We start from the raw sequence: 115,343 nt of genomic DNA, 5'->3' as shown, positions 1-115,343 counted from the left end.
CGCGTGAGGCCAGTTCTGGCACGACGCCGCCATATTCCTGATGCATGGCGATTTGTGAGTGAAGGGCATGTGCAAGCAGGCCACGCTCTGTGTCGTACAGGGCAAGACCGGTTTCGTCACAGGAGGATTCAACGCCGAGAACTATCATGTTTGTTTCTACATAGAGGGTGTAAGTCATTGCACCTGCGAGCAAGAACGCAATACGTGGTTTCTTTACATGCCAGGACCGAAGATTGGAGCGATTCTTGCTAAGACTCGTATAACGTAATTATATCTGGCATGGGCCATCAATGCGCAGCAAAGCAAATAATAACAATGCGATAACATTAACTTCTCCCAGTCTGCGGATTGTGGTTGTGAATACCGTTATCCAGAGCGAGGATGAATTGCTTGAGGACGCTCAGGCGCAATTGGCGCGTTCGCGCGCCTTGCGTATAGGCTTGTTGCAAGCGGGTTATAACATCATCGCCGTCATTCCCGGTGACATGTATATGAGTGAGCGCATCGCCCAGTTGCAGCCCGACATGATCATCATTGACGCCGAATCTGATTCGCGGGATGTACTCGAACACATGGTCATGCTGACCCGCGATGCCCCACGTCCCATCGTCTTGTTTACTGAAGACGGTAGCCAAACCAATATGGCGGCCGCCATGGAAGCCGGGGTTTCTGCCTATGTGGTTGCTGGCTTGCAGTCGGAACGTATCAAGCCTGTGCTGGATGTTGCGATGGCACGCTTCAATGCCGATCAAAAGCTGCGCAGCGAATTATCTGATACCAAGGCCAAGCTGCAAGAGCGCAAGACGATAGAGCGCGCCAAGGGTTTGTTGATGGAGCGTCATCATTTGTCGGAGAACGAGGCATATCAAAAAATGCGCAAGCAAGCCATGGAAAAAAACCTCAAGCTGGTTGATCTGGCGCAGCGCATGCTTGATGTGGCTGATTTGCTGGGCGGCTGAGCCAGACTTGTGCGTGTTAATGGTGCATTGCGTCATTTGGGTGCGAGATTTCGAGGAACTTTGTTCCTCGGGGCTGGCCAAGGGATACAAATCTAGTTGATTTAGTTGGCACGGCAATTGCTAAACCAAAAGCAGTGCCAAAGTTGGTGCTAACGAACAAAGTGAGTCTGACTAACGGCGGTCACCTCATCAGACAAAGGTGTCTTTCCATACGGTTTTACCGTTGTGGGACGATACCTTTTTTCATTATGGATACCACTTACGCTGGAGTGCAGACATGTCGAATCAGGAAACTTCTATCAATCTCAGCAAGACGCAGGAAGAAAATGAACCGAATTTCAAACGTCGCAGTTTCTTGCAAACTGCTGCACTGGCAAGTGGAGCAGGCATCATGGGCTTGAGTACAGGTGGAGTATGGGCAGCAGGTTCAGATAAACCAGAAAAAGAAGAAGTACATATCGGCTTTATTCCGCTTACTGATTGCGCATCCGTGGTGATGGCATCGGTACTCGGCTTTGATAAAAAATACGGTATCAAGATTATCCCCAGCAAAGAATCTTCATGGGCCAGTGTGCGTGACAAGCTGGTCAATGGTGAACTGGATGCCGCCCATGTCTTGTATGGCCTGATATACGGCGTGCAACTGGGTGTAGGCGGGAATAAAAAAGACATGGCTGTGTTAATGACGCTGAATAATAACGGCCAGGCCATTACCCTGTCTAAAAAACTGGCCGACAAAGGTGCGGTTGATGGCGCAGGCTTGGCCAAGCTCATGCAAACCGATAAACGTGAATATACTTTTGCGCAGACCTTCCCCACAGGCACTCATGCCATGTGGCTTTATTATTGGCTGGCTGCACATGGCATTAATCCCATGAAAGACGCCAAGGTTATTACTGTGCCGCCACCACAAATGGTGGCGAATATGCGGGTCGGGAATATGGATGGCTATTGCGTGGGTGAACCCTGGAATCACAGGGCGATCGCTGATGGCATAGGCATTACTGCAGCGACGACACAAGATATCTGGAAAGACCATCCTGAAAAAGTATTGGGTACCACTTCGGAATTCGTACAGAAGTATCCGAATACTGCACGCGCAGTTGTGGCAGCGATACTCGATGCCAGCCGCTGGATAGATGCGTCCTTGTCCAACAAGAGCAAGATGGCAGAAACCATTGCGGATAAATCCTATGTGAATACCTCTGTCGATGTCATCAATCAGCGTATTTTGGGACGCTATCAAAATGGCCTGGGCAAGACCTGGGACGATCCGAACTACATGAAGTTCTTTAACGATGGTGCTGTGAATTTCCCTTATCTGTCGGACGGCATGTGGTTCCTGACCCAGCACAGACGCTGGGGTCTGCTGAAGGCCGATCCGGATTATCTGGCGGTGGCAAAGGCAGTCAACCGTATCGACGTTTACAAGGATGCAGCGACCATGGCCAAAGTATCGGTACCAAAAGATCCCATGCGCAGCAGCAAGTTCATGGACGGTACGGTCTGGGATGGCAAGAATCCGGCTGCCTATGCAGCTTCTTTCAAAATCAAGGCATAAGGAGTCGTGATGAATACCTTGGTACATGGAGCAATATCTGCAAAAGACGATACCGCCAGCGCAACAGCAACAGGGACGGAAGTAAAAGTGATAAAGGCAATCAAACCCAAAGCCGAAAAAAAACCACGCTCTTTCCGGCCTTTTTTTCTGAGTGTGTTGCCGCCTTTTTTTGGCATAGGCATGCTGATACTGATATGGGAAATCATTGCGCTAAAGAATGCGACTTTCCCTTCACCATGGGTGACTTTACAGGAAGCCATCAAGGTATTTTCTGATCCCTTTTACCAAAAGGGACCAAATGACCAGGGCATAGGCTGGAATATTTATGCCTCTCTGAAGCGCGTGGCAGTCGGCTTTGGCCTGGCTGCGGCAGTGGGTATACCGCTGGGCTTTTTGATAGGCCGTTTCAAGTTTTTATCCGGCATGTTTAATCCCATCATCAGTCTCCTAAAACCAGTTTCACCGCTGGCATGGCTGCCTATCGGTTTGCTGGTATTCAAGTCGGCCCACCCGGCGGCGATCTGGTCTATTTTTATATGCTCGATCTGGCCCATGATCATCAATACAGCGATCGGTGTACAGCGTGTGCCGCAAGATTATATGAATGTCGCCCGTGTGTTGAATTTGTCTGAATGGAAAATCATTACCCGCATCTTACTACCTTCAGTGTTGCCATATATGTTGACCGGTGTCCGGTTGGCGATAGGTACGGCATGGTTGGTCATTGTCGCTGCTGAAATGCTGACGGGTGGTGTGGGTATAGGTTTTTGGGTGTGGGATGAATGGAATAATCTGAACGTTCCGCACATCATTATTGCCATTGTCGTCATTGGCCTGGTGGGGCTGATACTGGAACAAATACTGGTGGCAATAGCACGCGCCTTTACTTACGAAGATGTGGGGACATGATCATGAATGAAAGCGACAACAAGTACCTGCAGATCAATCAGGTTGAAATGATCTTCAATACCAAGAAGGGTAGTTTTCATGCGCTGCGCGATATCAATTTGAATGTCAAAAAGGGCGAGTTCATTACCTTGATAGGTCATTCTGGTTGCGGTAAATCGACGCTGTTGAATTTGCTTGCTGGCTTGACGACGGCCAGTTCTGGAACCTTGTTGTGTGCCAACAGGGAAATTTCTGGTCCATCACCAGAACGTGGCGTGGTGTTCCAGAACCATTCTTTATTGCCCTGGCTGACTTGCTACGAAAATGTTTTTCTGGCAGTAGAGCGTGTGTTTGGCGCGACGGAGAATGGCACGAAACTGCAAAAGCGTACCATGCAAGCATTGTCACTAGTAGGTTTGACGCATGCAGAAAGAAAACGTCCGAATGAAATTTCTGGAGGCATGAAGCAACGTGTGGGCATCGCCCGCGCACTGGCGATAGAGCCAAAAGTTTTATTGATGGATGAACCATTCGGCGCTCTCGATGCGCTGACGCGTGCGCACTTGCAAGATGAATTGCTGAAGATTGTCGCAAAGACTCAATCAACCGTGGTCATGGTCACGCATGATGTGGATGAGGCAGTCTTGCTTTCTGACCGAATCGTCATGTTGACCAATGGTCCTGCGGCAACCATAGGTGAAATTTTGGACGTGGATCTGGAAAGGCCGCGCGACCGGGTGGCACTGGCGCAAAATCCAAAATATGCAGCCTACCGTACTGAAGTATTGGAATTTTTATATCACCGTCAATCCCATCCTGCGCATGATGCGGCTTGAGTCTTAGGCAAGAACAAAAGCTTACTCTTTCTCAAGAGTAAGCTTTTGTTTTCTCATTTACACGGCATTGGTAAGCAATGTTTCTGCAGGTAAATGCGCACAGGTTTGTCATACCCAAAATTTCAGCAATATGAAATATAAATATCTAATCAATTTGCCAAAAGAAAATTAGTTTTCATTTTTTATGCGGCTAATTGTGACAATATGTGCAGAATTAAACTAAATCTATGAGAGAATGCATAATCCTTTTGGAAACATTTTTTTGCAGGTTCACGGTAATCTGTTGATGTAAAATTGGCAAGAAATACCTGATAGTGAATTCATTGCTTCTGCTTAATATAGTTGCATAATTGTTCATGTATTCGACCGTTTTTTGGCAACAGCTTCTGGTTTCTTTTTTTGATTACATGACATGTTTCGCTGGCTTTTTTTTAATGAAAGTGCATTAACGCCTGCTGAGCACGCTGCATGGAAATTAAGTGCACTACGTATCATTTTGATGTCTGGCTTTGTGCTGGAGGCGGCAGTAGCGATTCACAGTTCTCTGGACGCAATCGCAGTTGGTGCTTATCAGGTGCTGTGGGTGGTCGGCTTTTTCTATGTTGTGCTGGCATTGGGTTTGTACTATTCATCCCGTCATTTACGTGCTGGCGCCGCCATACTCATCGGTACGGTGTACGCGTCTGCATTTGCCATCGTTTGCCTGATCAATCACTACGAGATTGCCAAGTTTGGCTATATCTTTATCTATACCACGCCAATTATTGCCCGCTTGTTCTTTGGCACCCGGTTGGCCCTGGGGCTGATGGCTTTCAATGTCCTGCCTTTTCTCTTGCTTTTGCTGAACCGGCCGTTGCTGAACATACCCGGATTTGATATCACTCTGCCAGCCAGCAATACTTATATACAATCCCTGCTATTCCTGTTCTTCAATGCCTGTGTGCCCCTGGCTGTTTTTCGGGTCTTGCATGAGCTGGACGTTTCAGCACTACGTTACCGCCAGGCCAGTGCAGCACTGGAAGTCAGCCATGCGCAGTACGAAGAGGTTTTCCAGAACGCGGGAACAGCCTTGTTGTTGACCGACGCCAGCGGGCAGATTTTGCAAGCGAATCAGTTAGCCAATAGCTTGCTGGGGCGCGAGGCGGATGACGACGACGACCGTGCCTTGTTTGGCTGGTTGTCGCTGGATAATAGTGTGCGCATGAAAAGTCCGAACGCTGAGGAATCGGAAAACATGCGCATGTCGGCTTATCGAACGCGTGATGGCAAACTGGTTGCACTGGAAAATATTTCACAGACCTCTACTGATCACTACATTGTCGCCTTGCGCGATGTTTCTGGCCTGCATTCCATACATCATGCCTTGCAACTGAGCTTGCAGCGTGAAGATTATCTGAGCCGCCATGATGCACTGACCAATTTACCCAACCGCGACATGTTGCGCAGTCATTTGCAAGCGGTACTTGCCAATAGTGACGAGACTAAAGTCACTGCTTTGGTGTCTTTCCGACTCAATAGCATACGTCATGCGAATCAACAATTTGGTGCGCATACCGGCGATATTTTGTTGCGCCGTTTTGCCGAAGAATTGTCGCACGCTTTGCCCAAGAATTGTTTCTGTGCCCGCTTGCGCAGCATCGTCTTTTCTTTTGTTGTCGAGAATTCCCGCACGCCAGGTGAAATTATCAAGCTGGTGGAAAAAGTCAGGAACAATTTACCCAAGGAATTGGAAATCAATGGTGAAAATCTGTTGATACAGTTCTCTGCCGGCATTGCGCTGGTCAGGCCAGAAGATCAGGAAGCAGATGATCTGATACGCCGTAGCGAAGTGGCGCTGGATACAGCACGCCGCTCCAGCGATCAAAGCGTGACCTTGTTTGATGAAGAAGATGCCTTGCAAATACGCCGCAGCGTAGAAATTGAAGTTGGCATCGTCAATGGTCTCAAGCAAAATGAGTTCCGTCTGGTGTACCAGCCCAAGGTTGACAGGGAGGGCAAGATTGCTGGCCTGGAAGCCTTGTTGCGCTGGGAGTCACCGAGCCTGGGCAGTGTTGCGCCGGCAGAATTTATTCCGATTGCAGAACGTGCTGGTTTGATACGCCTGATCAGTAACTACGTCATGACGCAGGTGTGCTTTCAGGTACGTGACTGGTTGAACCGTTTTGCCGATTGTCCTGTCATTGCCTTGAATTTGTCAGCTACTGATATCGCCCGTAATGACTTGTTGCAACTCATAGAAAATTGCTGCAATCGTTATGATGTTGCGGCATCGTATATAGAATTTGAAATTACAGAGACTGGCTTGATCGCCAATGAGGCCCTGACCATACATCATCTGGATGAACTCAAGGCGCGTGGCTTCAATATTGCGATTGACGATTTTGGTACTGGATATTCATCCCTGTCCAAGCTCAGCCACTTTCCGGCGCAGAGCGTCAAAATCGATCGCTCTTTTGTGGCACAGATAGGTTACAACAAAAAGAGCGAAATGATCATCAAGGCCATTATCTCACTGGCTAACATCTTGTCTTGTCACACTGTTGCCGAAGGTGTTGAAAACGAGGCGCAAGAAAGCTTCCTCAAAGAGATTGGCTGCGATTATTTTCAGGGATATTATTATTACAGGCCGCTGGAAGTTTCAGCACTGGAATTATTACTCACTGAAATGCCTGCCAAAGAAGCTCAAGCTTCCTACCAGTTCAAGCTTGCCTGAGTATTTTCCCCCACATTTCCTGCCCATGCATAGATGCTATGTGCAGGAAAAATTGTGCACTTGCGGGAATTCGCATCACAGTAATTAACAATCCCTGTCAACGTCTTCCACGCGATCGCGTTGGATAGTGTAGATTGTTTATTTATGTGGCGTTGGGCCTGGCTTGATTCTTCTCACTTAATTTGTTTTCCTGATTTTGCTTTTGCTTATTTCCAACATTTTGCACAGAGTAACAATTTCGTCTGCACGTTTTGATAATTTCAACTACACTAAAGTTGTAGTGTGCTGGCTGGCAATTAATTTGAGTTGATTTGAATTGGTTTTTAATTGTCGTCAGACCGGTTCGGTATTTGCATGTTTTCTGCTTATCCATGGAGGTCGGGATGAATATCTTTGACAACTACACCGCACGGTATGAACGGACTCGCGAAGAAGAGTATTCCATGCAGGAATACCTTGATCTTTGTAAAAGAGACCGTCTCGTCTATGCCAGTGCATCTGAACGCATGCTGGCAGCCATCGGTGAGCCAGAGCTGGTTGATACCCGGCATGACTCGCGGCTATCACGTATTTTTTCAAATAAGGTCATCAAGATCTATCCCGCTTTCCGTGAGTTTTATGGCATGGAAGAAGTGATAGAACAGGTCGTTTCCTACTTCCGCCATGCAGCTCAAGGTCTGGAGGAACGCAAACAAATCCTGTATTTGCTAGGCCCTGTCGGTGGTGGTAAATCTTCCATCGCCGAAAGGTTGAAATTTTTGATGGAAAAAATCCCTTTTTATTGCATCAAGGGTTCACCCATCAATGAATCGCCTCTGGGTTTGTTCAACGAAGATGAGGACGGCGTTTTACTGGAAGAAGATTTCGGTATCCCGCGTCGTTATCTTAAAAACATACCTAGCCCCTGGGCCGTCAAGCGCCTGCATGAATTTAATGGTGACATCAACCAGTTCCGCGTCGTGCGGCGCTATCCCTCAGTCTTAAAACAGGTTGCGGTTTCCAAAACTGAACCTGGTGACGAGAATAATCAGGATATTTCTTCACTGGTGGGTAAGGTTGATATCCGCAAGCTCGAAGAATATGCGCAGGACGATCCTGACGCCTACAGCTACTCAGGTGGCTTGTGCCTGGCAAATCAGGGGCTGATGGAATTCGTCGAAATGTTCAAGGCCCCCATCAAGGTCTTGCACCCCTTATTGACAGCCACACAGGAAGGTAATTTCAAGGGTACTGAAGGCTTTGGTGCGATACCTTTTGAAGGCATCATCCTGGCTCACTCCAATGAGTCTGAATGGAAAACCTTTAAAAACAATAAAAACAACGAAGCCTTCCTTGACCGTATTTATATCGTCAAAGTACCGTATTGCCTGCGCGTCAATGATGAAATAAAAATTTACGAAAAACTGGTGCGTACTTCTTCACTGGCAGCTGCACCATGTGCCCCTGGCACCTTGAAAATGATGGCGCAATTTGCTGTGCTGTCACGCCTGAAAGAACCAGAAAATTCCAGCATCTTCAGCAAGATGCAGGTGTATGACGGCGAAAACCTCAAGGATACCGATCCCAAGGCAAAATCTCGCCAGGAATATGCTGACTATGCTGGTGTCGACGAAGGCATGAATGGCCTGTCTACCCGCTTTGCCTTCAAGATTTTGTCCAAGGTATTTAACTTCGATAATACTGAAGTGGCTGCCAATCCCGTGCATTTGTTGTACGTGCTGGAGCAGCAGATCGAGCGTGAGCAATTTGCTCCAGAAATTGAGCAAAAATATGTTTCCTTCATTAAGGAATACATGGCGCAACGCTATGCCGAATTCATAGGCAAGGAAATTCAGACGGCCTATTTGGAGAGTTATTCAGAATATGGTCAGAATATTTTCGATCGCTATGTGACTTTTGCCGATTTTTGGATACAGGATCAGGAATTCCGTGACCCGGACACAGGTGAAAGTTTTGATCGCGATGCCCTGAATAATGAGCTGGAGAAAATAGAAAAACCAGCAGGTATTTCCAACCCTAAAGACTTCCGTAACGAGATCGTCAATTTCGTACTGAGGGCAAGGGCGCAGAATGCAGGCAAGAATCCAGCCTGGACAAGTTATGAAAAACTGCGTACGGTCATCGAGAAAAAAATGTTCTCGAATACGGAAGAGTTATTGCCTGTCATTTCCTTCAATGCCAAGGCCAGTGCAGACGACTCTAACAAGCATCAGGAATTTGTTGAACGCATGGTTGCCAAAGGATACACGGCCAAACAGGTACGCCTGCTATGTGAATGGTATCTGCGTGTCAGGAAATCTTCATAACTGATGCGTGGGTAGCAGAGTGATGCAGGTATTTTCAGGACAAACGGGAGAGCATTTTGGTTCATCTGATTGACCGGCGTGTCCAAGGTAAAAATAAATCTGCCCCGAATCGCGAACGCTTTTTGCGTCGCTATAAGGGGCAGATCAAAGAAGCTGTTGCCAGAGCGGTAAAGGGGCGTTCGATTACCGATATAGAAAGCGGCGAGCGCATATCCATACCTGTCAAGGATGTCAGCGAACCGACTTTTGGTCATGCCCATGGCGGAGTCTGGGAAGGTGTGCAGCCAGGTAATGAACAATACCAGCGCGGTGATCAGGTTGCGCGACCCAAGGGCGGTGGTGGTGGCTCGGGTAAAGGGCAGGGCGGGAATAGCGAAGACCCCAGTGAAGACGATTTCGTATTCCAGTTGTCGCGTGAAGAATTCATGAATTACTTCTTCGAAGACCTGGAATTGCCGAATATGGTCAAGACGCAATTGACCTCGACGACAGATTTCAAGAGCCAGCGTGCCGGGTACAAAACCTCGGGTACTGCATCGAGCCTGCATGTACTGCGTTCTCTGCGTGGGGCCATGGGCAGGCGGATAGCGGTCGGCGGTAAGTCTGCGCGTAGATTGAAAGATGCAGAAGCAGAAATGACAGTCTTGCTGGAAGTCGGCGTGGATCCCAAAGACCCGCACTTCGTCGCACTGAAGCAGGAAATACATCATCTGCGTACCCGTTTGCTGGCGATTCCCTTTCTTGACCCTTTTGATCTGCGTTATAGCAATCGTGTCAAAGTCCCCAAGCCTGCCAGTCAGTGCGTGATGTTCTGTCTGCTCGATGTGTCCGGTTCTATGGATGAACAAAAGAAAGATACTGCGAAACGTTTCTTTATCTTGTTATACCTGTTTTTGACGCGGGCCTATGAAAAGATAGAAGTCGTCTTCATCCGCCATCATACGACGGCGCTGGAAGTTGATGAAGAGGCTTTTTTCCATTCGCGTGAATCGGGCGGCACCATCGTTTCCTCTGCCCTGAATCTGCTTGCACAGATTGTTCGTGAGCGCTACGCAGCATCCGACTGGAATGTGTATGTGGCGCAGGCGTCGGACGGCGATAACTGGGACAATGATTCTACCACTTGCAAGCAATTGCTCATCAACAGCATCATGCCGCTGGTGCAATATTATGCCTATGTAGAAATAACTGATGGTCAGCCGCAAAACCTGTGGCTTGAATATGAAAAAGTCGCCGAGCACCAAGCCCACTTTGCGATGCAAAAAATAGAAACACCGGCAGATATTTATCCGGTTTTTCGGGAACTGTTCAAGAAGCAGCCAAAATGAGGTCCTCCATGGAAAACGACCATGTCAGCACCAGAAAAAAACATGCACGCGCCTTGCCCGAACAATCAGAATGGACTTTTGAACTCATCGAGCAAGCGCATGAAGAAATACGACGGGTGGCCGAACAATTCGGTCTCGACACTTATCCAAATCAGTTGGAGATCATTACTGCTGAACAAATGATGGATGCCTATGCTTCGGTCGGCATGCCAGTGTCTTATAACCACTGGTCTTTCGGCAAGCATTTCCTGTCCACAGAAAAAAGTTACAAGCGTGGGCAAATGGGGCTGGCCTATGAGATAGTCATTAATTCCAACCCCTGTATTTCTTATCTCATGGAAGAAAACAGCCTGACCATGCAGGCACTGGTGATCGCGCATGCAGCCTACGGACATAATTCCTTTTTCAAGGGCAATTATCTGTTCCGTACCTGGACTGATGCCGACGCCATCATTGATTACATGTTGTTTGCCAAAAATTATGTTGCCGATTGCGAACAGCGTTATGGCATGGAGGCAGTAGAGCTGATCATCGATTCTTGCCATGCCCTGCAAAATTATGGCGTGGACAGATATAAACGTCCCGCCCGCATTTCCCTGGCAGAAGAAAGGGAGCGGCAGGAAGACAGGGAAAAATATATACAGTCGCAAGTCAATGACTTGTGGCGCACCATACCGCGTCGTAATGAAGCACCTGAGAGTCTGGCCAAGCAACGCTTTCCTTCCGAACCACAAGAAAACCTCCTGTACTTCATAGAAAAATATTCACCGTTGCTGGAACCTTGGCAACGTGAGATCGTGCGCATCATACGCAAGGTATCTCAGTATTTTTATCCGCAACGCCAGACCCAGGTCATGAATGAAGGCTGGGCCACTTTCTGGCATTACACCATACTGCAACAGCTATATGAAGAAGGTGTGGTTGGCGATGGTTTTATGATGGAATTTTTGCAAAGCCATACCAATGTGGTGTATCAGCCACCTGTGGGTAGCCGTTATTTTAATGGTATCAATCCCTATGCCCTGGGCTTTGCCATGATGCGGGATATCCGCCGCATCTGCGAAGACCCGACGCCGGAAGACCGCGAATGGTTCCCTGACTTTGCTGGTGCTGACTGGCAAAAAACCTTGCAATTTGCCATGCGCAATTTCAAGGATGAGAGCTTTATTGCACAGTATTTATCACCGAAACTGATGCGTGACTTTCATTTCTTTTCCATACTGGATGATGACAGCAAAGACAAGTTGCTAATTTCGGCCATCCATGATGAGCATGGCTATCGTTACTTGCGTGAACAATTGGCAGGGCAATACAATCTCGGCAACCGGGAACCGAATATACAGGTGTGGTCGGTAGATATGCAGGGGGACAGGGCGTTGACTTTGCGCCATACCCAGTATTTGCGCCGCCCTCTGAATCCACAAACAGGTGAAATGCTCAAGCATGTAGCCAGATTATGGGGCTTTGATGTTTATCTGGAAACGGTCGATCCTGAGTCCAAGGTGCTGGCAAGGCAAGAATGTAAATGGGAAAAACGCAACAGACCCTGAGTTTTTCAGGCTCGCAGGGCAATGCCCCCAAATCCCGATAGCGACAGCGTGGTCTATCGGTTAGAATGAAAAACACCCATCAGAAGACGGAGATGCACCATGTATCTGGACCACCCAAAAATTTCTGCCACCAATAGCGAGACCGAGCCAGACCGCATAGAGCGTCTGAGCCGTGTTTATGGATATGCAATGGGGTTGGCCGATATTGATGGTAATACTGCATGCATTACCAAGTTGGCCAAGATTCACGACCACAAAGGCACATTGATGGTGATTTGGTATGAAGCTCCGACCCAGACAGAAAAGGCTTATTTCGTGCGTGCCTGGAATAGCCGCATCGGTGACGAGACTGAAATCGTCGAGCATGCGCTGATGCTGAATGAACCCATCTCCAATGCAGAGTAAATGAGCTGCCGGGAATGATTTTCATCATTCCCGCATTTTGCCCAAAATCGTCTTTAGGCTATTTTTTTGCTATTCAGCAAGCGCAAGCCATTCAATACCACGAGTACACTGGTGCCGGCATCAGCAAATACAGCCATCCACAGGCTGGCATGCCCTGTCAGTGCCAATCCAAAAAACACAAACTTGATTAGCAAGGCAAAGCTGATATTTTGCGTCAGAATGCTTGCGGTTCGTTGTGAGATACGGATCATTTCTGGCAGTTTGCGCAAATCGTCCTGCATGAAGGCGACATCTGCCGTTTCCAGCGCCGTATCGCTTCCTGCCGCCATGGCAAAGCCTATGTCGGCACGCGCCAGGGCAGGGGCATCATTGATGCCATCGCCACACATGGCAGTCAAACCATTTTCGCCATATTTGTGTATGGCGGCCAGTTTTTCAGTGGGCAGCATCTGGCTCTGGAACTCGCTGATGCCCGCCTGGGTGGCAATGGCGGCTGCAGTTTTTGCATTGTCCCCTGTCAACATCACAGTTTTTATGCCCATGGCTTGCAACTCTGCCAGCGCGGCACGGCTATGTTCGCGTATTTGATCTGCCAGCGCCAGCAAGCCCAGCAATTGACTACCCTGGCAAAGAAACAGCACAGTGTTTGCTGCCGCTTCCAGTCTGCTTAGTTCTTGCTCCAAGGCAGCGGGTGGTTTGCTGATCGCCTCTTTCGATTGCAGGGCTTGCCACATGGCCTGGTTGCCCAGATGGTAGACGTTTCCATTGATCTGTCCGCTGACACCACGACCACGCCCCTCTTCGAACAGTTTGATATCCGAAGCTGCCAGTATTGGGCTCTTGCAGGCTTTTAACAAGGCAGTTGCCAGCGGATGGCTGGAATGGGCGTCCAGGCTGGCGGCCAGGGTCAGTATGTCTTCAGCAGTTTGCGCGCTCAAGCTGATCGTTTCGGTAAGTTGCGGCTTGCCAGAAGTCAGGGTGCCGGTTTTATCAAAAGCGATGGTTTTTAAATGCCTTGCCTGCTCCAGGTACACACCACCTTTGATGACAATGCCACGTCTGGCAGCCAATGCCAGGCCACTGACCACGGTGACCGGGGTCGAAATCACCAGAGCGCAAGGACAGGCAATGACTAGTAAAACCAGGGCGCGGTACAAGCTGTCATGCCAGCCATGTTGCAGCAGCAATGGCGGCACTACCGCTACCAGCAAGGCAATGACAAATACCACCGGCGTATAAATTGCTGCAAAGCGGTCGACAAAGCGCTGGGTGGGGGCGCGTTGGCCCTGCGCCTCTTGCACCGATTGTGCAATCCTGGCCAGCATGGTGGATGCCTGGACGGCTGTGACCTTGATTTGCAGCAAGCCGCTCTGATTCAGGCTGCCTGCATATACCAGATCACCCAGTTTTTTTTCAACTGGCATGCTTTCGCCTGTGATGGCAGCTTCATCGATACTGGACTGTCCAGTTTCTATGGTGCCATCGAGAGGCACTCTGTCACCAGGGCGGATTTGTATGCTTTGCCCCAGCGCGACGGTATCAGTTGCCACACTGAGCCAGCTACCATCTTGCTGTTGCAGCAAACTGGTTTCTGGCGCTTGCGAATGCAAGCCCTGGATAATATTGCGGGCGCGGCTCAGGCTGGCGGCTTCTATCAGTTCGGCGATGGCGAATAACCAGATCACCATGGCAGCTTCTGGCCATTGTCCTATGGCGGTTGCACCCAGGACCGCTGCCGTCATTAATAAATGGATATTCAGGCTAAAGTGACGCAAGGCTATCCAGCCTTTTTTCAGGGTGGGGATGCCGCAACTGAAGATGGTGCACAAGGCCAGCAAGGCAATGATGAGGGAGTTTTCGTCGCCGCTATACCAGCCCAGCATTTCTGCTGCGATGGCCGCTACACCGCCCAGGGCAACTGGCCAGTAATCCAGCCAGGTATGTGCGGGTGAGCCTGCACCTTGTATTATTGCGGGTTGTTCGCCATTGAGAACGATGCCTTGCATGCCTGTACCTGCCAGGCGCTGCTGGATGGCGACAAGCTCAGCTGCTTCATGGTGTACAGTCAATACCCGGTTGATCAAGTCAAATTCCAGCTCCAGCACACCAGGCAGAGAAGTCAGGGCCTTGCGTATCAGGGCTTCTTCTGTGGGGCAATCCATTTGCTCGATTTTCAGCCTTAGTTTGCTGGTGTTTGCCGGCAACACTGGTGCCATAGCACTTGCTTTGACGGGAGTTTTTTCATGATCTTGATGGCTGCAACAGGTATTTTTTTCAGACATTTGCATCTCTCAGCGATAGTTTACAATGAGTGTAAACTGTGGAGTCACTACAGGGTCAAGAATAATTTCAGCTGCAATTCAGCAGCAGCTAATTTGCAAATAAGTAGCAAGTAAGTTGTAGCAAGTAAGCTGGATGAAACCAGTATCATCGCCCATTTTAAACGGAGTAAGCATGCGCATCAGTGAACTGGCTAACGCAACTGGCGTTGAGATAGAAACGATACGGTTTTATGAAAAACAGGGCTTGCTGCCGGAGCCGGCACGTCAGGAGAACGGCTATCGCTGCTATACTCCGGCCCATTTGGAGCGACTGTCTTTCATACGTCATTGCCGCGCTTTGGATATTCCTTTGGCTGATATCAAACGGCTGGTCACTTTTATTTCCAGCCCATTGGAAGACTGCGGTGATATTAACCACTTGATTGACCAGCAAATCAGCCGTGTCAAGGCCAGGCTGAAAAGCATGCGCGCTTTGGAGAAACAATTAACACAACTGCGTGCCCGTTGTGATGAGCAGCATCAAGGGCAGGAATGCGGCATTTTGCATGAACTGGTGGCCGCAGCACATGGCGAAGCTTGTGCCTGCCATGCGCCGGGTAAATGAGTGGTTTTAGCGGAGTTTCAAATCTCCCAGCAAATCGGAAACACCGGCCCAGCCAATTTCTATACCTATGCATAACAAAATAAAGGCGGACAGGCGCAGCAGCACGATGGCGCCGACATCGCCCAGCATTCTTTCCATATTGCGGGCAAAGCGATAGCAGAGATAAATCACCAGGCTGGTCAACAAGACGCCTAACAAAGAAGCAACTCCGGTAATGATCCAGTCTACGGGTTTGTGTGGCATCTGCGTGCCCAGGGTGACCGAGGCAGCAATGGTGCCTGGCCCCACAGTCAGCGGGAAACTGAATGGATAAAAGCTGCGCTTGCGCAGTTCTTCCCTGCTCCAGGTGCCACCGTGCGAGGCTGCAACAGAATTGCGCAAATTGTCCTGCCCTTGGTCATTCAATAATTTCCAGCCCGCCATGGCAACCACGACACCGCCAGCAACCCTGACAATGGGCAGGGAAATGCCAAAAAAATCCAGCACGTACGAACCGACGAAAATGGCACCGATAAGCAGGAAAAAGCAATTCAAGGCTATACGTTTTGCCAGGCGGTTGGCCAGAGGTGGCTCTAGCGGCCCGGTCATGGATAAAAAGATAGGGGCGATGGCAATGGGGTTCAGAATGGGTAGCAAGGTGATCGGGACTACGATCAGGGCCTTGAAAAAAATGATCATTGTGATGCTCATGCTTGCTCCTTGAATATGGGCTAATGATTATGCATCAGAAATTCAGCAGCGGCGACTACCTGACATGAGTTCTACATACAAATTGATACTTTCCGTGGATATTCAATTTTATATAGACGGTGTACACTTGATTAGCTTTTTAGGAAACATATTAATTAAAATAAAGGAGAAAGTATGAAGTCTTTGTTCAGAGTCGCTGCACTTTCCACCATCGGTGTGACTTTACTTGGTGCTTGCCAAATGGCGCCTCTATCTTACCTGAATGGCAATCCTGATCGGCCTTTACCAAACCATGAATATCCAGTGCATATAGTCTCAGTGGATCAGACATCGTATCTGACAGGACCAGTTCAAGTTGCGCCAGGAAAACATGTCATCACTGTTCAGCTTAGCTCTTCCCAGTCCCGTGCACCATCACAGAAAACCCTTGTCCTGGATGTGATGCCATGTACTCGCTACTACATTACAGCAAAAAAAGACTCCATCATGGAAAGTAAATGGGAGCCTAAAGTATTCGACTCTGAAAATGTCGGTGGCTGCAATGTGGAAGATGAAATTAAGAAAGCACGTAGTTCCAGTGTGATAGTTGCCACCAGATCATAAAACCTGCACTTCTATCCTGGGTCGTACACGTTTTTGGGCCAGCTTGCCGAGAAACGGCGGTGTGGCTCAGGTTTCTCTTTTTGCTTTCCCGCGCATAAAAAGCCGTGCCATGCATTTGTCCCAGTATTTGCTTAGAATGTGACAACAGCCATCACATGTTTTTAATGCGCAATGAGTTTACGTTTTTCTCCCTTACTTCCCCAGCATCAGGATTTGCTCTGGAATTTTTTGCATATCGCCTTGTGGGATCCACCACCCGCAGGTATGCGCCCGCTGGAAACTTTGCAACTGCCACCGATCCGCATCTATGCTGAAAACTGGGGCCGTGCCAGTGATCTTGGTGTCATTGCACACATTGAGCGAGAAGAAAATCCCATAGGCGCTTGCTGGATGCGTCTGTTGCCGGATGGCATGGGCCTGGCTTATATTGATGAGCAGACACCGCAATTGGGTATCGCGCTCTTGCCTGCTTATCAGCACATGGGTTTTGGTAAAGTCATGATGCTGGCGGCGCTGGATGCGGCGCGTCAACGGGGCGTTAAGCAAGTTTCATTAACCGTGCATCCACAAAATCCGGCAGCAGGAATGTATTCCTCTTGCGGTTTTGTGCAAACCGGAATCAGAAATTCTTATCTGCTCATGCAGGTCAAGTTATAAACATAGTTGAAAAAGAAAGAAAAAACATGCCTCATCTGACCGTCGAATATTCGAGCAATCTCCCCCTGCAAGCCAAGGAATTACTCTTGCAAATCAATACGTCCCTAGTAGAAACGCGTCATTTTCAGGAGGTCGATATCAAGAGCAGGGCGATCCGCTTTGATGATGTAGTCGTCGGTACTGCGCCTGCTGAGCGCGCTTTTTTGCATGCAAAACTGGCGATATTGAAAGGACGCAGTACTGAGGTGAAACGCGAATTGTCAGAGCGCGTACTGGCCGTCATTCAAGCTGCACATGTCTGGCCGCAGGGGCTGGATGTGCAGCTTTGTGTCGAGATACTTGAGATCGATAAGGAAACTTATGCGAAGGCGCATTTAGGCAATTAGACGCCGATTGCCGAAACGCACCTTCAATTTCTTGCGAGTTTAAAAATCAAACTTTAATTCACCGACTACGGTGCGTTGCGTGTAGGGGTGGAAGGCCCAGTATTTTTTGTTGTTCAGATTGTCTATTCCTATAGAGGCTGCCCATTGCCTGGCCAGTTGATAGCGCACACGCACGTCGGCCACCACAAAGCTGGAAAAACCCTGGTAAGTAAAGGCATTGCTGTCACTATTGTCGAGTGAGCCGTATTGCTTGCCGCTATAACGCAGACCCAGGGTGGTGCTCAGCTTTTCATCTGCTCGGTAGCTAATGACAAAATTGGCGCGCCAGGCGGGTACGCGTGGTTGCCATTTACCTACACTGATCGGGTACTTGTCATTTCGGGTAATTTCGGAGTTGGCATAGGTCAGGCTAGCCGCCAGATCCAGGCCTCGGGAGTAGACATCGCTGGCCTGATAGGCAAGTTCCAGCCCTGTTGTATGGATTTCATCCACATTCTGGATGTTGGTCACATTCGGCGTGACCAGGGTATTTACTTGTGAATACAGGGCGTCTCTGGTCCTCTCGTGGAACAGGGTAGTACGTAAAAAGCCCTTGCCTTCATTCAATACCCTTTCAGCCGTCCATTCCACGGTCCAGGATTTTTCTGGCTTCAGGTTGGGATCATTGTTGACGATGGCCGTAGTGGAAATGCTGCCTTGATACAGTTCTGACACTGTAGGCATACGCACCGCACGCCCAGCCGATGCTTTCAACGTCCAGTCTTCACTGGCTTTGTAGGCAATTGCTGCTTTTGGTGAGAAATAGTTTTCCTCGCGTGTGGCGAAGGGCAGGGTGGAGCTGGCATTTGAAATAGCGCCCTGATCTGCCTGCCATTGTTCGAAACGACCGCCGATGATGACTTTCCATGCCGGACTGATACGCCAGGCATCCTGCGCATACAGGCTTTGCAATTGGGTATTACCCTGGAAAGCTGAGAAGCGCTTGAGTGCTCCGCCATTCATCCAGTCATTGGTATCGGATACCTGGGTGCGCATTTGATAGGCTTCGCGCTGATAACCAAATTCTGCCGTGTGCTCAGTATTTGGACGCCAGATGCCTTTCAAAGCCAGAGTGTTCCAGCCCGTGCCTGCACCGTCAGTAATGCGGCCAGCGCCACCGGTATCTGCCTGCGGAATCGCAACCGTAGGGGAGCGGGCGATATCCTTGCTGTAGTCATACAGACTGGCCGCCACTTCCCAGTCAAATACGCCCTTGGTATTGCTTTTCAGGTTAAGGCCGTGGGTGACATGTTCGAGCTGGTTTTTGCTGTTAGCCATATCGGTCGGGGCCAGGGTATATTTTTTACCTACGATATTGATATCGCCGCTATAGACCGCATTGCCCGCTGCATCGCGCAGATAGCTTTCGACTCCACTATTCATGTTGTTGCGCCAATAACCCAAGGTGTAACTGGCGCGCAAGGTCGGGCTGATGTCATAGGCCAGCTTGATTTTCGCGTGATCTTGCGTGGTACGGTATTGGCCAGTGGCACCCAGTATCCACCAGTCCAGACCTTGTGGATTTTTGTCGGCAATCGCACCCGTCACAGCTTTGCCCGCATTGCTACTGACACCTGCTGAGGCCAGTTTGTTGGCAAAGGCAATAGGGTGGCCATCGCTATCGAGCTGGTTCACATTCAACCACCATGAGAACGCACCTTGTTTGTTGCCCAGGCTAGCGCTGAGTTGCTTGCCGCTATAGCTTTTGTCTGTGCCATATTGCTGGAAGTTTTCGCCAAAGCCTACCAGCTTGGCATGTGCTTCAAACTGCCTGGGCATGCGTGTCACATAATCGACCACAGCACCGACGGAATTGCCCGCATAGGCAGCTGAAAAAGGGCCATACAATACATCCACCCTGTCGATTTCTTCTGGTGTCACCAGGCCCCAACGCGGCGTGAAGCTAGCTCCATTACCCAACAGGTTAGACAGCAAGATGCCATCGGCATACACCATGGAGCGTGCGCTGTTGCCTGTGCCAGATGCGCGCGTCGCCAGCACTGCATGGTTGTAGTCGCCGACATAGCGCTTGCGAACCAGCAGGCTAGGCAGGTATTTCAGGGCATCTTCTGCATCAATGGCATTGATGGTCTGCTCCATGGTCCTGGCGTTGATGCCCTCGATAGTGGTCGGTATTTCCTTGGGCAGGGAGGACGGTCGGTTGCCATTGATGATGACATGCTCGGCAGTGCTGGTGTTTTCTATGGTTTCGCTGGCCTGCACGTAAGCAGGTAGAAATGGGAAGGCGGCTGCCATGGCAGCCACCAGTGCGCGCAAACGCACTGAGCGTAAAGAATTCGACATAAAGATAATCTAAAAAATTGGAGCGCATGCAAATGCGCGATGCATGCCTGATAGCACTGAACACAGATATGTCACAGGCATGGCAAGCTTAAATAAAATCGGTTTCTTAGATAGAAGGAGGCCCGCGTGCGGGGAGTGGGGCAGCTACAATAGACGCCAGGCGTGCCGCTGGGATGGAACGCGTAGCGTAGGACAGGGCGTGTGGTGCTGCAAAAACAGTCGTTTGCGGGAAGTCGGCAGGTAAACTGGTAGCCAGGCACATGGAGCAATCCAGCAAATGCATCATGCTCTTGCCAGTCTCTTTGACACCATCTCCGTCAGCTTTGATGAACTTATAGCCGGTGCTGGTACAAATCAAATTCATGCCCTGTTCACCGGATTTCACCACGGAAGATGCCATGGCGACACCCAGCGTCAGTACATACATGAGCAGTACTGCGCGCACCAGGTGGCGAAAACACGACAGGGAAATGCGGTGGGCGGACATGGGGCGGCATTGTATCACCCTTCTGTTCTGCTACAAATTCGCTGTTGGAAGTCAGGAAAAATAAGCGAACTGACATCTAATTCGGCATATTTGGGGCTATCATGGCGATTTTCGGGGCGAGCCTGAACTGGGCCACAGAATGGCAGACAGCAAAATCCAGACTTCAGAGTCAGGATGATTTCTGGCATCAGCCCCCTTAGTTAACAGCTATTAACAGCTAGTAGGTCAACACGCCCTAGACGGCCATAAGCAGAAGGATAGATCTTGAGACAAGTTAGCCTGGGTCAACAAATGACCCGTACCAAGCCCATAGACCATAGCGAACAGGTGACAGATGATCAGGGCCATAGCCTGCATCGATCGCTGGGATTGTTTTCCCTGACCATGATAGGCGTCGGTTCTACCATCGGTACCGGTATTTTCTTCACCATGGTAGAAGCCGTGCCCAAGGCTGGCCCTTCGGTTATTTTGTCTTTCATCATAGCTGCAATTACAGCTGGTTTGACTGCCTTGTGTTATTCCGAGTTGTCTTCCCGTATCCCGGCATCCGGTTCTTCTTATTCCTATGCCTATGCAACAGTCGGTGAGTTTGGCGCCTTCATCGTTGCCGCTTGTCTGTTGCTTGAATATGGTCTTGCAGCAAGTGCTACGGCGATAGGCTGGTCGGCATATCTGAATAATTTCCTGACCAATGCCTTGGGCTGGCAAATACCGGAGATGCTACGTTCGCCCATGATAGTCGCAGGTGTCAATGGGGTCGAATTTCATGCTGGACAATTCAATTTGCCACCCATGATCCTGGTTGCCATATGCTGCATACTGCTGTTGCGTGGCGCCAAGGAGTCGGCCGCAGTGAATGCAGTCATGGTGATCATCAAGCTGCTTATCTTGACTTTCTTTGCCATCGTCGCGTTTTCCGGTTTTAATGCCGAGCATTTCACTCCCTTCTTTAATACTGACAACAGCAAGGGACTGGCTGGTATGGCGGGTGTAACTGCGGCTGCCGGTACGGTATTCTTTTCCTTTATCGGTCTTGATACCGTGGCAACGGCGGGTGCAGAAGTCAAAGACCCCAAGCGTAATGTGCCGCTGGGTATCATGGCGGCACTGATCGTTGTGACCGTGTTTTATTTGCTGGTAGCGGTTGCGGCTGTTGGTGCTCAGCCAGCCAAGATGTTTCAAGGTCAGGAGGCTGGCCTGGCAGTGATCTTGCAAAATGTCACAGGCAAAGCCTGGCCCGCATTGATCTTGTCTGCCGGTGCAGTGATCTCGGTATTCAGCGTGACCCTGGTAACCATCTACGGCCAAAGCCGGATTTTGTTTGCCATCAGCAAAGATGGTTTGATCCCCAGTTCTTTCCAGCGTGTGCATGCCCGCACCCGTACACCTGTCAGCAATACCATCATGGTGTGCGTGCTGGTGGGCATAGTCGCTGGTCTGGTTGACTCGACCTTCCTGTGGGATATGGTCAGCATGGGCACCCTGGTCGCGTTCATGGTGGTATCGGTTGCCGTGCCTGTCATCCGCAGGCAAAAACTGGGCGAGGGTGCAGGTGGTTTCCGTGTACCTTTTGGTCCTTACCTGATACCGGGCTTGAGCATATTGGCTTGCTTGTATATCCTGAAGGACTTGTCGGCCACTACTTACCATGTATTCTTTATCTGGATGGCAGTTGCAATTGCAATATATTTCCTGTATAGCAAAGCCCATTCACACTTGAATAAACAACAATAAGCCTGATCTTCCTGAGGCGCCCGGCTTGGGCGCCTCCAGTAAAAGAGCGAAATTATGAAACTGTTATCACTGAAATTTGCCGCCGTCGCTGTCTTCAGCGCATTTTCTGCATGCAGTCTAACGGCACAAGCAGAAAATATAGGTAGTGTAGATACTGCATTTAAACTCATAGGCCCCGACCATAAGGTCGTGATAGAAGCCTATGATGATCCCAAAGTGAATGGTGTAACCTGTTACATATCACGGGCAAAAACGGGCGGCATCTCAGGTGGCCTGGGTCTGGCAGAAGACAAGTCTGACGCCTCAATCGCCTGCCGCCAGGTTGGCCCTATTAGTTTCACCGGGCCTCTGAAACAGCAGGACGAAGTATTCAACCAGAGTCTGTCCATCCTGTTCAAAAAACTGCGCATCGTCCGTATGGTGGATCAAAAACGCAACGCTTTAGTGTATTTAACATATTCTGACAAATTGATAGAAGGGTCACCTAAGAATAGCGTGACCGCTGTTCCAGTTGATCGCAGTACCCCTATACCCATCAAATAACTGGCGATGCTGGGACGGGAATTATGCGCAGGTTTTTCTATACAGCAATCAATTACGCTTACAATGTGATTTATAAGCGTAATTTCCCCTAGCGTACCATTATGACAAGCACCGCCGCAGCTCCCAAGCTGACCACTGAGCAATCCGTAGATGCACTTATCAAGACGATACGCATCCCGCCACGCCCCAGCTTGTTGGCTGACGTACAGGCGGAGTTGGCGGCAGATGACCCAGATCCCCGCAGGCTGACCAATATCATTGCTAATGATGTGGCCATGTCAGCTTCCTTATTGAAACTTGCCAATTCATCTTTCTTTGGCCTGCGGCTGAAGGCCAAATCGGTTGAGCACGCAGTGAATTTATTGGGGATTACCCAGTGCGGTAATCTGATGACAGGAATAATTGCCAGGCAAAGCATACAGATTGAGAAAATCTCCCTGGTCAAATTCTGGGACTTTTCTACCAAGCGCGCCCAGGCTATGACGCAACTGGCGAGACGCTTGCGCGTCTGTCCGCCTGATCAAGCCCATACTTTTGGCCTGTTTTGCGATATAGGAATACCTTTGTTGCTGGAACGTTTTCCCGATTATGCAGAGACGCTGGAGTTGGCCAACCAGGAAGCGCAGGATACTTTTACAGCAGTAGAAGACCATCGTCACGCCACTTCGCATACCGCCATAGGTTCACTGATGGCGCGCACCTGGGGGTTACCTGAGAGTGTGTCGCTGGCCATACTCTTGCATCACGACTACAGTGTGCTCAATGACCCAAATACCGACGAATCAGTCAAAAGCCTGATTGCCCTGGCATTAATAGCTGAATATGGAATACAAAAATACCATGGGCAAGAGTTTTCTTGCGAATGGGAAAAGGGTGGCGAAGCCGCCTGTGAGTTTTTGGGTTTGTCTGCCGATGAAGTGGACGACAGATTTGAAGAGTTGCATGAGTTATTCAATCACGCGCATTGACCAGATTGTGCGTTTGGCCGCTAACTTCTAAAGAGCCGTCCAGATTCATGGACGGCTTTTTAACAAATTGGCAGGCAACATCAAGATGGCCCGCAAAAATTCAAACACACCACTCACCGCTATTCCCAGTAGGCGGAAGGGCAGGAGCAATAGCCATACCAGTGGATACAGCACCAGGGCCAGTATGGCTAAAGGCCAGCAGAGCACAAACAAAATAATCCAGATCAGAAAGCCTAGCATGGGGTGTCCTTAAGCGATGATGACGCGCACCAGGCTGCTCAGGATGACCAGTGCGATGGTAGCGAGGACAACACCGTCCATGTTTGCTGTGATGTTCATGATATTTCCTTTCAATTCGGGTGGGAGTGATTGCACTGTAGACCGCAGCCATGCAGGCCGCCAGCCGCAAGCGACGAAGTGCAATTTCCTAGTATCGGAATGCGTTTGCAGCGGATGAAATGAGGGCGATATTTATTGCAGCAGACTATGCTTCGCAGGCGCTGCATTGCTTCATTTTTAAAAAACAAGCATTTGCCAAGATTTCAAGAAACGCTTGACTTAGCTCTGGGACGCACGCACACTTCAATTATTAGTCAACTGAATAATAACTGTTAGATATAGAAAAAATGGCACGTCCTTCCCAGCAACTCGATGAAGTTTTATTGCAAAGCGGCCGTGCCTTGTTTGCACAACATGGCTGCGGTGGTTTGTCACTGCGCATGCTGGCCGAGCATGCTGGTGTGAATGTGGGCATGTTCCATTACCACTTCAAAAACAAAGACAATTTCCTGACCCAGTTGCTGCAGACCATGTATGAGGAAGTGTTTGCACAACTGCAGGCGGAAGTTAATCACGAAGGCTCGCCTGTGCAGCGTCTGCGCGAAGCTCTCTGTTTGTTGGGGCGTTTATTGCGTGAGCATGGTAGCTGGATAGGGCGGGTCTGGGCAGATGCTGCCCAGGGTGAAAAAGTTGCCAGGCAGTTTCTCGAAAAGAATGGCGCACGCCACGTAATACTGATCACCGGCTTGCTGATGCAAGCCATGCAGGCCGGTGAGATAGCCGTGGCACAGCCTACCCACGCTTTGGCGTTTTTGATGGGGAGTATCGCCGCCCCCATGGTCATCGTTCCGCGAGCACTGGACATGGGCTTTGTCCCGGCCATATTGCAAGAACCCTTGAGCCAGGTGTTAAGCGATGCCGCCATTGCCGACCGCGTCAGCCGTGCCCTGTATGCCCTGGCTGCAACGAATGAGGAGTTACACCGTGCATAGAAAATTCACATTGGCTACCACAATGAGTTTGGCTCTCGCTACGTTTGCCATACTGGCTGGCTGCAACGAAAAACCATCCGCCAACTGGTCAGGCTACGCCGAAGGGGAATACATCTATATTTCTGCTCCGCTGGGCGGCAAGCTGGACAGCATCAAAGTGCAGGCAGGGCAACAAGTAGCCAAGGACAGCTTGCTGTTTGCACTTGATGCGGAAGCTGAAAATGCTGCCCATGACGAAGCCAGCGCCCGTCTCGCGGGGGCCAAGGCGCAAGCCAGTAATACCGAAAAAGGCAGGCGCAATGAAGAAATCGCCATCACCCAGGCGCAACTGAGTAGCGCACAGGCGCAAGCGGCGCTGGCAAGGCAGGAACTGGCACGCCAACAGCAATTGGTGGGGCAGGGCTTCGTCTCCAAATCCCGTGTGGACGATGCACAAACCAATGTCAAACTCAGTGAAGCACGCGTGGCAGAATTGAATGCCACGCTGAGTGTCGCTAAACTGCCAGCCCGCGCAGATGAACGTGCCGCCGCCCAGTCCAGTGCAGATGCGGCAAAAGAAGCATTGCGCCAGACCGCCTGGCGCTCAGGACAGAAATCACAAAATTCACCCGCGAATGCCCTGGTAGCCGAAGTATTTTTTCGTCAGGGTGAATATGTGCAACCGGGCCAGCCAGTGCTGTCTTTGCTGCCGCCAGAAAACCGCAAAGCCAGGTTCTTTGTACCTGAAGGTGAACTGGGCAAGATCGTTGTTGGCCAGGCAGTCAGTCTGCATTGCGATGGCTGCGGGGCAGCTATCCCTGCCCACATTTCCCGCATCGCCAGCCAGGCTGAATACACGCCGCCAGTGATTTATTCAAATGCACAGAGAGCCAAACTGGTATTCATGGTCGAGGCCAAACCTGACCAGCCTGACAAACTCTTGCTGCACCCCGGGCAGCCTTTGGACGTATCACTGCTGGCTGCTGCAACAAGCTCAGGAAAAGCACGGTGAATACCAGCGTCGATAGGGGTAATCTTGCCATAGACGTGCATGGTCTGAGCAAATCCTATGGTGGCCGCGCCGTGGTCGACAAAGTCGAGCTGCAAGTCGCCAAAGGCCGTATTTGTGGTTTTTTGGGACCGAATGGCAGCGGCAAAACCACCACCATACGCATGCTGTGTGGTTTGCTTACACCCGATGCTGGCACTGGTTCATGTTTGGGTCTGGATATCATCAAACAGGCAGAACAGATCAAGCGCCAGGTAGGTTATATGACGCAAAAATTCGGGCTGTACGACGATTTGTCGATACGCCAGAACCTGGATTTCGTGGCACGCCTGTTTGAACTGCCATCGAGAAAAAATGCGGTCGATCAATCGCTGGAAAGACTGGGCCTGGCCGCACGCCAGCATCAACTGGCTGGCTCTCTGTCGGGCGGCTGGAAGCAGAGGCTGGCACTGGCTGCCTGCCTCATCCATGAACCACGCCTGCTCTTGCTGGATGAACCCACTGCCGGGGTAGATCCCAAAGCCCGTCGTGATTTTTGGGACCAGATTCATTTGCTGGCTGGCCAGGGCATTACCGTGCTGGTGTCCACCCACTATATGGATGAAGCAGAGCGCTGCCATGAACTCTGCTATATCGCCTACGGAAAAATACTGGCGCGTGGTACCGAGGCCGAAATCATACGTGACTCCAAACTCAAGGTCTGGACGCTGCAAGGTGAGCAACTGGGGGCATTACTGGAACCATTGAAATCAGCACCAGGCGTATTAAGTGTCGCTGCTTTCGGCAATGCTGTTCATGTGGCCGGGCTGGATGAAGCACTGATCTTGCAGGCGCTGGACACTATCAGGCATCAGGCGAATATACAAATCACGCCGAGTGCCGCCAACCTGGAAGATGTCTTCATCAGCCTGATCGCCAGTGCCCCGGATAATTTTCCCAAGGATGATGCACAGAAAATACAGAAAATACGGCAAAAGGTGACAGCATGAAGCGTTTTTCTGTGGCACGCATGTTTGCCATCTTCATCAAGGAATTTCAGCAAATGATGCGAGACCGCCTGACCTTTGCCATGGCGGTGGGCATCCCTATCTTGCAGCTTATCCTGTTTGGCTATGCCATCAATACCGACCCCAAGGGTTTGCCAACTGCCGTGGTCAGCATCGACAATAGCCCCATGGCGCGCAGCTTTGTCGTCGCCATGCAAAACACCGGTTACTTCCGTATCGACTCTGTAGGCCAGAGTGAGCAAGAGGCAGAACACTTGCTGGAAAACGGCAAAATACAATTCATGCTGGTGATACCACCACAATTCACCCAGCAACTAGTGCGTGGTGAAAAACCGGCCCTGCTGATATCTGTAGATGCGACCGATCCATCGGCATCGGGCAATGCGATTGCTGCATTGAATGCCATCGCCACCCAGGCCCTGCATCATGACTTGAAAGGCCCTTTGCAATATCTGCAAACCGCTGCGCCCGCTTATGAAGTGCGTGTACACCGTCGCTATAACCCTGAAGGTCTGTCACGCTATAACATCGTCCCCGGCCTGATAGGCACCATACTCACCATGACCATGGTCATGCTGACTTCACTGGCCATGACACGCGAACGCGAGCGCGGCACCATGGAAAACCTGCTGGCAACGCCAGTGCGCCCGGCAGAAGTCATGGTCGGTAAAATCCTGCCCTATGTGTTGATGGGTTATATACAACTGGGCGTCATCATCAGTGCTGCCTTCCTGCTATTTGACGTGCCAATGGAGGGTAGCTTCGGCCTGCTGATGAGCATGATAGGCGTCTTCATCCTGGCCAACCTGGCGGTGGGCTTCACTTTTTCCACGATAGCGAAAAACCAGTTGCAAGCCATGCAGATGACTTTCTTTTTCTTCCTGCCATCCATGCTCTTGTCCGGCTTCATGTTCCCCTTCCGCGCCATGCCGGAATGGGCGCAAGTCATAGGAGAAGCCTTGCCCCTGACGCACTTCCTGCGCATCGTGCGGGGTATTTTATTGAAGGGAAACACGGCAGACCAACTCGTGCCAGAGCTGTGGCCCATGCTGGTGTTTTTGTTGTTGGCGGGGTTTGTGGCTTTGAAGCGGTATAGGCAGACTTTGGATTAATTTGTAAAAAACTAGGTGTTGGGATGTGAATCTATTTCCGCCAGCAGTCTCTGCCATAACCGCAGGGACTGTACTCCAACATAACCTGACTCTTGCGCATCGTTGCATTCTATGATGATCCAGCGACCATCTGCAGTTTTTGCAAAGTCTATGACCAAGAATGGAACTGACAGTTTTGCAGCAGCACTAGCTGCAATGGCAAGCCCAATATCTGTATCGGGGCAATCATATGGCTGCACCTGATACCAATAGCGCCCCCAGCCAACGCAGACTCCATGCCACCAGAATGAACGGTACTCAATGGATACCTGCACTTTACCAGGAACTATGCCATCTACTTTTGCGAGGGGAATGAACTCGCGTATGACTGGTTTTTGCCAGTGCAATATTGCATCGTTTTGATAAAGCTGAACTGCTCTTTCATAGTGAGCACGGTTTTGTATGACGGCGAGATAGGGATTGTGTTTGCTGGTTTGCCTGGAGCCCTTCAGAAAAACCGGCCAGTCAAAGTTGGACTCAATTTCAAGCACCGTCGGTAAAGCTTCATAAACGACGGTGCGTGGTGTTAATTCCGTGATCAGTGGATACCAGGCTTCCAGCTCGCTTGCCAATACATGCTGGTCTGGTGAATTGATGAGTTGTAAGCCCATCTCCATTTTCTCTTCATACTCTTGGGCATAATTGGCGATGGCACCTACCCGCATGATACAGGGGCGTTGCCCTTCAATCAGATAGGGATGAGTGCATTCGAAATGCAAATCAAAATCGAAATCATAGACAGCAAGGCCTAGCCGTTCGCTGACAACGAATAATTTATCTTCAATAAGAGTAAGGTTCATGATCGGCCAATTATTTTATTATGGCCGAAAACACCAATGCCAAGGCTCATACTGAAACCCGCTGCTATTTCCTGGCGGGTAAGACATGTGAAAACCAAAGCGCCCGGCATTGTTTTGCAGCCAGGCAAAGGCCGTCGTGGTGTCAAAAGATATTTCCAGTTCCGGGTCTTCTGGCGTGGCTATGTCGATCGCGCGGCCGGTGTGGTGTTCGCTGTAACCGGGCGGGGCGCAGACCAGCAAGATATCTTCCAGCGTTTTACCTTCTGCCAGTTTGTTACAGATAATCTCGGATTGTCTGGCGATGCTGCGGTAGGCGGAGATCATCAGTAGTGCGATGCCATCCTGGTTGGCAGCTTGCTTCATTGCCTGCCAGGCTAGATTGGCCTCTGGTGTCAGCAGATATTGCCAGCCATCTTCGCCTGTTTCTGCCAATACCAGTTCGCTGGCTTCTTGCTGGATCAGCAAATTGCGCTGTTCCAGCAATTGCGGCGGGATGATGAGGTTTGGCGGCGTAGCCGCTGCCATGCTCATTTCGCTTTCAGATTAGCAACCAGTGTGTCGAGCATGGCGGCGGTTTCTGCATCTGGCATGCCGTCAAATTTTGCTGGCCTGTACTTGGTCTGGAAGGCCACCAGCACACTTCTGGTTGCCTCATCAAGCAAGCCGGTTTGCGGAATGCCATACCCAAATTGAGCGAGTTTTTGCTGGAACCATTTGATCTCTGGCAATTGCAATTCATAGGCTGTCATGCGTTGCGCGACTTCTTCTGCCCTGGGCCAGGGGATAAGGCCAGCATCGGCCAGTTGCTTCCATGGGAACAGCGGACCGGGGTCTGATTTGCGCGTGGGGGCAATGTCAGAATGACCGAGTATGTATTCCGGGCGTATCTGATAGCGCAGAGAGATATCCTTGACCAGGGCAATCACGCGGTCTATCTGGGCTTGCGGGTAGGGGAAGTAAATCCTGCCTTCCGGCGTATCCTTGAAACCGAGATTGACGATTTCTATGCCGATGGAACTGGCATTCATGCGGCTATAGCCTTTCCATTCGCTGAGCCCGGCGTGATAAGCCATGCGGTTTTCTGGCACCAACTGCCAGACCTTGATGGGGTCTTCATCGCCCACCAGATAATTTGCGCTGACTGCCTGCTGGCTGAGCACCCGTAATGAAGTGGCTTGATCAAGTGCCGTGTAGTGCAGGATGATGAATTGCACGCGTTCTTCCTGGCTCTTGGCAGAGATAGTGGTATCGAGCTTGCCCATCGGGCCGACCGTGGCACAGCCACTGATGAAGATGCTGATTGCGGCTAATAAGCTATATAGGCTGACTTTATTCATGATTGTTTTTTGAGTTGTCGGGCAGCGAGTCGTGCTGCGGAAAAATGGGCTTCGCAAGTGCTCTGGCGCAGGCTGATTTCTGGCGGCAGATGCAGACGCAGGGATTCTACGATGGCAGGGTGCAGTTCTTGTACCCTGCCGGCGAGTGCGATGGGTTTATTGCCAAAGCGGGTGCACATGGCCGTGCCCAGGCGCGCCAGTTCCTTGCCAGCGTTCTTGAGTATGGCCATGGCTAACGGGTCACTATTGGCGGATGCTGCCACGGCCAGCGCCAGCTTACCTATGTCGCCGCGGCTGCGGTGATAGATAAAATCGCGAGATATATTCCAGTCATTGCCGCCGATGAGTTTGAACAGGCGCTTGGCCATTTCGGATTCTTTCCAGTGATCGGGATGTTCATCTTCTGCACGCCAGAGCTGGCGCATGGCTTCGCGGGCTATCCAGAAACCGCCACCAGCATCGTCCAGCAAATAACCACGGCCACCAGCACGGTGAAATTCGCTATTGCCATCGATATAGGCAGCAATCGAGCCGGTGCCTGCATAGATCAGGTAACCGGTTCCCGGTTTGAAAATGTCCAGATAGGCAATTTCTATGTCATTGCTGACAGAGACATGAGCTTGATGCAGGCCAAAGCAATCCGCCAGCATATCTGGCAAGGTGCGCGCATCACCGCCAAAACCGGTAATACCTGCACGTATGCTGCCAACCTGGCCATGGCTGCTGGTCGCGGCGGCCAGCCCGGCAAACACTTGCTCCAGGGCTTGTATGCCTTCGTGCGTGTCGGTTTGCAGCGCAGTCAGCCCCGCGGCAGTTCCACTGGCGAGTATTTGCTCGTCCTTGCTTGCCAGCGCCCAGCGGGTTTGCGTGCCACCCGCATCTATCCCTAGCGCAATGGCTGTGCTTTGCTGAGCGGATATGTGCTGGTCAGATGGCATGAACGGGTTTGTTGTGCAGGCTTTGTGCAGGTTTCTGGAAAAATTGATACGGCATCGTGGCGCTGAATTGCAATAACTGGCAGTTGTTCGTTTATCATAGGGCGCTTCTGTTACTGGCAGCGAATGAAAAGATGCGTCCGGCTTATAACTTTTTGCTATGAAGCAGCGGCAAAATTTCAATCGCAATCCCGGTATTTTACTGGGAAGATGCTCTACTACTTAAGAAAAAGATCAAGATGACAAGCGAGACAGCTGCTGCAGTCAAAAAATCTGAAGTGTCACCCAGCGCTCCTATTGGTGTATGGCGCTGGATACCTTCATTGTATTTCAGTCAGGGGATTCCTTACGTCGTGGTAATGACACTTTCCGTCATTATGTACAAAAACCTGGATATTTCCAATTCGGACATTGCCTTATATACAAGCTGGTTATACCTGCCCTTTGTGATCAAGCCCTTCTGGTCACCTTTTGTGGACATGTTCAAGACCAAGCGTTTCTGGATCATTACGCTGGAACTGGTGATCGGTGCGCTGTTTGGCCTGGTGGCCCTGACCATACCCATGCCTGGTTTTTTCCAGGCGACGCTGCTGGTTTTCTGGCTATTGGCATTCAGTGCCGCTACCCATGACATCAGTTCTGACGGTTTTTACATGCTGGGACTGGAACAGCATCAGCAGGCCGCTTTTGTTGGTGTGCGCAGTATGTTTTTTCGCATGGCAATGCTGTACGGGCAGGGGGCTCTGGTCTATCTGGCAGGTTCGCTGCGTGATTTGACGGGGGATGTCAAGTTTGCCTGGATCGTGGTTTTTGGCGTGCTGGCTATGAAGTTTATCAGTCTGGCTGTTTATCATAAATGGGCCCTGCCACGGCCCGCCAGCGATACGGCGCATGGTGACCCAAATCAGGTAGTGGCGACTTTCTTCACGATTTTTGGCAAGTTCATCAAAAAGAAAAACATTCTGCTGACCATTGCCTTCCTCTTGCTGTATCGCTTTGGCGAAGCGCAACTGGTCAAAATGGCTCCTCCATTCTTGCTTGATAGTGTGGATAAAGGCGGCCTGGGCCTGTCCACGCAGGCAGTCGGTATTGTATATGGCACTATGGGCATGATTGCCCTGACCATAGGTGGTCTGGCTGGTGGCGCACTTATCTCGCGTTTTGGTTTGAAACGCATGCTTTGGCCCATGGCGCTGGCTATCAATGTGCCGCATCTGGTGTATGTCTATCTGGCTTTTGTGCAGCCACAAAATATTTATCTGATCGGTGCCGCCGTCGCCATAGAGCAAATGGGGTATGGCTTTGGCTTTACCGCCTATGTGCTGTACATGATCATGATCGCCGATGGCGAGCACAAGACTGCGCATTATGCAATTTGCACCGGCTTCATGGCGCTAAGCATGATGTTGCCCGGCATGATCAGTGGCCGTTTGCAAGAGTACCTGGGTTACGCTCATTTCTTTGTGTGGATATGCATCGCCGCCGTGCCTACTTTCGTCGTCACCGCCTTGATTAAAGTAGACCCGGCCTTTGGTAAAAAAGCTGAATAAAGCATGAATAAAAATATCTATCCCTATCAATTTCAAAGTTGCAGCTATAGTTCGCCACAGCCTGGTACCAGTGTCATTGTTACGGGTGCTGTGCATGGCAATGAAACTTGCGGAACCGTGGCCATACGCCGCGTCATTGCTGAACTGGAGGCGGGCAGTTTGCAATTGCTGGCCGGACGGCTGACACTGGTACCGGTATGTAATCCGCTGGCCTACCAGCTTGGACAAAGGGAGGGCGAACGTAACCTGAATCGCCGCCTGATACCAACGAAAGATGTGCAAGAGTTTGAAGACCATGTGGCAAACTGGCTTTGCCCCTTGCTGGCGCAGCATGATGTCTTGCTAGACCTGCATTCTTTCCGCGGTGAGGGGGAACCCTTTGTCTTGATCGGGCCCGAGAATAACCGTGGCCCCATAGAATCATTTAGTCATGAAGTACATGAGCTGGCAATGGCTATGCGCCTGGGCGTGCACCGGCTGGTTGATGGCTGGCTCAGTACTTATGCGCGTGGCGTACAGCGCCGCCAGCAGCGCTTGGCCCATGATGCTGATGCCAAGACGATTGCCAATGCCAATACCCAGTTTGGCGTCGGCACGACAGAATACATGCGCTCAGTTGGTGGCTATGCCATGACACTGGAATGCGGCCAGCACCAAGACCCGCAAGCGCCGCAAGTAGCTTATGCCGCCATCATCAACAGCCTGCGTCACCTGGGTTTGATTGCTGGAGCAGCACCAGAGCCAGTTACGGAAATGGAAGCCTTGCGTATTTATGACGTCATCGATAAATTGCATGATGACGATAGTTTTGTGCGCGAGTGGCGCAGCTTTGATGAATTGACACAGGGTGAACTGATTGGCATACGTGCTGACGGCATTGAAGTCAGGGCCGACCAGGCTGGTCGCATCATTTTCCCAGATTTGGGTGCCAAAGCTGGCGAGGAATGGTTTTACCTGACCAAGGCTAATCCGCGTCTGGCTGAAATGGCTGGAGTGAAAGCATGAGTTTGCGAGTGTTGTTTGCAGTATCGCTGGGTTTGTGTAGTTTGATACAGCTTTTGCCTGCGAAGGCGGCAGCCAGTACAGAAAAAGTCTTGCGGGTATTGGTGAGTACACCCGAAAGTAGTCTGGACCCGGCTGTGGCATCGGACGTGCCATCGGTCAGTATCAATGAAAATATTTTCGAGCCCATGCTGCGCTACGACTATCTGGCGCGTCCGGTCAAACTCAAACCGAACACTCTGAAAGTCATGCCAGAAATTTTGGATCAGGGCAAGACCTATGTCTTGCGCCTGCAACCGGGCATCATGTTCACACCTGACCCGGCATTCAAAGGCAAGCCCAGGGAATTGACGGCAGAAGATTATATCTACAGCATCAAGCGTATTTATGATCCGACAGTCAAATCACCCTGGCTATTCATGTTTGAAGGCAAGTTGCTTGGCGATGAAAAACTCCGGCCCAGTACCGCGAAAGATGGCAAAAAGCAGGAGTTTGATCTGCAAACCAATATTCCTGGTTTGCAAGCCGTTGATAAATACACGCTGCGCATACGTTTGAATGCACCAGATAGCAATTTCCTGTTCATTCTGGCGACCACTGCAACGGGGGCGATGGCAAAAGAGGTGGTCGATGCCTATGGGAATCAGGTAGGTAATCATCCCATAGGCACTGGTCCCTTTATTTTGGGGACTTGGCAACGCAGTTTTCGTATAGAGCTGCTCGCTAACCCACAGTACCGCAAGACGCTGTTCAATGACCAGGGCACGGATGACGCTACAAAGAAAATCGCCGCCAGCCTGGCCGGGCAAACTTTACCGCGTGTCAGTAAGGTCGAGATCAAAATCATGGAAGAACAGCAGTCACGTGTGCTGGGCTTCCTTAATAATGAATTCGATTATCTGGAACAGGTGCCGCCGCCACTGTCGAATATGGTTCTCGATGATGGTAAATTAAAACCTGCCTTGCAGCAGCGGGGCATACGTCTGTCCCTGTTTACCCCCCTGCAAACCTATTACATGTGGATGAATATGGAGGACCCGGTGATAGGTGGTTATACCCCTGAGAAAATCGCGCTGCGTCGTGCCATTGCTCTCAGCTATGACAGCAAGGAAGACATCGCCCTGATGGAAAAAGGTCTGGCGATACAGGCGCAATCACCTTTGCCACCGAATGTACTGGGCTACGATCCCAACTACAAAACACCAGTGCAATATGACTTGAAACTGGCAAATGCCCTGCTGGATAAATTTGGCTACAAGCGTGGGGCGGATCACTATCGTAACTTGCCGGATGGTCAGCCGCTGCATTTGCAAATGCATAGCCTGGCCAGTACCACAGGTCGTTTGCGTGATGAAGTCTGGCGCAAGAATCTTGATGCCCTGGGCATACATGTCAGCTTCAAGACCGACAAGCACTCTGAAGTCTTGCGTGCAGCCCGTCTGGGCAAGGTACAGATGACAGAAGCCAACTGGATAGCCGACTTCCCTGATGCCGAGAATTTTTACCAGCTCTTGTATGGACCAAACGCTGGTCGTGCCAATTACTCCCGCTTTAACCTGCCTGCCTTTAATACATTGTATGAACAGGCGATGCGCCTCGGTGACAGCCCAGAAAGAACGGCGATATACCGGCAAATGGCCCAACTCATGCACGGTTACACACCTTGGGTGCCGCGTATACACCCTGTGACGGCAGATTTATTACAGCCTTGGCTGCAAAATTATTACCGCCACCCTGTAGACTTTACCAGTTGGCGTTATCTGGATGTTGATGTAGCGGCGCGCAATAAAGTACTAAAATAAACTTTATCCTATAGCGTGAAACTGTGACGGTTTTGAGCATTCCTTGCGGTTATATGTGATCGGCAAGTATTCATTGGCAGGCACTGGTGACTGCCCCTATGCTGCCTGTATGAAAAACTCTGTTGCGTGGAGACTTTGTGCGTTGTGAATTGATTGCAGATCATCCTGATTTTTGCCGGCTGGATACCGTCAGCGGCATTGTTATCGATTTACGTTATGTCGGTGCTGACAATTTTGTCGGCCGTGAATTATATGGTGAGCTGGACTGTAGCTGGTTGCACAGAGAAGCTGTTGACGCGCTGCAAGCTGCCGTCAACTGGTTGCATGAGCATCACCCCGGTTTACGCATTCTGGTACTGGATGCGCTGCGCCCGCACAGGGTTCAGGAAATGCTGTGGCAGCATCTGGATGGCACACCCTTGCGCATGTATGTCGCTGATCCAGCACGCGGTTCCATCCACTCCTTTGGCATGGCGGTGGATGTCACATTGATTGACGCTGATGGTAAAGAACTGGATATGGGCAGTGGCTTTGATGCCCTGGAAGAAAAATCCCATCCTGCGCTGGAACAAAGAATGCTGTCCGAAGGCCAATTGACCCAGCACCAGCTTGATCAGCGTGGAATTTTGCGGGCAGCAATGGCACATGGCGGTTTTCGTGGCATCAATAGCGAATGGTGGCATTTCAATTGTGGCGACCCGGTCGTCGTGCGGGAAACCTATTTGCGCATTGACTAGGGATGAAGTACTTTCCTGCCAGTTACCTGCTTATGCTTATGTCCTTAATGGCAAACCCGACTATGGCGCAAGGCAAGGCAGCAAATGAACGGCAGGTGACTCAGCAACTGGCTGCTATTGCTGCACGACCCGATAAAACACTCGCCAGCCTGTCTGTGCTGGCAATCAAGTCTGGCAAAGTCGTTTACCAACAACAGTTTGGTCAGCGCTATTTCGACCAGAAAAACCCGGCCAATAACCTGCCTGCTGATACGCATACCCTCTATCGGGTTGCCTCAGTTTCCAAGATGGTGGCTGCCATTGCTGTCATGTGTCTGGTAGAGCAAGGTAAGCTTGATCTGGATGCCGATATCAGCAGCTACCTGGGCTTCAAGCTGAGGAACCCGCATTATCCAGATGCAGTCATCACTACCCGCATGCTGCTCAGTCATACTTCATCCCTGCGGGATGATGGTGGTTATAATTTCCCGGCAGATGTCAGCATGCAGAGTTTTTTGCGGCCCGGCGGGAAAAATTATTCGCAAGGTTTGCAATGGGCTGATCCGGCAAAGGCCAAACCAGGAGGAAACTTTGCTCCTGGTGCTTTTTTCCATTATGTGAATCTCAATTGGGGAGTGCTTGGCACTGTCATGGAAGCCGTCAGCGGCCAGCGTTTTGATTTACTGATGCACGAACTGGTGTTGCAACCCTTGCAGATAGAAGGAGCATATCACCCGGAACTCTTGTCGACAGATGCCTTGTCGCGGCTATCTGTTTTGTACCGCAAACAGGCCAATGAAGTCTGGAATTCGCAAGGCCCATGGGTGGCACAAACAGATGATTTTCGCAGAAAGCCTTTGATCAGGCGGGAACTGCAAAACTATCGGCCTGGTACGAACGCAACTTTGTTCAGCCCGCAAGGTGGCTTGCGCATCAGCATGCAAGGCTTGAGCCGCATCATGCTGATGCTGATGAACGAAGGTGAGCTTGATGGCGTTCGCCTGCTAAAGCCAGCCAGTGTCAGGGCTTTGACTGCAGAGCAATGGCGCTACGACGCGAGTACTCACAATGGCGACGATTACCGAGGCCTATTTTTATCCTGGGGACTGGGTTTCCAGCGTTTCACGGACACGAGTGCCGCGCATTATGGCGACAGGTTGGTACAGGCTCAGCCTGCCTTCAAGCCTGTCGGTCATCTGGGTTTTGCCTATGGTCTGCAATCGGCCTTCCTGTTTGACCCGACCACGCGCAATGGCATTATCTATGTCATAGGCGGTGTGGCCGCTGACCCCGATAAAAATCCAGGCGCTTATTCCAGCATGAGTATCTGGGAAGAGCAGATACTCACTGCGATTTACAAATTGTTTTAGCTGGTACGGGCAATAAACTCTGCACCTGCCTCCTTGATGCATTCTACAAAAGCGCGCGCAGAGCGTGACAGGGGCGTTGATTTCACCGTCAGTAAATACAAATCAACAGGCACATTCGGCGATAAGGGGCGGCATTGCACTTTGTCATGGTCGGAGGTGGCGGCAGTGAAGGGGTCGATGACTGCCGCGCCTGCGCCCAGTTCCACAAGCGTCCTCGCCAGCAAGTAGGTTTGCACCACAGTGTAAGAGGTAAAACTCAAGCCCTGTTCTTCGCAGGCATCCATGACGCGGCTGACGAGATGGTCATCCAGGTCCAGCGCGATCAAATTCTTGGGAAGGTCGGCAACCGGCAGGGCAGTATTGTCCAGCGCTTTAGACCAGCTGCCTAGTGGGGCGATGGCAGTCATGCTACCGCGTATCAGGGGCTCGGAGGCTATATTCGGGTGGCAGGGATCATACAGGGACAGGGCAAAATCCACGTCACCCAATAGCAGGGCATTGACAATCTCGCTAGTGTGGTGCGTCGCCAGCGTGCAATGTACATGAGGGAATTTCTTGCGCCAGGCGGCCAGCGCGGTAGGAACTACCGTAATCGATAAGGTCGGCGTCGATGCCAGTCGGACTGCTTCATCTGGATGGTTCTTCAAGTTGCTGGCCAGCCTGCGGACTGATTGCAAGTCACGGTTGAGCTTGTCAACTTCGGCAAATAATTTGTGCGCTTCTGGCGTGGGATGCAGCTTGCCCTTGATGCGTTCAAACAGTTTCAGGCCCAGCTGTATTTCACAATGCTGCAAGACCTTGGTGGCAGCTGGTTGAGAAATATTCAGCAATTGCGCTGCCCCACTGATCGTGCCCGCCTGCATGATGGCATGAAAAACTTCTATATGACGCAAACGCATGGTGTAAATACCTTCAGCAAATAACGAGCTTGATTGTAACGCCTGTAAGGCTTCGTCGCTTTGAAAGCTAGGAGTTGGTCTTCAAGGCCAGCCTCAAGTCATCTCCACAAGCTAGCAGTTTCTCGCTTGCCGTACTGACACTGACGTTATTCAGGATGGCGAGTATCGCGATCTTGACATGGAAATTGCATTCTTCCAGTATGCGGCGGCAGTGCACTTCATCGCGACCAGTTGCATGCATGGTCAGGCTGACGGTGCGCCTGAGCAATTTGACGTTGGTTGGTTTGACATCCACCATGAGGTTGCCATAAACCTTATGCAAGCGCACCATGAGGGCGCTGGAAAAACTGTTCAGTGCAACTTTTTGTGAAGTACCTGCCTTCAGGCGGGTGCTTCCTGAGATGACTTCACTACCGGTATCAAGAGTGATGCCAATCTCAGCCTGCAAAGTCACAGGCGCGCAGGGGTTGTTGGCAAAGCCTATGGTCAAGGCTCCCGCTGCGCGTGCCGCCTGCAAGGCCCCAAGTACATAGGGTGTTGCACCGGATGCTGCAATCAGCAACACCACGTCATTGGATGTCAGGGCAAGTTGCATGATTTCTTTGGCACCTTGTTCCGCATCATCTTCAGCACCTTCGACGGCAACAAACATGGCTTGTTTGCCACCTGCCAGCAAGGACAGGGCGCGTTCATTTGGCCATGAAAATGTTGGTAGCAATTCCACTCCATCCAGCACACCCAGGCGGCCAGAAGTACCCGCGCCCACATACACCAGACGACCCCCGGCCAATATGCGGGGTGTTGCCGCATCCACAGCAGCGGCGATTTGTGCGGCAGCCAGGCTGACTGCGCGTATGGCATTCAACTGGTCATCAATGAGTACACCGACCAGTTGCGTGGTTGGGTATAAATCGAGCTCGGTGTGGCTGATGCTTGGTGCTTCGGTATTCAACATGGCGCTATCCTTTTATTGCATAACTTAAGCTCTGTGCAGGCAGAGCACAAATGAAAGCTGATACCCGGCCCATAACTTCAGGTAATGCATGCGACTGCAGGAATTATTTGCAGATACCTGTTGATCAGCTTATGCTGGCTTATCGTTAAAGCACAGATAAACAATGCAAATTCTTCGCCCTCATTTGAAAATGAAGCTGCTTCTGATACTGGCCGCCTGCCTGCTGGTGTCCGCTTGCCAGTGGGGTTGGCTGCAAGGGAGCGACAGCCGTCATCGACTGCTCATCTCTGTGCCAGACCAAAAAATGCTGCTATTGGAAGATGGCAAACCTGTTGCGACCTATGCGATTTCCACGGCCAAACGTGGCATAGGGGATATGCCAGACAGTTATATGACACCCGGCGGCCGCATGCAGATTGCCGAGAAAATCGGTGCGGGTGCACCACTGGGGGCGGTCTTCAAAGACAGGCTGGCAACCGGTGAAATCGTGGCGGCGGATGCGCCGGGGCGTGACCCGGTGGTGACACGCATACTCTGGCTTCGCGGGACAGAACTTCGCAATCGCAATGCCTATCCGCGTTTTATCTATATCCATGGTACGCCGCAAGAAAGCTTGCTGGGCACGCCTGCCAGCTATGGTTGCATACGCATGCGTTCCGTTGATATTGCCGAGTTGTTTGGACGGGTAGGGGTTGGCGCTGTAGTCGATGTGGTCGACCAGGCAGTGGAGACGCTGAAGCCTGCCACCTGATATCTTTTAGGATTTACAATTTAATGACAATTTGAGTACATTTTTGAGCTGATTCGGCAGTTTGTCTGGCGTATGATCGCCATGCCTCCTATTTTGAAAGCTCAAAAATGCGTCCTACGATACTATGCTCATGTTTGCTGCTCGCCCTGGTTTCTGCCTGCGGTGGGGCGGGCAATACAGCCACTACCACGACATCAGATACTGGCAAAGCCCAGGCTATCGGCACTGCCAAATCTTCGCTGGCGCGCAATCCATCACCTCAGGCCAGTGATGCCGACCTGGCGGCGGTAGTGGCAGGGAATACCGAATTTGCCTTGAAAGTCTTGCCATTGCTGGATGCACAAGGCGACAATAATCTGGTGTACTCACCATTCAGCCTGACGCTGGCGCTGGAGATGACAGCCGCTGGTGCCAAGGGAGATACGCTGAGTGGCATGGAAAAAGCCCTGTCTTTCCAGTTGCCGCAAAGCCGTTTGCAGGCGGCGCTGAATCGTCTGGATCTGGTATTGGCGGGTAAGACTTCGACTACGGCCAAGCCAAATGCCCAGTTACCCAATTTGAATATCTCCAATGCGCTGTGGGCACAACAGGGTTACAACTTGCAGGGTACTTATCTGGATGCGCTAAGTGTCAATTTTGGCGCGGCGGTGAATTTACTGGATTTTGTCAAGGCAACGGAGCCTTCACGTCTGAGCATCAATAACTGGGTCGAAGAGCAGACCCAAAAAAAGATCAAGGATCTGCTGCCTCCAGACTCGGTTTCTTCATCGACCCGGGTGGTGTTGACGAATGCCATCTGGTTCAAGTCAGATTGGGCGCAACAATTTACCAAGGAAAGCACGCGAAACCAGGATTTCACCAACCGCAAGGGTAGTGTGAGCAGCCTTCCATTCATGAATCAGACAGCGACTTTCCCCTATCTGCAAGGCAAGGGCTATCAGGCGGTGGAGTTGCCATATATGGATAACAAACTGGCGATGCTGGTGGTGATGCCAGATGCTGGCAAATTTGACAGTTTTGTGCAAGGTTTGAATAGCGCGGCCGTCAGTGATATTGCTGCAGGCTTGAAAGATCAATACCTGGCATTGAGCATGCCCAAGTTTAACTTCAGTGCCAACCCTGCGATGAATTCCAGCCTCAGCAGTCTGGGTATGAGTGCCGCTTTTGATGCTGGCAAGGCAGATTTCTCTGGCATGACCGGCAACCGTGATCTGTCGATTTCTGGTGTCGTGCACAAGGCATATATCAATGTCGATGAAAAAGGGACAGAGGCAGCAGCAGCGACAGGCGTGGTGGTTGGCGTCACCAGTATCAATGTCAATCAACCGCTGAAACTGGCGCTGGATCGCCCCTTTTTGTTCATGATCAGGGACAGGCAGACTGGCTTGATTATCTTCATGGGCAAGTTGATGAATCCGGCAGCAAGTTAATAGCGTTGTTCAGTAAGCTTTAGCCTTAAAAAAATCCCCCGGTTTCTAAACCGGGGGATTTTTTACTTGCTTTACACCTTACTCATTTACTTGAATTTGTAATTCGCCAGCAAAGTGAACGAACGTCCACGCGGATCAGCTACCCTAGGTTCCCAGGAGCTGCCTGCACCGGTATTGCTGTCATAAGTGACGGCAAACGGCGGGTCAGTGTTGAAGACATTTTTGACGCCAGCAGTCAGTGTCAGGTTTTTGATGCCGCTATATGTCGCGCTGAGATTGTAAACTGTATAGGCCTTGACATTGGGGTTGTAGTTGGATGGCATGACCAGGCCGGTTTGCACGCCGGGCAAGACCTGATCTTTATAGCCAGCACGATAAATCTGGGTGAAAGTCCCTGTCCAGTCACCCTGGGTGTAGTTGACATAGGCAACATGCTTCCACTTTAAACCCAGGTCGCCGGTGTAGCTGAATTTACCGACTTCACTGTCACTATAAGGTGCATTCGCCATGGGGCGTGATTTTTTCTCCAGCAGATAAGAGCCATCCAGGCCAGCTGCCCACTTCCCATTCAAGATTTCGCCATTCGCTTTGGCACCAAGCTCCACACCACGAGTGATGCTGGAACCGGCATTGACCCAGCGCTGGTCAATGAAAACCAGATTGCCAGCGCTGTCACGCAAGAATTGCTCCCTGAATAATCCGTAATTTTGCAACATGGTGGCCAGGGATACCGAGGTGATAGAGTTTTCCTTGCGGATTTCCCAAATGTCGGCATTGGCACTGAAGTGCGTGCTTGGTGCCCATACGACACCAACGGTCCCCTGTTTTGCAGTTTCTGGCCCCAGCGTGGTTTTGCCACCAGTGAAAATGTTTGGTGTGATGGACGCGCAACCCGCTTTGCTGCTATCGACTTTCAAGGTCGGGCAACTGGCTGGATCGACCAGATCTTTGCCGAGATAGGGTGATTCGGTGATGCCATTGAATAGCTGGTTAAACGATGGTGCACGGAAGCCCGTGTTATAGGAACCACGGAACAACAGGGCATCGGTCGGCGTGTAACGGAAACTCACTTTTGGATTAAAGGTGTTGCCAAAGCCTGAGTAATGATCCTGGCGGCCAGCGACTGTGACTTCCAGTGATTTGAAGACGGGCACCAATACTTCTGCATACACAGCGCGTATATCCCTGCTGACTTTAGGCAGCGCATTGCTATCATCAAAAGGTGCATTCAGGATGACGGGGCGCGCACTGGCGGCCCTGGCGTCGCCATTGAAAGCATATTCTTCCTTGCGTACATCCATGCCTACCGCAGCCATGACAGCGCCGGCAGGCAATTTCCAGACTTCGCCAGACAGGGCCGCATCGACTTGTGTCAAGGTGGTTTTACCACCATACAGCGTTACGCCAGAGGCCGAGGTGCTGTTGATCAGATCCAGTGCTGCCTGCGTTTGCTTTTCACCTGGTTTCAGGAAAGGGTTGATGATACCCGTGCCCAGCGCATTCGCCAGTGCGACGGTATAGTTATAGCCACTACCCAGCCTGGATTCGGATTCACTATAGGCGCGAGACAGACCTACACGGTAATCCCAATTGCCGATCTGGCCATCAGCACCCAGTTGCAAGCGTCCTGCTTCAGACTTGGTAGTGATTTCGCGATTGCCGCAATCCATGCAGCGCCAGCGGTAAGCGATAGGCGCACCACGGTTTGCCTCTATGCTGGGGAATACCGCAACAATCGCATTGAACACATCGTTATATGCTGAGCCTGTACTTGGATAAAAAGAGGAGGCCGGAAAGGCTGTGCCAGGAGATACCTGATTTGGCGAAAAACGCTTGGATACTTCAACCTGAGAGCCTACTAATTCGGCAAACAATTGATGCGTGCCAATTTTAAAAGTGGCCCGTGAAACAAAGTTATCGTTCTTCACAGGCTGTTGCAATACCGCCGCACGGCCAGTATCCCATGCGCAAGCATATTTGGAAGAAGCCACATCCCACAGTTTGGCATCATAAGCAGACATGCCATCGACAGCATTGCAGCCTGCGCCGCCCGGCAGGTTCAATACATTGATGGCATTCATGACCTGGCTGGTGCCAGGAAAGACCGGGCCATTATTGCTCTTGTTGCTGAGTATAGTATTGGCCAGCGAAGTGGCAAATACCGTGGCATGCGGGGTGCCGCGCGTGTCGACTGATAAACCGCGATTGGGCTGGAAAGTATTCACGAAATCACGCTGATCACCGCGCAATGCATCGTTTTCGCTATGCGTGGCAGTGATGAGGACATTGTAATTGTCCTGTTCCAGATCACCAAAACCACCCACCACGGAAACCCGCTTGATATTGCCGCCACCCTGCTGGGTAATGTCGGTAAACGCCTGGGCTTCGACACCATTGTAATTCTTGCGCAAGATGAAGTTGATGACGCCACCAATCGCATCGGTACCATAGATGGCAGATGCGCCATCTTTCAAGACTTCTATCCTTTCCACAGCTGCCATGGGGATAGAGTTCAAGTCAACTGCCGAGCCCTTCATGCCATGGGTGGCGACGCGGCGGCCATTCAGCAGCACCAGGGTATTGTCGGCACCCTGACCGCGCAGGTTGGCTGAGGATGCGCCATTATTGCCACGCTGCGCACCAGAAGTGACATCGGCATTACTGGCCAGATTGTCAGAGCCATTACCATTGATATTCAGGTTGGCAATGAATTGCTCAGCCGTGACGATGCCAGAGGCTTCCAATTGCTTGCGGGTAATGACCTCGATGGGCAAGGCACCCTCGCTGGCGATGCGCTTGATGCTGCTGCCGGTAATTTCAACCCTTTGCGGTGCCGGAGCAGGTTTTTCCTGCGCCAGTACCCATCCGCTACTGCCGGCAGAAATGCCTATCAGGGCGATACACCTGGCTATGGTCTTTAACTTCACTGGTCTCTCCTTGTGTCGTACAACATTGATGTAGGCGGTTTTTCGTGTTCAATCGCATTCAATCCCGTCGTTGATCAGAATTGATATAAATTTTATGTGTGTTCCAGACTAGGGTTACACGCCGAAGAGTGACAAATGAAAATATCATGGCGGGCGATAACCAAAAGATATGGGGTTTGCCAGGACTGTCCTGATAGCCAGTGAGGACGTGGAATGCAGAGGAAAAGCTGTGTATGGCGTATGGAAAATACATAGGGGCGGGTTGCTCCATACGTATCTAAAAACCACACTTGTTATCCATTACTTACCTCTGCTTGTCCAGTGCCCTGACTGGTATTATCAGGGGATGCTGTAATTTGCCCGTGCGCTTTCCTGGCCAGTGCGGCTGATGGCGGATACTGTCACCTGGCGGATAGCCCCGTATTGACCGTCATCAGCCAAGTCTATGCTCATGTTCTGTGCAGGTACGACAGAAAACAGCCATTGCTGGTCGGTACGCTTCCAGATCGCCAGCAGGCGGGTATTGACCGTGCCTGCCAGTTGGACACGCACAGATTTCTTGTCTGCCGTAGCTTCCAGTACGGGGCTGGCTGGCAGGCTGATGTCCAGCCAGGGGCTGGCCGGGATCAGGGCTTGTGAGGTGTATTTTTCAGTCGCCAGGCGCTGACGTATGCCTTTGCGGTTCTGGCTCAGCGCTGCCATGCTGAAATGCAGATGACCGTTCCCGCCTCTGTCACGCATGGCATCTACCTGATTCAGGATTTCATCGGCAGGCCAGGACTTATCACTATTGTCTATGCGGCTGGTATACAGGCCGGGCCAGATATGCTTTCCTGTTGTGTTTTGCGCCAGCCAGTAATCATGCAAGACCTTGAAGGCTTGTGGCCCCTGATTGATGGGCCAGTATAGTTGCGGTGCCAGGTAATCCATCCAGCCCTTGCTCAGCCACAGTTCCACATCCGCATATAGCTTGTCATATTGACTGAAACCGGCAATGCCGGGTGGCAATCTGTCTGGCCTGCCTATTCCAAAGGGGCTGATGCCAAATTTCATCCATGGCTTTTCCAGATGCACGCGCTGGTTGATGGCTTCCACCAAGCGGTTCACATTGTCCCGGCGCCAGTCGAAGCGGGCCAGTTTGCCGCCGGACTGCAAATAGGCTATCCAGGCTGGATCATCAGGAAAATCCACTTCGCTGCCATTGCCAGCCTTGATGGGGTAGGGATAAAAATAATCATCCATGTGTATGCCATCGACATCATAGCGGCGCACCACATCGCTGATGACATTCAGGGTTTGCTGCATGGCGATGGGTTCACCCGGGTCCATCCATTGCAGGTCACCATAGGTTTTTACAACTTGTGGTGCCAGCTTGCTGACATGGTTGGCTGCCACGGTAGTCTTGGATTGCGCAGTGCGGGCACGGAAAGGGTTGAACCAGGCATGCAACTCCAGGCCACGCGCATGCGCCTGGTCTATCCAGAATTGCAGTGGATCATAATACGGTGAAGGCGGCCGACCTTGCTCTCCTGTCAGGAATTCTGACCAGGGTTCGATCGCAGAAGGGTAAATCGCATCGGCAGCCGGGCGTACCTGCAAGACGATGGCATTCAGTTTCAACTGCACTGCATTGTCGAGGATGGCAATGATTTCATTCTTTTGTTTTTCCGTACTCAAATCACGCCGCGAGGGCCAGTCTATATTGGCTACGGTGGAAACCCAGGCGGCCCGGAATTCACGCGGCAGGGGCGGCGCTTCGCGTACCTGCGGTGGATAATTGGCGGGTGCATTTTGTGGGGCGATAGTCAGATTGGTTTTGGCTGGTTTGCTGGTAGCGCTGGACTTCTCTGGCGGCGTAGTACAGGCTAGCAGCATGGCACAAGCGGCTGCGGCCAGCGCAGGCAACTTATACTGGTGCAGATTAGTTTTCCAAGTAAAAACGAGTCGTGACGATGATAGAAACGATGACATGCGTAAGCTAAAACTGTTAAAAAGCGAAAGACCTGAGATGCTACTGCATTACACTTTGACTAACCAGCGTTTCTTCCACTTTTGCCAGGTAATCAGTAACAACGAGGCGTCAGACTCTGTGTTGGGGGGGGGGCTACCTAAATGTTGGGGCAGCATGAAATTAATGGCATGAGTAAAAAAAGGGCGCTTGCGCGCCCTTGAAAATCTCTATCGTCTTGGGGGAGTCCTGAGAGTAATCCATCAAATATTGAAGGATTACTTATATGATAGGCAGTAATACCAGTTTACTGCGATTGACTTTTTATTCATCAGATATAAGTCTGGGTTATTCTCTCTGATCTAAAGATTTGTCTTCTTTCTGCAAATCAATATTTCCAAAAAAAATTGCTAGGTAGGTCTTATCTCTGAAGATAGAAAATCCAAATGAGGGACTAAGTTGCATATAATCCACGGCGCCTTCATACAAGATTTGCATTCAGCTATTTGCAACTGTATTTGCAACTGTATTTGCGCCAAAGTTTCCTAAGAGTATTTTTAAAAAGCGGATTGATGAATACCACTGATACAAACAAGCAGCGTGACCAGAAGCGCCAGGCAGCTTTGATGCTTCTGGAAAAGACAGGCATTACGCGCAGCAACTATGCTCCACCCTACTTGCGCTTGATATGGCGTATGGGTTTTGATGTGGCGCCACCACATTTTGCCCAGTTTTGGCAAAACGCCTTGTTCTCTGGCAGCTTTTACACGGTAGGCTGGGGCTTGCTGATGTATTTCTTTGTCTGGTCAAAAGTGAGCATCGCCCCAATTCTTATGCTGAATTCATCCATCATTGCCGGCTTCTTGTTTGGGCTGACGCTGGCTTGCTACTATGCCTATGGAAAACGCAAGCACGGGCTGCCGTCGTGGCAAGACTTTAAGCCGGATACCTTAAGTTAAATAGGCAACTGGCATGAAATTTTTATTGAGTTTGTTGCTGTATGGTTTGATTTTGACGACCTGCAAGACTGCTGATGCAGCATCTTCACGCTCCGCTACACCAGCGCAACAGGCTGCGATAAAGGCTGAACTGGCCAGGTTGATCACGCAGTTTGGTGATGGCATTGCTGAGACTTTTAGCGGCAATCCCTCCGTCATCAAGTACGGGCAATTATTTGAAGACAATGAAAATGATGCCGTAGTGTTGTTCAATCTGGAAGGTTTTGGTGGTAGCAATCACCATGCCGAATTTATTGCTTTCTTTGAGGAGCAGAAGCCAGTTGAAATTGCCGGGAAACACAGCCGGCGTTATCGCCTGGTAGCAGCAAGCAAACTCGGTGAACGTGGCTGGCGCACTTTTGACTTCGCCAGTGCGAGCATCAAACAGCATGCAGTTACGCTAAAAGGTGTGGAAATGGGGTCGGGAGATGCCTTGTGTTGCCCTTCAATAGAGATTATCCGTACATTTCGGATTGATGAGTTTGATCACATCCTTGAAACAAAGGGCGGAGTTAATAAACGTCGTACTGGCAAGCGATGAATGTTGTGTGCTGTTGTTAAAATGAAAATACTGGCTGTCATGTTTGAATTAACAACATAGTGCTTGTGGTCGGAATTGGATTGCAGGATACTTCTACTACGCACCTCAGTCGCAATTTTTTTTGCGCATATCTTCAGAAAAGAATTCGATACAAAAAAGGAAGTCGATAGGCATTATCGATACGATCAGCGGAGGCTGGCAAGGCTCTGCACATAGAAGAACTTGGTATAGCACGCCTCAGGAACTGGGAAATCTTAGTATGAGACCGTTGAAGAACAAGCAAGCCCAATCTCGTTTTAGCCTTAGCTTGGCCTTTGCCCTGGCAATTGGGTTCACCCAGCCATTGGCGGCTCAGGATACTGAAAGTGTCATCGGGCGCTTTGACATCAGTCGTTATGAGGTCAAGGGAAATGATTTACTGACAGCTGCAGCCCTTGAAAGCCTGTTGTCTCCCTATACAGGAAAGAGCCGCAGTTTTGCCGATGTGCAAAAAGCACTTGAATCCCTGGAAAAAGCCTATCACCAGAAAGGCTATAGTCTGGTGCAGGTCGTCTTGCCTGAGCAGGAATTGAATCAGGGGATCGTTAAATTCGTCGTCGTGCAAGCCCGTATCGCCAGTGTCAGCGTCAAGGGTAACCGCCATTTTGACAGTGACAATGTCAGGCGCAGCCTGCCACAATTGCGCGAGGGCGATACACCGAATATCAAAAAGCTGTCCGAGAGCCTGAAGACAGCCAACGAAAACCCCGCCAAGAAAACCAATTTGCAGTTTGAGACCACGACCAAAGAGGGTGAAGTCAATGCCATACTAAATGTCAATGACAACAAGCCCTGGACCGTTGGCGCCAATCTCGACAACGCTGGAGACAGCAATACCGGAAAATCTCATCTGGGTTTGTTGTTCCAGCATGCCAATATCAGTGGACGTGATGATGTCCTTAGCCTGCAATATACGACCACGTTGCAGAAGCCTAGTAAGTACGCGGTGTTTGGTGTTGGCTATCATTTGCCCTTGTATCAGTTTGGCGATAGCGTGGATTTGTATGCCAGCTATTCAAATGTCGATTCTGGTTCAATTGCAGCAGGCATCTTTGACCTGAATGTCAGTGGCCGCGGCTCTGTCATTGGTGGCCGCTACAATTACAATCTGGGACGCACAGAGGATTTTGATTCACGCCTGATCCTGGGCTGGGATTACAAGGCTTTCAAGAATAATGTCGCCCTGCAAGGCATACAACTGGGCAATGATGTCACGGTGCATCCGTTGAGCCTCAGTTATGCCGCTACCATGAGTTCCGCCTCAGGTGAAGCAAATGCCTATCTGACGGCTGTGCATAATTTGCCCGGTGGTGAAAAGGGCAAGACCGAGGACTTTCTGAAAGTGCGCAGTGGTGCTACTGCGGGATATAGCATACTGCGCTATGGCCTTGGTTATAGCCGTGTTTTACCTGCGGCATGGCAATTGAAACTCATGCTCAGCGGTCAGTACACCAGAGATAGCCTGGTTCCCGGTGAGCAATTTGGTGCAGGCGGTGCCAGTAGCGTGCGCGGCTTTACCGAAAGGGCGCTGGCAAATGATTACGGTGCACTGGTTAGCGCAGAGATCTATACCCCCAACTTATGCACAGGCTTCACCGCCAGTTTTACCCAATGTCAGTTACTGGGTTTTTATGACGCTGCCCATGTGTCACGCAACAAGGCATTGCCGGGCGAGCAAAGCTCTGGCTCGATTGCCAGTGTTGGTATCGGTATCAGGCTGGCTATTTCACGCATGATGTCCTTGCAGATGGATTATGGCAAGACACTACGTGCCCCGGATGAATTGAGCAAGGATGACAAGCGCTTGCATGTCAGACTGGGCGTCAACTATTAATGATGGATGAGGAAGAGCATGAGAAAAGAAATTGTTATGTTCACTCAATCTGAATCTGCATTGAGCTCGAACCTGAAGCTGGGCTTGTCAGGTAAGTTGCTACCCAAGCTTGTGCCAGTGTTGCTGGCAGCCTGCTTTGGGTCAGGACTTGTTTCCAGTGTGGCTCACGCCAATCCTGTCGGGCCGCAGATCGTCAATGGCAAGGTCATCTTCAATCAGGATGGCAAGATCTTCACAATCACCAATACGCCGGGTGCAATCATTAACTGGCAGGATTTTTTCATCAATGCCGGTGAAACCACCCGCTTTATACAAGAGAGTGCCAGCAGCACGGTATTGAACCGCGTCATAGGTCAAAACCCTAGCCAGATTCTGGGAACTTTGCAGTCAAATGGACGGGTGTTTTTGATCAACCCGAACGGCGTACTGTTTGGCAAGGGCGCACAAGTCGATGTCAATGGCTTGACAGTCTCCAGCCTGGGCATGACGGACGCTGATTTCAAGGCTGGCAAATTCAATTTTAATGCTGGCACGCAGGCTGGCAAGGTCAGCAATCAAGGGGCGATCACAACACCAACAGGCGGCCATGTCTATTTGATTGCGCCTGATGTAGAAAACAGCGGCATCATTACATCACCTCAGGGTGAAATTTTGCTGGCGGCAGGGCGCTCAGTCAAGCTGGTGGATTCAGCCAATCCTGACGTGCACGTCGTCGTCAGCGCGGACAATAATCAGGCACTGAATCTTGGACAAGTTGTTGCCCAGGGCGGCAAGGTTGGTATCTATGGTGGTTTGATCACTCAACGTGGCCTGGTCAGTGCCAATAGTGCAGTGGTAGGTGAAAACGGCAAAATCTATTTCAAGGCCCGCCAGGATACGATACTTGATACTGGCAGCACAACCACGGCCACTGGCAAAGGCAAGGGCGGTGATATACAAATACTGGGACAGCGTGTGGCGCTGGCTGGCAATGCCCAGGTTGATGCTAGTGGTGACGCAGGTGGTGGCCAGGTATTGCTTGGCGGTGATTACCACGGCGATAATCCGGCCATCATGAATGCCAAACGTGCCTTTATTGCCAGCGATGCCAGGATCAATGCTGATGCTGTCAAGACTGGTGACGGCGGCAAAGTCATCGTCTGGTCAGATGAAGTCACCAGAGTGAATGGCAGTATTTCTGCCCGCGGCGGCGCGCAAGGCGGAAATGGCGGCTTTGTCGAAACGTCGGGTAAACAAAACCTGGACTTTCATGCCAAAGTCGATGTCAGTTCGCCAAAAGGCAAGAATGGTACCTTGTTGCTTGATCCAGCTTCCATCACCATTGCAGGTGGGAATGGTGACGGCGGTTCTGACGGTACTGCTACATTTCAAGGTTCTGCGATAGGCACGATCAATTTCGCCGATGGTAGCCCAACAACGGTCTATCAGTCGGAACTGCAAGGGCTGACACCAGGCACAAATATCGTGCTGGAGGCGACAAATTATATTAATACCAGCGGTACTTTCTTCGGTAGCCTGATATCTTTGCCGAGCAATTCCAGCCTGACCTTGCGAACCCGCAACGCATCTACTGATATCAGTGGCACACGGGGCATTAATCTGACAGGGGCAGATCCCAATCTTGAAATCAAGACTTTTGGTACTGGCAGCATCACATTGCAAACCGGTACTGGTACATCGCCGCAAACTGCCAATATCGTCGTCGCAAAATTGACGACCGATGGCGGGCAAATTAACCTGAGCGGCAGCGGTAGCACAACTTTTAAGACCTTGCGGACTACGCCTGGCACAGTAGGTACAGGTGGCAATGTCATCATCAATAGCAGCGGCCTGGTGAATATAGGTTCTGGCGGCATAGATGCACTCGGTAATTCTTCTACAGATGGAAATGTCACCATCACTTCCGCTGCCAATATCGCCCAGCAAAATGGTACGGTAATCTATGCCAATGATTTAAAACTATCGGCTGCCAGCGGCCTGCATGGGACGACTTCCTCTGACAGTATGAGTGTGCAAGCCAGCAAACTGAATGCCATCAATACCGCAAGTGGCGATATACGCATCGCCAGTTCAGGTACAAACCTGGTCATTGGCGATATCGGCGCAACTGGTTACGGGGTCAAGCAACAAGCCTCAGGTGCGGCGATTCATCTAAGCTCGCCGACCACGCATAGCATATCAATGAACGCGCCACTCATTGCCACTAATGGCCTGATATCGGTTAGCGGCCTGGGTGGCATCAGCTTGCTCTCAGGTAGCAATATCAATAGCGGTGGCGGCAACATCAGTTTGCTGGCCAGTGACTTGAATATCATGACCAGTACCGCGTCTGGCACACAGATCAATAGCAGCGGTGGCACGATCTCGCTCAAATCCGACAAAATGAACTTGCTCGGCAACATCAATGCCGGTAGCAATTCGGTGAGCCTGGACAGGAATGCTGTCGCCACCATACACCTTGCTACTGGCACCACCGATGTCATTGGAAACACACTGGAATTGTCAACCGATGAATTGAACCGGATAACAGCTGCACGTTTAAAAATAGGTAATACCTCTGGTGCCAGCATAGATATCAAAGGCCCCATGAATTCAGGTGCTGGCGGTGCACTGCAAAATGTCAATACATCCCTGACTTTACATTCCGGCAACACGATTTCCCAGCAAACTGGTGCCATTATTGACGGTGCCAGTTCCTTGCAGGTGCGTGGTTATGGAGTCAGTCTGCCAGAAGCAAATACCATAGGCGTGATATCCGGTTCAGGAGACCTGGGTGGTTTTACTTATCGCTCCATCAATCACCTCAATATCACCACAGTCGATGGCTATAGCGGTATAAATGTGAATGCAGCAGCCAAACTGACGACGGATTCCACTTCTGGCATCAGTCAGGCAGCAGGTAATGCAATTACCGCCACCTCCCTTGGCTTGCAAAGCAAGGGACCAGTGAATCTGATGAATACCTCAAATAATTTTGCAACACTGGGGGCAGACCTGAATGTCAGTGGCTTGGGCGTTGGTGGCATCGACTTGTTTAACTCTGGCAATCTGAGCATAGGCACTGCATCCAGCATTGTGGGCATCACCACCAATAACAAGCCCATACAGTTAAGCACAGGGAGTGGTTCGTCGATCACAGTTTCCGATAATGTCAATGCCGGTACGGGCAAGGTGGGTTTAGTAGCTGATTTGCTGACACTGGGTGGCCCTGGTGGTGTGACTGCGGGTGATTTTGGCATTCGCCCTTACACAGCGGGGCGCGCCATTACGGTTGGCTCTGGCACATGCACCGTGGCCCCATGCCTGAGTGTGACCAATCTGTTCAAGGTCTCGGCTGCCAGTATCGCGATAGGCAGTGGCGATGCTGGCAATGCCTCCGGCCCTATTTCTGTGGTTGGCATTACCGATACCAATACCAGCGCCATTACGGATATCAAAAATCTGACGACGACACGCGTAGGCTTGTTGAGCGGTGGTGATATTTCACAGACCAACTCGATTACCGTGCAGGATCTGGGTCTGGTTGCTGGCAATAGCATTGCACTGAATAGTTTAAATACGATCACCAACCTGGCGGCAAAAAGCAATGCCAGCCTGAGCCTGGTGAATACCCAGGGCATCAATGTCACAACCTTAAGTGGGGGGAGTGGTTCCAGTGCATACAGCCTTGGTGGCATCAATACGTTTGGCAATTTATATCTGACCGCCAACTCCGGCAATATCGCACTGGGTGCAAACGTCAATACCGGCACGGCTACTGCCACACTGGCCGCAGCCAACGGTGCAATTACCCAGGCTGCTGGCTATCTACTCAGTGGCGGAGCGCTTGATGCAACTGCCAATGGCGGTATAGGACACAGCACAGGGTTGAAAACCAGCGTACCTATCCTGCTGGCAAATAATACGGGTGCAAATACCGATATCAACATCAAAAATACCGGTGCCCTGAATATCCGCAATGTACAGCAAAGCACGGCTGGCAGTACTGGCAGTGTCTTCATCGACAATATAGGCGCGATCACCCTGGATAGTGCAGATGCAGTGCGCACCAAGGCGGGTAATATCAGCCTGGTAGCACACAGTCCCTTGACAGTGAATGGCACGGTCGCCAGTTCAAATGGTGGCAACATTACTCTGGAAGCCGGGGCCAGTGGCAGCACTGCTGACAAGTTGACCGTAGGTAGTAGCGGCTCCGTCACTACCAGTGGCAATATCTTGCTCAAGGCGGGTGATGCCATCTTGATTTCAGGGACGGTCACGGGTGGTACGGTTACCAAGCAAGCCTTCCAGAATACGCCTTTGCCTACGCTGGAACAATGTATTGTCAGCCCGACCACACCCGGTTGCAGCTCGGTCTTGCCTACTCTCAGCGCCTGTATCAGCAACCCCAGTCTGGCCGGTTGCAGCGCAGTCTTGCCCAGTGTAGCCGCCTGTCAGGCCAACCCCACACTGGCTGGTTGCAGTGTCGTGCTGCCTAGCCTGAGCTCCTGCATCGCCAACCCTTCGTTGTTTGGTTGCTCGAATGTTTTACCTAGTCTCAGTAGTTGCCTGGCTAATCCGAACATTGCCGGTTGCAGCGCGGTCCTGCCCAGCTTGTCTGCTTGCCTGGCGAATCCTTCCATCAGTGGTTGCAGTTCGATTTTACCTAGCCTGAATTCTTGCATCAGTAACCCGAGCCAGACTGGCTGTAGTGCTGTTCTGCCATCTTTGGCAACCTGCACTTCCAGCCCAAACACGCCGGGTTGTAGCGTAGTCTTGCCAGCTTTGGCGGCTTGCCTGGTGTCGCCAAATATTGCTGGTTGCTCAGCCGTCCTACCATCAGTCGCAGCCTGTACGGCCAGCCCCAGCTTGCCAGGATGTAGCTCTGTGCTGCCAACTTTGAGCGCCTGTATCAGTAATAGCAGTCTGGCAGGTTGCAGCGCCGTCCTGCCTACTTTGGCGGCTTGCCTGGTCAGCCCCAGTGTGCCGGGTTGTAGTGCTGTGTTACCTAGCTTGAGTGCTTGCGTCAGCAATAGCAGCTTGCCAGGTTGCAGTGCAGTCTTGCCCACGCTGGCTACCTGTACAGCCAGCCCCAGTGCGCCAGGTTGCAGTGCCGTCTTGCCTAGTTTGACTGCGTGCATCGCAACACCGACGCTGTCTGGCTGTAATAATGTCTTGCCGACCTTGACAGCTTGCCTGGCTAATCCCTCGCAAGCTGGTTGCAGTGTAGTCTTGCCTACTCTCGCTGCCTGTACTGCCAATCCGGCATTGTCTGGCTGTTCGTCCGTCTTGCCTACGCTGGCTGCCTGCACTATCAGTCCAAGCCTGGCAGGTTGCTCAGCAGTGTTGCCAGCATTGAGCGCCTGTGTCGCCAATCCTGCCTTGTCTGGTTGCTCGGCTGTTCTGCCTACACTGGCAGCTTGCAGTGCCAACCCTGCTTTGCCTGGTTGTAGCGCCGTTCTGCCTACGCTGACAGCTTGTATAGCAGCGCCTACGCTGGCGGGTTGTTCCAGTGTCTTGCCTGGTCTGGCTAGCTGTACAGCTAATCCGGCATTGCCAGGATGCAGTGCGGTGTTGCCTAGTTTGGCAAGTTGCGTCGCCAACCCTGGTCTGGCAGGTTGTAATGTCGTATTACCTGGCCTGGCTACTTGTACTGCTGCGCCAACTACAGCAGGCTGCTCTGCGGTTTTGCCTAGCCTGGCTGCCTGTACCGCCAATCCCGCCCTGGCTGGTTGCAGCGCGGTTTTACCTAGCCTCGCGACTTGCACGGCCAATCCGTCCATTACTGGTTGCAGCGCAGTGTTGCCTAGTTTGGCCAGTTGCGTCGCCAATCCTGGTCTGCCAGGTTGTAACCTGATCTTGCCTACCCTGGCAACGTGCATCGCCACGCCGTTTGCATCTGGCTGCAGCGTGGTCTTGCCTAGTCTGGCGACTTGCGTTGCCAATCCATCCACTGCTGGTTGCAGTGCAGTCTTGCCAGCCCTGGCGAGTTGTGCGGCCAATCCGGCTTTGAATGGTTGCTCTGTTGTCTTGCCTAATCAGGCACAGTGTGCGGCCAATCCTGGCTTGCTGGGTTGCACGCTGGTCTTGCCTATAGGCGATCTCAGAACAGGCAATATCCTCAATAACACGATTAATTTTGCCTTGAACAGTTTCATCAGTTCCACTTTGGCGATGTCGAATGCGATTTCCAATTCTTCCAATTTCTTTGACAGTGGTAGTAGTGATTCTGGCCGTGAAACCAGATTCGAGCAAAGAAGCAGTTTTGCCGGTACCAGGGACAACGGAGTATTAAAAAATGCTACAGATAAAAAACTCTACTGCAATTAAGTTTTTCTTTCTTGCAGCACTGTGCCTGAGCTGCGCGCTGAGTTTTGCTGCGCAGGTCGCTGGTACGGTGACGCATTTGAGCGGGCCCCTGATCGCCAAGAAAGCTGACGGTGCAGTCAAGGTCTTGTCCCTGCAATCTGCCATTGAGCAGGGCGATACGCTAATTGCCGAAAAAGATACTTATGCGCGCATCAAGTTTGCCGACAATAGTGAAATCGTCTTGCGCCCGAATACCCAGATCAAGATAGATCAGTTTTCCTTTGAAGAAGACAAACCCAATAATGATGGTTTTACCATGACTCTGGTCAAAGGTGGCTTGCGTGCAGTTACAGGTTTATTGGGCAAACGTAATAAGGAAAGATTTGGCCTGAACACACCTACCGCATCGATAGGTATACGCGGCACTACTTTCATTGTTGAATACGTTCCACCTGATAGCGGCATCGCTGCCTACAACATGGCGACAACCGCAGCATTGCAGACAACAGGATCAGATGGCAGGACTAGCCGCAGTGATGCTGATGCACCTGTGACCGCCATCTTGCCCTTACAACTTGCTGCCAATGAAGTTCCCGGTTCAGATTCAGGGCGTGTACCTGGGCTGTATGTGCAAGTTCTGGATGGCACTATCTTCTTGCGTAACAGTACTGGTAGTCTGGATGTCACGACAGGGCAATTTGGTTTTGCAGTCAGCTTCAATAAGCCACCTGTTATTTTGCCAAACAACCCTGGCATGCAATTCACGCCACCAGGTAGTTTCCCGTTCAATCTGACCCAGGACAATGCCAGTAATGAAAGCAAATCAGGCAGCCTGATTTGTGAAGTAAGGTGAGGTGATGTAACTGAAATGGCAACACTGGATTTGCCAGGCTGGCAAATCCAGTGTTGATCTTGCTTCAGAATATTGGCAAATTGGCGCCTGCATGCTGACGCAAGTTTTGGCGCGCAATTTCAAAATCAGGGAAAACCGATTGCACCGTCGCCCAAAAACGCGGGCTGTGGTTCATTTCACGTAAATGCGCAAGTTCATGCGCAATTACATAATCAATAATCATGGGCGAGAAGTGGATCAGTCGCCAGTTCAGGCGTATCTTTCCTTGTGAGGTGCAGGAACCCCAGCGCGTTGCCGCTGCCGACAAAGCCATGCTTTGATAGCGGACATTGAGTTTCTCAGCAAATACCGGCAGGCGCTCATTGAAAACCCGTTTCGCTTCTTGCTGCAGCCAAGCTTGTACCCGGTCTTTCAATTGCTGCTCACCAGCATCCGCTGGCAGGTTGATAATCAGCTCAGCCTGCTCGCTCTGGAAGTGCGTGCCAATGACAGACGCAGGAGCAATCCGCAAGGTAATTTCGCCACCCAGATAAGGTAATTTCGCCCCATCCTGCCAGGTCATGCTGGGTTCCAGTTTGCGCTGGGTGCGTTCACGCCGCTCAGTCAGTTTGCGCAATATCCAGGCTTGTTTCTCTTGTATCGCTGTTTCAATATCGGCAATCGTCACCCAGCGTGGCGCGGTAATACGCAAGCCATCTTCATTGATCAAAAAGCCTATGCTGCGTCGTTTTGAGCGTTGCAAATCATATTCAAGCAAATAATCCTGTATCAGGATGCGGCGTTTGTTGCTGCTGTTGACAAAGGTAGTCGGTGGCGGTGCTACCGGGCGCAGCTCATGTCCTTGACCTGCATCTTTAAGCGGGTTTGGCGCTGGTGCTTTTACAGGCGCAGGACGCAATTTGTCCGGCACTAGAAAATCACTGAATAAATCCAGTTGCAAAGCCATTTGTATGGCCTTGCCAATCGAAGGAATGCGGGGCTTCATTTAAGCTTAATGGATCCTGATTCAATAGCAAAAGGGATTTGTGCTCAGCTGATAGAACGCATTCCGAGCATGGATGGGGGCGTTTTAATAGCTGTAATTGCGGTAGTTTGACCTATTTTTTGCAGTTCGTGTTTTCGCCTCCAAAATTTGTTTTTTTCGATATCACCATTTCCTTTATTCATCCTAGCTCACTTGAATTTTCTGCAACTAGCTCAATTTGACTGAGCAACTGATAACTTATATCGCCACCTTATCTCGCCACCTACCTCACAGGCTCTGATGAACAAGATAGCTTCGCTGCATAATCACTGGAGCAGGATAATTTGCAAGGTCCGTTTTTTCTTGAATATCCCTGATGTCGCGCCTAAACAAGCACTTGATTTTCCTTTTTCTCGTAGCGATATCGCCATGTTTTATCGCGTTACCAGAGATGAGGTTGTAAAGCACATTGATGAGCATACAGCCAGCGATATGCTGCTTGATGTCTATGCAGATCAAGTGACAGCAGGAAGCAGTATTTTCGCCCAGCAGATCATGCATAAACGGCTGCGCCAGGGTGCTCAGGATGAGCAAGGCAAGCAGCGCTTGCAGAGATTGATGGCTGATACTGCATTGCTTGATACATTGCGGCAGTGCTGCTTACCGTTGCGGGAAGTTGAAACAGAAGTCAGTGAACAGCTTTTCACAAACGCAATCCCGGGTCCTGCAGCCTGGTATAAATTCATGTGGCTGCTGCCTGTCAGCATTAGTCTGTTATTCATCGTTGCCATGACCACATTGGCCTCTGCCTGGATAGCAGTCCTGGCGATATGGCTGATCTTGCTGGGGGTACAGACACGTTTTCATGATGCGGTTACGCAATGGGCAAAGAAAGTGCAAGCACTGCAAGCCTTGCTCAGTAGCTTCGTGCTGCTCGCGGAGCATCATCCAATGGATGCTAATTCATCTCCTGAAGATCTCCTCATTGCGAAGAAAATGCTTGCCGAATTGAGCAGACATAATTTGGTGGTCCTGCCTGGTATGCGGGAATATGCTGACTGGTTCTTGCTGGATAATGTCAGGCATTTTTTCAAGACCTGCATTCTTGTCCGTAAAAATCAGGATTTTTTGTGCAGGGCATACTCGCACGTGGCAAATCTGGAGGCTGATCTGGCACTGGTCAGGCACTGTCAATCGCTTCTTCAATATTGCTGGGCCACTGTGGCAGACAAGAAGCAACTGTGTTTGCAACAAGTCGTGCACCCCTTGTTGCCGCAGGCTACTGGCCTGGATATAACACTGGAAGGCAAGGGAGCTTTTATTTCAGGGCAAAATGGTATAGGCAAGAGTACTTTGTTGCGCACCCTTGGTTTGAATCTTATCGTCGCCCGCGCCTTTGGTTTTTGTTATGCAGCTACTGCCAGCGTCCCCGTGGGCGCGGTGTTTTCGAGCATGCAGAGTGAAGACTCTTTAATTGCAAATGAAAGCCTGTATCAGGCAGAACTCAGGCGAGCCAAAGAATTATTGGATATCGCAGAAAGCGATACGCAGGCTGTATTCGTCATTGATGAGATTTTTCGCGGCACGAATCATCAGGAATCCATCTCGGCTGCTGCCGCAGTTTTGCAAAGCCTTGCCGCTTCAAACATGGTGGTCGTCTCATCACATAACCTGGTACTGGCCCCCATCTTGGCAGCATATCTGGCACCGTTATGCGTTACTGCAGAACTAGGTGATAAATCCAGATTGCAATTGACTGCGGGTGTTTTGGCTGACCCTAACGGCATACGCTTGCTGGGTTCATACGGTTTTGGTGATGACATAAAAAACAAAGCCAGTCGGGTTTTCGACTGGCTTAGTGACTATCTTAAGCATCCAGACAAGTGCGAACAAATACTGGAAAATCGCTCCATGTCTTAATTCCAGCTTACTTGGATTCAGACTGATAAACCTGCGGCGAAATCACACGCATTTCTGCTTCTATCCATTTTTCCACTTCCTGCATCAGTTCAACCGCATTCATGCCGTTGGGCGGTATCGGTTTGCCAACCGACACGGTGACTGTGCCTGGCAATTTAGTGAAAGAATTTTTGGGCCAGCATTCACCAGAATTGACGGCGATAGGTACTACAGGTGTGTTGGTTTCTACCGCCAGGCGGGCTCCGCCGCCTTTGTACTGGCCTTTTTTGCCAACAGCGATACGGGTGCCTTCAGGGAACATGATGATCCATTGTCCATCAGCCAGACGTTTGCGGCCTTGGGTCACGACGTGGGCGAACGCATCCTTGCCCTTGCTGCGGTCGATAGGGATCATGCGCAGCATGGAGATGGCCCAGCCAAAGAACGGGATATAGGTGATTTCTTTTTTGAAGACGAAAACCAGTGGGCGCGGTGTTGCCATCAGCAGGAAGATGGTTTCCCATGCGGACTGATGTTTGCACAGAAGTATGGCCGGGCCATCGGGAAAGTTTTCAAATCCCTTGGTCTGGTAACGTATGCCGCAAATGACTTTTGCTGCCCAGATGATCGTGACATTCCAGCGGGCAGTAATGTAATAGCGCTGGTTATACGGCAAGAAGGCAAACAGCATGCTGATGGGGGCCCAGACGATGGTGACTACCGCCATCACCAGCAAGAAAATCAGCGAACGAATAAAACGGGTAAAGCTAAGCATGTAGTCTCCATTGTAGCGATGCTGAATTCGTTCAGATCGCGATATTAAATTCGGATGGCGAGTTTTCCACCAGTTTGTCGACCATGGCGGCCAGGTCAGCAAAGACCTGCGTGCCTGGCGGCAAGCCGCCTTTTTCCTGGGTTTTGCTACCTTTGCCCGTCAGCACCAGATGTGGTTTGCAACCCAGCACAAAGCCAGCTTGCAAGTCGCGCAGGGAATCCCCCACGCAATGCACACCCTTGAGACTGGTGTCATAGCGACTGGCGATCTCTTGCAGCATGCCTGGCTTGGGTTTGCGGCAATCGCAATTATCATCCGCCATATGCGGACAAAAGAAAATCGCATCAATAGTGGCACCGACCTGCTGGGCGCTGGTATGCATTTTTTGATGGATGGCATTCAGCGTCGCCATATCAAATAGCCTGCGACCTATACCAGACTGATTGGTGGCAACCACTACCGTGTAGCCCGCCTGGTTAAGGCGGGCTATGGCTTGCAGTGAACCCGGTATCGGCTTCCATTCTTCGGGTGACTTAATAAAGTCGTCCGAGTCCTGATTGATGACGCCATCGCGGTCAAGGATGATGAGTTTCATCTGCAATCCTGGTTAGTGTTGCTCACATGTTCCATTGTGTTTCTGGTGTTTCAATGCCACCTCAGGCCGCCAGCTTGGAAATGTCGGCAACCTGGTTCATCATGCCATGCAGGCTTGCCAGCAAAGCCAGGCGGTTGTTACGCAGCGCCAGGTCTTCTGCATTCACCATGACATCATTGAAGAAGCTGTCCACCGCTGCACGCAGGGCTGCCAGGGTTTTCAAGGCGCTGGCGAAATCACCTTTGGCGAATGCGGCATCGACTTCCGGCTTGACATCGGCCATGGCCTTGGCCAATGCCTGCTCGGCAGCTTCCTGCAGCAAGGCTGGCTGGACTGCACCAGGAGTACTTTCGGCTTTTTTGAGGATATTGGTAATACGCTTGTTGGCAGCAGCCAGTGCTTCTGATTCTGGCAGGGCAGCAAAGGCTTGTACAGCTTGCAGACGTTCAACGATGTTATCCAGCGTGTCAGGTTGTTGAGCAACCACAGCTTCGACTTCATTTTGAGAAAAGCCCTTGTCGCGCAACTGGCCACGCAGACGGTCGAACAAGAAGTTCAGCACATCGGCTGTTGGGTCTTTGAAATTGGGATTGCCAGCGAACAGTGCTACCGCATGTGCTAGCAGGGTATTCAGCGACAGCGGCAAGCGTTTTTCTACCAGCATGCGCAAGATACCCAGAGCATGGCGGCGCAGCGCAAACGGATCACGGTCACCGGTAGGCTGCAAGCCTATGCCCCAGATACCAACCAAGGTTTCCAGTTTGTCTGCCAGTGCCACGGCAGTGCCAGTCAGTGTCGCTGGCAGTGCATCGCCAGCGAAACGTGGCTGATAATGTTCAGATGCAGCAGCGGCAACATCAGGGTGCTCACCATCATGCCGTGCATAGTAAGTCCCCATGATGCCTTGCAGCTCAGGGAATTCACCCACCATGTCGGTCAGCAAGTCAGTCTTGGCCAGCAGGGCGGCGCGTTGGGTCAGGGCGACATCACCATTCAGGCTGGCACCAATCTGGCCAGCCAAAGTTTTAACGCGTTGCGTACGTTCTGCCTGGCTGCCCAGTTTATTGTGATAGACCACGTTCGCCAACAAAGGCAGGCGGGATTCCAGGGTTTTTTTCTTGTCTTGCTCAAAGAAGAACTTGGCGTCTGACAAGCGAGGGCGTACGACGCGCTCATTACCCAGGATGATGTATTGCGGGTCGCTGGTTTCCAGGTTGGAGACGATTAAAAAGCGTGAACGCAATTTGCCTGTGGCATCTGTCAGGGCAAAATATTTCTGATTGGTCTGCATGGTCAGGATCAGACATTCTTGCGGCACGGCCAAAAACTCTTGCTCGAAATTGCATTCGTAGACCACTGGCCATTCCACCAGGGCAGTAACTTCATCGAGCAGGGATTCAGGCATCAACACCTGGTCTGCACCTGCTTTGCCTAACAAGGCGGCACGTATCTGTTCTTTGCGCTCATTGAAGCTGGCAATGACCTTGCCTTCGGTCTTCAGGCTGGTGGCATAGTCTTCTGCCTTGGCAATGCTGACTTCACCAGCGGACAGGAAGCGGTGGCCAATAGTGGTGCGGTTGCTATCCAGACCCAGCAAGTGAAGAGGTACGATATCTTCACCGTGCAGGGCGATGATTTTGTGTACTGGGCGCACAAAATGTACAGTCTCGCCGTCAGGACGCTGGTAACTCATGACTTTAGGGATAGGCAGTTTACCTATGGTTTCTTCCAGCGCAGTTTGAACTGCCGGTGCCAACGCAGTACCTGCGGCTGTATAGCTATAAAAGAAGCTCTCGGCCTTCCCATCCACCGCACGTTCCAGGTCACTGACCTGCAGGTTAGGGAAGCCCAGCGCAGCCAGTTTCTTGCCTAGGGGTGCGGTGGCATTGCCAGCAGCATCCAGCGCCACGGATACTGGCAAGACTTTTTCGCGCATCAGCTTGTCCGGGGACGTGGCGCGTACACCTGTGATACTGACAGCCAGGCGGCGTGGTGATGCATAGCTGGTTGCTACGGATTCAGCTTCCAGAAAATCGCGTGACTTCAAACCAGCGATGATGCCGGCGCTAAATGCTTCACCCAGTTTGGCCAGTGCCTTGGGTGGCAGCTCTTCGGTAAATAATTCTACTAACAGTGTTTGGCTCATGTTTCTTATCCTACGTTCTGGCGCGTTGCCAGAATCTATTTAATGATGTTCTTGTGGGCTAGGCGTAAAGCTTATGCAGCAGTAACAGCAGCAGGGGCAGGCTTATGCTTGTCGTCCGCAGCGCACATAGGGAAACCCAGTGCCTCACGCGATGCATAGTAAGCCGCAGCCACTGCACGCGACAGATTGCGTATGCGGCCTATGTAGGCAGCACGTTCAGTCACCGAGATGGCACCACGTGCATCCAGTAAGTTGAAAGTGTGCGCAGCCTTCAAGATCATTTCATATGCAGGCAAGGCCAGAGACTTTTCTGTCACTTCCAGCAAGCGCTTGGCTTCTGCTTCGTAGTTGGTGAACAGGGAGAACAGGAAATCGGTATTCGAATACTCAAAGCTGAAAGTCGATTGCTCAACTTCATTTTGATGGAATACGTCGCCATAAGACAGGCGCACGGTCTTGCCGTTTTCTTCACGCTCGGTCCAGACCAGGTCATAGATATTATCTACGCCTTGAAGATACATGGCCAGACGCTCCAGGCCATAGGTAATTTCACCCAGGATAGGCTTGCAATCAATACCACCTACTTGCTGGAAATAAGTGAATTGCGTGACTTCCATACCATTCAGCCAGACTTCCCAGCCCAGGCCCCAGGCACCCAGGGTAGGGTTTTCCCAGTCATCTTCAACAAAGCGTATGTCGTTTTGCTGCAAATCCAGGCCCAGGGCTTTCAGGGAACCCAGGTATAGGTCGAGGATATTTTCCGGTGCTGGCTTCAATACGACCTGATATTGATAATAGTGTTGCAGGCGGTTAGGGTTTTCGCCATAGCGGCCATCTTTGGGGCGGCGTGAAGGTTGTACATACGCCGCACGCCAAGGTTCAGGCCCGATGGCACGCAAGAAAGTGCCGGTATGCGAAGTACCCGCGCCCACTTCCATATCGTAGGGTTGCAACAGGGCGCAGCCTTGCTTGTCCCAGTAATCTTGTAATGTCAGGATAATTTGTTGAAATGTGAGCATCGTGCTATCTGCCTTTGTCACTTCTTGAAGAAGCGATGAATAAAGTTTGCCAAACCTTAGATTTTAACGGCTTTTGCGCTGGATAGGCGAATTTGCTTGATGTTGTTTTGTTAATTTTTAGGGCATAAATGAGGAAAATCTTAAGACCTTTAACCACAGAGACAATGACATACAGAGAAATTACAGAGAAAATCAGAAGGGAAGCAATAGATTATTTATTGTTTTGCAAATATTTGTTTTGTATTGTGTAACGCAATTGCAGCATAAATAGGCAGCTTGCCTCCGGTGGTTTTTGTTGCAATTCGCTTGGCTACGCGGTATAAAAATCCACTTGCCAATAAAAACAGCGTGCTGAATGGGAGACCTCAACGACATGGCTATAGCTGACCAGCCCCTTACTTTGGATGCCGAGTCACATCGGCTGGAAGAGTGGTATCTCTTGTTGGGGGAGCTTTCCCATTGTTTGTGGTACACGACAGAATTGCCAGAGATGTTGCGTGGCTTCTGTCGCATATTGGTGCAGCGTGCTGCTTATATTTGTGCTGAGGTGGAGCTGGACTTAGGGGATAAGTCGGAAGTTTATCGTTTTCGTGCCGATAGAGAGGCTGGGAAAGAGACAAAATACCTGGTTTTGCCCCTGCACCATTATGGTGATGTACTGGCGCAATTGCGGGTTGCTGCTGACTTTGATCTTAGTGCAAGGAGTGATGCATACAACATACTGAGCCGCTTCGCCAATGAACTGGCGCAAGCCATCCATTCCCTCAGCAGCACCCACGAACACCATGACCTGCAAGACAATATGGAAATGCTGGCGCTCTCAGTACAGCAAAGCCCGTTTGCGGTTGTCATTACCAATGCAGATGGTGAACTCGAATATGGCAATGACAGTTATTGTCGTATTTCTGGCTATGCGTTGAGCGAAGTGCTGGGCACGCACGTGTTCTGGAATTCTGGTGACCCTGCCGATGAAAAAGTCATGCGCAACATCAAGGCGCTCAAGGTCGGTGAGCATTGGCAAGGCGATGTACTCAGTCACCGCAAGGATGGTACTACTTATTGGGAGCGGCAGATTATCAGCCCCTTATGCAATATGAAAGGGCATATTACCCATCTGGTCGCGGTCAAACAAGATATTACCGATAGCAAATTCCAGTTGAAGGAAGTCGAGCAAGCCTTGCTCTTGCGTGAGCAAGCCCTGGTATCGAGCAGCAATGGCATCATGATTACCCGCAGTGATGACAGCGACCACTCCATCGTCTATGTGAATCCTGCTTTTGAGCGTATCACTGGCTATACAGCGCAGGAAGTCATAGGCAGGGAAGGGCGCTTCCTGGTCAGGGAGGACCTGGCGCAACCAGATTTGCAAGAGATACGCTCAGCTCTACGCGAGAAAAGATCAGGCTGCGCCTTGCTTCGCAATTACCGCAAGGACGGAACCCAGTTCTGGAATGAATTGCATATCTCTCCCGTCAAGGATGCGACGGGCGCCGCTACTACGCATTTTGTCAGTGTCATCAATGATGTTAGTGAGCGTGTCAATTACCAGAAAGAGCTGGAATACCAGGCCACCCATGATAGCCTGACTGGCCTGGCGAACCGTAATTTACTCAACGATCGTATCACTCAGGCCATCGCCTGGGCCAAGCGCCAGGATTTGTCGGTGGGTTTGATGCTGCTCGACCTTGATCATTTCAAACTCATCAATGATGCCTCCGGCCACGGTGCCGGAGATGAAATGCTAAAACAGGTCGCTAACCGGCTCAGCCATTGCGTGCGCGAGACTGATACGGTCGCTCGTCTGGGCGGTGATGAATTCGTCATCATCCTCACCGATTTGCCAGAGACTGGTGATGTTGATATCGTCGCTGAAAAAATCCTGGCGGCCCTGGCGCGCCCTTTCGAAATCAACGGGCATGATGTGTTTGTCACCGCCAGCATAGGTATTTCGCTTTACCCCAGAGATGGTGATCATGGCGAGATATTATTGCGTTATGCCGACATTGCCATGTACCGCGTCAAGGAACATGGTCGTAATAGCGTGCGCCAGTTTATTCCCGAGATGGGTGTCACCGCCATCAGTCGCCTGAATATGGAGGGCGCATTGCGTCGTGCCCTGGAACGGCATGAACTCACTCTGCACTACCAGCCCAAGATAGAACTTGCTACAGGCACTATAGTCGGCGCAGAAGCACTGGTACGCTGGCATCACCCACAGATAGGTTTGATACACCCCATAGAATTCATCCCGCTGGCAGAAGAAACTGGGCTCATCCTGCCTCTGGGCGAATGGGTGCTGGCAGAGGCATGCCGCCAGCAAGTCAGCTGGAAAAAATCCGGCATGGCTGATTTGAAGATTGCCATCAATATGTCACCGCGCCAGTTCCGGCAAGAGGATTTATCCGATCGAGTTGCTGCCATTTTTGCCGAAACCGGTGCCGACCCATCCCATGTCACGCTGGAGCTGACCGAGAGCATGGTCATGCAGGATGTCAACAGTACTTTGGTGGCGCTGCGCGCATTGAAAAAATTGGGGGTGTCGATATCCCTGGATGATTTTGGCACCGGTTATTCCAGTCTCTCGTATTTACGGCGTTTCCCCATCGATGAACTAAAAATAGATAAGTCCTTCATCAATGACATCCATGAAAATCCTGACGACGCGGCGATTGCCAGCGCCATCATTGCCATGGCCTTAAGCCTGAGTTTGAGTGTCGTGGCCGAAGGTGTAGAAAAGAAAGAGCAGGCCGAACTCTTGCGCAAAATGGGTTGCAGCCAGGTGCAGGGTTATTATTTTGGACGCCCCATGGATGCGGCAGGCTTTGCCACCCGCTATCGCGAGCACATCAATGAATAAGCTGATCTGGCGCACCGGCAAGGTAAGTGAAATCCCTGAATTGCTGATGGCAGCAACATTGGAAAAATCAGCCGCTGTCGGCGCGGCGACTGTGTATCATTTCAAACATGATGGGCAGGAAAAACTGGCGATTTCCCTGCCCGATGGTCAAGCCCTGATCATAGAACCATTGCCCAGTAGCAGGCCACGCAGACGGCGTGTTGATCCTCTCAAAACAGGGCAGGTGGACAAGCCTGCGAATGCGGATGACGAGAGCTGAGTCATGCTTCTTATGGTGCCATGCGTATTTGCTATGTAACAAAGCCATTGAGAGATCATGGTAGCGTGCCTATCACTACCCCGCCGGGAGTTGCAACTGCTGCAACGACCATGTTTTTTGTATTTATCTCGCCACTGGCAGTCATTACCCAAACTCAGGATATTTGCAAAGTACTTGTTTATGTTGCAGATGCAAATGCGCGTAAAGAAATTCCCGACTTGAAATGATGTTAAAAATATATTTTTATAGAGATGAGATGTCGTTTGTGGCTTATTTTCACTGTTTTTGTCCCTACATGAGCCCTGGTTGCAGGCGAGTACCTGACATATCCACCCTATTTCCCTTATCATGCTGTCATGACAGAAGATCAGGAAGTTCTCCTCCCCCCTTATCCTGGTGTCCAGGAAAAAGACATACTACTGGTACAAACGCCAGCAGACGCAGAGCAAGCCTATGCAGAGATGCAGGCAGCCGATATTTTGGGTTTTGATACTGAATCCAAGCCGGTATTCTTCAAGGGCCAGCAATCCGATGGTCCGCATCTGATACAACTCGCTACCGACACTAAGGCTTACCTCTTTCCCACAGTCAAGGTGCAAAATACCGATGCCGTGAAAGCCTTGCTGGAATCCAAAGAGATACTCAAGGTTGGCTTTGGACTCAGCGATGACATGAAACGCCTGAAAATCAAACTCGCTATCTCGCCGCAGCATGTGCTTGACCTCGCACGTGCCATGCGTGAGAGCAAGCAGCGTGACATGGGGGCGAAAGCAGCGGTGGCCAAGTATTTTGGCATGCAATTGCAAAAATCCAAGAAAACCTCGACCTCCAACTGGGCTACCCCAGCTCTGAATGACAGACAAATCATGTATGCCGCCAATGATGCGCAAGTGGCATTGCTGGTCTATAGAAAGTGGTTGGCACTTAAGCAGTGATGCAGCAGGGATGAACTTAAAGCTGCCTCCGGGGTCAGATGGCTCACGATAGCTGCGCTGATAGGAAATGTATGCTGACCAGAAAGAAAGTGCTGTTGCTGCTTGCTGGCGCTTGTTTTAGTTTGTTTAACCAGGCAGCACAGGCAGATGGCCTGGCAGATTTAAAGGCTGCACTGGCGCGTTTGCCAGGTCAAACTCCTTTAAAGGCCATAGTCGAAGCAAAAACCTGGAGCCGTCAGGGAGAAGGTAAAGAGCTTGAAGAGCAAAACGGCCAAGTTAGCATCATGCTTGATGATAGCTCGCGTGGCTTGCAGCTGCTTTACAACAAAGACTTATTGACGCGTCTGGAAACAGAAGAGCTTGCCAGGGAGAAAGATCCCAAAGCCAAAACACCCACCATTGCCGCCATTAAGGAAGTAAATTCATCAGAACTGCGTCCCATGATTTCTGCAGTTGGTAATCTGTCGCGGGCACTGGAGAAAGCCATATTTAAAACCGAAAAAACCGATGCCAGCTATAACGGCAAAGCGGCTCGCTTGCTGAGCTTTGAGATACCTGTTGAAAAGCTCTCGGAAAAAGAACGCAAATACGTCAAAAAATTCGATGGCAATCTGGAAATCTGGATCGCCGCTGATGGTACGCCTATGGGCAGCCGCTTGCATCAGGCTATTTCCGGGCGTGCTTTCGTGGTCATCAGCTTTGACACCAAATACGAAGAAGAGCTGGTATATGGCGTGAGCGGCGACCGACTGATCATTATAAAAAAAGAAAGCAAGAACAGTGGCTCAGGCGCGGGTGAGAAAGGTGAGATGCGCGTCATCAAATCTTTGCAAGTGCAATCCTGATATGTTTGAGCATTGCTGCAATGCAATAACGATAATGCATAATTGTTTTGTCGATTTATTTTGGTTTGACATTACAATGTAGTGATGTAAAGCTAGTCTCCAAGAAAGGTATTTCCAGTGTTTAGCACGCATTCTTCCTCCCCTTCTTCAGTTTCTGCCCCTAGTAAACACAAACTGCGCAACTTAACCGCTACTGCTTTGCTGGTATGTCTGGCTTATGGGGCCTATGTTCCTGCTACCCATGCCGCCCCGGTGCTGGCAGAAGGCTCTGCAGCAGTTGCAGTGAATACAAAGAAAGTCATCAGCCATGATGTCTATGCAAACTGGCGCAGCATACAGGGCAATGTCCTGAGCCGTGACGGTAACTGGGCCGCCTATGCTCTGGTAGGGCAAGAGTCTGATGGCGAAGTCGTCGTCAGGAATTTGAAGGATGGTCGCGAATTACGTGCGCCGCGTGGCACTACACCGGCATTCAGTGCGGATGGACGTTATCTGGCTTTCGCGATTGCACCAACCAGGGTAGAGCTGGACAAGGCCAAGAAAGAAAAAAAGAAGGGGGATGACTTGCCCAAATCTGGCCTGGGCATCATGAATCTGGCTACTGGTAAAGTCGAGAGCCTGGAACGGGTAAAACGTTTTGCATGGCCAGAAGAAGGGGGCAATTTCCTTGCAGTCTTGCTCGATGCACCCAAGGAAGCAAAAAAAGAAGCGAAGAAAGACGCTGAAACTGCCGCGAAGGATGAAGACGATCAACAAGCAGCTACAGCCAATGCTTCAGCAAAGAAAAAAGATACCGGCACAGAGTTTTTATTGATCGATGTGGCAAATGCCAAGCGCGATAGCTTCAAAGACGTCGCTGATTTTACCTGGTCTAAAAATGGTGAGCTACTGGCTTTTAATGTCATCACCAAAGACACGCAAAAAGAGGGCGCGCGGGAAGGTGTCTACCTGATCAGTCCGCAAGAACTGACGCCACGTGCAGTCATGGCTGGGGCTGGCAGTTACAAGCATATGAATTTTGATGAGGCAGGACGCCAACTGGCTTTCGTCAGCAATCGTGATGATCTGACAAAGAAGCATGCTGAAGCAGAAAAATCTGGCAAGAAAAGCGCTGATGCTGACAAGACTGACAAAGCCGAAAAAGAAATTACTGCTTTCAACCTGTATTACTGGCGCGCTGGTGATAGTGAAGCCAAAGCCATCGTCGCTGCCGACACTGCAGGTCTGCCTACGGGTTGGCTGCCAAGTGAACATGCCAGTCTGAGTTTCAGCAAGGATGGTCAGCGCCTGTTCTTTGGTACGGCAGAACTGGCCAAGGCTGATCCCAAAGATGCACCAGAACCCTTCAAGGTTGATCTTTGGCACTGGAAGGATCTTGAGCTGCAATCCATGCAAAAGGTCAGGGCCGAGAAAGAGAAACAGCGCAGTTACAAGGCCGTATTTCATATTGCTGAGCAACGCTTCGTCCAGCTTGCCAACAAGAATATCCCGAATGTGTTGATCAATGATAATCCACGTTTTGCCATGGGGGCCAGTGATGTGCCTTACAAGATGTTGCAGTCATGGGATGCGCTGTATCACGATGCATATGCAGTAGATTTGCAAACTGGCCAGGCTCGTTTGCTGGCGCAAAAACTGCGCTATGTGCCCAGCCTGTCGCCAGGTGGAAAATACGTCATGGCCTTTGATGCCAACAGCAGTATCTGGTATTGCTGGTCAACCGTCGATGGCAGCAAAATCAACCTGACTGGCAAAATTAAGGCACGTTTTGAAGATACCAAGCGCGATACGCCAGAGGTCAAGGACGCCTATGGCTTCGCAGGCTGGACCGAAGATGATGCAAGCGTAGTCTTGTATGATCAGTTTGATTTGTGGGAAGTAAATCTGCAGAATCAAAGCAGCCGTAACCTGACTGCAGGCTATGGCCGCAAGCACAATCTGGAATTGCGTTATGTTCCTTTGGATATGGAGAAAAAACCGCCTGCTGACGAACCTTCCGCAGTGGCCGAAGCCAAGGCTTTGCCGAAGGAATCCTGGATATTGGCAGCTACCAATGAAGGTAATCGCTCCACTGGTTATTACCAGCAAAATCCAAAATCTGGTGAACCCGTAAAATTGATACATGGCGATAAAATGTTTGCTGGGCTGATCAAGGCCAAGAAGGCAGATACGGTCTTGTTCACTCAACAAAGCTTCACGGAATTTCCGGACTTGTGGAGCAGTAACCTGGCTTTGCAAAGCCCGCAAAAAATCAGTAACGCCAATCCCCAGCAAGCCCAATTCAACTGGGGCAAGCAGGAAATGATTGAATACACCAGCCTGGATGGCAAGAAGCTCAAAGCCTTGCTTGCCAAGCCTGAGAATTTTGATCCGGCAAAAAAATATCCGATGATGGTGTACATCTATGAAAACATGTCAGACAATCTGCACCGCTATGTCGCACCTGCACCTGCCCAGAACATCAATGTCACCCGTTACCTGAGTAATGGCTATATCGTATTGCGCCCGGACATCGTCTATAAAACCGGGCATCCGGGTAAGAGCGCGTACAACGCTGTTGTGCCAGCAGTACAAAAAGTACTGGCGCAAGGCTATGTTGATCCCAAGCGCGTGGGCATACAAGGCCATAGCTGGGGCGCTTACCAGATCAATTACCTGATCACGCAAACCAATATGTTCCGTGCTGTCGAAGCCGGTGCGTCGATGGCAAACATGATCAGCGGTTATGGCGGTATACGCTGGGGCACCGGCATGAGTCGCGCCTTCCAGTATGAAAAGCAGCAAAGCCGTATAGGTGGCGCACCCTGGAACAAGACGGCAGAATACATAGAAAATTCACCGATATTCCATGTCGATAAAGTTCAGACGCCTTACCTGACTATCCATAATGATGATGACGATGCCGTGCCATGGTATCAGGCCATAGAATTTTTCACCGCCTTGCGCCAGTTGGGCAAGGAGGCTTACTGGTTCAATTTCAACGGTGAAAAACATGGCTTGAAAGAGCGTGACAATATGAAGTATTTCACGGTACACATGGCTGAGTTCTTTGATCATTACCTGCTGGGCAGCCCACGTCCGGAGTGGATGGACAAGCCCGTGCCCTATCTGGAACGGGGCAAGCGCGATGTGATGGGGCAGTTCAAGCCTGTGGGGGCGAAGGCTGATTAAGGCAACAGAGTCCATTCGTGGCTCTTTGCTGGTTGACAGATTGGCCCGTGCTGGAATGTTTTAGCTTCATCTCCAAGCCATTTGCAAGCACCGCAGCGGGAGATGTAAGGGTGAGGATGGGGTTCATTCGATAAACCGTATTCAAATTATCGTCGCTCTAGCGAGGGCTGGAGGCTACCGGGCTGGCGCTCCAGTGGCGTTCGTCGTGCACTTGAGTCGTTATTAAAGCGATTGCCCTTCGTGGATACAAGCCGGGTCTCGGCCCGGCAGCCGAAATTCTTTCTTTGCGTCGCCAAAGAAAGAATTCAAAGAAAGGAGACCCGGGCGTCGCCGCCCCCTGAAGGGGGTTCCCGTTTGTGCAGTACAAAAAATGGGAAGGCCCGAAACTCGCTTCGCTCAGACAACGGTCCTTCTTAATCCATTTTCTGTAATGCACAAACGGCGTCGACACATGGGAACTGCGGAAAGTCAAAAGCAACGGCAACGGCAACGGCAACAGCAACAGCAACAGCAACAGCAACAGCAACAGCAACAGCAACAGCAACAGCAACAGCAACAGCAACAGCAACAGCAACAGTACCCATTCGGCAGCAATCCAGATGATCTGAGCAAATTAGTAACAATGGCCAAACAAACCAAACACTGGCCCTCATAAAACTTCAAAAATGTCGTAAACGTCCAATACATACACCATGTAAGCAGGTAGCATCCACTACATGCACAGGACTGACATTACCCCCAAAGCGCAAACGCATATCTGCCCAGCCAGTGGTCAGGCGGCTGAGCATGTGTTGATGTATCTCGTGCGCGATACCCGTGGATGTCATCTGGATGGGCTGGACCAACTGAATCGTTACCCTGCTACGCCATTCTGTTGCATCACCTGGATGCTGGAAGGTGAGGTGAGTCTGCTGCAACAGGGAAAAACCAAGCGTGAGCAGCGCTTGCCGCAGATCTTTGTGGCTGGTTGCCAGAGCCAGTATGGGGTGTCCATGAACCTCGGTGACCGACATAGTTTCATGGCGGTGTTTTACTCGGATGCCTTTCATGCCTTGTTTGAGCTGGACCTGACGACAGTGCAGGACAGATTTGTCGATGCAATGGGTGTACTGAATTCCTCAGGACTTGGATTGTTGCAAGCTGTTGCCCAGGCTGACTCGCATGCAGACAGATGCTTGATGATTGAAAGCTATGTTGCACAAAACAGCAGCGACCTGCTTAACAGTCCCTGGTCACGTTTGCGCAAGATGGGCCAGAACCTGAGCCTGCGGCTGAGTTGCAGTTTGCTTGGTGTAGGTGCCCGTCAGGTACAAAGGCGGGTCAGGAAGGAAGCTGGCCTGCCTTTGCTGGGCTTATCAAGATTATGGCGCGCCAAGCGCAGTCATAGCCAGGTGCTGCTTGATCTGGAGCAGGGACACATACCGAATTGGACTGAGCACGCCAGCGCAATGGGTTATGCAGATCAATCTCATCTGATCCGCGACTGCAAGGAAGTATCCGGGCGCAGTCCTCAGCAATTGCTCAACGATGCGAAAAAAAATGAAAGCGACTGGATTTACCGTCTGTAAGCAAGATGCCAGCAAGATCTGTCCCACGCTAACTTTGAGCATGCACGATGAATACTGATCAACGCCTTCATTCTCTTGATAATCTCAGGGCCATCATGATGTGGCTGGGTATAGTTGTGCATGTTTCGGTCAACTACATGGTCAATCCTGCACCTACCCCCTGGCGCGATAGCCAGACCAGTATGCTGGCGGATTTACTGATTGTCTTCATCCATGCTTTTCGCATGCCTGTGTTTTTCATCCTGGCTGGATTTTTTGTTGCCCTGCTGGCCAACAGACGGGGAGTAAATGCCATGCTGCGTCAGCGCTTGCGCAAACTGGTCTGGCCTTTCATGGTGTTCTGGCCTTTGCTGCTGGTTTGCATGAGTTTGCTGGTGGCAGTGTATGCACATCTGAATGCTTTTGGGACGATAGGCCTGGAATTTGAGCTGATTCCAAAAGTACCGGGCAGGCCACAGATATCGTTGCTGCATCTGTGGTTCATCTATTACCTGTTTATGTATTGCCTCGTGTATGCGCTGTTGTTACGCTGGTCCGCATTTATTCCATCGATACTACAGGATGGTTTTGCCAGCACTTGGAGAATACTGTGCAATAGCTGGTGGGGGATATTCTTGTTGACCCTTCCTTTGGCTGTGGCCGGGAGTTTTTACCGCAGTGGCATGGTGACACCCCTTGGTTCTTTTATGCCGCATCTGGCAGAATTCATCCATAGCGGCATGTTTTTTACCTGCGGAATTTTTCTATATCGCTTTCAGACAGATTTGTTGTCCCGTTTTGAATGCAAGTGCTGGTTATACCTTTGCGCTGGCTTGCCCGTCTTCATCGTGTTCCTGGCGCTGGTCAAAAGTGGGGGTAGTGCAGAGCCAGCCAGCTATGGCATGCAGGCAGTCATGGCGTATTTGTACAATAGTGTGAGCTGGCTATGGAGTTTTGCCCTCATAGGCTTGTTCCTGCGTTACCTGCCGGGCCAAAACTTTTTGCTGTCTTATCTTGCAGACAGCTCTTACTGGGTTTATCTGGTGCACATGCTTGGGACGATGGGATTTGGTATCTTGCTATATCACAGCCCTTTTGGCGCTGCAGGAAGAATGATGTGCAATATCCTGTTGACTAGCATGTTTTGCGTGCTGAGCTACCATTTGCTGGTGCGCCGCGGACTAATAGAGCGTTTCCTGAATGGTGGTGTGAGAAAAAAGCCAGCTGACTAAGGCTCGGTCAGGCAACAGATTTCTTACTAAATCGTGGGTGCACTTTGCCTTATGCGCAGAGCTCATTGCTGGAATGAATTTCTGTATTTGCAAATAGCTCGGTCTTTGGTGCATGATGGCAGGCATTAATCATCATGTCAGAAGCACAGGGAATCTGGATATGCAAACTTCAAATAACAAAGTGGCTGTATCAGCATTGCCCAGCGGGCATGGCGCACGCTGGTGGAAGTCTTTCGGGCCGCAGATAGTCATAGGTCTATTGGCCGGGGTAGTGGTGGGGCTGATAGCTCGCAACATGGGCACGCAAGGTAGCGAGGCCAACTGGTTGCAGGTTGCACTTGGTGCAATCGGCAATGCCTATGTGGGCTTGTTGAAACTCATGATACCGCCCCTGATATTGACAGCGGTGGTCAGCAGCATTGCCAACCTGCGTCGTTTGCAAAATGCAGCACAACTGGCGACGCAGACCTTGATCTGGTTTGCGATTACGGCCTTTGTCGCCGTTGCCATAGGCTTGACGATAGGTCTGCTGGCCAATCCAAGTGCAGGTGCGGTCGTCGATGCAGCCAAGGCGAGTGCACCATCTAGGACAGGTTCCTGGTGGGCTTTCCTGAATCAACTGTTACCGGGCAATATCCTGGGCATGACAGCCAGCAGTTCAGTCAAGCTGGTGGGGGAGAAAGCTGTCGCCTCTACTCAGTTGGGTTTCAATGTTCTGCAATTGTTGGTTATTTCGATCGCTGTAGGTATTGCAGCACTCAAGGTTGGTGAGCGCGCGGAACCACTGCTGCGCTTTACCGATGCGGTCGGTGCGGTGGTACAAAAAATATTGTGGTGGATCATACGCCTGGCACCAATAGGTACACTGGCCCTGCTGGGTGATGCTGTTGCCAGTTATGGCTGGGATGCATTGGGTTCGCTCGCCAGTTTCAGTGCCTCAGTTTATGTGGGTTTGCTGCTGGTCTTGTTCGTGGTCTATCCCTTGCTGATCAAGTTGCACGGCCTGTCAGTGCGCCAGTATTTCACTGGTGTCTGGCCTGCTGTGCAACTGGGTTTCGTTTCGCGTTCGTCGATGGGTACGATGCCTTTGACGGAGCGTGTTACCGAGCGTTATCTGGGCGTGCCACGTGAATATGCTGCCTTTGCTGTGCCGCTGGGTGCGACTACCAAGATGGATGGCTGTGCTTCCATTTATCCGGCAATCGCCGCAATTTTTATTGCGCAGTTTTATGGATTGCATCTGGATGTAACCCAACTTGGTTTGATAGCCCTGGTTTCTGTGCTTGGCTCTACTGCAACCGCGGGTACTACCGGTGCTACGGTCATGCTGACGCTGACCTTGTCTACTGTGGGGTTGCCGCTGGAAGGCGTGGGTCTGTTGCTCGCTGTTGAACCCATCATCGACATGGGGCGTACTGCAGTCAATGTCGCAGGACAGGCACTGGTGCCCACCATCGTTGCCAAGCGGCTGGGCTTGCTGAATATGGAGCTGTACAACGCAAAACGTACAGCTAAGGCGCTGGAGGCAGAAGTGGTCGCAGATTGATGTTGTCGCATCAGGTGACACGGGACTGATGTTATTGGAGTCGAGATTAAAGCGAAATAACGTGCAGTTGCTGCTTATGATGGATTTGATATGTCAGAGCCATAAGATTGTTGACAGAAAATAACAAGCTGCATCTGCGCCGCAACAGTCCCCTAATTCTCGCTTGTAAGTCGTTGATTATTGTTGAATACTAAGATGGTGCTGCTTGTGTATTTCCAGTGACTTGCATTTGCTTTCACTGTTTATTTTCTGAATGAAGTGTCAATCCTGACGAGAAAGCTGTGTTTGTGCGCGCATGTCTTTTACTGCTTTTATTTTTCAGTTGCGCCAATGTGAATGCTCGTGATCAGGTCTTGCAACGGGAAGTGTTGCGTTTTACGTCCTCCCTCAGTGAGTCAAGTGAAGCTTTTGCCGACAGCAAGAATTTGCTCGACAAACTATGTCAAAGAAATGGCTTGATATGCAAGCTGACAGCTTACCCACCCGGACGTTCATTGAGGATGTTGCAGGACAATGAAAGTGCGGGTGAAATGCCGCGTTTTGAAGAATTTCAGCAAATGGCTCCGGCGGCGATACGTGTGCCCACGCCCCTGGGGCAGCTGAGTTTTAGTGTGCTGATCAGTGAAAATAAGCTCATCGTCAAATCCCTGAATGACTTGATCAAGCATAAAGTATTTTATGTACGCGGTAATGCCGCTATCGCTGCACACAAGGAAATGGAGCATCTGATACCGGTGGCTTCGGAACATGATTGTGCTTATATGGTCTTGAGAAAACATGGTGATGCCTGCATCATGACCAAATCCCTGGCGCTGAAGATCATGGAAAATAGCCAGCAAGCAGCGGATAGCTATCTTTTGCAAGACTTGTTTTTTAAGCCCGTCTACCTCTATCTGTCACCGAGGCACAAGTTTTTGCTCGAACTTTTCGATCAAAGCCTCAAGCAACTGCGGCCAGAAGAGAAAATCGCGCAGTAGAGCAAATTTCATAATAAAAGTGTTTATCTAAGCATACGCTTGCGCTATATTTGTTTGCGTGTTTGCCAATTCGTGGAGTGCGGTATTGGCATGTATTTTCAGTTGTTGGTAGCCGTCTGCAAATGGAGCTGGCATTCAAACCATCTTTGCTGTCGTTTTCTTATTCCGGCAGATTAAAAAATCAAGGAGACCTGTGATGTCTGAAGTGACAATAGAAACAAGCAAACTCGATCTGGAGCTTGAACGTATCGTCGATATCCCACCCTCGCTGGTGTGGGCTGCATGGACGACGCCAGCGCATTTGCTGGAATGGTTCACGCCCGCCCCCTGGAAAACCGTTGATTGTGAAATTGACTTGCGTCCTGGAGGTATCTTTCGGACGGTTATGCGTTCACCAGAAGGTGTTGATCACGATAACGCAGGCTGTTATCTCGAAGTTATACCAGGCAAGAAACTGGTGTTTACCGATGCACTGGGGCCAGGTTTCCGTCCTACAGACAACTCCTTCATGACTGCCACCATTACATTTGAAGCACATGAAGCGGGCACCAGATACAAGGCAGTGGTCATGCATAAAAATGCAGAAGACATGCAAAAACATATGGATATGGGATTCCACCAGGGGTGGGGTGCCGCTCTGGATCAGTTGGTAGCACATATGAAGAAACTCAATTGAATAGAAGGCTTTATGCAGCACGAACTCGCTTTTTTGCATACATCAGCAGTCCATATAGCCACTTTTGAGACCTTGATGCAAGAACTGGCTCCTGGCGTCAAGGTACATCACCATGTTGACGCATCCCTGCTCAGTGCGGCACAACAACTGGGCGTAGCGGATGCGACAGTGATCAATAGCGTACACGCTGCCATGCAAGATGCTGCGGCAAGTGGTGCGCGCCTGGTGGTCTGCACCTGCTCCAGTATAGGGGGTGTGGCTGAACGCATGAGTGGAAAGGCAAGCTTGCAAACTGCCAGAATTGATCGTGCGATGGCTGATCGTGCTGTGGCCCTGGGGCCGCGTATCTTGCTGGCGGCTGCGCTGGAAAGCACGCTGATCCCGACGACAGAACTATTGCAGGAATCTGCCACTGCATTGAGTACACCAGTTTCAATCAGCAATTTACTGATCGATGGTGCTTGGGAATTTTTCCTGCAAGGAGACAGTGGTGCCTACCGGCTTGCGATAGCCAATGCGATCAGGCAAGCTTTGCAAAATGATGCTGCCATTGACGTCGTCGTGCTGGCGCAGGCATCCATGGCAACAGCAGTGCTGGAACTGAGGGATCTGGACAAGGAAGTGTTGTCCAGCCCCAGACCAGGCGTAGTGTATGCGCTTGATCATTTGCAGAAAATAGCGGCAACGCCTGCGGCCTGAGTCTGAGCGTGAGGCTGTGCTTAATGTTGTGCTTGATGCCTTCAGGCTTGTTGGAAAATGGCAAACACTGCGCCTTGTGGATCAGCCATGACGGCGAAGCGGCCAGTATTGGGAATGTCGGTCGGTGGCACATAAGTGGCTGCTCCGAGGGACTGTGCTTTGGCCGCGCTTGCATTGCAATCTACAACACTGAAATATGCCAGCCAGTGTGAGGGAGCCATGGCACCATCAGGCAAGGCCATCATGCCACCGATGGCAGTGCCGTTTAGCTGCCATTCAGTATATGTCATGCCACCATCGCTACCTGTGTTGGCTTTCCAGTCAAACAAGGCAGTGTAATAGGCTTCAGCCTTGATCGTATCGCTGCTATTGAGTTGGCCCCAGCAAAAGGAACCAGGCTCATTTTGTACGCCTATACCGGTATTTTTCCCCGGTTGCCAGATGTTATGGAAAGCACCGGTAGGATCTTTTAATACCGCCATGCGCCCGAGGTCATAGACATCAAATGCCGGGAGGACAATTTCACCCCCCAGTTCTGCACAGCGTTTTGCTGTTGCTTCAGCATCATTGCTGCACACATAAATCGCCCAATGTGGTGGTATGCCCGCCTGCCGTTCTGCATCCAGGGTGTATGCCGCTGCAGCATCATTTCCATGGAGCTGGAATATGGTGTAGAAACTCCCAGGCCCCATTTCATTGTCATTGGCAGTCCAGTCAAACAGCTCAGCATAAAATGCTTTGGCTGCCTGTTGATCATTGGTGGCAAGTTCTACCCAGCAAAATGCGCCAGGTTCGTGCGAGCTAACGATACTCATGCTGATATCTCCTTCAATTTTATCCAGGTTTGAAAGTGGTGTGACAAATGCAGGTACGAGTGCAGAAACAAGGCCTTAGCAACAGAATTATAAGTCGCAGGGGATGAAATGAAATGAACACCTGTAATGTTAAATGCACTCCATGCGCCTGATAAAACTTAATGATATGCTACGGGCGATTGTTTTATTGCTTGTCGGTAATTTTTACTGACATCAAAAGAAAATCTTTCTGACACAGCTCATGCCATATAAAAAAGCACTGTTTTACCTTCTTGCCCTGATGATGCTCACAGCTTGTCAGCAAGACGATCAATCTATAGCCAGTGCGCGTGAGCAGGAAAAGGCAATTCCTGTATGGAATAAGGCAAATCTGAGTGACTTTGACAATTACAGCATGCTTAGCATGCAGGATGACTGGAAGATTGTCACTTGGTCCAGCAGAGCGTCAAGCCAGTCTGGAAATGCAAACAAAGCTGGAACTTCAAGCATAGTCAGCATACTGAAAAAAGAAAAACAGAATTGGCGAGTGGTTTCTCAAGAACAGTTTGCGCATGGCTATAATCCACGCTTGCAACTGCATACAGAATTTACGTTGGCAGGAAAACCTGTCGTTATCCTGAAAATCCAGCAGCGCGTTGCTTATGAAGAGCTACAGGTATATGGCATGGTGCAAAGTGAATACAAACTTCTACAAACACTGGTTGCTCGAGCATTTGAATGGACATACGACAAGGCAGGGAATAAGAAATCTCTGTTAGCCATACCGGCAAGCCATGGGGAACAAGCCGAATTTTATCAGTGGAATGGTCAGCGGTTCATGCTCATTCAAGCGGCTGATGCTGCTGAACCAGCTAAAGAATCTGCTGACTATGTGATTGATTAAACTTACTCAGAAAATGAAATTGAATTGAAACTCTTCCTTAATTTAACTGGCGTGACTCGCTCTTTCATCTTGATGGCATGCATGGCGCTTGCTGCAAATGCAGGTGCACAAACAGTCGCCATCACCATAGACGATGGCCCTAATCTGGAGCAGACGCCAAGGCTGAGCCCAGAGCAGCGCAATCAAACTATGTTAAATGCCCTGGCTAAACATGGTGTATCTGCCGCCTTGTTTGTCACCGCAGACTATGCGGCAAAACAACCCGCTGGTTATGTACTCGCCAAGGCTTGGGGTGATGCTGGTCATGCTGTCGGCAACCATACCATGAGCCACCCAAATTTGCACAGTGACAAAGTCAGCCTGGCGCAATACCAGCAAGAAATCCTGGATTGCGACCAGATCATCAGCACTTTGCCGGGTTATCAGAAATGGTATCGCTATACTTATCTGCGTGAAGGTAATACGCCAGAAAAACGCGATGGCATGCGCAATTTTTTGAAACAGCAAAACTATCGCAACGCCTATGTCAGCCTGGATACCAGCGACTGGCGTTTGAATGAAAAATTGATAGAGGTACTCAAGAAAAATCCAGAGGCAGATGTGACGCCCATCAAGCTGGCTTACCTGGCCCATGTACGCCAGCGTGCAGAAGCTTATCGAGCCTTGTCCTTGCAATTGCAGGGACGCGATATTCCGCAAGTCTTGCTCATGCATCACAATTTGATCAATGCCTTGTGGCTCGATGATGTGCTGGCCCAGTTCAAGGAGATGGGCTGGAAGTTCACGACGCCAGCGGCAGCTTTCAGCGATCCTGTTTATCAGTTGGTGCCTGAACGTACAGCGCCAGGTCAAAGTTTATTGCTGTCCATGGCCAGATCACTGGGGCTGGACAAATTTGCAGGATGGGAGCGTTTGGTTGATGATGGTGACTTTGAGATTGAGGCGCTGAAGAAGCAGGAACTTTGAAATTACTGATAAAAGAACATCATTATGGCGATCACCATCCATTATCAGGACGATACCGGCGACCATGAACGCGAATATGAGCAATGGAGAGGACTATTGCTCACTGTTAGCAATGCACCAAAGCCCGCTATGCGTTTGCGTACAGCTGCTGGCAAACGTATGCGTCTGGATGCTGGTGATTTACCTCTGCTGTGGGCAGAAATCGAAGAAGGCTATAACGGTGTGACCATCTACCGCAATTTGCCGCAGCGACGGCATTGCCTGCCCGCCATTAGCTCAACTGAGGTTCAGCATATTGCTGCGGCCTCCAGCGAGCAGCAAAAAAGATTATGGCTGAAACACTTCGCTCAGGCATTGTGCGATGTCGACATCAGTTGTTTGTCTGACGGATTATGGGCGCTGGAGTATTGCGATGGCAGCCAGATCTATCACCCACACTGGCGTAGTAAGCGCGGCTTGCGTGCATGGCATCTCGGTGGTGGAGAGGAAGATTTTCAGCTATTGCAGGCACCTGTTGTCTATCTTGATTGGTGTATGTCTGGTAACGGGCAAGTCTTGAATCTGTTTGCTCCGCAGCACAAGGATAGCGGGCGCGTCAAATGGTGGCGCAAGCTGGCTCGTGCTGGCCAATTGCCGCCATTACTGGTCTGGTATATACATAGCCTGAATGCGTATCTGATACTGGATGGACATGACAGATTGCAAGCCAGCTTACTGGAAGGCGTGCGACCAGGCTTTGCCGTACTTACCTCTTTTTATGAAGTGGCAGTGCAGGGCGATACCAGGCGTGAACAAGCGATACTGCATCAAGTGAATCTGGTTGCAGAGCGCATTGACCAGGGCATACATATCAATCCGGACAGCTTTGCTGGCATGCAGAAACTATTGGCTCAGGCTTTTGATCATAGGCCAATGCGTCGCTTCATCACACGCAGCACGGCCAGTTTGCAGCCACAATTTTGGCAAGATGAAGTGTCGGCATTCATGCATAATAAAGGACAGCCTGAAGCCTTTTATCTGGAAGGTTTGTGATCAGTAATACATGCCGGCTTGTTGTAAAAAGCGCCAACATGAAAAAAATCTCGCTCATCTTCAGGCGTAGGCGCTTTAGTATATGATGATCTATCGCGAGAAATGAGTCCAGGCATGTGCAAGCAATTTCCCGGCAGGGATATCGAGCAGAGATGAGTTCGGATACTTTGCCTAAAAGTAATGATGAAGTTCAACATCTATTGAGCTTGTACAAGCTATGCATGAGTGCTATTGCTGAAAATTCGGCGCTCGATGAAAGCCTGCGGCAAATAGTTCGTAGTATGGATGCGCACTATCCCGCTTTATTGACGGTTATCGCGGTGAACAATACAGTCGCAAGCGAGGACATTTTGTTGATCGCTTCTAGCTTGCCTGCGGGTTTGCTTGAGTCTTGCATGAAAAGCATGCATGAATGTTTGCGACTCGGTGGAAGTGATACTGATTTGCATGCAGCCTGGCAGAAAGTCGTGCAAGGACATGGTTTGACCATCATAGAAAGTGCACCAGTCTTCAATGCCAGTCAGGTTCCTCTCGGTCGCATCTGCTGCTTAAACAAAGCTGAACTTCCATTTGATAAGCCCAGTGCGCACATGCTGCAAGAGCTTGCCAGCCTGGTTGCCAATCTGCTGCAGCATAAGCAAGAACAGTTGCAAATCCAGCAAGCACAAGCCCTTGCTCTGCAAAGTCAGGCCAGCATGCTGCGCATGGCACTGGCGATAGAGGGGAGTGCCACTGGCATTTGGGACAGAGATATACAGTCTGGCCAGATACACTACTCGCCCGGATGGAAAGCCATACTCGGTTATGCCGATGAAGAAATCTCGAATAGTATAGAAGACAGTTTTACCAGGCTTCATCCTGAAGACTTGCCTTATGTGCAAGCCACGATCAAAGCGCACTTCGAAGGCCAGACCGAACAATATGTCGTTGAGCACAGGGTGCGCTGCAAGGATGGCAGCTATAAATGGATATCCAGCCGCGGCAAGGTAGTCAGCCGCGCGGAAGATGGCAGCCCCTTGCGCATGATAGGTACTACCACCGACATTACAGCCATGCGCACCTTGTCGCAACGCCTGCAAGAAAGTGCCGACCTGGTGACCTGCCTGACCAATGAAGTACCAGGGCTGGCTTATCAATACTGCTTGCATGCCAATGGTGAAGAAGGCTTTACCTACCTTAGTGAAGGAATACGCGATATCTATGAGTTAAGCCCGGCGCAAATCCAGGAAGCCGTGGATTTGGTGCATGCACGTATACATCACGATGATTTCCCCGCCTACCGCAATGCTGTGTTGAAGTCAGCCAGCAGGCTGGAGCACTTGCATCTTGAGTACCGAGTCAACCTTCCACAGCAGGGCATACGCTGGCGTCAAAAGGATGCCAGGCCGCGTCGTTTGCCGGATGGATCTACTCTGTGGCATGGCTTTATTACCGATGTCACGGAACATAAGCGTATAGAGCAAGAGTTGCAGGAACTGGCGACCATAGATTTTTTAACGCAAATCCCCAACCGGCGCAGCTTCATGGGTCGCATTGAAGAAGAGCTGGCACGCATACAGCGTGGTGCCAGCAAAGCTGCTGCGGTACTCATGTGTGACCTGGATAATTTCAAGCTCATCAATGACACCTACGGGCATGCGGTAGGCGATCTGGTGCTCAGACATTTTGCTCATATCTTGCACGATGAATTGCGCAAGAGTGATTATGCCGGCCGGGTGGGTGGCGAAGAATTTGCCGTGGTATTGGCAGGCACCAGCATTACTGATGCCACCATTTTTGCGCAGCGGGTACAAAAGCAATTGCTGGATACACCAGTCAATGCGCACACCCATATCATCCCGGTGACGGTCAGCATAGGGATAGCCGTGATGCAGGCCAGTGATCTGAATGCCGATGTCTCACTATCATCCAGCGACATGGCCTTGTATCGTGCCAAGGAGGGTGGCCGCAACCGCATCGTCGTGGCGACCGAGTAAACGCTACGCTTGATTGGCTAGCCAGTCTGCCCGGTCCATGCTATAGACAGCGGTATCCATGTCATACCAGCTTTCTATGCCGCGATATCGCATGCCCAGTTTTTTCATGACATGGGCTGACCCATGGTTATCCTGGTGACAGACGGCGCACAGGGATTCAGCCTTGAGATTTTCAAAGGCAAATGCAGCCATGGCTTGCGCGGCTTCTGAGGCATAACCCTTGTTCCAGCTCTCCTTGCGCAGACGCCAGCCTGTCTCGAGTGGATTGGCCGGGTCGCGGCCCAGGTGCTGTATACAGCCGGCACCGATGACTTCGTTACTCTCGGTTTCTATGAAACTCCACCAGGAAAAACCATATTCTATCCAGCGCGACTTGACACGTTCTATCATCGCCTGCGTGTCTTCTGGAGTGTCTGGCTTGCCGGTGATGTATTGCATGACTTCGACCTGGCTGTTCATGTGGAACAGGCCATCAAAATGGCTGTCGTTCATTGGTTCCAGGCGCAGGCGTGCAGTAGTGAGTGTGGTCATGATCAGTCGGGTCGTTAATGAATGAACATGTGAGTGTAAGCCTGAAATCGAGTTGATTCAAGGCGCTGCGTAACTCATGCTCTCAACACATCCCTGACGGTGTAGTGGCAGTATTGCGGTCTTGAAAGTCATGCGACTGAGCCAGCAAATGGGCACGAAAAATATCGTTGATGACATACACATGATTCAGGGTGTACAGCATATTGCCAAAACGTGTCAGGCGGGGCGCAATAGCTCTTCTTCTGGCAATGCACTCAGCATGGAATACATCTTGTCGTCCGCCCGATTTTTAGTGGGTCAGCATGGGAAAATTAGAAATCATTGTCATTCATATTCTCCGGTTGGATAAGAAGACCAGCCTTCAAATAGAATATGCTTGCCGAGATTGGGCCAGTAAATGCAGATGTTTGTGATGGCGGCAGATGCAAAAGTACGAAATAAAAAAAGCCACCAGAGTATCAATCTGGTGGCTTTTGAACTTGCATCAGCAAGGAATTTTACTTCTTGAACTTGGCTTCAGCAATGCGGTCAGCGATGACACTGGTCGGCAAGCTTTCTGCATCAGCGCGTGCAAATACTTCTGCCAGTGTTTCACCGATACGACGCACATGGGCAACCATGCCGTCTTCTGGGGTGTTCAGGTATTCGTAGCAAACCTTGATGATGCCACCGGCATTGATGACAAAGTCAGGTGCATACAGGATGCCTTTTTGACGGCAGATTTCGCCCATCTCTGGTGTCGCCAGCTGGTTGTTGGCGCCACCGGCAACGATTTTTGCTTTCAGGCGTGACAGTGTATCCGGGTTCAGGGTAGCACCCAGGGCGCATGGTGCATAGATATCGGCTTGTACGTCATAGATGGCGTCAATGGCGACGACTTCTGCACCCAGCTCTTCTTGTGCACGCTTCAGTGCGGCCTGGTCGATGTCGGTGACGATGAGTTTGGCACCGGCTTCTTTCAACTGGCGCGCATAGTCATAGCCTACATGACCCAGACCTTGAAGTGCCACGGTCAGGCCGTCAAAGCTGTCGCGTTTGAAATGGTGCTTGACTGCTGCCTGGGCACCCACGAAGCAGCCCAGTGCAGTATACGGGGATGGGTCACCACGGTCGCCCAGACCGGCAACATATTTGGTCTTGCTGGCGACATTGGCCATGTCAGCCGGGCTGGTGCCTACATCTTCAGCTGTGACATAACGGCCACCCAGGCGCTCCAGTGCTTCACCCAGGGCTTCGAACAGGGCAGGGGTCTTGTCAGTCTTTGGGTTGCCGATGATGACGCTTTTTCCGCCGCCGATGGGCAGGCCAGCAACTGCATTCTTGTACGTCATGCCGCGCGACAGGCGCAATACATCACGTACAGCTTCGGCTTCATCTGCATAATTCCACATGCGGCAACCACCCATAGCCGGGCCAAGATTGGTGTTATGGACTGCGATGATGGCTTTCAAGCCGGATTTGGCTTCGGATGCGAACACGACTTGTTCGTGGTCGTCGAAATTGATTTCATTAAATACAAAGGCGGTCATGCTTATGGCTCCGCGCGGATCAACCAGACGAGCTGCCAGATCAGGCAGATGCACTGGTGCCGCAAAAAAGTTATTAAATAATTGGTGGCGTTGTCATGCAAGTAAAACGGTCCCTGATCACTGGTTGGTAATCAAAAACACAAGGCGGTGATTGTGTCACGCGTGCGAAGTATAGGGGAATAGAGGGCGAAACTCAATCTTGCCTGCTAGCTATAGGCATTAAGTCGGCTCAGGCTGCCGCGCTGATTTGCGTCAGATTGAGCAACTCTTTCATAAATAGCTCCTGGGTTTTCAGGCAAAAACCGGAAGAATAGGGGTTCATGAAACCATGTTTACTGCCCTTGACCAGCTCTGCATCCTGGTTGCGCTGCCTCAAATCGGCCACCAGTTTTGCTGGTTCAAATGCTGCTTCTTGCTCTGCAAATATCAGGCGCGTGGGACACACAGGTTGCACGTCGCGATAGTCACGAATGCGCGAGCCGTAAAACAATACGGCTTGCTGAAGCTTTGCCATTGCTGGATTGGCACTATTAAGCCACAGGGCGCTGGCACCCGCGCTAAAACCGAATGCATAACGCAGGCTGGACTGATTTGCCTCTATTAATTGGGCAACATGTTCGGCATAGGCTCCGACTCCACCCTCAGCAATAAAGGCATGATAAGCCAGAGTTTCTGCCGGATATTGTGTTTTCTCACCGCTAAAAGGCGATGCAATCAGGCAAGGCACAGGAAACTGTCGGGCAAAGCTGGCAATCGCAGGAGTATTGCCGAAAACATCAGTAACGATCAGTAAGACAGGTGGCGACACAGTAACAGACACAATAAGGGACTTGGTAAACACGCAGGAGGCGGGAGCCTACCGGACTTGTGCAGGGAATGCAAGAAAATCGCCCATAAACAAGGCGCTCGGGGTCAGTGTTGCAAGCAGGTAATGCATGATTGACACTTGCATACATGCTCATGGATACTTGGCAAGAATTAGAACTTTTTGTTACAAATCAGCTTCTTAGACAAACATTTATTATAAATATACGGAGATTCACCATGTTGCGACCCAGTCTGATTTTCCTTTCCCTTGCCCTGGTATTGACGGCATGCAGCAAGGGAGGGAAAGAGGGTAAGGAATCGGACCAGGCCAAGTCCAGTGCAGGTTCAGCGAGTTCAAAGTCGGCCAGTGGCAAGATACCGGACAGCCCTTTGCTGGTGACGCAAGAAGATTTGCAGCTTATCCAGAATAGCGCACTCTCGTCAGGCCCCGTGATTACCGGCTCAATACAGCCTGAACGCAAGGCTGACCTGCGTTCTGAACTGTCCACGGTGGTTTTGCAAGTATTGAAAGAAAACGGCGAGACAGTGAAACGTGGTGATTTGCTGGTGCGCCTGGATGATACCTCGATACGCGACAGCCGCAATTCGGCAGAAGAAGCTGCGAGGGCATCTGCCCAGTCGCTGGAGCAGGCTGAGCGCCAGTTCCAGCGCCTGAAGACTTTGCGTGCATCGGGAATGACTTCAACCCAGCAACTGGAAGATGCGGAAATCCGCCGCAATAATGCCCAGAGTGATTTGGTGGCTGCCAAGGCACGGGCAGCGCAGGCACGCCAGCAAATGCAACGTACGGAAGTGCGCGCCCCCTTCGATGGCGTAGTCAGCGAACGCAAGGTGTCCGCCGGCGATACCGCGCAGATAGGCAAAGAACTGGTCAAGGTCATCGACCCGACCAGCATGCGTTTTGAAGGCTTGCTGGCTGCTGACAAGGTCAACAAGGTTAAAATAGGCCAGGCAGTTAGTTTCCGTGTCAATGGTTACGGTGACCAGGTTTTTGCGGGCAAGGTGAAGCGTGTAGATATGGCAGCAAATGCCACCACCCGGCAGGTGGAAGTGCTGGTGGCCTTTGCCGATGCAAGCCCACCAAGAGTATCTGGCCTGTATGCAGAGGGGCGCATAGAGACAGGTTCGACCCAGACCCTGATGATCAAGAGTACGGCATTGGTGCGTGACGGCGACAAGGCTTATGTCTGGCGCATCAAGGATGGTGTCGTCAACAAAATCAGTATTGTGGTTGGTGAGCGTGACCCGCGTCGTGGTGATTTTGAAATTCGTAGCGGACTGGTCGATGGTGACAAGGTGATACGCAACCCGGTTTCCACTTTGGTGGATGGGCAAAAAGTGAAGATGGTGGCTACGGCCGGTGCCGTGTTGCCAGCGGCTTCGGCAAGTGCAGCAATTGCAGCTTCGAGCACTGCACCTGCCAATCCACAAGGGAAATAAATCATGTTCCTTTCCGATTTCAGTATTAAGCGTCCGGTCGCGATGATCGTGATTATAATCGCCCTCATGTGCATGGGCTTGCTGGCGCTGAAGAAACTCAAGGTTAACCAGTTTCCTGATGTGGAAGAACCGGTGCTGGTGGTCAGTATTCCTTATCCAGGCGCATCTCCAGAAACGGTGGAGCGCGAGATCATCAATCGTCTGGAAAAATCGCTGCAAAGTATTACTGGCGTTTACCAGGTGCGTTCAACGGCATTTGAAGGCCGGGCGCAAGTCGTAATTGTTTTTAATTTCAATAAGAACCTCATCGAAGCCTCGGATGAAGTGCGCAATGCGATAGCATCAGTACGTTATAAATTGCCGACAGAAATGCGCGAGCCCATACTGGAGCGTAGCGACCCCTCGGCGCAGCCCATCATGCAGATGGCATTGTCTTCCAGCACCCTCAGTCATGCCGAGATTTCACGCCTCGCCGAAGACGAACTGTCCGATAAGTTTCGTGGCATTGATGGTGTTGCCACGGTCAGTGTGAACGGGGCGTTGCGACGCGAACTGACAGTCTTGCTGCATGCGCAGAAATTGCGTGAATACAATGTCTCAGTTGGTGAAGTGGTCACTGCGTTGCGCAATCAAAATACCACGGCACCGGTGGGCAAAGTACGCGGCAAGCTCGATGAGCAAAGCATAAGGCTTATAGGTCGCATAGAGTCCCCGGCAGAATTCCAGAACATCGTCATCAAGCGCCGTGGTACTGATCTGGTCAGGCTGGCGCAAGTGGCCGAAATTGCTGACAGCTTTGCTGAAATCGGTGGTTTCAGCATACGTAATGGTAACCCCAATGTCGGTATTTCTGTTACCCGTTCACGTGATGCCAGTACCGTGACGGTAGCCAATAAAGTTCGTGTACTGATCGAAGAAATCAACAAAACTCTACCAAAAGGCAGCAAGCTGGAAGTCACGCAGGATGGTGGCAAGGATGCGCAATCCAGCCTGAATAATGTCATTGAGTCCCTGATGTTTGGTGCAGTACTGACGATTTTCGTGGTGTATGTATTCCTCAATTCCTGGCGCTCCACGCTGATCACTGCCTTGAGTTTGCCGACCTCGGTGATTGCCGCCTTTATCGCCGTCTGGTTATGTGGTTTTACCCTCAACTTCATGACCCTGCTGGGCTTGTCGCTGGCGATAGGCGTGCTGATTGATGATGCGATTGTGGTGCGCGAAAATATCGTGCGCCATATGGAGATGGGATCAGACCGCCGTACAGCTGCCAGCAACGGCACCAAGGAAATTGGTCTGGCAGTTGCTGCGACTACTTTTTCTATTATTGCCGTGTTTATTCCAGTGGCCTTCATGCCCGGTGTTTCAGGTGAATGGTTCAGACCGTTTGCGCTAACGGTTGCCAGTTCTGTCCTCGTCAGTCTGTTTATCTCGTTCACACTTGATCCCATGTTGTCTGCTTACTGGGGTGACCCGATAGGCCATCACCTGGAGAAAAAACGTGGCATCAGTCTGGTGCTGGCTAAATTCAATACCTGGTTTGATCATCAGGCAGACCGTTATGGCAACGTGATTGCCTGGGCCTTGCATCACCGTATCTGGATGGCGCTGATCGCAGCACTCAGTTTTGGCGGTGCCATCGCCTTGCAGGCTGCCAAGGGTGGCACCAGTTTTATGCCAGTCTCAGACAATGGTACTTTGGTGATTGATGTGCGCACACCATCCAGTTCCAGTCTCGATTATGGTCGCATGAAAGTAGAGAAAGCTGCTGAGTTGGCACGTACCCTGAAAGAGACCAAGGCGACCAACAGCGTCATCAACAGCGGCGGTGGGCGTGTGTATGTCGACATCGGCAAGAGTACCGAACGCAAACGCTCGGCGACTGAGGTTGGCGTCGAGTTGCGCAAACTGGTAGCCACCATTATCGGTGCTGAATATGTGGTGCAGGACGACCTCAGTAATGGTGCCAGAAAGCCTGTGCAAATCAGATTCTCTGGCCCAGACTCCAGAAAGCTGACTGAGATTGCAACTGATTTCATGGGGCAGTTAAGTAAAGTGCCGGGCGCAGTAGATGTTGGCTTATCCGAGCAAGATCCCAAAGATGAATTGCAGATAGAACTGGATCGTGGTCTGGCCAACTCTCTTGGCATTTCGGTCAATGATGCAGCCCAGGCTTTGCGCGTGGCGTTTGCCGGGGTCGAGATTGGTGACTGGGTTGATCCTACCGGTGAAGCGCGTGATGTGGCAGTGCGCCTGCATCCTGATGACAGGATCAGTGCAGAAAACATAGAGCGTCTGCCGATCGCTGTGGCGGGTAGTGACAAAATGGTGCCGCTGGAACAAATTGCCAAAATCACCATGGGCAAGGGACCAGCCAAGATCCAGCATACCGATGGCAAACGCATGATAGAAGTATCTGCCAATGCACAAGGGAAGTCTTCTGGAGAAGTCACGACAGAGGCGCTGAAGCTCGCCAAGGCCATGAACTTCCCAGCTGGCTTTGGCATAGAGCTGGGTGGTGCGGCACGTTCGCAAAAAGAATTGTTTACTGAAATGACCATCGCTCTGGTATCCGGCATAGGCCTGATGTACCTGATCCTGGTCATGCAGTTTGGTTCTTTCACTGCCCCCATCGCCGTCATGCTGTCCTTGCCTTTGAGTTTGATCGGCGTAGTCGTTGCCTTGTTGATGACCAAGGGTACACTGAACCTGATGAGTTTCATCGGTATCATCATGCTCATGGGGCTTGTCGCAAAGAACGCGATTCTCTTGCTTGACTGTGCCAGGAAGCGCGAAGAAGAAGGCTATGACCGCGAAGAGTCACTCATGTATGCTGGCCGCAAGCGTCTGCGTCCTATTCTGATGACGACCTTTGCATTGATCGCCGGTATGCTGCCCGTGGCTATCGGTCTGGGTGAGGGTGGTGAGTTCTATCGCCCATTGGCGATTGCAATTATTGGTGGCACCATCACTTCTACCTTCCTGACTTTACTCGTGGTGCCGACTTTCTATGACAGCATAGAAATCAGCCGTGACCGCATGCTGGCCAAGTTCCGTAGCCGTGAATCGCGCTGGAATACTTTCTTTGCCTTCATTGCGACATTTGTTGAAGCCTTGCTGACACTGATCATGTTGCGCTTTATCTACCGCCTGCCATTTAAGGTGTGGCGCAAAATCAGCGGCAAACCTGCTGTAAGTTGATGCAAGAAATGCCCACCTGACCAGTGGGCATTTTCATTTTGCGGGTGAGATATTCTTTGAAATGGATAAAAATATTATGCTGAAATTGTATTCATAACCGTATAGTCATGCATCCATAAGTTTTTTCTTTCTGCACTGCACAAAGCTAGCATTTACGAGGCTTGCAGCCCGGCTGGCAATTTGTTAAAGGCGATATTCTGATAGCTGTCTGACATCATTTTCAAACCCTGTTCCAGATGAGCTCGCATGTGCCGCTTTTCTCTGGTCATCAGGTACGTTTTCAGGCTTGACTACCCCTTCACAAATCTGGATACTTCGCCCACTGTTTTTCCAGATATATCCAATTTATATACCGGACAAAACAAATCCATAATCCCAAATAGCAATCCCGTCTTCAAAAGAGATTTTTGCTGATGCAGTGATAAAAACAATTGAACAGGAGAGATGAATGACTCAATCCGCGGCTATGGATGGCGCTGAAAAAGCGCAGATGCCAAAGCAAATACCCTATATCATCGCCAATGAGGGCTGTGAGCGCTTCAGCTTTTATGGGATGCGTAATATCCTCACGCCTTTCCTGATTACCAGCCTGCTTTTGTCCATGCCGGAAGAACTGCGCAAGGGCATGGCGAAAGAAGTGTTTCATACTTTCGTCATCGGTGTGTATTTCTTCCCTTTGCTCGGTGGTTGGCTGGCTGACCGCTTTTTTGGTAAGTACAATACTGTGTTGTGGCTCAGCCTGGTATATTGCTGCGGCCATGCCTGCCTGGCTATTTTTGAGAATAACCGCAACGGATTTTATACCGGGCTTTTCCTGATTGCCTTGGGGTCTGGGGGTATCAAACCGCTGGTGACTTCTTTTGTCGGCGACCAGTTTGACCAGTCGAATCGCTCTCTCGCACAGAAGGTATTTGATGGCTTTTACTGGATCATCAACTTCGGTTCTTTCTTCGCCTCTTTGCTGATGCCTTTCTTCCTCAAGGAATTCGGTGCCAGCATCGCTTTTGGTATCCCGGGTGTGCTGATGTTGATTGCGACCATCATTTTCTGGTCTGGTCGTACCAAATACATCCATGTACCACCAGCCCCGCGTGACCCGCATTCCTTCTTGAATGTGGTGCGTACAGCCTTGACGACCAATGTGCCTGGTCAGGCCAGGAGCGGTTATTTCATGGCAGTGGCAGGTGTCTTGCTGGCGATAGGTTCCATGTTCCTGATCCCTAAAGTCGGTATCGTCGCTGCCCTGTGTCTGGCGCTGGTACTGGTCCTGGGCTTTGGCGGCATGGGTGCCTGGATGCAGTTGGAACGTGCCCGTGGTATCCATCCTGACGCCGCGGTTGATGGCGTACGCTCAGTCTTGCGCATCCTGGTGGTGTTTGCGCTAGTGACACCTTTCTGGTCTTTGTTCGATCAAAAGGCTTCGACCTGGGTATTGCAGGCTGATCAGATGACTAAACCTTCGTGGTTCCAGTCCGCCCAAATGCAGGCGTTGAACCCTTTGCTGGTGATGTTGCTGATCCCTTTCAATAATATTGTCTTGTATCCTTTGTTGAAACGCAATGGCGTTGAATTGACAGCCTTGCGCCGCATGGGGGCTGGCATTGCCTTCTCTGGCCTTGCCTGGATCGTGGTTGGCTTCATGCAGTTGGCAATTGATGGTGGCAATGCCTTGGAAATCACCTGGCAAATCTTGCCGTATGCCTTGCTGACATTTGGTGAAGTGCTGGTGTCCACCACAGGCCTGGAATTCGCCTACAGCCAGGCACCTTTGGCGATGAAGGGCGTGATCATGAGTTTCTGGAATTTGTCCGTCACGATAGGCAATCTGTGGGTCTTGCTGGCAAACTCCAGCGTCAAGAGCGCAGCTGTAACAGAGCAAATCAAGGCAACTGGTATGAGCGTCACTGCTTTCCAGATGTTCTTCTTTGCCGGTTTTGCCCTGTTTGCTGCCTTCCTGTTTGCGCTCTATGCGCGAGGCTATACGATGCAAAACAATTATCGTCAGGCGAAATAGACTGACCGCGTTGGTAAAAGAAAACCAAAAAAAAACCGCATGATTTGTATTCATGCGGTTTTTTTTCATTCAGATACTGATCAGCGCAGTATCTCAGTCAACACTCGCCCTTCAGAACCAGAAGGCGGGCGTAAGCGTAACAGGTGGGCCAGCGTTGGCGCTATATCCATGACTTCAGCATACTGTCCATAAGCACCCGCTTTGAAGGGTTTGCCCATGAGTATCAGCGGTACATTAGTGTCGTAGATATAGGGAGAACCATGGGAAGTGCCGTGTGCTTCACTGCCAAAATACCAGTAAGGATTGGCAACCACCAGGACATCGCCTGAGCGCTGTTTATGCCATGCGCGTTGCATCAGGGTTCCCATGCGGGTGCGTGGCAGGCTGCCGTTTTCAAACTGAGTGCGGGTAAAACTATCAGCCACACCTGGCAAGCCCAGCAGATATCTCGCTGCAGCAGTTTCGACTTCGTCGCGTTTCAGGGCTTTTTGTTCTATCAGCTTGTAGTCGAGCAAAAAGTTGGGCGCAGACCATTTGCGGACCAAGTCCTTTTGTCCAAACTTTTCAGTCAGATGCTGATTCAGGTCGGCCATCATTTTCTTGCTGTCCAGCCGCTGCGCATCGCGTTTGATGGATTGTGAAAATTCCGGCACGTTAGGAAAACCATGGTCAGCTGTCAGTACAACGATGGTATTGTCCAGTCCAACACGCTTGTCGAGATAGGTGAAGAAGTTTGCCAGCATTCTGTCCAGTCTTTGCAGATGGTCATGCGACATGCGGCTTTCTGGCCCAAAACTGTGATTGACATAGTCGTGACTGGACAGACTGACCCCCAGCACATCCGGCACGCCCGACGGGTTTTGTCCCAGCTTTTCTCCTTCGATGGCGGCGCGGGCAAAGTCCAGCGTCATTTCATCCAGATAGGGGCCAGTGTACAGTTGCTTATAGTAATCGGCATCGGGTTTGCCGGACTTACTGGTGTAGACAAAGGGGAAACGCTTGTCTTTTTCCTTTTGATTGATCACCAGTTCATCATCAGCATCGGCTGCATAGGCTGCGTCAGGTAACAATGGTCGCCATTCCTTGCCATAAAAACGGTCTTGCGGTTTTGCTGCCTGAAATTGCTGTACCCATTGCGGGTGGGATTTCATGTAATAAGTGGAACTGGCAAAATTGCCCGTCTTGCTCATATACATATAGGCGGTACCAGTCTTGCCTGCCAGCAGGATCGCCCCTCTGTCCTTGCCGGAGACAGTGACGACCTTGCTGCGCTCGCCATTCGAATAACGCAACTCATCCCCCAGAGTGCTGACGCGCAGATTGGCAGGTGAAGTGCCATCACTGGACTTGGTATCTTCGCCTATATAAGTGTGTTCTTTATCTTCCGTACAATAGACCGATGCCAGCGTGACCGGGTCTATCCAGTTATTGCCGACGACGCCATGCTGGTAGGGGTAAGCGCCGGTCAGTACAGCCGAATGGCCGACTGCAGTCACGGTAATGCCATGCGCCTGATGTCCGTCAGAAAACCAGGCTCCCTGGTCCAGCAGACGACGAAAGCCTCCCTGGCCAAATTGATCGCGATAACGCACTACTTGCTCTTGTGGCAAACCATCGACCACCAACACCACGACCAGCTTGGCTTGCACTGGTTTTTCAGCGGCCAGGGTCGGTAACACTGGCAGGGCAGTAGCCACAGTGAGGCAAGTCAGTACAAAAAGTCGGCGCATTGGGACGAGGGTGTTGGGCATTCGTTTCTTCATGGTTTGTCCTGAATGGATTTCAAAAATAAGCAGATCAAAGCCTTGCTCGGCAATAACAAGCACTACAAGGTGTATTTGAAGCGCAGCTTGAAATGATAGGGTAAAAAGCGTGTATTTGCTGGCATATGTTTTTATCTACAAACAAATGAATTTGTTGAAATCACTGCCTTCAGTCAAAAACATTCTGCAAGGTATTGCATTTTATTACTTTACTCCCCTATGCTCAGCAGTAAAATATAGTGATGGGCCTATTTAGTCAGGCCCGGTCCAAGCGATAGGAATACTCTTGAGCAAAGAAAATTATTACGCTTACCTGTTTGATATCTTGCCAGTTGCAATTGCGATTCTGGTCGATGGCAAATTGGCAAAGCTCAATCCAGCTGCGCTTCAGTTACTGGAAGTCAGCGATGAGCAGCTAGTGCTAGGCAGGCCTGTTGATGAATTTGTTCATCCTCTGGATCAGCCACGCTCGCAGGGGCGGTTGAAAAAGCAGGGCGATAACTGGGCGAATGCGAATAGCAAATTCCGTGTGCGCACCAGTCAAGGCAATTTTCGCATGTTGCTGGTGATTAGCCGCGCTATCCGCTTTGAAGACCGGGATGCCGTCATGATCAGCGGCATGGACATGACTGAGCATAATGAAATGGAAGAGCAGTTACGTCTCAGTGAGTTCAATTTCCGGCGGTTGTTTGAGAACATGCAAGACGTGTATTACCGTACCGATGTCAACGGTATAGTGCAAAAAGTCAGCCCGGCTGTCAGCAAGATTTTAGGTTATTCACCGGAAGAGATAGAAGGAAGGCCCGCCGAAGCACTATATCCCAAGGCTTCTGACAGGGATGCCTTCAAAAAAGAAATCATGCTGAATGGCATGGTGAATGATTTTCCTGGGCAGATGGTCAGCAAGGATGGGCGTGTCATCGATATCTCGGTGAACAGCCAGGCCTTGTTTGACGATGACGGCAATTTTGCTGGCGTAGAAGGAATATGTCGTGATGTGACCCAGCGCAAGATGCTGGAAAGGGAGTTGCAAAGATTGGCAACAACGGATTCCTTGACCGGCATTGCCAACCGCCGGGCTTTTCTTGAGCATGCCGAGCATATATTCAAAAGTTGCCAGCGCTATCAAACCCAAATGACTTTGATGATGCTGGATCTGGATTTTTTTAAATCCATTAACGATAAGTACGGTCATCAATGTGGCGACCAGGCACTTATCCATTTTGCCGAAACTGTCAAACTGGAATTGCGTGAATCTGATTTGTTTGGCCGTCTGGGTGGTGAAGAGTTTTGTGTATTACTGCAACAGGCAAGTCAGCCAGAAGCCATGTTGGTGGCTGAGCGCATCCGTGCCCACATCCAATCCCTGCCTTTGAGCGCAGCAAGTGGCGAAACCTTTTCCCTGACGGTGAGTATAGGCATCGCCACCTACAGGCCAGAAGATGACCGCCTGGGTCGCCTGTTGGAACGCTCAGACAAGGCACTATATCAAGCCAAGAGCCATGGCCGCAATCAGGTAATTTGGGAAGCCTGCTGATGCAGCAGGCACTTCCCGGTTATTGAAGATCAGGCGCTGAGAACGATGATCAGCAACAAATAAATGATTAATGAGCAGGTTGCTATCAGTAGCAAGGCAAATGTGCGCCACAAACTGGCGAAAGTACCAAGTTCATAAGCGCCGCGCAATTGCCGGAATATATGGATAGGCGGTACAAAAATAAATAGCAGCAATGCCGTCATCGAAAAGCTGAAGGTGTTCAATATTGCTGCCACTATCAAGAGCAAAGCCATGAAAGACAGGGAGTAAAGTGAAAATACGGCATGATCGAACATGCCATAACGACGTTTGAAGATAAACATCAGCCATAAGAACGGCAATGAAATCGGCATCAGCAGGAATGATAGTTTTGAGGCATTGCTTTTTATCTTGTACAAGGTTAGCTCTGGTGTCTTGAGTGCATGCCTGACTTTCTTCTCTACCTGGGGGGATGAGAAGCTCACATTTTTTCCATCCAGTTTCTTTTCTATTGTTCGTGCGATGTCGGCCAGGCGATTGCTCTCAGGCTCTGATTTCTCACTTTCTTTTTTTGTGTCAGGAGCTGTCAATAAACTCAGCGAACTCTGCAAAGCAGTGATTTCCAGTTCAAGGTCAGTGATGTTTTCTTTCAGGTCTTCCAGCTTGGGATCTCCGGCAGGGAGTTTTGCACGCTGATCTTGCATTGATGCCAGTTTAAGCTTGTTTTCTTGCAAGACCTTGCTTATGCCTTCTTTGGTATGTGGCTGATCCGAGATGCTGTTAAGCGGGTTGTTGCTTGTGAGAGAAAATACAAAAAACATCAGAAAAATCAAAAACAAAAATAAAGCCAGCGGCGAGACATAGCGGGTACGCTGACCAGCAATGTAATTGCGGGTTAATTTTCCTGGTGAGAATATCAATGCCGGGATCGTTCTCCATGCCTTGGTTTCAAAATGAAGCAGGCCATGCAAGAGTTCTTCGATTAAATGCAATAGCGAGCGATGGATGTGTGCAGCCTGGCCGCAAGCATGGCAATAGCTGCCTTGCAACGCTGTGTTGCAATTAGCGCAGGTATGACCATGAGCTTCTGGCCCTGTCGCATGATGACTGGTTTTCTCTGCTTCATTCACCAGTATTATTTCTGTCGCCACTTCTGCGGCAGTCCCTATGTCCGGGCTCATAAATGCGCTCTCTTTTTGATGAAGGTGTCTGGTCGTTGCACTGACTCCTGTGCAAAGAAAAATAGTTTGGGCAAGGCGTAGATTTTATAATATAAAGCTGAATGTGGGCCGGGCTATTTGACTACTTAAGCCTGTTTTCGAATTATCTGAGCAGAGCGATGATGGAATGCGCGTATTAAAATACCTTTTATTTTTACCCCCACTTATGTTGAGTGCAGGTACACAGGCCCAGCGTGCAGCGTCTGGTGAAGACTGTTTCTCACTTGGCGGGCAGGCCGATGCGCGGGAGTGTCTGGGAAAACGTGTCACGCAAAGTGACTTCACACTCAGGCAAGTGGAAGCCGATACTCTGGCATCTGTGAGCGAATGGGATGATACCGCCGCAAACCGCGCGCGCGTTAAGAGCAAATTGCTATCGTCAGGCAGGCAATACCTGCTTTACCGGACAGAGCAATGTGAGCTACAAGCAAACCTGGCAGCAGGTGGTACTGGCACATCTCACAGACGCTACTTATGCATACTGGAAATGAACGAACAACGCATCGCTCACCTGCGAAGCGTGAAGGAAGTGACGAATCGCTAAATCAGGCTGTAATTGAACTTTGTTTACTTATTTACGCACGTCGTTTGCATGCCTGGTGCTGTGCTGCTTATTTGATCTGCCAGTTCAATATCTGCGTTGATCAGTGTCATGCTTTTTCTGTTGCAATTGAAATCGTTTAGTTCTTGATTACAAAGGTGCAAATGTCGTCGCTGACGCCTGGCTGGGACAATTTTGCGTAAGTGCTACAAGGTGAATAAACGCATCGCCATGCTGAATTGCGATGCGTTTGAAACAGTATCCAGCGCAGCTTACAGCCACCCACTCTTACGAAAACGGTAGTATAAATAAGCGCAGGTTGAAAATATGATGCCTACAGCCAGCGGGTAGCCATATTGCCATTCCAGCTCGGGCATGGTCTTGAAGTTCATGCCCCATATACCAGCAAAAGCGGTTGGCACCGCAAAAATTGCAGCACCCGCTGCCAGGCGCTTGTTGACTTCACTCTCGTCTATGGCAACCATGGACAAGTTCACCTGTATTGCGGTGCTGATGGTGTCGCGTATGGTGTCGATTGACGTGTTCACACGATATAGATGATCATATACATCGCGAAAATATTCCTGGGTATTGACACACAAGGCAGGTACGCGGCCGCCGAATAATTTACCGCTGGCTTCCATCAAAGGCGTGACTGCATGTTTGATCACCATGATCTTGCGTTTAAGCTGGTACAGGCGCTGTATATTCGCCCTTTCACTGCCCTTGGTGAAAATCTGTTCTTCGATGAGTTCCAGTTCTTCTTCCAGTGCTTCCACAACAGGGAAGTAGCGGTCAACGACGGCATCAATCAAGGCATAAAAAACAAATGATGAGCCATGCTTGAGTAAATGCGGCTCCCGCTCACAGCGCTGGCGTACGCCGAGAAAATTTTGCTGGCAACGGTTGCGTACCGACAGGACATAGTTATCACCGACGAAGATATTAAGTTCTCCTATATTCAGTTCACCGTCTATCATTTCTACCGTGTGGATGACGGCAAACAAGGAGTCGCCATACTCCTCTATCTTTGGCCTTTGATAACCATGACGCGCATCTTCGACAGCCAGTTCATGTAACTCAAATTCCACCTGCATTTCCTGTAATTCTTCATCCGAAGCATCGCGCAAGGCTACCCAGACAAACTGGTCCTTATGTTGTACATAGTCGCTGATTGCTGCCACTGAGATGTCGGACAGTTTGCGACCTTCCTGATAAGTAACGCAGTTGATTAACATGTTTCAGTTTTCCATTTTTTTGTTTGGAGAAGATACCAGTTGTTCTAGTCTGATCCAGTATAAGCACGATGTAAACCCTGGTTTGGCATGGTTCATTTTGTGTCGTAAGAGGTAGTGTCGCTGGCGCGCCACCAGCGTTTGTCTACCCGGAAATTGAAGCGACGCCGGAATTGCAAGGGGCTAATTTGGGTTTCTCTTTTGAACAGACGGCAAAATGAGCTGTTGTCGCGGTAGCCGCATTGCTCAACGATAGCGCTGATATCCAGCATACTAATTTCCAGCAGGTGCTTGGCTCTTTGTATGCGTAGTTTTTGCAAATACGAAAGCGGAGACATGCCCAGCACTTCACTGAAATAGCGATTGATCGTGCGCGGGCTGACGGCGGCGGCATGTGCAACTTCCTGCAAATTATAGGGACGACTGAGATCGGTCTCCAGCCATGCGCGCGCCTTGAAGACGATGCCATCACGCGCTTTGGCAGACAACACCAGATTCATGTCGGCACTGATCTTATTGCGCTCTTCCCTGTAATAGGTGGCATCAATGGCGCTATTGGCCAGGGCATCTCCAGAGTGCAAACGTATAATTTCATAGATTAAACGGTAATTGCTGGCTGGGGCACCAGTGGTAAAGATGTTCCCATCGACCACAACCTCATGACGCAGATTCAATAAAACATTTGGATAATTATCTGCCAGCCATCCACTCATCATCCAGCTCATGGCAGCTTGCTTGTGCTCAAGCAAGCCTGCTTCTGCCAAATAACCTGTGGCGTTATAGCTGGCAGCGATGATGGCCCCAGATTGATGGCGGGAATGTAGCAAGGCTTTTTCTGCGGCCCCGGTTTTAACGCGCCTGTCCAGATCATAAATAGTGACTATTTGCAGGCCAGGCACAACCAGCGCGGTTTGCCTGGCGGGCAGATATTCATCGGCGCTATCGAAACCTGGTGCCATCACACTTTCCAGCCAGGGCAGGTGCAGGGTCTTTCCATGTACATCAATGATGCGCCAGCGAAATGGCAGGGCACGGCTACCTATGCTGCTTAGTTTTTCTGGATGTCGCAAACTCCAAAAGGTGTTCGCTGCCGTAATGGCATCCAGGCTGGTCAGCATGGCACCCGGCATACAACCCTCCAGATAAAGCAGGTCAAAACGAATTGGTAACATTTGATTACATAAATTTGCTTACAAGTCATGGTTGGATTGGCATAGCTCTTGTCTATTTTAGCTTATAACTTTAGTCAGGGCATGAATATACTTACTGCGCAGAAACGATATTTCTGCTTCCAGAAAGTGGGTGCACACGCCACAGGAAAGGTCTTTTTTCCCTTGGAACCGGTTTGCAATCTGACTGCGCGTGCGTGATCGGGGATCATGTGCTGCTCAAAATGCTCATGTACGAGAGTACATTCCGCTTTTTGCGCTGCGCTTCACCCCGCTGACGCTCGCTACAGATCCTAAACAGGTTCTTAAAACCGCTTACTACTTTGGATAAGATCATGCACTCGCTCGCTCAGACAAATACCATCATCGGTATGCCGCTCGATGTCCCGCGCAAAAATAATGACGCTGCCTTTACCCAGCAAACCCCGGTGTATCCATGGCCAGATAAACAAAACTCCAGCTTCAAGGTCAAACTGGTGAATTCCAGCAACGATCATGAATCCATCAGCATGCTGGTGAATCAGCGTTATTCTTCACGTGGTTACACGAACCATGAGTTGCGCAAGACCATGAATGTCTTGAGCCTGCAAGCCACGATAGAAAACCGTACAGTTGGTACTCTCAGTGTGCAATTCGACTCTGAGGAGGGTTTGCCACTTGATAGCCTGTATCAGTTTGAACTCGACAGCTTGCGGCGTAAGGGTGCAAAACTATGCCAGTTCACCAAACTGGCAGTGGAGAAGGAAGTCAAATCCAAGAGTGTGCTGGCATCCCTGTTCCATATTGCAGAGATTTGGGCTTACCAGGTCCGTCACTACAACTATATCTGCATAGAAGTAAATCCCAGGCATGTGACGTTTTATCAGCGCATGTTGAGTTTCACAATTTTGAGCGAGGTTCGTGAAAATCAGCAAATTCAGGCACCATCAGTCTTGCTGGGTATAGACTTGAATTATCTCGACACACTGGTGAAACAGTTTGGTGGAAAACCAGAGTTGGCAGACAAGGAGCGCTCTTTCTACCCTTATTTCTTTTCTCCCGAAGAAGAGTTCAGTTTGGCAGGGCGCCTGCGTAGCATGAGTGAGAATTAATATGAAACAATCGCTAGACAAGCAAGTTGGCTGCACTCCTGCTTTCGATTATGACCAGGCATTTTCACGCAACCTGGGCTGGTTCACGGAAGCAGAGCAGGCGCAACTGCGCGGCAAGAAGGCGGCGATTGCGGGCATGGGAGGCGTCGGTGGCGCGCATTTGCTGACGCTGGCCAGATTGGGTATTGGTGCTTTTCATATTGCTGATTTCGATCAATTTGATTTGCCAAACATGAACCGGCAGGCAGGTGCCATGCTATCCACACTGGGACAGGACAAGACACAAGTCATGCAGGCCATGGCAAAAGATATCAATCCTGAATTGCGGATAGAAGTATTTCCACAAGGTGTGGGGACTGGCAATATGGATAGTTTTCTCGATGGCGTGGATATTTATATCGATAGCCTGGATTTTTTTGCCTTTGATGCCCGTCGGGCAGTCTTCGCTGCTTGCTATCGCAAGGGCATACCGGCAGTCACCGCCGCTCCCCTGGGTATGGGGACTGCCGTGCTGGCTTTCATGCCCGGCAAGATGAGTTTTGATGCATATTTTCAAATGCAGGGACAATCTGAATTTGAGCAAGGCTTGCGTTTTTTACTTGGCCTGGCACCAGGCCGTTTGCATATGCCTTACCTGGTTGACCCCAGCCGCGTCAGGCTGGATTTAAAGAAAGGACCATCGACGGTGATGGCTTGCCAGCTATGTGCAGGTGTTGCAGCAACTGAAGCTGTAAAAATCCTGTTGGGTCGCGGCAAAGTGGTTTGTGCGCCACGTGGCATGCATTATGACGCCTACCGGCAAGAGTTGAAGAAAACCTGGTTACCTGGTGGTAACCGCAATCCCCTGCAAAAAATCAAGCTGGCCATCGCCAGACGCATGCTGGGCCAGAAATTCGCGACGGCAGGAAGGCAACATGAGCCCGCTTGAATACATACTGGATAAAGCACGCTGGGCACCCAGTGGCGACAATGTGCAAAACTGGCGTTTTGAAATAATTTCAGAAGATGCTTTCATCATCCGCGCCTTTGATACCCGCGACACCGTCGTCTATGATTTCGATGGTCGCCCCAGCCAGATCGCCCTGGGTGCGCTACTGGAAAACATTAGTCTGGCCGCCAGTCATCAGCAGCGACGTGCAGAATTTTTGCGCATGGACAGCCAGGAAAATAGAAACGATAGCAGGACGCTTGCGTATCAGGTCAGGCTCTTGCCTGTTGATATTTGTGTTCCACACCCATTGGTGGACATGATAGAAAAAAGAAGCGTGCAAAGACGTGCCCTATCCACCTCAAGCTTGAGTGAAGAACATCAACGTGCGCTGGAACAGGCAGTAGGTGAGAACTTCAGCATATGCTGGTTTGGCGGCTGGCAACAGCGCTGGAAGATGGCGAAGTTATTATGGCGTAATGCAAAAATACGCCTGACCATGCCTGAGGCTTTCCCTACCCATAAGAAAGTCATAGACTGGGGTAAACAGTTCAGTGAAGACCGTATTCCCGATCAGGCCATAGGTATGGATAAGCTGGGACTGTTGCTGATGCGCTGGGCCATGCATAGCTGGCAACGGGTCAACTGGATGAATCGCTACATGGCAGGAACCTGGCTGCCACGTTTGCAGCTCGATCTGATTCCGGCATTATTTTGCGCCACGCATTTCATGATCGTGGCAAAGCAAGAACCACAAACGGTAGAAGACTTTGTCGCTGCCGGCCGTAGCCTGCAAGGCTTCTGGCTAACGGCCACACAGTTGGGCATACAATTGCAGCCAGAAATGACGCCGCTGATCTTTAGCTGGTATGTCAAGGCAGGGCGCTCCTGTAGTGATACCGCTGGCATACAAGAACAGATGCTGGAATTACAGCAAAGCCTGGCAGCATTTTGCCATCCTGCCATATTGAAAAATACCAGCTTCATGGGAAGAATCGGCTATGGCAAGCCTGCACAATCACGTTCCTTGAGATTGAAGTTGCAAGATTTATTTCTTCAGTCCAGCAGTGAGGGAAAAAATGATACCAGCGACTATCTGACAGGTCAAAAGTGCCTTGATAAGGAGCACAGTTGATTGACACAAATTGTGTAATCCGGGCAATTGTTACTGTTACGCCGCAGGGTCCGCATCGGGAACCGGCGGCAACAGACGCAGGTATTCTTTACGGACGACCTCATAGCATTCGCAGGCGCGCGCTTCCATGGCGTGCCTGTCCAGCACTTTGATGTGACCACGCCTGACCGCAATCAATCCATCTTTTTGCAGTTGGCCTATTGTTTGCGTAACGCTCTCGCGACGTACCCCCAATAAATTGGAAATCATTTCCTGGGTGATCACGATATCTTCAGAATGCAATCTGTCCATACTCATCAAGAGCCAGCGGCATAGTTGCTGATCCAATAGATGATGTTGATTGCAAACTGCAGTTTGTGAAGTCTGGCAAATCAGCGCTTGTGTATACAGCAAAGCGTATTGCTGCAACTTGCCTCCCAGGGCAAACTCCCTTTTCATGATCTTTCGGCTGAGTTTGTATGCCTTGCCAGTGCTTTGGACTTCTGTGCTGGATGGCATACTATCGCCACCCATGAAAATGGAAATACCGACCATGCCTTCGTTACCTACCAGTGCAACTTCACTGGAAGAACCATCTTCCAGTGCATAGATGAGCGAGACGACGCCAGAAATAGGAAAATACAGGAAACGTACATGATCACCAGACTCCAGCATGGTCCACTTTAAAGGAAGGGATACCAGTTCCAGATCAGGCAAGATACGCTCGTAATCTGCCTTGGGTAGCGCAGCTAATATACTGTTCTGTTTTGGGTTTTCAGACCAGACAGCTTTGGTTGGTTTTTTCATATGGCCTTGGAAGTAGCTTGTTTTTGTCTACCACAGGCTTGTATCAGCTGTAATGTCAAAGTAGCTTACATGGTTTTACGTTTAAAAAAAAGCGGATTTTGTTTGAGCACGAAGAAGTCGCAGCACTGTGCTCAAATATATGCTGCGTGCACCAGATATGTAGTGTTTTTGCTAAAAGCTCATCCCGGCGACAATCACCGTATAAATCAGCAGCGACAGGGCCGCAATGCATAGCAAGGCTGCCGTGCGCCACAGGCTGGCAAAAAAACCCAGTTCATAAGCATCGCGCAGTTGCACAAACATATGCACAGGCGGGACAAAGGCAAATAATAAACCGGCGATGGCAGTAAGATTGAGTTTTGCCAGTAGCGCCATACACATCAGTAAAATACTCATGAAAGACAACGAGTACAGCGAGAACACTGCATGATCAAACAGGTTATAACGCCGTTTGAATACAAATAATAGCCAAAGAAAAGGCAAGGAAATTGGCATCAGCAGGAAAGCCAGTTTGGCCGCATTGGCTTTCAATTTGTAGAAAGTGAGGTCCTGATTTTTTTCGGCACGGTCCAGGATTTTTTTTATCCATCTCACTTGGGTGATGTCATATTCACTACTGGGGTTTTTGTTTTCCGCTCCTGTTTTCAATTGCTCTTTTTCTTCTTTTGCGAGACGCTGGTTTTCTTCTTCCAGTGCAATTTCAAGCTTGCTCAGTTTTTTCTGGGTGCTGCCCAGATCTTCGTCTGGCAGTGATGCCGCCTGTTTTTCTTGCGGCAATGTGAGTTTGTTCAGAGTCTCTTTGGTCTCGTAGATTTCCAATACCAGTTCATCCCTGGATTTGTAACTACCCTTTAGTCCTGTTACCGGGTCTTTCATCGTCAATGAAAAGACAAAAAACATGGCAACGATCAGGAATAACAACAGCGCCAGTGGTGACACGTAGCTATGGCGCTTGCCAGCAATATATTCACGGGTAAGTTTGCCTGGCCTGAGTATTAGCGCAGGCAGGGTGCGCCAGAGCTTGTGATCGAAATGCAGGATGCCATGCAGAACTTCTTCAAAGATATGCGCCATCGATCGATGCACATGGGCTGGCTGGCCGCAAGACTGGCAATAATTGCCGGCCAGCGGCGCACCACAGTTTTGGCAAAGTTGAGTATGGCGTGGTGAAGCCGCTTCTTTTGCTATGGGAAAGCGCGTTTGACTTTCCGGCAGTTTTTTATGGACTTGCTGTGTCGCCTTGTTTTTTTTCTTGCTGCGCATGCCTGTATCCGATTATTTTTATCGTGGTGTCGATTCTGATTGTGACACTTTACTATTTAATATTCAAATCAATGCAGTCAAGCCAGTAGCTACCCCTGGCAAGTGACGCTCATGCAAAGATCAGGTCTTTCTCATTGAGCAGACAGGTGCAAGCTGGCCCCGGCTATGAATTGTATACTTGGTGGTTGACCTGATTTTGACCATCCTTGTATCGCACAGGTTCGCAGTGGTCTTTTTGTGGACTCCACTTATAAGATCTGCAAATGAATCCGGTTTTCGGACATACAGATTCAAGTTTGACAAAGAAGGCACGAATTTCACTCGCTGAATTTTCTTGCTTGAAATGCTCACGCACCATGGCAATGCATTGTGTCAATTTCTCTGGCGCGATGCCAGCTGGCGCTCCTTTTTCATACGGAGCATTGCCGGTATAGGGAGCTGCTGGCGAAATTGAAGCTGGTCCGGACTGGGGGCCAGAACTTTTGTCCTGGCTCCCAGTTTCTGCAGGCGTTGCCTGGCTATTGTTCGCGTTTGTCGAATTGAGAATAACCTGACTGCCCTTGGGCGCATTTTGCTGATCGCCAAAATGCAGACGGCCATCTTTATCGCGCCACTTATGGATTTCTCCGGCGTTAGCGACTGACAAGGAAAGAATTGTGGTTGCCAGTAAGAGTAATTCGCGAATATTCATGATGCTTTGGCAGTCTTGTTCTTCTCGGTTTTTCTTTGCAAGACAAAAATAGGCTGCGCCCACTCGGTATCTTTTTTCTTCTTGCTGGTGATCAGTGTCAGTTCAGATGGATCGTAGACATCAGTATTGTGCGTCAGCGGCGTGGTCATCAGATACTGGGCATCCGTGTTTTTGAGGAACTCACCAACCAGCTGGATGTTGCGTATGTCCAGATGGGCGAAAGGTTCATCGATGAAGACAAAGCCGCCAGAACCATCGTCAGATTTCAGCAGGCCTATCAGCAGTATCAGAGACTTCATGACTTGCTGGCCACCGGATGCTTCACCATCGTTCATACCTATCGGGCCCTTGCCGTCAAATTTGAAGCGAACATGCAAGCCAGCTTGTGCCAGTTGTATATCGTCATTTTCCAGCTTGACCGGGTCGGTATGCACTTCTATACCTGCCAACTCACCGAGTTGCTTGATGTTCTTGCTGTAAGACTTGATCGTGAAGCGCAGCCTGTCCATATAGGCGGCGCGGGCATTCACGGTGGCTTCTATCGCCCGGTTATTCTGGTAGCGGCGTTCATCAGTTTCTGCCTGGCGGCCTTGCAGCAGTGCATTCAGACGGGTGTACTGATCGACTACGGTGGAATCAGTTTCCCAGTCATCACGCGCCAGGTTATTCGTCAGGCTGCGTATGCGCAATTCTATCTGGTGGACGTTTTCATGTTCGGCGACCAGTTCCTTGCGATGCGAAGCGCGCTTCCAGTTGTGCGGCAGGGTATGCCAGGTGTCGCGCATCGCGCGCAGGGTTTCGAATTGTTCCTTGCGTTCATCGGCGTGGCGTTTTTCTGAGCTGCGCAATTGGGCTTCGGCATCGGCAATCGCGGCCTTGGCCTGTTCCCATTTCAAATGAGCGACCGAGCGCTGTTCAGTGGCGGCCTTCAGCAGAGGGGCTATTTCACCGAGGCGGCCACCCACTTCCATGCGCTGCTGTTTCAGCGGCTGGGTGTTGCGACTGGCTTCTTCAAATTCGGCATGGCGGGCACTGAGTTCTTTTGCTGCATCAACACCTGCCAGGCGCGCCTTGTAGGCACTGATTTCACCAGCCAGCTTGCTGATCTGCATGGTCAGCACATCTTCTTGTGATTGCAGGCGTGGCAATGACTTTAGCAAGGCTTCCAGGCGCTGGGTGCGGCCTGCATTACCAAAGCGATAGCGCGATACTTCGACGAACAGCGAACGGCCACCACGGCGCTCGAAATGATAAGCGTCAGGCGTAATCCATTCCTGATTCTTGGGCAGCTTCATGCCCAACTCAATTGAGCCTACCGTGTCTATGCGTTGTAGCTGCTCTATCAACCAGCCTGGTGCCTGGCCGGTGAAGTTAACGACCGACAGCAGACTCTGGTCCTTGACCACAGGTGCGCTGATACGGTCCGGCACGATGAAATGGCTGTAGCGCTGTTTTTCACCTATGCGGTAAGCTGCAGAGGCGTCAGTTGCCTTGTCCAGCAAAATCACTGAGGTATAACCGCGCAATACACCTTCTACTGCAGCCTGCCATTTGGGATCAGTAACTTCTACGATCTCTGGCAACATGCAATGCGGAATATTTGCCTCCGCCAGTGCACGGCGCATCTGGCGCACATTCTCAGGATCAGGCAGGGCAGACTTGCCTTGCAGCGCGGCGATGGTTTCCATCTCGCCAGCGATACGCTGGGTCAGGGCATCACGTTCCAGCTTCTGGCGCGACAGTTCGGCTTCTTTTTTCTCCAGATCGTCAGCGATATTGGCGACATCGGCATCTGCTTCTGCAGCCAGTTTTTGCAAGCGGGCTTTTTGTTCCAGCAAGCTTTCCTGCGGTTTCAGTTTGCTGTTGATCTGTCCCAGTTTTTCGCGCAGAGATGACTCTTCTGCTTCCAGTGCAGCTTCTGCCTGCTTGGCATCCGTGACTTGCTGCGCCTGTTGCGCCAGGTGCTGGCGGCGATCAGACAGGGCCAGGTCTTGCGTCTTTAAAAAACGTTTGCTGGCCCGCAGGGTCTGACTGGTAGTACCCGCTTTTTCCAGTGCTTCATGGTATTGCAGGGTAGGCAGTATTTCTTCCTGCAGATCGCGCTTTTCCTTGTTCAGGCTTTCATACTGGTGGTAATTGGCAACGCGCAGGCGCAAGCCTTCCAGATTGGTCTTGGCACCTTCAAGCTCGGTTTCAAAGCGCTGCAATTCAGTTTCGGTATCACGTTGATGGCGCTTGGCATCATCATAGGCATCCAGTACTTCTTTGTCGCCAAAGACTTGAAACACCAAGTCCAGCAACTGGCGCGGCGCGTATTCACACAGCTTGTCAGTCTCACCCTGTTCCAGCGCCAGTACCTTGCCCATGGCATTCGACAGCCCTGCATGTGACAGACGTTTGCGATAGCTTTCCACGCCCAGCCAGTCGTTGGCTTCCTGTATCTCTTCTATTTCGGTCTTGCCACTGCGCATGAGGTATTGACGCTTCCAGTCACCACCATTTTTCTCTATCTTGCAAAACAGCGTGACTTCATCTTCATACAAACCCGACATGCGGAAAGGGCGGTTGGAAATCTGCGGCCCAACTGCACTGTTATCGACGACCGCACGTATCCATGCCGTTTGCTGGCCAGAGTGGCGGGCATAATGTTTGTAGGAACGCCCCATGGAACATTCCAGGCCGAACAGGGTGCGCAAGGCATCCAGCAGCGTGGTTTTACCCGAGCCATTTTGCCCGGCGATGGTGATGATCTTGGCATCCAGCGGGATGTTCTTGATACGTTGCCAATAATCCCAATGGACAAGTTCCAGCGATTTGATATGAAACATGGTGCTTATTCTTTTTCGGTATTGGGGGTGAAGTCAGCGCCAGTGTTTGCACTTGCATCGTTGTTGGCAACAGGTGTTTCCACGCTTGCTACATTTGTTTCTGTAGCAGCTTCAACTTCAGCTGGAGTTTCAACCACAGGTGCGATGACGGCTGGTGTGCGTGGTGCCGGGATGTGGAAGATATCTGACAACGCACCATTGATGATGCGGTCTTTCAGGGTGTCGGTATCCATTAGCAGATCCAGCAGCGGGCCTTCCAGGATCAGGTCGGCCTTGCGTTCGATAAATCCTACGCGTGCCAACTGACCCAAGTTCATGTCCATACGGGTTTTCTTGCCCAGCTTTTCACCGAAGTCTGCCAGCAGGGCGCGGTAAGAGATGCCTATCGAAGTGTCCTCTGCACGCGGCATGGGTTTGTCTTTGCCGAACATATCATTCTGGTCTTCTTCTGCCAGTTGATGGGCTTCCTGCCGTTCGCGTTTGGGCAAAATAATCAAGGACCACAAGACCACCAGTAAGGCCACGCCATCGCGGGCCAGGCCAAAATTATTATTCTGCCAGGTTTCTTTGGTGCCAAATACCTTGGATTCGCTATCGCGTGTCAAGGCCAGAGTGACATAGTCTGCATACACATTATCGACAAACTTCATGCCGCAGGCTTTCAGGCGTGTGTCGATCTCGGTACGAAATAACTCATCCGACAAGGCGCGTTTAACCAGCTTGTCTTCACGGCGCAGGGTCTGGTGCGCCAGCAAGCGGGCGATCAGGATTTGAGCATCTTCGATCATGGTGTTTCTCTAGTCTGTACAGGCGGTGCTGGTGGTGCGGATGGGTCGACGGGTGCAGATGGCTTTGCTTTACCGGCGGTAGTGGCTTCAGTAGGGGCACTCAGACTGGCGATCGACATTGCCGCAACATGTTCATCATGCACCTTGTGCATTTTGTCTTTGGAATTGAAGACCAGTGGCAGGCGTGCCAGTATCCCGGTCGCACCCTGCAAGGCGGATTCATTGGCATCTCCCAGCAAAGGCAGCATGGAGGCGCGGTATGAGGCAATCGAAAAATTCGACGGTAATAAAATATCCTGCAACGAGATAGGTTTTTCCGATGCATCAGCCTCAGTCAGCAAGGCCAGCCAGTGATCAAGCTCATGCAGGGCATCGCTATCATCATTGGCAATTGACGGTGCATTTTCACCGGCAGGCAAAGCACCGACAAGTGCAGAGACGCGGTGGCTCAGTAATTCGCTCTCGGCTACATCGATCATTTCCGATGGCGTAATAAACATAGGCGTCACCGGTTTGGCCAGCGCATCATCTGCTAATGCAGCCAGATCATCTTTTTGCAGCAACCAGGTTTTGATATCGGTAGTCGACAAGCCAGACTGACCCAGGTGCACACGTTGGCGTTCAATTTGGTTCAGTGCCCGCGAGAACATGCCCTGCATATTCAACAAGGCACTCTGTGCACGGCCTATCGCCTGTGCAGCCCTGTGGGTTGCCGCATCGGCACGGCTGTCATTGGTGATGGCATGAATGATCTCTGAGCCTTTTTCTACCCAGTCGCAGGCGGTATGCCATTTTTGCTGTGCAGTGCGCAGCTGGAACTCCGAACCTGAGGCAATCGCATCCGAGAATTCTTCCGTCAGTTCAATCAGGCGACCCAGCAAGTGATGCAATTGCTCCACCGAGACGCCACCAACTGCCTGGGCACCAGCGACCTGGGTGAGCATATAACTCATCTCAGCCTGGTCATTGTTTTCTTCGACGTGCAGCAAAGACTCTATCGCTGCCAGTACGTTACGGGCTGTCGGTGCGATGCGGTAGACCGACTGGCTGGCATCCCAGATCAGCAAGCCGGTTGAGCGCAGGCGCGACAATACCGTCTCCAAAGCATCTGCTTCGAGATATCCCAGTTTGGCATTGATATCCGCCCGGCTCAGCGACGGTGTTTCCACATCCGCTGTCAATTCCCGCAAAACCAGCAGGCGCAGCAATACGCCGTTGAAACCGCCATGGAACAAAGCCGTGAAAGCCTGCAATACAGGCTGGCCACGCTTCAGGGGGAATACAGCGGAAACGTCTTCGGGAGTAATACCAGGCTTGAAATAGGTCTGCAGAGCGAGATCGTCTTCGTTCTGAACCTCAGCTTCGTTACTTAAATTTTGCATGCGGTATTATACGCATCTCATCGTAAATTCTGTTTTCATTATGTCATCTAAATACTATGGATATTGTCGTTTTAGTAGTGTTGGTCAGAGTAAGTACTCAATTGACCGCCAGGAGGATTATATCAAGCACTACGCTGGACAGAACAATTTCCACCTAGAGGACATATTTAGCGACAAGGGGATTAGTGCTAAGGCTGGAGCCAATCGCCTAGAAGGAACAGCTTGGGCTGATCTTATGGGGGTTGCAAGAGCGGGCGACCATATCTTGCTTGAAAATCTTGATAGGTTTAGTAGGGAAGACGTAAGGTCTGCTCAAAGAGCTATTAACGACGTGCTTGACGTTGGAATTGCTATACACGTTATAAAGTCAGGGCTTGTTCTACATAAGGACAGCGAGAGTATAGACATTGACATTATTCGGTCAGTGTTTGAAAACAGCGCTGCTCATAAAGAGAATGTTAAGAGAAGTCAAAGAGCTAAGGCTGCACATAAGAACCGTCTAGAGAAGCTACAAGAAGGGCAATTCGTGCAGGTGCATACGCCTTACTGGATTGAGAAAAGCAGCTCTGAAGGGACATATAAGCTGAATGAGGGGGCATCTGTGGTCGAGAGGATGTTTGCTATGTGCAATGAAGGCAAAGGAACCAAGCAGATAGCTACAGCGCTAAATCAGGGTGGTATTAAGACGCTTAGAAGTGGGAAGACTTGGACTCAAGCAGGAATACTGTCTGTCCTCAAAAATAGGGCTTGTATTGGTGAGTACAAAGGACGGGAAGGTTTTTTACCTGCTGTTGTGACAAAAGAGATGTTTGATCTTGCGCAGGTTTATATTGCCGACAGGAAATTAAATAAGACGGGGAGGAATACAGGCAATTTCAATGTGATGAAGGGGGTAAGTGTTTGCATGCATTGTGGTGGAAATATGTACTTTCAGCAAAGAAATAGAGCCTCTGGTATGTGGCTGGTCTGCAAGAATAAAAGCAATGGTTCATGCGTAGGTAGAGGCGGTGCAGATATTAAGGGTGATCTTGCTCTGAGACTATTTAGAGAGATAGTAATCAAGATCGAGGATGAAGATGCAGCTAGACCAATACTCAATGATTCAGAGTTGAGAGACGCACAAAATAAGCTGAAGAATTGGGAAGCTGACATGCAAGAGAATTACAGCACCGCATTAGCTAAGATGGTCAGCACGCAAGAAAGAATTGTTAATAAGCTAAAGCAGGAGCATGACAATGCGATGGTGCAACAAAGTCTCGGTGGAGGTTCTAAGCAGGAAAGGATTGATTTATTAAATAATGCTGATGATGCAAGCAAAACTAAGCTGAATACACTCCTTCGAAGAAAAGGGGTCAAAATAGAATGGGGCAGAAGTCGAGAGGATGACACAGATTGTGGACTTGCTAAAACTGAGAATCTGGCTGTGTCTGCTCAGGGAGGCGAGATAACTGTATTGCCACTTACTCAAGATATGTTGTGGAAGGCCGCAATAGATGGGGATTTCAATGCGGACTGGTTCAGGCAGATGTATAAGAAACACAAGGACAAAATGACTGATATCCCAGATGATTTTGATAAGTTGTGGCGTTGATTAAAGCCCCCCTGAAGAGCAAGTAAGTGTTCGACAGGGGGATTCAGAGTTTTATACCCAACCAGCGTGAGTCTTCAGCCAATTCAAGACATTTTGAGGCAGGTTTAAGCTAGCAGCATCCACAGGTACTATCTTGCAAACAAATAACCTGTCATCACCGTCCACAGCAGTCTGAAGGTGATTTCTGATTGCAAGGGCTGTACCTTGGTTTGCTACGAGCCAAAGTGATTCCAGCACCCTTACATTTGGGCCAAGTTTTAAAATTGCTTGATATAGCTGTGGATAGTCCTTGAATTTCTTCAAGTCATAGCTGATTTGATAAATATTAGTATTCAACATAATTACACCTTGTAGTTAATTGCCAAAAAAATTAGGAAGTAACTGCCCTGCGATATACGGCAAGGCAGTCCTAGTGATTAGCCTAAGTCTTTTACAGGTGTATTTGCGTTGGTCGATTTGACCAAGTCGATTGCGTGCAGGCAATCTGCTTTGTAGTAGTAGCTTTCGCCACTGGCAATCGTCTCATGGTTAGCTGCTTTCAATCTCCAGCGCCATTGAGTAGAAGGGTGATTAAGTAACCCGGTAGAACTATAGATTTCGAAGTACATGATGTTACCTTTCAGGTTGATAATTAATTAAGGACTCTGAAAAGAACACAATTGATGCAAGTTAGGCTTGCCATAGAGGGTGTAAATAATTTTGTGTAAACGGTCATTTAGCAGGAGACTGCTACCCTCAAGGAGAAATGATGACCGTTGCAAAGCGTAACAAGCGGGCCAAGCCCGACCCGGAATTGCTCAAACTGGCCGATAGTCTGTTGGCCA

General features: G+C 50.5%; 93 protein-coding genes (1 of these 93 running past the window's edge). 57 read left to right on the top strand and 36 right to left on the bottom strand.

Translation table 11 applies throughout. From position 1 onward, the window contains the following. Positions 1-148 carry the beginning of a tRNA (adenosine(37)-N6)-threonylcarbamoyltransferase complex transferase subunit TsaD gene (gene tsaD / locus Q8K39_RS23680; protein WP_305263662.1) on the bottom strand. It extends 881 nt beyond the left edge of the window, so the window shows 148 of its 1,029 coding nt (coding positions 1-148); its start codon is at positions 146-148; its stop codon lies beyond the left edge, outside the window. Positions 149-290: 142 nt separating this feature from the next. On the opposite strand from tsaD, the gene Q8K39_RS23675 reads away from it, so the two are divergent. The 9 genes from Q8K39_RS23675 (at position 291) to Q8K39_RS23635 (ending at position 12,546) form a co-directional block, all read left to right on the top strand. Then, on the top strand, positions 291-959 hold the full coding sequence (locus tag Q8K39_RS23675) for an ANTAR domain-containing response regulator (protein WP_305263608.1): 669 nt from the start codon (positions 291-293) through the stop codon (positions 957-959). A gap of 391 nt (positions 960-1,350) precedes the next feature. After that, on the top strand, positions 1,351-2,520 hold the full coding sequence (locus Q8K39_RS23670; protein WP_370868672.1) for a CmpA/NrtA family ABC transporter substrate-binding protein: 1,170 nt from the start codon (positions 1,351-1,353) through the stop codon (positions 2,518-2,520). Between the two features lie 9 nt (positions 2,521-2,529). Next, positions 2,530-3,429: a nitrate ABC transporter permease gene (gene ntrB, locus Q8K39_RS23665; RefSeq protein WP_305263607.1), complete on the top strand. Its 900-nt coding sequence runs from the start codon at positions 2,530-2,532 to the stop codon at positions 3,427-3,429. 2 nt (positions 3,430-3,431) lie between these two features. Next, a complete protein-coding gene (locus tag Q8K39_RS23660) occupies positions 3,432-4,244 on the top strand; it encodes an ABC transporter ATP-binding protein (RefSeq protein ID WP_305263606.1) in 813 nt (270 codons plus the stop codon). Positions 4,245-4,656: 412 nt separating this feature from the next. Continuing rightward, a complete protein-coding gene (locus Q8K39_RS23655) occupies positions 4,657-6,957 on the top strand; it encodes a bifunctional diguanylate cyclase/phosphodiesterase (RefSeq protein ID WP_186952460.1) in 2,301 nt (766 codons plus the stop codon). A 383-nt stretch (positions 6,958-7,340) separates the two neighbouring features. Beyond that, positions 7,341-9,263 carry a PrkA family serine protein kinase gene (locus Q8K39_RS23650; protein WP_186952462.1) on the top strand — a complete coding sequence of 641 codons (1,923 nt, stop codon included), beginning with the start codon at positions 7,341-7,343 and terminating at the stop codon, positions 9,261-9,263. Between the two features lie 56 nt (positions 9,264-9,319). Continuing rightward, the gene (locus Q8K39_RS23645) at positions 9,320-10,591 is read left to right on the top strand and encodes a YeaH/YhbH family protein (protein ID WP_305263605.1); all 1,272 of its coding nucleotides are present in this window, start codon (positions 9,320-9,322) and stop codon (positions 10,589-10,591) included. Further along, complete coding sequence (locus Q8K39_RS23640; protein WP_370868671.1) at positions 10,588-12,141, top strand: SpoVR family protein; 1,554 nt, start codon at positions 10,588-10,590, stop codon at positions 12,139-12,141. Before Q8K39_RS23645 ends, Q8K39_RS23640 begins: the two co-directional genes overlap by 4 nt. A gap of 99 nt (positions 12,142-12,240) precedes the next feature. Beyond that, positions 12,241-12,546, top strand: coding sequence for a hypothetical protein (locus tag Q8K39_RS23635; RefSeq protein ID WP_186952466.1), 306 nt, complete (start codon positions 12,241-12,243; stop codon positions 12,544-12,546). Positions 12,547-12,599: 53 nt separating this feature from the next. Here the strand turns inward: Q8K39_RS23635 and Q8K39_RS23630 are convergent, their stop codons facing one another. Then, a complete protein-coding gene (locus tag Q8K39_RS23630) occupies positions 12,600-14,828 on the bottom strand; it encodes a cation-translocating P-type ATPase (protein WP_305263604.1) in 2,229 nt (742 codons plus the stop codon). A 172-nt stretch (positions 14,829-15,000) separates the two neighbouring features. Between Q8K39_RS23630 and cadR the strand changes: the two genes are divergently transcribed. Further along, positions 15,001-15,432 carry a Cd(II)/Pb(II)-responsive transcriptional regulator gene (gene cadR / locus Q8K39_RS23625; RefSeq protein ID WP_186952470.1) on the top strand — a complete coding sequence of 144 codons (432 nt, stop codon included), beginning with the start codon at positions 15,001-15,003 and terminating at the stop codon, positions 15,430-15,432. 6 nt (positions 15,433-15,438) lie between these two features. Here cadR and Q8K39_RS23620 read toward each other — a convergent pair whose 3' ends face one another. Continuing rightward, complete coding sequence (locus Q8K39_RS23620; protein ID WP_230413614.1) at positions 15,439-16,122, bottom strand: MarC family protein; 684 nt, start codon at positions 16,120-16,122, stop codon at positions 15,439-15,441. Positions 16,123-16,296: 174 nt separating this feature from the next. Between Q8K39_RS23620 and Q8K39_RS23615 the strand changes: the two genes are divergently transcribed. From Q8K39_RS23615 to Q8K39_RS23605, 3 genes are all read left to right on the top strand, one after another. Beyond that, a complete protein-coding gene (locus Q8K39_RS23615; protein WP_305263603.1) occupies positions 16,297-16,725 on the top strand; it encodes a hypothetical protein in 429 nt (142 codons plus the stop codon). Between the two features lie 171 nt (positions 16,726-16,896). Continuing rightward, complete coding sequence (locus tag Q8K39_RS23610; RefSeq protein WP_305263602.1) at positions 16,897-17,382, top strand: N-acetyltransferase; 486 nt, start codon at positions 16,897-16,899, stop codon at positions 17,380-17,382. Between the two features lie 26 nt (positions 17,383-17,408). Beyond that, positions 17,409-17,768 (top strand): 5-carboxymethyl-2-hydroxymuconate Delta-isomerase, encoded by a 360-nt coding sequence (locus tag Q8K39_RS23605; protein ID WP_186952476.1) that lies wholly within the window; start codon positions 17,409-17,411, stop codon positions 17,766-17,768. Positions 17,769-17,807: 39 nt separating this feature from the next. Here Q8K39_RS23605 and Q8K39_RS23600 read toward each other — a convergent pair whose 3' ends face one another. Both Q8K39_RS23600 and Q8K39_RS23595 read right to left on the bottom strand, forming a co-directional pair. Then, a complete protein-coding gene (locus tag Q8K39_RS23600) occupies positions 17,808-20,111 on the bottom strand; it encodes a TonB-dependent receptor (protein WP_305263601.1) in 2,304 nt (767 codons plus the stop codon). Between the two features lie 106 nt (positions 20,112-20,217). Further along, on the bottom strand, positions 20,218-20,598 hold the full coding sequence (locus Q8K39_RS23595; protein WP_305263600.1) for a DUF2946 family protein: 381 nt from the start codon (positions 20,596-20,598) through the stop codon (positions 20,218-20,220). 291 nt (positions 20,599-20,889) lie between these two features. Here Q8K39_RS23595 and Q8K39_RS23590 point away from each other — a divergent pair, with 291 nt between their 5' ends. The 3 genes from Q8K39_RS23590 (at position 20,890) to Q8K39_RS23580 (ending at position 23,843) form a co-directional block, all read left to right on the top strand. After that, positions 20,890-22,332, top strand: a complete 1,443-nt coding sequence (locus Q8K39_RS23590; protein ID WP_186953092.1) for an APC family permease — start codon at positions 20,890-20,892, stop codon at positions 22,330-22,332. 54 nt (positions 22,333-22,386) lie between these two features. After that, complete coding sequence (locus Q8K39_RS23585) at positions 22,387-22,875, top strand: CreA family protein (protein ID WP_305263599.1); 489 nt, start codon at positions 22,387-22,389, stop codon at positions 22,873-22,875. 101 nt (positions 22,876-22,976) lie between these two features. Continuing rightward, on the top strand, positions 22,977-23,843 hold the full coding sequence (locus Q8K39_RS23580) for an HDOD domain-containing protein (RefSeq protein ID WP_305263598.1): 867 nt from the start codon (positions 22,977-22,979) through the stop codon (positions 23,841-23,843). Positions 23,844-23,888: 45 nt separating this feature from the next. Here Q8K39_RS23580 and Q8K39_RS23575 read toward each other — a convergent pair whose 3' ends face one another. Further along, positions 23,889-24,083: a hypothetical protein gene (locus Q8K39_RS23575; protein WP_305263597.1), complete on the bottom strand. Its 195-nt coding sequence runs from the start codon at positions 24,081-24,083 to the stop codon at positions 23,889-23,891. A 386-nt stretch (positions 24,084-24,469) separates the two neighbouring features. Here Q8K39_RS23575 and Q8K39_RS23570 point away from each other — a divergent pair, with 386 nt between their 5' ends. From Q8K39_RS23570 to Q8K39_RS23555, 4 genes are read left to right on the top strand one after another with little or no spacing between them, the layout of a single operon-like run. Continuing rightward, the gene (locus Q8K39_RS23570) at positions 24,470-25,114 is read left to right on the top strand and encodes a TetR/AcrR family transcriptional regulator (RefSeq protein WP_186952485.1); all 645 of its coding nucleotides are present in this window, start codon (positions 24,470-24,472) and stop codon (positions 25,112-25,114) included. A gap of 22 nt (positions 25,115-25,136) precedes the next feature. Next, positions 25,137-26,105: an HlyD family secretion protein gene (locus Q8K39_RS23565; protein ID WP_305263596.1), complete on the top strand. Its 969-nt coding sequence runs from the start codon at positions 25,137-25,139 to the stop codon at positions 26,103-26,105. Beyond that, on the top strand, positions 26,102-27,091 hold the full coding sequence (locus Q8K39_RS23560) for an ABC transporter ATP-binding protein (RefSeq protein WP_305263595.1): 990 nt from the start codon (positions 26,102-26,104) through the stop codon (positions 27,089-27,091). The genes Q8K39_RS23565 and Q8K39_RS23560 overlap by 4 nt, the downstream gene beginning before the upstream one ends. Continuing rightward, positions 27,088-28,221: an ABC transporter permease gene (locus Q8K39_RS23555; protein ID WP_305263594.1), complete on the top strand. Its 1,134-nt coding sequence runs from the start codon at positions 27,088-27,090 to the stop codon at positions 28,219-28,221. Before Q8K39_RS23560 ends, Q8K39_RS23555 begins: the two co-directional genes overlap by 4 nt. 11 nt (positions 28,222-28,232) lie before the next feature. Here Q8K39_RS23555 and Q8K39_RS23550 read toward each other — a convergent pair whose 3' ends face one another. Genes Q8K39_RS23550 through Q8K39_RS23535 form a run of 4 tightly spaced genes read right to left on the bottom strand, consistent with a single transcriptional unit; the run spans position 28,233 to position 31,335 of the window. Next, positions 28,233-29,060, bottom strand: a complete 828-nt coding sequence (locus Q8K39_RS23550) for an ATP-grasp domain-containing protein (RefSeq protein WP_305263593.1) — start codon at positions 29,058-29,060, stop codon at positions 28,233-28,235. An 18-nt stretch (positions 29,061-29,078) separates the two neighbouring features. Next, positions 29,079-29,591, bottom strand: coding sequence for a M15 family metallopeptidase (locus Q8K39_RS23545; RefSeq protein WP_305263592.1), 513 nt, complete (start codon positions 29,589-29,591; stop codon positions 29,079-29,081). After that, entirely contained in the window at positions 29,588-30,397 is an 810-nt protein-coding gene (locus Q8K39_RS23540; RefSeq protein WP_305263591.1) for an N-acetylmuramoyl-L-alanine amidase, read from the bottom strand. The genes Q8K39_RS23545 and Q8K39_RS23540 overlap by 4 nt, the downstream gene beginning before the upstream one ends. Continuing rightward, the gene (locus tag Q8K39_RS23535; protein ID WP_305263590.1) at positions 30,394-31,335 is read right to left on the bottom strand and encodes an N-acetylglucosamine kinase; all 942 of its coding nucleotides are present in this window, start codon (positions 31,333-31,335) and stop codon (positions 30,394-30,396) included. The genes Q8K39_RS23540 and Q8K39_RS23535 overlap by 4 nt, the downstream gene beginning before the upstream one ends. Positions 31,336-31,571: 236 nt before the next feature. Here Q8K39_RS23535 and Q8K39_RS23530 point away from each other — a divergent pair, with 236 nt between their 5' ends. The 5 genes from Q8K39_RS23530 to Q8K39_RS23510 all read left to right on the top strand — a co-directional run bounded on the left by Q8K39_RS23530 (position 31,572) and on the right by Q8K39_RS23510 (position 37,772). Then, on the top strand, positions 31,572-32,882 hold the full coding sequence (locus tag Q8K39_RS23530) for an AmpG family muropeptide MFS transporter (protein WP_305263589.1): 1,311 nt from the start codon (positions 31,572-31,574) through the stop codon (positions 32,880-32,882). Positions 32,883-32,885: 3 nt separating this feature from the next. Continuing rightward, positions 32,886-33,887, top strand: coding sequence for a succinylglutamate desuccinylase/aspartoacylase family protein (locus tag Q8K39_RS23525; RefSeq protein WP_305263588.1), 1,002 nt, complete (start codon positions 32,886-32,888; stop codon positions 33,885-33,887). Then, positions 33,884-35,686 (top strand): ABC transporter substrate-binding protein, encoded by a 1,803-nt coding sequence (locus tag Q8K39_RS23520; protein WP_305263587.1) that lies wholly within the window; start codon positions 33,884-33,886, stop codon positions 35,684-35,686. The genes Q8K39_RS23525 and Q8K39_RS23520 overlap by 4 nt, the downstream gene beginning before the upstream one ends. 137 nt (positions 35,687-35,823) lie before the next feature. Next, positions 35,824-36,423 (top strand): M15 family metallopeptidase, encoded by a 600-nt coding sequence (locus Q8K39_RS23515; RefSeq protein ID WP_305263586.1) that lies wholly within the window; start codon positions 35,824-35,826, stop codon positions 36,421-36,423. Positions 36,424-36,461: 38 nt separating this feature from the next. After that, entirely contained in the window at positions 36,462-37,772 is a 1,311-nt protein-coding gene (locus Q8K39_RS23510) for a serine hydrolase (RefSeq protein WP_305263585.1), read from the top strand. Here Q8K39_RS23510 and Q8K39_RS23505 read toward each other — a convergent pair. Both Q8K39_RS23505 and Q8K39_RS23500 read right to left on the bottom strand, forming a co-directional pair. Further along, entirely contained in the window at positions 37,769-38,671 is a 903-nt protein-coding gene (locus tag Q8K39_RS23505; protein WP_186952505.1) for a LysR family transcriptional regulator, read from the bottom strand. The two genes, Q8K39_RS23510 and Q8K39_RS23505, sit on opposite strands and share 4 nt — an antisense overlap. A gap of 67 nt (positions 38,672-38,738) precedes the next feature. Beyond that, a complete protein-coding gene (locus Q8K39_RS23500; RefSeq protein ID WP_305263584.1) occupies positions 38,739-39,626 on the bottom strand; it encodes an N-acetylmuramic acid 6-phosphate etherase in 888 nt (295 codons plus the stop codon). 190 nt (positions 39,627-39,816) lie between these two features. Between Q8K39_RS23500 and Q8K39_RS23495 the strand changes: the two genes are divergently transcribed. Both Q8K39_RS23495 and Q8K39_RS23490 read left to right on the top strand, forming a co-directional pair. Beyond that, positions 39,817-40,377: a L,D-transpeptidase gene (locus Q8K39_RS23495; RefSeq protein ID WP_305263583.1), complete on the top strand. Its 561-nt coding sequence runs from the start codon at positions 39,817-39,819 to the stop codon at positions 40,375-40,377. A 107-nt stretch (positions 40,378-40,484) separates the two neighbouring features. Then, positions 40,485-41,807: a serpin family protein gene (locus Q8K39_RS23490; protein ID WP_186952510.1), complete on the top strand. Its 1,323-nt coding sequence runs from the start codon at positions 40,485-40,487 to the stop codon at positions 41,805-41,807. An 86-nt stretch (positions 41,808-41,893) separates the two neighbouring features. On the opposite strand, the gene Q8K39_RS23485 is transcribed toward Q8K39_RS23490, so the two are convergent. Together Q8K39_RS23485 and Q8K39_RS23480 are read right to left on the bottom strand one after the other, a co-directional pair. Further along, positions 41,894-44,734, bottom strand: coding sequence for a TonB-dependent receptor domain-containing protein (locus tag Q8K39_RS23485; RefSeq protein ID WP_305263582.1), 2,841 nt, complete (start codon positions 44,732-44,734; stop codon positions 41,894-41,896). A gap of 339 nt (positions 44,735-45,073) precedes the next feature. Beyond that, positions 45,074-46,609 (bottom strand): glycoside hydrolase family 10 protein, encoded by a 1,536-nt coding sequence (locus Q8K39_RS23480; RefSeq protein WP_305263581.1) that lies wholly within the window; start codon positions 46,607-46,609, stop codon positions 45,074-45,076. A 645-nt stretch (positions 46,610-47,254) separates the two neighbouring features. Between Q8K39_RS23480 and Q8K39_RS23475 the strand changes: the two genes are divergently transcribed. From Q8K39_RS23475 to Q8K39_RS23455, 5 genes are all read left to right on the top strand, one after another. Then, the gene (locus Q8K39_RS23475) at positions 47,255-47,641 is read left to right on the top strand and encodes a DUF6404 family protein (RefSeq protein ID WP_305263580.1); all 387 of its coding nucleotides are present in this window, start codon (positions 47,255-47,257) and stop codon (positions 47,639-47,641) included. Between the two features lie 13 nt (positions 47,642-47,654). Continuing rightward, positions 47,655-48,221, top strand: coding sequence for a hypothetical protein (locus tag Q8K39_RS23470; protein ID WP_305263579.1), 567 nt, complete (start codon positions 47,655-47,657; stop codon positions 48,219-48,221). 259 nt (positions 48,222-48,480) lie between these two features. Further along, positions 48,481-50,094, top strand: coding sequence for a ShlB/FhaC/HecB family hemolysin secretion/activation protein (locus tag Q8K39_RS23465; RefSeq protein WP_305263578.1), 1,614 nt, complete (start codon positions 48,481-48,483; stop codon positions 50,092-50,094). 36 nt (positions 50,095-50,130) lie between these two features. Continuing rightward, positions 50,131-56,403 (top strand): S-layer family protein, encoded by a 6,273-nt coding sequence (locus Q8K39_RS23460; RefSeq protein ID WP_305263577.1) that lies wholly within the window; start codon positions 50,131-50,133, stop codon positions 56,401-56,403. Beyond that, positions 56,372-57,235 carry a FecR family protein gene (locus Q8K39_RS23455; protein WP_305263576.1) on the top strand — a complete coding sequence of 288 codons (864 nt, stop codon included), beginning with the start codon at positions 56,372-56,374 and terminating at the stop codon, positions 57,233-57,235. Before Q8K39_RS23460 ends, Q8K39_RS23455 begins: the two co-directional genes overlap by 32 nt. A 64-nt stretch (positions 57,236-57,299) precedes the next feature. Here the strand turns inward: Q8K39_RS23455 and Q8K39_RS23450 are convergent, their stop codons facing one another. Then, a complete protein-coding gene (locus Q8K39_RS23450; RefSeq protein ID WP_230413617.1) occupies positions 57,300-58,220 on the bottom strand; it encodes a M48 family metallopeptidase in 921 nt (306 codons plus the stop codon). A gap of 279 nt (positions 58,221-58,499) precedes the next feature. Here Q8K39_RS23450 and Q8K39_RS23445 point away from each other — a divergent pair, with 279 nt between their 5' ends. Beyond that, positions 58,500-60,119: a DNA mismatch repair protein MutS gene (locus tag Q8K39_RS23445; RefSeq protein ID WP_305263575.1), complete on the top strand. Its 1,620-nt coding sequence runs from the start codon at positions 58,500-58,502 to the stop codon at positions 60,117-60,119. A 7-nt stretch (positions 60,120-60,126) separates the two neighbouring features. On the opposite strand, the gene Q8K39_RS23440 is transcribed toward Q8K39_RS23445, so the two are convergent. From Q8K39_RS23440 to glyQ, 4 genes are all read right to left on the bottom strand, one after another. Next, positions 60,127-60,873, bottom strand: a complete 747-nt coding sequence (locus tag Q8K39_RS23440; protein ID WP_305263574.1) for a 1-acyl-sn-glycerol-3-phosphate acyltransferase — start codon at positions 60,871-60,873, stop codon at positions 60,127-60,129. Positions 60,874-60,904: 31 nt separating this feature from the next. After that, the gene (gmhB, locus tag Q8K39_RS23435; protein WP_305263573.1) at positions 60,905-61,468 is read right to left on the bottom strand and encodes a D-glycero-beta-D-manno-heptose 1,7-bisphosphate 7-phosphatase; all 564 of its coding nucleotides are present in this window, start codon (positions 61,466-61,468) and stop codon (positions 60,905-60,907) included. A gap of 61 nt (positions 61,469-61,529) precedes the next feature. Next, positions 61,530-63,614, bottom strand: coding sequence for a glycine--tRNA ligase subunit beta (gene glyS, locus Q8K39_RS23430; RefSeq protein ID WP_305263572.1), 2,085 nt, complete (start codon positions 63,612-63,614; stop codon positions 61,530-61,532). Positions 63,615-63,685: 71 nt separating this feature from the next. Then, positions 63,686-64,633, bottom strand: a complete 948-nt coding sequence (gene glyQ / locus Q8K39_RS23425; RefSeq protein WP_186952530.1) for a glycine--tRNA ligase subunit alpha — start codon at positions 64,631-64,633, stop codon at positions 63,686-63,688. A gap of 373 nt (positions 64,634-65,006) precedes the next feature. Between glyQ and Q8K39_RS23420 the strand changes: the two genes are divergently transcribed. The 5 genes from Q8K39_RS23420 (at position 65,007) to Q8K39_RS23400 (ending at position 72,700) form a co-directional block, all read left to right on the top strand. Further along, on the top strand, positions 65,007-67,490 hold the full coding sequence (locus Q8K39_RS23420; RefSeq protein ID WP_305263571.1) for a GGDEF and EAL domain-containing protein: 2,484 nt from the start codon (positions 65,007-65,009) through the stop codon (positions 67,488-67,490). Then, on the top strand, positions 67,483-67,749 hold the full coding sequence (locus Q8K39_RS23415; protein ID WP_305263570.1) for a hypothetical protein: 267 nt from the start codon (positions 67,483-67,485) through the stop codon (positions 67,747-67,749). Before Q8K39_RS23420 ends, Q8K39_RS23415 begins: the two co-directional genes overlap by 8 nt. Positions 67,750-68,105: 356 nt before the next feature. Then, positions 68,106-68,684: a 3'-5' exonuclease gene (locus Q8K39_RS23410; protein ID WP_305263569.1), complete on the top strand. Its 579-nt coding sequence runs from the start codon at positions 68,106-68,108 to the stop codon at positions 68,682-68,684. A 71-nt stretch (positions 68,685-68,755) separates the two neighbouring features. Then, positions 68,756-69,529: a hypothetical protein gene (locus Q8K39_RS23405; protein WP_305263568.1), complete on the top strand. Its 774-nt coding sequence runs from the start codon at positions 68,756-68,758 to the stop codon at positions 69,527-69,529. 117 nt (positions 69,530-69,646) lie between these two features. After that, positions 69,647-72,700 (top strand): S9 family peptidase, encoded by a 3,054-nt coding sequence (locus Q8K39_RS23400; RefSeq protein ID WP_305263567.1) that lies wholly within the window; start codon positions 69,647-69,649, stop codon positions 72,698-72,700. 413 nt (positions 72,701-73,113) lie between these two features. On the opposite strand, the gene Q8K39_RS23395 is transcribed toward Q8K39_RS23400, so the two are convergent. Beyond that, entirely contained in the window at positions 73,114-73,284 is a 171-nt protein-coding gene (locus Q8K39_RS23395) for a hypothetical protein (protein ID WP_305263566.1), read from the bottom strand. Positions 73,285-73,416: 132 nt separating this feature from the next. Here Q8K39_RS23395 and Q8K39_RS23390 point away from each other — a divergent pair, with 132 nt between their 5' ends. From Q8K39_RS23390 to Q8K39_RS23365, 6 genes are all read left to right on the top strand, one after another. Next, positions 73,417-74,268 carry a helix-turn-helix domain-containing protein gene (locus Q8K39_RS23390; protein ID WP_305263565.1) on the top strand — a complete coding sequence of 284 codons (852 nt, stop codon included), beginning with the start codon at positions 73,417-73,419 and terminating at the stop codon, positions 74,266-74,268. 47 nt (positions 74,269-74,315) lie between these two features. Beyond that, on the top strand, positions 74,316-75,479 hold the full coding sequence (locus Q8K39_RS23385) for an acyltransferase family protein (RefSeq protein WP_305263564.1): 1,164 nt from the start codon (positions 74,316-74,318) through the stop codon (positions 75,477-75,479). Positions 75,480-75,639: 160 nt separating this feature from the next. After that, on the top strand, positions 75,640-77,025 hold the full coding sequence (locus Q8K39_RS23380) for a dicarboxylate/amino acid:cation symporter (RefSeq protein WP_305263563.1): 1,386 nt from the start codon (positions 75,640-75,642) through the stop codon (positions 77,023-77,025). Positions 77,026-77,357: 332 nt separating this feature from the next. Then, entirely contained in the window at positions 77,358-78,002 is a 645-nt protein-coding gene (locus tag Q8K39_RS23375; protein ID WP_305263562.1) for a hypothetical protein, read from the top strand. A 196-nt stretch (positions 78,003-78,198) separates the two neighbouring features. Further along, complete coding sequence (locus Q8K39_RS23370; RefSeq protein ID WP_305263561.1) at positions 78,199-78,678, top strand: SRPBCC family protein; 480 nt, start codon at positions 78,199-78,201, stop codon at positions 78,676-78,678. Between the two features lie 12 nt (positions 78,679-78,690). Further along, a complete protein-coding gene (locus Q8K39_RS23365; protein ID WP_305263560.1) occupies positions 78,691-79,377 on the top strand; it encodes an Asp/Glu/hydantoin racemase in 687 nt (228 codons plus the stop codon). A 41-nt stretch (positions 79,378-79,418) separates the two neighbouring features. Here Q8K39_RS23365 and Q8K39_RS23360 read toward each other — a convergent pair whose 3' ends face one another. Next, the gene (locus tag Q8K39_RS23360) at positions 79,419-80,192 is read right to left on the bottom strand and encodes a VOC family protein (RefSeq protein WP_305263559.1); all 774 of its coding nucleotides are present in this window, start codon (positions 80,190-80,192) and stop codon (positions 79,419-79,421) included. Positions 80,193-80,433: 241 nt separating this feature from the next. On the opposite strand from Q8K39_RS23360, the gene Q8K39_RS23355 reads away from it, so the two are divergent. The 4 genes from Q8K39_RS23355 to Q8K39_RS23340 all read left to right on the top strand — a co-directional run bounded on the left by Q8K39_RS23355 (position 80,434) and on the right by Q8K39_RS23340 (position 85,049). Next, the gene (locus Q8K39_RS23355) at positions 80,434-81,075 is read left to right on the top strand and encodes a hypothetical protein (RefSeq protein ID WP_305263558.1); all 642 of its coding nucleotides are present in this window, start codon (positions 80,434-80,436) and stop codon (positions 81,073-81,075) included. 24 nt (positions 81,076-81,099) lie between these two features. Then, positions 81,100-82,041, top strand: a complete 942-nt coding sequence (locus Q8K39_RS23350; protein WP_305263557.1) for a polysaccharide deacetylase family protein — start codon at positions 81,100-81,102, stop codon at positions 82,039-82,041. A gap of 24 nt (positions 82,042-82,065) precedes the next feature. Next, complete coding sequence (locus Q8K39_RS23345) at positions 82,066-83,073, top strand: hypothetical protein (protein WP_305263556.1); 1,008 nt, start codon at positions 82,066-82,068, stop codon at positions 83,071-83,073. A 395-nt stretch (positions 83,074-83,468) separates the two neighbouring features. Continuing rightward, the gene (locus Q8K39_RS23340; RefSeq protein ID WP_305263555.1) at positions 83,469-85,049 is read left to right on the top strand and encodes a sensor domain-containing diguanylate cyclase; all 1,581 of its coding nucleotides are present in this window, start codon (positions 83,469-83,471) and stop codon (positions 85,047-85,049) included. Positions 85,050-85,052: 3 nt separating this feature from the next. Here Q8K39_RS23340 and Q8K39_RS23335 read toward each other — a convergent pair whose 3' ends face one another. From Q8K39_RS23335 to Q8K39_RS23325, 3 genes are all read right to left on the bottom strand, one after another. Next, complete coding sequence (locus tag Q8K39_RS23335) at positions 85,053-85,580, bottom strand: GNAT family N-acetyltransferase (protein ID WP_305263554.1); 528 nt, start codon at positions 85,578-85,580, stop codon at positions 85,053-85,055. A gap of 497 nt (positions 85,581-86,077) precedes the next feature. After that, positions 86,078-87,109, bottom strand: a complete 1,032-nt coding sequence (locus Q8K39_RS23330) for a Glu/Leu/Phe/Val dehydrogenase (RefSeq protein ID WP_305263553.1) — start codon at positions 87,107-87,109, stop codon at positions 86,078-86,080. A gap of 229 nt (positions 87,110-87,338) precedes the next feature. Then, positions 87,339-87,917: a hypothetical protein gene (locus Q8K39_RS23325; RefSeq protein ID WP_305263552.1), complete on the bottom strand. Its 579-nt coding sequence runs from the start codon at positions 87,915-87,917 to the stop codon at positions 87,339-87,341. Positions 87,918-88,153: 236 nt separating this feature from the next. On the opposite strand from Q8K39_RS23325, the gene Q8K39_RS23320 reads away from it, so the two are divergent. The 3 genes from Q8K39_RS23320 to Q8K39_RS23310 all read left to right on the top strand — a co-directional run bounded on the left by Q8K39_RS23320 (position 88,154) and on the right by Q8K39_RS23310 (position 94,592). Then, on the top strand, positions 88,154-89,377 hold the full coding sequence (locus tag Q8K39_RS23320) for an efflux RND transporter periplasmic adaptor subunit (RefSeq protein ID WP_186952570.1): 1,224 nt from the start codon (positions 88,154-88,156) through the stop codon (positions 89,375-89,377). Between the two features lie 3 nt (positions 89,378-89,380). Beyond that, on the top strand, positions 89,381-92,578 hold the full coding sequence (locus Q8K39_RS23315) for an efflux RND transporter permease subunit (protein WP_305263551.1): 3,198 nt from the start codon (positions 89,381-89,383) through the stop codon (positions 92,576-92,578). A gap of 448 nt (positions 92,579-93,026) precedes the next feature. Further along, on the top strand, positions 93,027-94,592 hold the full coding sequence (locus tag Q8K39_RS23310) for an oligopeptide:H+ symporter (RefSeq protein ID WP_305263550.1): 1,566 nt from the start codon (positions 93,027-93,029) through the stop codon (positions 94,590-94,592). A gap of 80 nt (positions 94,593-94,672) precedes the next feature. Here the strand turns inward: Q8K39_RS23310 and Q8K39_RS23305 are convergent, their stop codons facing one another. Next, positions 94,673-96,355 (bottom strand): alkaline phosphatase family protein, encoded by a 1,683-nt coding sequence (locus Q8K39_RS23305; RefSeq protein ID WP_305263549.1) that lies wholly within the window; start codon positions 96,353-96,355, stop codon positions 94,673-94,675. Positions 96,356-96,641: 286 nt separating this feature from the next. Here Q8K39_RS23305 and Q8K39_RS23300 point away from each other — a divergent pair, with 286 nt between their 5' ends. Then, complete coding sequence (locus Q8K39_RS23300) at positions 96,642-97,892, top strand: GGDEF domain-containing protein (RefSeq protein WP_186952574.1); 1,251 nt, start codon at positions 96,642-96,644, stop codon at positions 97,890-97,892. Positions 97,893-97,921: 29 nt separating this feature from the next. On the opposite strand, the gene Q8K39_RS23295 is transcribed toward Q8K39_RS23300, so the two are convergent. Further along, the gene (locus Q8K39_RS23295; protein ID WP_305263548.1) at positions 97,922-99,052 is read right to left on the bottom strand and encodes a DUF3667 domain-containing protein; all 1,131 of its coding nucleotides are present in this window, start codon (positions 99,050-99,052) and stop codon (positions 97,922-97,924) included. A gap of 166 nt (positions 99,053-99,218) precedes the next feature. Here Q8K39_RS23295 and Q8K39_RS23290 point away from each other — a divergent pair, with 166 nt between their 5' ends. Beyond that, entirely contained in the window at positions 99,219-99,635 is a 417-nt protein-coding gene (locus Q8K39_RS23290; RefSeq protein WP_305263547.1) for a lysozyme inhibitor LprI family protein, read from the top strand. A 269-nt stretch (positions 99,636-99,904) separates the two neighbouring features. Here the strand turns inward: Q8K39_RS23290 and corA are convergent, their stop codons facing one another. Both corA and Q8K39_RS23280 read right to left on the bottom strand, forming a co-directional pair. After that, entirely contained in the window at positions 99,905-100,870 is a 966-nt protein-coding gene (gene corA / locus Q8K39_RS23285) for a magnesium/cobalt transporter CorA (protein ID WP_305263546.1), read from the bottom strand. A 92-nt stretch (positions 100,871-100,962) separates the two neighbouring features. After that, positions 100,963-102,039, bottom strand: coding sequence for a GlxA family transcriptional regulator (locus Q8K39_RS23280; protein WP_305263545.1), 1,077 nt, complete (start codon positions 102,037-102,039; stop codon positions 100,963-100,965). Between the two features lie 332 nt (positions 102,040-102,371). On the opposite strand from Q8K39_RS23280, the gene Q8K39_RS23275 reads away from it, so the two are divergent. Genes Q8K39_RS23275 through Q8K39_RS23265 form a run of 3 tightly spaced genes read left to right on the top strand, consistent with a single transcriptional unit; the run spans position 102,372 to position 105,190 of the window. After that, positions 102,372-103,127, top strand: coding sequence for an N-acetyltransferase (locus Q8K39_RS23275; RefSeq protein WP_305263544.1), 756 nt, complete (start codon positions 102,372-102,374; stop codon positions 103,125-103,127). A 1-nt stretch (position 103,128) separates the two neighbouring features. Further along, a complete protein-coding gene (locus Q8K39_RS23270) occupies positions 103,129-104,055 on the top strand; it encodes a ThiF family adenylyltransferase (RefSeq protein ID WP_305263543.1) in 927 nt (308 codons plus the stop codon). Then, positions 104,042-105,190 (top strand): nitroreductase family protein, encoded by a 1,149-nt coding sequence (locus tag Q8K39_RS23265; protein ID WP_305263542.1) that lies wholly within the window; start codon positions 104,042-104,044, stop codon positions 105,188-105,190. Before Q8K39_RS23270 ends, Q8K39_RS23265 begins: the two co-directional genes overlap by 14 nt. Positions 105,191-105,226: 36 nt before the next feature. Here the strand turns inward: Q8K39_RS23265 and Q8K39_RS23260 are convergent, their stop codons facing one another. The 6 genes from Q8K39_RS23260 to Q8K39_RS23235 all read right to left on the bottom strand — a co-directional run bounded on the left by Q8K39_RS23260 (position 105,227) and on the right by Q8K39_RS23235 (position 112,928). Beyond that, a complete protein-coding gene (locus Q8K39_RS23260) occupies positions 105,227-105,976 on the bottom strand; it encodes a Crp/Fnr family transcriptional regulator (protein ID WP_305263541.1) in 750 nt (249 codons plus the stop codon). 171 nt (positions 105,977-106,147) lie between these two features. Continuing rightward, positions 106,148-107,239, bottom strand: a complete 1,092-nt coding sequence (locus Q8K39_RS23255; RefSeq protein WP_305263540.1) for a DUF3667 domain-containing protein — start codon at positions 107,237-107,239, stop codon at positions 106,148-106,150. Between the two features lie 163 nt (positions 107,240-107,402). Continuing rightward, on the bottom strand, positions 107,403-107,993 hold the full coding sequence (locus Q8K39_RS23250; RefSeq protein WP_305263539.1) for a DUF4124 domain-containing protein: 591 nt from the start codon (positions 107,991-107,993) through the stop codon (positions 107,403-107,405). Beyond that, positions 107,927-110,758 carry an AAA family ATPase gene (locus tag Q8K39_RS23245; RefSeq protein ID WP_305263538.1) on the bottom strand — a complete coding sequence of 944 codons (2,832 nt, stop codon included), beginning with the start codon at positions 110,756-110,758 and terminating at the stop codon, positions 107,927-107,929. Before Q8K39_RS23245 ends, Q8K39_RS23250 begins: the two co-directional genes overlap by 67 nt. Before the next feature lie 5 nt (positions 110,759-110,763). Next, on the bottom strand, positions 110,764-111,546 hold the full coding sequence (locus tag Q8K39_RS23240; RefSeq protein ID WP_305263537.1) for a hypothetical protein: 783 nt from the start codon (positions 111,544-111,546) through the stop codon (positions 110,764-110,766). Then, complete coding sequence (locus Q8K39_RS23235; RefSeq protein WP_230413626.1) at positions 111,543-112,928, bottom strand: hypothetical protein; 1,386 nt, start codon at positions 112,926-112,928, stop codon at positions 111,543-111,545. Before Q8K39_RS23235 ends, Q8K39_RS23240 begins: the two co-directional genes overlap by 4 nt. Positions 112,929-112,968: 40 nt before the next feature. On the opposite strand from Q8K39_RS23235, the gene Q8K39_RS23230 reads away from it, so the two are divergent. Then, complete coding sequence (locus tag Q8K39_RS23230) at positions 112,969-114,519, top strand: recombinase family protein (protein ID WP_305263536.1); 1,551 nt, start codon at positions 112,969-112,971, stop codon at positions 114,517-114,519. Between the two features lie 51 nt (positions 114,520-114,570). Here Q8K39_RS23230 and Q8K39_RS23225 read toward each other — a convergent pair whose 3' ends face one another. Beyond that, positions 114,571-114,858: a hypothetical protein gene (locus tag Q8K39_RS23225; RefSeq protein WP_305263535.1), complete on the bottom strand. Its 288-nt coding sequence runs from the start codon at positions 114,856-114,858 to the stop codon at positions 114,571-114,573. Positions 114,859-114,935: 77 nt separating this feature from the next. Then, positions 114,936-115,127 (bottom strand): DUF1508 domain-containing protein, encoded by a 192-nt coding sequence (locus Q8K39_RS23220; RefSeq protein ID WP_305263534.1) that lies wholly within the window; start codon positions 115,125-115,127, stop codon positions 114,936-114,938. Positions 115,128-115,343: the final 216 nt, after the last annotated feature.

Origin of the sequence: Undibacterium sp. (assembly GCF_030683615.1) — a bacterium.
Taxonomy (GTDB): domain Bacteria; phylum Pseudomonadota; class Gammaproteobacteria; order Burkholderiales; family Burkholderiaceae_D; genus Undibacterium; species Undibacterium umbellatum.
Note: the sequence above shows the minus strand (reverse complement) of the source record. Positions and strands in the feature narration are given on the sequence as shown.

Excerpts from the sequence above, each read along its gene's own strand:
- Q8K39_RS23675 (WP_305263608.1), top strand. The coding sequence starts at position 291 with ATGCGCAGCAAAGCAAATAATAACAATGCGATAACATTAACTTCTCCC.
- Q8K39_RS23670 (WP_370868672.1), top strand. The coding sequence starts at position 1,351 with ATGGGCTTGAGTACAGGTGGAGTATGGGCAGCAGGTTCAGATAAACCA.
- ntrB (WP_305263607.1), top strand. The coding sequence starts at position 2,530 with ATGAATACCTTGGTACATGGAGCAATATCTGCAAAAGACGATACCGCC.
- Q8K39_RS23660 (WP_305263606.1), top strand. The coding sequence starts at position 3,432 with ATGAATGAAAGCGACAACAAGTACCTGCAGATCAATCAGGTTGAAATG.
- Q8K39_RS23655 (WP_186952460.1), top strand. The coding sequence starts at position 4,657 with ATGTTTCGCTGGCTTTTTTTTAATGAAAGTGCATTAACGCCTGCTGAG.
- Q8K39_RS23650 (WP_186952462.1), top strand. The coding sequence starts at position 7,341 with ATGAATATCTTTGACAACTACACCGCACGGTATGAACGGACTCGCGAA.
- Q8K39_RS23640 (WP_370868671.1), top strand. The coding sequence starts at position 10,588 with ATGAGGTCCTCCATGGAAAACGACCATGTCAGCACCAGAAAAAAACAT.
- Q8K39_RS23635 (WP_186952466.1), top strand. The coding sequence starts at position 12,241 with ATGTATCTGGACCACCCAAAAATTTCTGCCACCAATAGCGAGACCGAG.
- Q8K39_RS23630 (WP_305263604.1), bottom strand. The coding sequence starts at position 14,828 with ATGTCTGAAAAAAATACCTGTTGCAGCCATCAAGATCATGAAAAAACT.
- cadR (WP_186952470.1), top strand. The coding sequence starts at position 15,001 with ATGCGCATCAGTGAACTGGCTAACGCAACTGGCGTTGAGATAGAAACG.
- Q8K39_RS23620 (WP_230413614.1), bottom strand. The coding sequence starts at position 16,122 with ATGAGCATCACAATGATCATTTTTTTCAAGGCCCTGATCGTAGTCCCG.
- Q8K39_RS23615 (WP_305263603.1), top strand. The coding sequence starts at position 16,297 with ATGAAGTCTTTGTTCAGAGTCGCTGCACTTTCCACCATCGGTGTGACT.
- Q8K39_RS23610 (WP_305263602.1), top strand. The coding sequence starts at position 16,897 with ATGAGTTTACGTTTTTCTCCCTTACTTCCCCAGCATCAGGATTTGCTC.
- Q8K39_RS23605 (WP_186952476.1), top strand. The coding sequence starts at position 17,409 with ATGCCTCATCTGACCGTCGAATATTCGAGCAATCTCCCCCTGCAAGCC.
- Q8K39_RS23600 (WP_305263601.1), bottom strand. The coding sequence starts at position 20,111 with ATGTCGAATTCTTTACGCTCAGTGCGTTTGCGCGCACTGGTGGCTGCC.
- Q8K39_RS23595 (WP_305263600.1), bottom strand. The coding sequence starts at position 20,598 with ATGTCCGCCCACCGCATTTCCCTGTCGTGTTTTCGCCACCTGGTGCGC.
- Q8K39_RS23590 (WP_186953092.1), top strand. The coding sequence starts at position 20,890 with ATGACCCGTACCAAGCCCATAGACCATAGCGAACAGGTGACAGATGAT.
- Q8K39_RS23585 (WP_305263599.1), top strand. The coding sequence starts at position 22,387 with ATGAAACTGTTATCACTGAAATTTGCCGCCGTCGCTGTCTTCAGCGCA.
- Q8K39_RS23580 (WP_305263598.1), top strand. The coding sequence starts at position 22,977 with ATGACAAGCACCGCCGCAGCTCCCAAGCTGACCACTGAGCAATCCGTA.
- Q8K39_RS23575 (WP_305263597.1), bottom strand. The coding sequence starts at position 24,083 with ATGCTAGGCTTTCTGATCTGGATTATTTTGTTTGTGCTCTGCTGGCCT.
- Q8K39_RS23570 (WP_186952485.1), top strand. The coding sequence starts at position 24,470 with ATGGCACGTCCTTCCCAGCAACTCGATGAAGTTTTATTGCAAAGCGGC.
- Q8K39_RS23565 (WP_305263596.1), top strand. The coding sequence starts at position 25,137 with ATGAGTTTGGCTCTCGCTACGTTTGCCATACTGGCTGGCTGCAACGAA.
- Q8K39_RS23555 (WP_305263594.1), top strand. The coding sequence starts at position 27,088 with ATGAAGCGTTTTTCTGTGGCACGCATGTTTGCCATCTTCATCAAGGAA.
- Q8K39_RS23550 (WP_305263593.1), bottom strand. The coding sequence starts at position 29,060 with ATGAACCTTACTCTTATTGAAGATAAATTATTCGTTGTCAGCGAACGG.
- Q8K39_RS23545 (WP_305263592.1), bottom strand. The coding sequence starts at position 29,591 with ATGAGCATGGCAGCGGCTACGCCGCCAAACCTCATCATCCCGCCGCAA.
- Q8K39_RS23540 (WP_305263591.1), bottom strand. The coding sequence starts at position 30,397 with ATGAATAAAGTCAGCCTATATAGCTTATTAGCCGCAATCAGCATCTTC.
- Q8K39_RS23535 (WP_305263590.1), bottom strand. The coding sequence starts at position 31,335 with ATGCCATCTGACCAGCACATATCCGCTCAGCAAAGCACAGCCATTGCG.
- Q8K39_RS23530 (WP_305263589.1), top strand. The coding sequence starts at position 31,572 with ATGACAAGCGAGACAGCTGCTGCAGTCAAAAAATCTGAAGTGTCACCC.
- Q8K39_RS23525 (WP_305263588.1), top strand. The coding sequence starts at position 32,886 with ATGAATAAAAATATCTATCCCTATCAATTTCAAAGTTGCAGCTATAGT.
- Q8K39_RS23520 (WP_305263587.1), top strand. The coding sequence starts at position 33,884 with ATGAGTTTGCGAGTGTTGTTTGCAGTATCGCTGGGTTTGTGTAGTTTG.
- Q8K39_RS23510 (WP_305263585.1), top strand. The coding sequence starts at position 36,462 with ATGTCCTTAATGGCAAACCCGACTATGGCGCAAGGCAAGGCAGCAAAT.
- Q8K39_RS23505 (WP_186952505.1), bottom strand. The coding sequence starts at position 38,671 with ATGCGTTTGCGTCATATAGAAGTTTTTCATGCCATCATGCAGGCGGGC.
- Q8K39_RS23500 (WP_305263584.1), bottom strand. The coding sequence starts at position 39,626 with ATGTTGAATACCGAAGCACCAAGCATCAGCCACACCGAGCTCGATTTA.
- Q8K39_RS23495 (WP_305263583.1), top strand. The coding sequence starts at position 39,817 with ATGAAGCTGCTTCTGATACTGGCCGCCTGCCTGCTGGTGTCCGCTTGC.
- Q8K39_RS23490 (WP_186952510.1), top strand. The coding sequence starts at position 40,485 with ATGCGTCCTACGATACTATGCTCATGTTTGCTGCTCGCCCTGGTTTCT.
- Q8K39_RS23480 (WP_305263581.1), bottom strand. The coding sequence starts at position 46,609 with ATGCTGCTAGCCTGTACTACGCCGCCAGAGAAGTCCAGCGCTACCAGC.
- Q8K39_RS23475 (WP_305263580.1), top strand. The coding sequence starts at position 47,255 with ATGAATACCACTGATACAAACAAGCAGCGTGACCAGAAGCGCCAGGCA.
- Q8K39_RS23470 (WP_305263579.1), top strand. The coding sequence starts at position 47,655 with ATGAAATTTTTATTGAGTTTGTTGCTGTATGGTTTGATTTTGACGACC.
- Q8K39_RS23465 (WP_305263578.1), top strand. The coding sequence starts at position 48,481 with ATGAGACCGTTGAAGAACAAGCAAGCCCAATCTCGTTTTAGCCTTAGC.
- Q8K39_RS23460 (WP_305263577.1), top strand. The coding sequence starts at position 50,131 with ATGTTCACTCAATCTGAATCTGCATTGAGCTCGAACCTGAAGCTGGGC.
- Q8K39_RS23455 (WP_305263576.1), top strand. The coding sequence starts at position 56,372 with ATGCTACAGATAAAAAACTCTACTGCAATTAAGTTTTTCTTTCTTGCA.
- Q8K39_RS23450 (WP_230413617.1), bottom strand. The coding sequence starts at position 58,220 with ATGAAGCCCCGCATTCCTTCGATTGGCAAGGCCATACAAATGGCTTTG.
- Q8K39_RS23445 (WP_305263575.1), top strand. The coding sequence starts at position 58,500 with ATGAACAAGATAGCTTCGCTGCATAATCACTGGAGCAGGATAATTTGC.
- Q8K39_RS23440 (WP_305263574.1), bottom strand. The coding sequence starts at position 60,873 with ATGCTTAGCTTTACCCGTTTTATTCGTTCGCTGATTTTCTTGCTGGTG.
- gmhB (WP_305263573.1), bottom strand. The coding sequence starts at position 61,468 with ATGAAACTCATCATCCTTGACCGCGATGGCGTCATCAATCAGGACTCG.
- glyS (WP_305263572.1), bottom strand. The coding sequence starts at position 63,614 with ATGAGCCAAACACTGTTAGTAGAATTATTTACCGAAGAGCTGCCACCC.
- glyQ (WP_186952530.1), bottom strand. The coding sequence starts at position 64,633 with ATGCTCACATTTCAACAAATTATCCTGACATTACAAGATTACTGGGAC.
- Q8K39_RS23420 (WP_305263571.1), top strand. The coding sequence starts at position 65,007 with ATGGCTATAGCTGACCAGCCCCTTACTTTGGATGCCGAGTCACATCGG.
- Q8K39_RS23415 (WP_305263570.1), top strand. The coding sequence starts at position 67,483 with ATGAATAAGCTGATCTGGCGCACCGGCAAGGTAAGTGAAATCCCTGAA.
- Q8K39_RS23410 (WP_305263569.1), top strand. The coding sequence starts at position 68,106 with ATGACAGAAGATCAGGAAGTTCTCCTCCCCCCTTATCCTGGTGTCCAG.
- Q8K39_RS23405 (WP_305263568.1), top strand. The coding sequence starts at position 68,756 with ATGCTGACCAGAAAGAAAGTGCTGTTGCTGCTTGCTGGCGCTTGTTTT.
- Q8K39_RS23395 (WP_305263566.1), bottom strand. The coding sequence starts at position 73,284 with ATGGGTACTGTTGCTGTTGCTGTTGCTGTTGCTGTTGCTGTTGCTGTT.
- Q8K39_RS23390 (WP_305263565.1), top strand. The coding sequence starts at position 73,417 with ATGCACAGGACTGACATTACCCCCAAAGCGCAAACGCATATCTGCCCA.
- Q8K39_RS23385 (WP_305263564.1), top strand. The coding sequence starts at position 74,316 with ATGAATACTGATCAACGCCTTCATTCTCTTGATAATCTCAGGGCCATC.
- Q8K39_RS23380 (WP_305263563.1), top strand. The coding sequence starts at position 75,640 with ATGCAAACTTCAAATAACAAAGTGGCTGTATCAGCATTGCCCAGCGGG.
- Q8K39_RS23370 (WP_305263561.1), top strand. The coding sequence starts at position 78,199 with ATGTCTGAAGTGACAATAGAAACAAGCAAACTCGATCTGGAGCTTGAA.
- Q8K39_RS23365 (WP_305263560.1), top strand. The coding sequence starts at position 78,691 with ATGCAGCACGAACTCGCTTTTTTGCATACATCAGCAGTCCATATAGCC.
- Q8K39_RS23360 (WP_305263559.1), bottom strand. The coding sequence starts at position 80,192 with ATGAGTATCGTTAGCTCGCACGAACCTGGCGCATTTTGCTGGGTAGAA.
- Q8K39_RS23355 (WP_305263558.1), top strand. The coding sequence starts at position 80,434 with ATGCCATATAAAAAAGCACTGTTTTACCTTCTTGCCCTGATGATGCTC.
- Q8K39_RS23345 (WP_305263556.1), top strand. The coding sequence starts at position 82,066 with ATGGCGATCACCATCCATTATCAGGACGATACCGGCGACCATGAACGC.
- Q8K39_RS23340 (WP_305263555.1), top strand. The coding sequence starts at position 83,469 with ATGAAAAGCATGCATGAATGTTTGCGACTCGGTGGAAGTGATACTGAT.
- Q8K39_RS23335 (WP_305263554.1), bottom strand. The coding sequence starts at position 85,580 with ATGACCACACTCACTACTGCACGCCTGCGCCTGGAACCAATGAACGAC.
- Q8K39_RS23330 (WP_305263553.1), bottom strand. The coding sequence starts at position 87,109 with ATGACCGCCTTTGTATTTAATGAAATCAATTTCGACGACCACGAACAA.
- Q8K39_RS23320 (WP_186952570.1), top strand. The coding sequence starts at position 88,154 with ATGTTGCGACCCAGTCTGATTTTCCTTTCCCTTGCCCTGGTATTGACG.
- Q8K39_RS23315 (WP_305263551.1), top strand. The coding sequence starts at position 89,381 with ATGTTCCTTTCCGATTTCAGTATTAAGCGTCCGGTCGCGATGATCGTG.
- Q8K39_RS23310 (WP_305263550.1), top strand. The coding sequence starts at position 93,027 with ATGACTCAATCCGCGGCTATGGATGGCGCTGAAAAAGCGCAGATGCCA.
- Q8K39_RS23305 (WP_305263549.1), bottom strand. The coding sequence starts at position 96,355 with ATGAAGAAACGAATGCCCAACACCCTCGTCCCAATGCGCCGACTTTTT.
- Q8K39_RS23295 (WP_305263548.1), bottom strand. The coding sequence starts at position 99,052 with ATGAGCCCGGACATAGGGACTGCCGCAGAAGTGGCGACAGAAATAATA.
- Q8K39_RS23290 (WP_305263547.1), top strand. The coding sequence starts at position 99,219 with ATGCGCGTATTAAAATACCTTTTATTTTTACCCCCACTTATGTTGAGT.
- corA (WP_305263546.1), bottom strand. The coding sequence starts at position 100,870 with ATGTTAATCAACTGCGTTACTTATCAGGAAGGTCGCAAACTGTCCGAC.
- Q8K39_RS23280 (WP_305263545.1), bottom strand. The coding sequence starts at position 102,039 with ATGTTACCAATTCGTTTTGACCTGCTTTATCTGGAGGGTTGTATGCCG.
- Q8K39_RS23275 (WP_305263544.1), top strand. The coding sequence starts at position 102,372 with ATGCACTCGCTCGCTCAGACAAATACCATCATCGGTATGCCGCTCGAT.
- Q8K39_RS23270 (WP_305263543.1), top strand. The coding sequence starts at position 103,129 with ATGAAACAATCGCTAGACAAGCAAGTTGGCTGCACTCCTGCTTTCGAT.
- Q8K39_RS23265 (WP_305263542.1), top strand. The coding sequence starts at position 104,042 with ATGAGCCCGCTTGAATACATACTGGATAAAGCACGCTGGGCACCCAGT.
- Q8K39_RS23260 (WP_305263541.1), bottom strand. The coding sequence starts at position 105,976 with ATGAAAAAACCAACCAAAGCTGTCTGGTCTGAAAACCCAAAACAGAAC.
- Q8K39_RS23255 (WP_305263540.1), bottom strand. The coding sequence starts at position 107,239 with ATGCGCAGCAAGAAAAAAAACAAGGCGACACAGCAAGTCCATAAAAAA.
- Q8K39_RS23245 (WP_305263538.1), bottom strand. The coding sequence starts at position 110,758 with ATGTTTCATATCAAATCGCTGGAACTTGTCCATTGGGATTATTGGCAA.
- Q8K39_RS23240 (WP_305263537.1), bottom strand. The coding sequence starts at position 111,546 with ATGATCGAAGATGCTCAAATCCTGATCGCCCGCTTGCTGGCGCACCAG.
- Q8K39_RS23235 (WP_230413626.1), bottom strand. The coding sequence starts at position 112,928 with ATGCAAAATTTAAGTAACGAAGCTGAGGTTCAGAACGAAGACGATCTC.
- Q8K39_RS23230 (WP_305263536.1), top strand. The coding sequence starts at position 112,969 with ATGTCATCTAAATACTATGGATATTGTCGTTTTAGTAGTGTTGGTCAG.
- Q8K39_RS23225 (WP_305263535.1), bottom strand. The coding sequence starts at position 114,858 with ATGTTGAATACTAATATTTATCAAATCAGCTATGACTTGAAGAAATTC.
- Q8K39_RS23220 (WP_305263534.1), bottom strand. The coding sequence starts at position 115,127 with ATGTACTTCGAAATCTATAGTTCTACCGGGTTACTTAATCACCCTTCT.